Raw genomic sequence first — 115,343 nt, forward strand, 5'->3', positions numbered from 1 at the left:
GGACTTTGGGGTATTAGGCATTCCCATTTTCTTCATCAGGTTACATTTGTGACTACTGATGGTTTTGCAGTTTTTATTTTTAATTTTCGAGATTTCTGAAACCGTAAAGCCCTCGGAAAGCATCATCAGAATTTGCGACTCGAGTCCGGTTAGCTGAGGTTTCAACCCATAGCTTTCTTCATCATTATTGTGCAGTAACGTGTTTACGATTACCGGATGAAGTTCCTTTAAAGTTATATTTCGTGGCAGGTATAAGCATGAGATGTTAAACACAGAATAAAGGACATTCATCATTATCAGATCGCTGAGGATGATTAAGTTTTTAGCGCCACTTTTCAACATTCTATTCTTCAGATAAAAAATGTCATCATAGATGATATCTTTCTCATCTATCGCAGCAATCGTGAGTAACTCATTGCTGTTTTCTTTGATCTCACTGAAACGTCGATAAAAAACAATTTTACTGTAAAAGAAACAGTCAAGAAGCGAGGCAATGCCCAGCGATGTATACTGGCATGTTCCAACTATTATAATTGTGTTTGTAGTCTTTTTATTCATAAATTACCCCATCCATAGATAAATTTTATCAGCATTTGCAGATTACAATAAACCTACTAAATTATTCCAGTGATAAGCATGTTGAGATAATCCAGGCGTAGACTTTTGGTGCTTGATTTTGCAGTGAATCCAGGATTAGTCTTAAAAGGATGTTTATGTAACTCTTTGAAAGATAATGGTGCCTGTTGAGATTTGTTTCGTATTTTGAATGATTTCTTATTTAATAATTCACGTATATTATTTATCGATTTATTACGTTACCATTTTTATCGGTCTTTAATCGGGCCATTTTTGCTTTTTACGAGATTAAAAATGGATAAAGGGAGGCTGCATATGCAGAAAATGGCAATCATTACCGCATCTGGGAAAAGTACGTCTGTGCCTGCTGGGGGAAATCACGTTAAAATTATTCAACCAGGAACGACGGTTAAAATTACTGTGGCAAAGGAGATGATTAGCGGGTCACAGAAAGAGGGTAACAATCTTGTTTTGGTGGAGAAAAACGGGTCGAAGATAACAATTGAAGATTTCTTTAAAACGGACGGCACTTTAAAAAATAAGCTGATTCTTGAGGATGGTGGCAAAGCGTATGAAGCAAAATATAATACCGAAAATTTTGCTGGGCTGGCTTTCTTCCCGGTAAAACAAGCAGTAGATGAAAATACTGATAGTGGGGAAATGAATACAGCCGTCTGGCTGGTGCCACTGCTGGTCGCCGCCGCCGCAGGTATTGGTATCGCCATTTATAATAACAAGGATGATGGTAATTCGCACGATAACAAATCCAGTGACAGCAAAGAAAAGCAGACATTAAGCGATGCGCAAAAAGATGTTGTGAATAAAGACAGCACGTTTATCAATGCGCAAAAGACGCTTGCTGAAGCGGTGAAAGCGATGCAGGCTAATCCATCAACTGCAACCATCAAAGCGGTTGAGGAGGCAAGCGCGGCGGTGAAAACCGCGATGGATGCAATGAATAAGGCGAATACAACGCTGAAAACGGCGGTTGATGCGGCAAAAGCCAAAGGGATTGATACTACTGCGGCAGAAAAAATCCAAAAACAGGCGGCAGAGGATGCGATCAGTGCGAAAAACGCCATCGACAAAGCGGCTGAACTGGTCAAAACGGCGATCGCCTTAATCGATGAAAGTGCGCAAGCTATTGCCGGACAGGTCAAACTTGACTATCAATCTGCCAGTGACGCAGCCACGATTGCCAACAAACAGCCAGCTCAGAGCGCCATAGATGCGTCGAAAGCTAAGTTGACCGCTGCCGATGCCTTGCTGGGTAAACTGTATACACAGATTGAGCAATTATCGCAGCTAATTGCGAACGCGAAAGAGCAAGGGTTTAACGTTGATAATGCCGCTGCGCGTCTGAAGGATTTACAGGAACAATACGCTTCGTTCAGGAAGGAGAGTACAGCGCTGGCTGACTCTGTTGCTCAGGCGGAGCAAAGTCTGCTGGATCTGAATGCGGCGCGTATGACCGTTGACGCGGCAAACGAAGCGCTGAAACAGGCGGTAGCGCAGAAGTCGCAGGCCGCAGAGAAACTGGCCTCTGCGCTGGCGTTGAAAGAAGAAGTCCTGAAAAACAATCAGCTTGATCGCGTTGATGAAGTGAATAAGGCTATCGCTGCGGCAAATAAAAGCCTGGAGGCGGCGCGTCAGGCTACAGAAGCAGCTAATGCCGCAGCGACAAAGGCGAATGCTGATATTAATAAGCTCAATCCTGCGATTGATCCTGCGATAAAACCGCAGAACGTTACGCCGCTTGATATGCCTGATGTGAAACCGATTGATAAAGGCCTGCAGGTTGACGATAACAAAACGTTTGTTGAGTCCGTACAGGCCTTTATCAAGAGCCTGGTTGATTCGGTTAACAGCGTCTGGACGACGATTGCGAATTCAAAATCACTGGCATTTCTCAGTAATGTCATTTCTGAGATTACCGCCGGATTTAAAACCGTTAGTGAAGTCCTGGGTGAAAAAGTTGTCTCTGCCGTAAAAGCGATCAAAACAATAGAAAAAGCTTTAGTCGAGATCTTCATCAATAAACCAATTGAATTTATTAAAGATATACTGAAAGTTACCGGACAGAAGATTGCTGAGGCTATCGGTGAAACGGTCTCGGCGATTAAAACAGGGTTCGAGAACCTCGTTTCGAATGTGGGTAAAAATATCGCCGATGCTTTAAAAGGTATGAGCCTGACTGATTGGGTCAATCCGCTCAAATGGAACGCTCTAGTTGGTGAAGTGATTTCTAAGACCGCAGGCAATATCGTAAAAAGCATAGCCGATTTGGTGATGTCGTTACCGACAAAAATTATTGATTTCTTCACTGATGCCATCACTAAATATGTCGGGATCATTAGTGATAAAATTAAGAGTGAACTCAGTGTCGCTAAAGAAGCGATAACTAATGTTCTGAAAACGTTATTTGATGGCTTTATTAAAAATCCAATCGATAAACTGCTCACGCCAGTCCTTGATAAAATTAAGGAATTCATCAGTCATCCCGTTGAGTCGATTCAAAAATTGCTGTCAACGATTACCGAACTGGCGAAGGATGCTTTTAATATTATCAAAGATATCATTAAATTACCTGGTGAGTGGCTTAAGGATTCCTTCCAGTTGATTAAGGATATCTATAACTCATTTAAAGGCGATAGCGTTAAAAATGGCGATGGCAGTGAATTGCATAAATTAATGGACAAGATACTTCACGATCAACAATCTGACGCTGCAAAGGTCGTCAGCGCATTACTGAAATCTGACGCCAGCAGCGGCGACATTAACTTAAGCAAACTGCTCCCGGAATCTTTAACGAATAAGATCCAGTCCGCACCAGAGTCCAGTTCGTCTTCAGTAACTCATTATCACACAGCCTCAGCAATGGATGACATGCACTCGTCACTCCCTGTCGCTGCGTAATAAAAGGTATGCGTGTTTCAACTAATGGAACACGCAATACCTTGCGGTTACTCAATTCGTACTGAATAAGGGAAACAACATTCATGGAAACTCGCCATTTACCGCGAGCGGCATTGCTGTTGGCGATCGTCACGTCATGTGTATTCAAAAGTCATAGTGCGCAGGTGGCGACATGGCCCGTTATATTTGAGGATGCTGCAGAGCCCATTACGTCAGAAACCCAACCTGATCCTCTGTCTCGCCCTGAGGTAGGGGCCGTGGAAAAACGTAGTGGTGAAAGACAAAAAAACGCAGTGGCTTCTTCCGGTGTACCGGTTAAAGGGCATGACATAACGCTTGCCGAGGCGGTGCAACTGGCAATGGGCTGGCATCCGGTGATTAAACGTGCAGAGCGCGAATATGTGCAGAGTAAAGAGTCAGTCAATGAAGCGAAGGCCGGGTGGTATCCCTCTCTTAGCGCCAGAGTAAAATCCGGCCTCGAGCAGGATAATTACAGGCGAGAAGATAGCAAATCGAATACGTTAGCGCTGAACGCCAGCCAGACGCTGTTTGATTTTGGGAGAATCGCCAGCAAAGTCGATCTCGCGGATGCGACGACACAGCGTTCGGGGTCTAACCTTGAGAAAAGTATTAATGATATTGCTTATGAGACGGCGACCAGTTTTACCCAGGCAATTCGTTATCAGCAGTTAACTGAAATTGCCCAGGGACAGGTTGCAGGTCTCCAGCTTATTAACCGTCTGGCTGAAAAAAGAGCCTCATTGGGGGCTAACGCGGAATCTGACTATTCCCAGTCGAAGGTCCGGCTGGCAGCCGCTATTGCCCTGCAACATGATTATGAGGCGCAAGCCCGGCGTTGGAATGCGAACCTGGATATCGTCACCAACGCTTCTGTTTCTACTGCCCTGAATATGCACATGCCGCAGACGATGGACACAGCTTGCCATCGTGTTGATATCGAAGAGTTAACCTCGCCTGCTATCGAACTGGCGCAGGCGCAAATTAAGATGGCGAAACAGCAGGTTAATGCCTTTAAAGCGGAATATTATCCGACGATTTCACTTAACCCAGTCTGGGAATATGAGCTGGAAAACCAGAACGATAATCGTGGGAATCGGGCTAAAAAGGGCGAGTGGGGGATCTTTGTTAACGTGAGTGCGCCACTGTATGAAGGCGGGGCACGTATATCGCGTACTCAACAGGCGGAACAGGCGTTGCTCGCGTCACAATTTAATCTGGATACCGAAAAGACGGAGGCCCGGCGTAAAATTGTCGAGTCGACCAGCCAGATTTCCAGCCTGTATGAAAGTATGAAGGCTAAGCAAGTACGGGAGAAAGAGGCTATCCGCACGCGTGACCTCTATAAATTACAATATCTGGAACTGGGTAATCGTTCATTTTCCGATTTACTTAGCGCCGAATCTGAAATTCATCAAACCAGAATGGATATATTAAACAGCCAATTTACCGTGTCGTCGCTGTCAATTGAATGTCTCTATTACTCCGGGAATCTGGTGCGTTATTTTTCTCAATAAGAGGCTCAATGGAATGACATCATCCAGTACCGTTGATATGTCTTGTACAAGTAAAGACAAAGACGTTGAATATTATTATTTCCAGTTGTGGCAAGAAGCCATTGTACAGATTGCCCATCATTATCGTCTTGATATTTCAGAACAGAATATTTTAGTTGCCTCGCAGTGGCACCAGGAGTGTAAGAAAGAAGATGTATTAAAAACGATGGCCAGACAAGCTGGACTGATGATGAAGTGCACGCCAGTGACGCAATTCCAGTTCAGCACCTGGCTGTTGCCTGTGGTTATCGAAATGCGTGATGGACGCTTTGCGTTGGTTAAAAATATTGAAGATAACCAAAACGTTACTTGCGCATACGTTGACGAACAAGGGTTGTTGACGACCTTCACCCGTGAGGAGTTTCTCGAGGCCGGCCTGCGTGTGATATTGCTGCGACCGTTAACAAATTCGGCCGATCCGCGCGTCGATGACTATATCCGCCCTGTGGAAAAACATTGGGCGTGGCAGATTATTTTTCAGGACATGCGTCCCTATTATTACGTTATTCTGGGGTCACTTTTTATAAATATTCTAGGTCTGGCTGGGATTACCTACTCAATGCAGACCTATGACCGTATTATTCCAGCGCAGTCCTGGCCTACGCTGTGGGTGCTTTTTTCTGGCGTTATATTAGCGTTTGTTTTTGATCTGATATTACGCCTGATGCGCTATAGCATTATTGATATCGTGGGTAAACGAGCAGACCTGCGTATTGCCGATCGGGTATTTGGTCGCGTATTGCGTATTCATTCCGCCCATCGTCCGCAGTCTACCGGAACATTTATTTCGCAGGTGCGTGAATTGGATCAGATCCGGGAGATGATTACCTCCACGACCGTGGTTGCGATGGCCGATCTACCCTTTTTCTTTCTGTTCTTAGTGGTGATCTATCTGTTGGGAGGCATTCTGTTTCTGGTCCCGTTGGCTGGAATGATCCTGATGGTGCTGCCGGGTTTTTTATGTCAGAAAAAACTCGCATTGCTGGCGCGTAGTGCAATGCGTGAATCAAACCTGCGTAGCGCGATGCTCGTCGAAAGCATTCAAGGGCTGGATGATGTGAAGTCCCTGCAGGCGGAATATCGTTTTCAGCAGCAATGGTTGAATTATACCGCAACCACGGCCAGCAGCAGTCTGGACCTCAAACACCTGACGCACAAACTTACCTCGTGGTCTTATCTGATTCAAAACGCTGTGTTTGTTTGTGTTGTTGCTGTGGGGACGCCTTTGGCGATGAATGGTGAATTGTCTACCGGTGCGCTGGTTGCCGCGTCAATCCTCAGTTCACGGATGATGGCACCTGTCGCACAGGTCGCCAATATCCTGACGCGCTGGCAGCAAACAAAGGTCGCCATTGTCGGATTAGACAGTATCATGAAATTACCAACGGATGACGCCCGTGGCTGCAGGCGGGTACACAAACCCTATTTACGTGGCCATTTTGTGCTAAAGGATACGGCGTTTCGTCATCACACCACTAGTCGTCAGAACGCGATCGCTATTGACGATCTGGAGATTAAGGCTGGCGAGAAGATTGCTCTGTTGGGACGAAATGGTTCCGGAAAATCTTCACTATTGAATGCGCTGGCAGGAAATATGTTGTGTGTTAATGGCGTAACGACGCTGGACAACATTCGGCTTGATAACCTCGATCCCGGAGATTTACACCGTGACATCGGTTTGTTGTCCCAACGCTCACGCTTGTTTCACGGTTCAATTCGGGAAAATCTGGCGCTCGGAATGCCGCTTGCCAGCGATGAAGAGCTTGAAGCGGCGCTGGAGAAAACAGGGGCGCTCGCTTTTATCAATCAGCTTGCGGATGGGCTGGATCATCTGATAGCCGAAGGCGGAATAGGTTTGTCGGGAGGACAGCAGCAGGCGCTGTTGCTCAGTCGTCTGATTCTCCGCGATCCGCAGATCGTATTATTGGATGAACCCACAGCCGCAATGGATGAAGAGACCGAAGCCGAGTTTATCCGTCGAATGAAACCGTGGATGGCCGGGAAGACGGTTATCATCGCCACCCATCGAAAAAGAGTGCTTGAACTGATCGAGCGCACCATCGTTATGTCGCAAGGAAGCATAGTAATAGACGCCCCTCGCGAGCAGTTTTTTGGTGAGTATTCCCAGGAGGCTGAAGCATGAACAAGGGTAACAAGAGGGGGATCCGTGGTTTGTGGCGACAGGTTGCTGACGGTGTTGTCTTCACCCGGCGCATTCTTCTGCAACATAAATCAGATCCTTCGGATGCTGTAATTGACAATGCTCTCTCGCTGGGACATGAGAACGAACTGACGCTCAGTGGCGCGAAGTGGATAGTATTTTGCGTAGTATTTTTTTTGCTGCTTTTTGCATTGTGGGCCTCATTTTTCAGCATTGAAGAAGTCACCAAAGGCAATGGAAAAGTTATTCCCAGTTCACGAGAGCAGATTATTCAGTCGCTGGATGGCGGTATTCTGCAACGCATTCATGTTAAAGAGGGGAAAATTATCCAGGCGGGGGAAGTATTGGCGCAACTGGATAGCGTGCGGACCGCCTCCAGCCTGAAAGAATTTGAAGCTAAATACCGCGCAATGCTGGCCCAGCAGGCGCGACTGAATGCGGAAGTGAATGACAATGAACTGGTATTTTCTGACGAGCTGGATCTGTATCCTGAGTTAATGACGGCGGAAACTCGCTTGTATACCTCACGTAAAACACAGTTTGCTGATGCGATTAAAAATATTCAGGATGCGCGTCGATTAATTAACAATGAGTTGTCGATTAATTCCCGCCTGGCTCAGGAAGGCGCTTCCAGCACCGTTGATGTTATTCGTTTGAAACGTCAATTGGTGGATTTGAATATGAAAGAGGAAGAGCTGCGCGGTAACTATTATTTGCGGTCACGCGAAGAACTGGCAAAAGTGTCAGCGGAGATTGCCTCGCTAAAGCATGCTCTGCGTGGTCGCTCCGACTTAGTGGCTAAATCAACGCTGCGTTCACCCGTTCGTGGCATCGTGAAAGATATTCAAAATAATACTGTTGGTGGTGTTATTCCGCCTAACGGTGTTTTGATGCATATCGTTCCACTGGATGACACGTTACTGATTGAGGCGCAAATATTGCCGCGTGACATTGCGTTTATTCATCCAGACCAGAAGGCGAAAGTTAAAATCACCGCTTATGACTATGCCATTTATGGTGGTCTGGATGGCAAGGTAGTGACTATTTCTCCCGATACTATTAAGGATGAACGCAAGCCGGATTTAGTTTACTACCGGGTTTTAATTAGAACCGACCGCGATCATCTTCTTAATAAACGTCAGCAGAAATTGTTTATTTCTCCAGGTATGGTGGCTTCCGTTGACATTGTTACCGGTAGTAAAACGGTCGCCCGCTATTTAATTAAACCATTCAATAAAGTAAATGAAGCTTTGCGGGAAAGATAATTGACCTGCAGATACTAATATAAGGATGACTAAAATGACGACAACAGCAAAAGAGGTGATGGTTGGTGATAAGACGCTTACCGTTGTGCAACTGGAGCCCTGGCAGCGTCTGGCGTTTATTGCTGATTTACAGAAAGATTTCCTGGCACCTCTGCTTAAAAATGCAGAAACAAACGATCTGAATATGCTTTTTTCTGGGGGTAAAAATGGCGATTTTGACGTGATGGCATTGATTTCAGCGTTTTCTGGTTCTCTTGACGGTCAGCGTATTGAGAAATGGACCCGCCGTGTGCTGACGGAGGGCATGGTCATCTATACGCGCCCTGACGGTCAGCGGGCAAAGCTCAGCTTTGGCGAACTGAATAAGTTTTTCACCCACCCCAGCCAAATTATTCTGCTACTAAAAGAGGTTATCGTCTGGAATCTGGCCGATTTCAACCAATTGATGGGCACCTTGACGCCGAAAGCGACCACGGTGGTGAAAGAGAGGGAATAACCGTTAAAAACCCTTTTTGCTCATGATAGCTACACTTAACTCAGTAATGAGAGAAGGGTTGTCATGAGCGAGACAATCCCTGTTGGCATCAGGGATTGTTTGTCGTGGGGTGATTTTGAACCTGCATTGCCTGAAATGGGAAGAGGGTGACAGATACCCCCCCGACAAGAGGAGTGACTTTCAGTCTGCGACAGTAACTGTGGTCCAACCGCTGCTTGCACCATTAACATTACTCAAACACTATATGGCGCAATAGCCGGGTGCTTATCTTTCCGGGTTGCGCTATTTCAATCCCTGGCCAGAGGTAATAGGTCTGCGCTACGGGCGTTAAGTTTTTTTCTTCAGGAGTATTATGACCACGCATCTGGTCTGGTTTCGACGTGATTTACGTCTGCATGACAACCTCGCGCTGGCGGCGGCTTGTCGGGATCGTTCTGCACAGGTTTTGGCGCTATATATCTCGACGCCTGAACAGTGGAAGGCACATGAAATGGCCCCACGTCAGGCGGCATTTATCAGCGCCCAGCTAAATGCGTTGCAAACGGCGCTGGCAGAAAAAGGCATTCCGCTTTTGTTTCATGAAGTCGCCGATTTTGCGGCCAGCGTGGAAATCGTCAAAAACGTCTGCGCAGAGCATGGCGTTAGCCGATTATTTTATAACTATCAGTACGAAATTAACGAACGCCAGCGTGATGCTGCCGTCGAGAAGTCATTACCTTATGCGGTGTGTGAAGGGTTTGACGACAGCGTGATCCTGCCTCCGGGGGCGGTCATGACCGGCAATCACGAGATGTATAAAGTTTTTACGCCGTTTAAAAATGCCTGGCTGAAGCGGATTAAAGACGGTGTTCCAGAATGCGTTAGCGCGCCGACGGTGAGAGAAAAAGGCGCTCTTGATGCTCCGTTAACACCTATAACACTGGGGTACCCGCAGCAAGATTTTGATGCGCAGCTGTTTGCGGCGGAAGAAAAATTGGCTATCGCGCAATTACGCCAGTTTTGCCTGCAGGCTGCGGGAGAATATGAGCAGTTGCGTGATTTCCCGGCGGTTGAGGGCACCAGTCGATTATCTGCGAGCCTGGCGACGGGAGGATTGTCGCCGCGCCAGTGTCTGAATCGACTGCTTACAGAGCAGCCTCAGGCGCTTGAGGGCGGGGCTGGCAGCGTCTGGCTGAACGAGCTTATCTGGCGTGAATTTTATCGTCATCTGATGACTTACCATCCGGCGTTGTGTCGGCATCAACCCTTTATCCGCTGGACCGAACGCGTGCAATGGCAAAATAACCCCGCGCATTTGCAGGCCTGGCAAACGGGAAAAACGGGGTATCCGATTGTGGATGCGGCGATGCGCCAGCTCAACGCCACGGGCTGGATGCATAATCGTTTACGCATGATTGCGGCCAGTTTTTTGGTGAAAGACCTGCTGATCGACTGGCGTAAAGGCGAACAGTATTTTATGTCGCAACTGATAGATGGTGACCTGGCGGCCAATAACGGCGGCTGGCAGTGGGCTGCCTCAACCGGAACCGACGCTGCGCCGTATTTCCGTATCTTTAACCCCACAACTCAGGGCGAAAAATTTGATCGTGACGGTGAGTTTATCCGCCAGTGGCTGCCGGAACTGCGCGACGTGCCGGGTAAAGCTATTCATGACCCGTGGACATGGGCTGAAAAAACGCAGGTGACGCTTAACTATCCTCGTCAGATTGTCGATCATAAACAGGCCAGACTGGCGACGCTGGCGGCATATGAGACGGCGCGTAAAAAGTAAAGGAATGGTGGATTTTGCGTAATGCCTTCCAGCAGAATGAATGTGTTGCGGTCTGGGGCTTTTAGCGCTGAAGCGTGCGCGCAAGGTTGTTAATGCCCTGATGCAGATGCTTTTATCTGGCAGTAAAGTTCCGTCATCTTCATTCAGGTGATGGAACTTGATGACAATGCCAACAACCTCCACACCGCACGATGCGGTGTTTAAAACGTTTTTACATCACCCCGAAACCGCGCGGGATTTTCTCGACATTCACCTGCCAACTGAACTGCGGACGCTTTGCGATTTGAATTCGCTGAAGCTGGAGTCAGAAAGTTTTATTGAAGCGGATTTACGTTCGCGCTACTCCGACGTGCTCTGGTCTTTGCACACACGCAACGGTGACGGTTATGTCTATGTGGTGATAGAGCATCAAAGTTCAGCCGAGCCGCATATGGCTTTTCGTCTGTTGCGTTATGCGATGGCGGCGATGCAGCGCCATCTGGACGCAGGGCATAAGGAACTGCCACTAGTGATACCGATGCTCTTTTATCATGGCTGCCGAAGCCCCTATCCGTACTCATTGTGCTGGCTGGATGCCTTTGCCGACCCCGTGGCGGCAAGACAGCTTTATTCCAGCGCATTTCCGTTGGTAGACATAACGGTGGTACCCGATGATGAGATCATGGCTCACAGACGAATGGCGCTGCTGGAATTAATGCAAAAACATATCCGTCAGCGGAATTTGCTGGGGCTGGTAGAGCAACTGGCCACGCTGCTCCTTACTGGATGCGCTAATGACACGCAATTACAGGCGATGTTTAATTACATCCTACAATCTGGCGACGAATCTCGTTTTAATGAATTTATGCAGGAGATAGCGCAACGGATCCCCCAACATAAGGAGAGGCTGATGACTATTGCAGAGCGGTTACGGTTAGATGGATTACAGGAAGGGTTACAGCAGGGATTACAGCAGGGTAAACAAGAAGCCGCATTACGTATAGCGCAAACAATGTTGGAGCAGAAAATAGATCGCGAAATGGTGCTACTGGTTACAGGTCTTACTGAAGAGGAACTCGCAGCCATTCATGCATAATTACCTGAAAAAACAGGCCCGAATCTTATCACATCATCGGGCCTGTACACTCAGGACTCTACCGCTAACGCACGGTTTCTGAATTTCAGCGACTGGTACAGCCAAATCAGCAGCACCAGCACCACGCAGGCCAGTGCGCCCCAGGTAATTTCGCTAAAGACGTCAATATAGGCATTGATGGAATAGTTGATGGCTCCGGCAGCGTCAAACGAACCTTGCGAGGTCTGATCGGCGATAACGCCTGCCAGGTAGTTGGCGATGGCGCCGGAAAGCAGCATATAAATGCCGGTTAACACGCCGGTTACACCAGGGATCTCAATACGCGTAATTTGCGACATTGCCACCGGGTCAATAAACAGTTCGGCAAAGCCCATGACCGCCAGTCCCAGTACCATCAACGGCATGGAAGAGTGGCCGTAAGCCGCGGACCAGCGAGCGCTCAAGGTCAGAATACAGAAGCCTGCGCTCATTAAACCGAGACCAAGGGCGAATTTACCCCAGATGCGTACGGTACGATTGCCGCCAACGCTTTCTTTGACCACCCAGGCCAGCACGATACCGCAGAGCATCACGGCAAAAGCGTTAACCGACTGGAACATCGCAGTAGGGACGGAATACCCCAGAATATCGCGGTTAACGAAGCGGTCGATATACAGGCTGATCGAGCTTCCGCCCTGTTGAGCAAAGGCCCAGAACAACAGGCTGAAGAAGGTCAGTGTGACGATAAGCCCCAGCTCTTTGCGCTGCTTCTGAGTCTGCGCCTGGCGATAAATCTTTGCCAGAACAGCGAGGCCAATAACAGTGGCAACGATCAGGGCGTAAACGGACCACTCTTTCCAGAACAGGACAGTAATCAGCAGCGGTGCTGCAACCAGCAGAACTAACAGCCAGGCCCAGTTTGGCAGCACAAATTTTTTCGCACACAGGACGGCCTTGTTGACACCGGTAGTATGGGCGAAATGGCGATTACCGCATAAGAAAATCACCAGCCCCGCCAGCATACCAATCGCGGCCAGCGCAAAACCCATCGCCCAACTGTACTCTTCCTGCACGTAGCCGCAGGCAATGGGCGCGATGATTGAACCAATATTCCCGGCAGCGTAGAGCAGAGAGAATCCACCGTCGCGACGCGGATCTTCAGGCTGGTACAGCTCACCCAACAGGCAACTGATGTTGGATTTAAACAGACCATAGCCGCAGACAATTATCGCCAGAGACAAATAGAGGAACGCTGGAGCCATTTCGCTGGCGCCCAATACCAGATGCCCCACCGCCATTAAAAATGCGCCTATCATTACCGCCATCCGGTTGCCGAGCACTTTATCGGCCAGGTATCCCCCAAGAATCGGCGTGACGTAGACCAGCGAGCAGTAGGCGCTGAACAGTTCATAGGCGTGATTATCGTCGTACTTAAGCTGGTTAGTGAGATACAGGATCAGTAGCGCACGCATACCGTAAAAACTGAAGTATTCCCAAATTTGTAGCGCGACGACGTAATAAATCGCCCGTGGTTGAGATGCTTGTTTATTCATTATTTTCTCGAAGTAAATGCCTCACGACAGGCTGAACGTGCTGCGCGAGTGTGTTTCCTTAAAGTTGTAACTTTGATACAGATCTGATTATTTTTGCAATATGCTGTCTGATTGCATAAATATACATGAATTAGATCGCGTAGTGGTAAGCAAATCACGTTCAAAGCAGGTGTGATTGTTTCTTGATGTGTCAGTGAAATGGCTATCGACGAACGCAGGCGAGGACGCTATTTTAACCTAAGCTGTGTAGCTGATTGAGCAAGCAGAATTTATGACTACGAGGACGATGATGAAAAACACCGAACTGGAACAACTGATCAACGACAAACTGAACAGCGCCGCCATTAGCGACTACGCGCCGAATGGTTTGCAGGTTGAGGGCAAAGAGACGGTGCATAAAATCGTGACCGGCGTGACCGCAAGTCAGGCGTTGCTGGACGAGGCAGTGCGCCTTGAGGCGGATGCGGTCATCGTTCATCACGGTTATTTCTGGAAAGGCGAATCTCCGGTAATTCGCGGCATGAAGCGGCATCGTCTGAAAACGCTGTTGGAAAATGATATCAACCTGTATGGCTGGCACCTGCCGCTGGATGCCCACCCGGAACTGGGGAATAACGCGCAGTTGGCCGCGCTGTTGGGGATTACCGTAATGGGTGAAATCGAGCCGTTGGTGCCATGGGGGGAACTCTCCATGCCGGTTCCGGGACTGGAGCTGGCATCGTGGATTGAAGCGCGTTTAGGCCGTAAACCGTTATGGTGTGGTGATACCGGGCCGGAGAAAGTTCAGCGCGTCGCCTGGTGTACAGGTGGCGGTCAAAGTTTTATTGATAGCGCAGCCCGATTTGGCGTCGATGCCTTTATCACCGGTGAAGTCTCAGAGCAAACCATTCACTCGGCCCGCGAGCAGGGGCTGCATTTTTATGCTGCCGGTCACCATGCGACCGAACGCGGCGGCATTCGCGCTTTAAGCGAGTGGCTGAATGAAAACACCGATCTGGACGTAACATTTATCGATATTCCTAATCCAGCCTAAAAAAGAGGGACGAAAGTGCAGCGAGCGCGTTGTTATCTGTTAGGTGAAACGGCGGTGGTTCTTGAGCTGGAACCGCCCATTACGCTGGCGACTCAGAAACGCATCTGGCGTCTGGCCCAGCGTCTGGTTGATGCCCCGAATGTGCTTGAAGCTATTCCGGGCATGAACAATATCACGGTGACCTTGCGCGACCCGCAAACGCTGGCGCTGGATGCGATTGAACGCCTGCAGCGCTGGTGGGAAGAGAGTGAGGCGCTGGAACCGGATTCGCGCTTTATAGAAATTCCCGTGACCTATGGCGGTGAGTTTGGCCCCGATCTGGCTGAGGTCGCCCGGCACAGCGGATTAAGCGACAAGCAGGTTGTGGAACTTCATGCATCGGTTGATTACGTGGTGTGGTTTATCGGCTTTCAGCCGGGATTTCCCTATCTTGGGAGCTTACCTGAACAACTCCATACCCCAAGGCGTGCGGAACCGCGCCTGATTGTTCCGGCAGGTTCAGTGGGTATTGGCGGATCTCAAACGGGCGTTTATCCGCTTTCCACGCCAGGCGGATGGCAACTGATTGGTCGTACCCCCGTTGCGTTATTTGATCCAAAACGAGAGGAACCAATTCTGTTACGGGCTGGCGATACCGTGCGTTTTGTCCCGCAGAAGGAGGGGATATGTTAAACATTATTCGCGCGGGCATGTATACCTCAGTACAGGACGGGGGACGCCATAGTTTTCGTCAATCCGGAATCAGTCACTGTGGCGCACTGGATAAACCGGCGCTGAACGTCGCTAACCTGCTGGTGGGTAATGAAGCGAATGCTGCAGCGCTGGAAATTACGCTGGGGCAACTGGTGGTGGAATTTGAAACCGATGGCTGGTTTGCCCTGACCGGTGCGGGATGCGAAGCGCATCTGGATAATTCTCCCGTGTGGAGCGGATGGCGGCTACCGATGAAAGCCGGCCAGCGCCTGACGCTAAAACGGCCGCATCACGGTATGCGCAGCTACCTGGCGGTTGCGGGCGGCTTTGATGTCCCCGAAGTCATGGGCTCGCGCAGTACCGATCTTAAAGTTGGCATTGGCGGGCTGGAAGGGCGTTTGCTGCGCGATGGCGATCGGCTGGCAATTGGCGTATCTGCCCAGCAATTCAGCGGACCGCAGGGTGTAAAACAGCTCATGTGGGGCAACCATATTCGTGCGCTTCCCGGACCTGAATATCAGGAGTTTGACGAGGTATCACAGGCTTCTTTCTGGCGCTCGCCGTGGCAGCTTAGCCCACAAAGTAACCGTATGGGGTACCGCCTGCAGGGGCAGCCGCTGACGCGCATGACCGATCGCGAACTGCTGTCACATGGTTTGCTCCCCGGCGTGGTACAGGTTCCGCACAATGGTCAGCCGATCGTGCTGATGAATGATGCTCAGACGACGGGCGGCTATCCGCGCATCGCCTGTATCATTGAAGCGGATATGTATCATCTGGCGCAGATCCCGCTCGGCCAGCCGATTCATTTTGTGCAGTGTTCGCTGGAGGAAGCGCTTAAGGCGCGACAGGAGCGGCAGCGTTACCTGGAACAATTAACATGGCGACTTAACAATGAAAATTGATCTCAACGCGGACCTCGGTGAGGGATGCGCTAACGATGCGGCGCTGCTGCAACTGGTGTCTTCAGCCAATATTGCCTGTGGGTTTCATGCCGGAGATGCGCAAACCATGCTCTTAAGCGTGCGCGAGGCGCTAAAAAATGGCGTGGCGATAGGCGCGCATCCAAGCTTTCCGGATCGGGAAAATTTTGGCCGTAGCGCCATGACCCTGCCCGCACAAACGGTGTATGCGCAGACGCTGTATCAAATTGGCGCGCTGGCTGCCATCACGCAGGCGGAGGGCGGCGTAATGCGTCATGTCAAACCGCACGGTATGCTTTATAACCAGGCGGCGAAAGATCCTCAGTTGGCTGATGCGATTGCGAAAGCGGTTCATGCCTGCGATCCATCGCTGGTTCTGGTAGGACTGGCAGGAAGCGAACTGATTCGTGCCGCAGAACACTATGGCCTGGTAACGCGTCAGGAAGTTTTTGCCGATCGGGGTTATCAGGCCGATGGCAGTCTGGTGCCGCGTAACCAGCCGGGCGCACTGATTGAGGATGAAGAGCAGGCGCTGGCGCAAACGTTAGAAATGGTGCAATCCGGCAGAGTAAAAAGCCAGAGTGGAACATGGGCGAGCGTGACGGCCCAGACGGTATGCATTCATGGGGATGGCGAGCACGCACTCGCTTTTGCCCGTCGCTTGCGTAGCGCCTTTAATGCATGCAATATTCAAATTAGCGCATAAATTTTTATATAAAACAATAATATATTACACAACAATATAAGGGATTTAATTATGGGAGAGGCTATTTCTCTCTGGCCATTGACGGGTATCGCCGTCATTGTGGTCGGATTTCTTTTACGTTTTAACCCGGTATTGGTGGTCATTATTGCCGGGATCGTCACGGGACTGGCGGCGCATATGCCGGTAGCCACCATCCTTGAGAAACTGGGTGAAGGTTTTCTTAACACCCGCAACCTGCCGTTTATCCTGCTGATCCCGCTGGCGGTTATTGGCCTGCTGGAACGTCACGGACTCAAAGAGCGCGCTCAGGCGTGGATTGCAAAAATCCGCAGCGCCACCAGTGGCCGTCTGCTTATTGTCTATCTGTTCATACGCGAAGCGACCGCCGCGTTAGGACTGACCAGTTTGGGGGGGCATCCACAGATGGTGCGTCCGCTGCTGGCGCCGATGGCGGAAGGGGCTGCTGAAAAAAATCATGGTGAGATACCGGGCGCGGTACGCTATCGCCTGCGCGCAATGTCAGCTGCGACCGATAACGTTGGGCTGTTTTTCGGGGAAGATATCTTTGTTGCCTTCGGTGCCATCATATTCATGCACAACTTTATGCTGGAGTCTGGTGGGATCCAGACCGAACCGTTGCATATCGCCTTGTGGGGGATCCCAACGGCAATTTGTGCCTTTCTGATCCACGGCACGCGTCTGTGGCGTCTGGATAGCTATTTGCAACGTGAGGTGGCGAAAGCGAATGCCGCAGCGAAAGGAGAAGCGAAATGAATTTTCAACAAAGCTATCTCTATTGGCTGGCGGGAGCGGTATTACTGATTGTGGCGCTGATGTCGTGGCAGGACAAGGCGAACCCTCGCCGCTTCACTACAGGCCTGTTTTGGGGCATATACGGTGTATTGTTTTTGCTTGGCGACTGGACATACTCGCTGTTTGGCGACAAACGCGCGGTGCATATTGCCGTTGGTGTTGCGGTGGTCGTTCTGGCCCTGATCGCCGGTTTTGGCGGCGTGAAGCTGGGAAGCTACCATCAACGGACGCCGCAACAGCGAGAAGAAAGCGCCAGTCGCCTGGGCAACCGCCTGTTTTTCCCGGCGCTGGCGATTCCGGTAGTAACGGTGATCGGCGTGCTGATGTTCAACCATATTCCGGGCTTACAGGATGCGCTGTTTGGGCCGGGTAATCACGCCACGCTGGTGACGCTTTTTTCCATGACAGCGGGCTCGTTGATTGGTCTGGCGATGGCGATAAAAATGACCCATGAGCGGGTGCATCAGCCGATTCAGGAGGCGCGCCGTCTGCTGGATTCCATCGGCTGGGCGTTCATCCTGCCGCAAATCCTGGCCACGCTCGGGCTGTTGTTTACGGCGGCTGGCGTAGGCAGCGGCATTTCATATCTGACGCAGGAATATCTGGCGGTAGACAGTCGCTTTATCGCGGTGGCGGTGTACACCATCGGCATGGCATTGCTGACCATGGTGATGGGCAATGCATTTGCTGCTTTCCCGATCGTGACCGCTGGGATTGGTATTCCGATCCTCGTACTGCAACACGGCGGCAATCCAGCGGTAATGGCGGCGATTGGTATGTTCTCCGGCTATTGCGGGACACTGATGACGCCGATGGCGGCGAACTTTAACATTGTCCCTGCTGCGCTGCTGGAGCTGCCGGATAAAAACGCGGTGATTAAAGCGCAGGTGCCAACCGGCATACTGCTGCTGTTGGTCAACGTGTTCCTGATGTATTTCCTGATGTTCTTGTAAGGTGACAGGATGAAAACAGTACTCATCACGGGATTTGAACCCTTTGGCGGCGAGTCAGTTAACCCTTCCTGGGAAGTGGTCTCGGGACTCGACAATGCTATTATCGGTGGATGCCGCGTCGTTGCCCGCCAGCTGCCGTGCGTCTTTGGCGAATCTCTTGCCGTACTCAATGGCGCGATTGATGCGCTGTCGCCATCGTTGGTGCTGGCTGTGGGGCAGGCGGGCGGGCGCTCGGATATCACCGTGGAGCGCGTGGCGATCAACATTGATGATGCTCGTATTGCGGATAACCAGGGACAACAGCCGGTAGATGTGCCGATTGTCGTCGATGGTCCTGCGGCATGGTTTAGTACGTTGCCGATCAAAGCGATGGTTGTGGCTATGCGCAACGCGGGAATTCCGGCCTCGGTTTCCCAGACCGCAGGTACCTTTGTGTGTAACCACGTAATGTATGGTCTGCTGCATAAATTACGCGACGTGCCGGCGGTGAAGGGCGGTTTTATTCATATCCCTTATCTGCCGCAACAGGCCGCGCAGCACCCCGGCGCGCCAAGTATGGCGGCTGAAACCGTTCGCCGGGCGCTGGAAGTCGCCATTGCCACCGCCTTGCAGGTGGAAAGCGATATCACCGTGACGGGCGGCGCAACACATTAACAAAGGACAGTATTATGCCTGAAGGCCCGGAGATCCGCCGCGCGGCGGATAACCTGGAGGCGGCAGTCAAAGGCAAACCCCTGACGGATGTCTGGTTTGCCTTTGAGCAGTTAAAACCGTATCAATCTCAACTTATTGGGCAGAGTGTTACTCAGCTTGAAACGCGAGGGAAAGCACTGCTGACTCATTTTTCTAATGGTCTGATACTGTACAGTCACAATCAGCTCTACGGCGTGTGGCGAGTCGTGGATACTGGCAAAATCCCGCAGACTTCGCGGGTTCTGCGTGTCAGGCTGCAAACAGCCGATAAAACCATCCTGCTCTATAGCGCGTCTGATATCGAAATGCTGACGCCAGAGCAGCTTACCACCCATCCGTTCCTGCAACGAGTTGGGCCGGATGTGCTGGATTTACGTTTAACGCCCGATGAGGTTAAAGCGCGTCTGTTATCTCCGCGTTTTCGTAATCGCCAGTTTTCTGGCCTGCTACTGGACCAGGCATTTCTGGCGGGATTAGGTAACTACCTGCGGGTAGAGATCCTTTGGCAGGTAGGGTTGACCGGGCAGCATAAAGCGTCTCAGCTTAGTGACGAACAGTTGGATACGCTGGCGCGTGCGCTGCTTGATATTCCTCGTCTGTCCTATAATACCCGCGGGCTGGTGGATGAGAACAAACACCATGGCGCGTTGTTTCGCTTTAAGGTCTTTCACCGGGACGGTGAAGCCTGCGAGCGCTGTGGTGGAATCATCGAAAAAACGACGCTCTCTTCGCGCCCTTTTTACTGGTGTCCGGGATGTCAGAAGTAGATCTATACCGAAGCATACGTTTTGCGATATTGCAGCGGGGTTTTACCCATGTTTTTGCGAAAACAGGTAATAAACCAGGCGTATTCGGAGAAACCAACCTGAGCAGCAATATCGCGTACCGAGCTATTGGTATGTAACAGCAGTTCGCAGGCCTGACGAATGCGGCGCATCATCAGGTATTCCTGAATCGTACCGCCGGTTTCTTCGTGAAAACGGCGGGAGGCATGGCCCCGCGAGCACCCCATCTCGCTGGCGATATCTTCCAGCGAGCAGCGCTGGTGAAAGTGTGTTTCGATCCAGCGGATAATGCTGACCGAAAATGTATTTTGTCCCGTGGCCTGCGCCTGATGTGGCAGCAGGCTAATGAGCTGCATCACCAGAAATGCGCTGTCGCTGATGCTGAAGGTCTGACTTTTGAGCTGTTCTTCAAAACGGCTCAGCAACGTTTCAATCACCGGTTGAACGTCACCGACGTCAAACACCCGTGCTTTCTCTCCCCTGGCGCACAGCTGACGCAGTAGCATTTGCTGCCGAGGAAAATCCCGCAGGTACTGCTCAATTTGTGGAGCATTAAAGTGCAGCGTTGTGCGGTGATAAATATTACGTGCATCCTGTTCGACAAACACTTTATGCAACTTTCCCGGCGGGAAAATAAAAATACGCCTGGGTTTGACGGTGTACTGTTGGTGCTCCATAAGCGCGATGCCTACTCCCTGAGAAACCGACAATATCTCCACACACTGGTGCCAGTGATAGTAGTTGGCTGGCATATCCTTCATACGATTAAAGTAAATCGACTTGTCGTTGAGGTTTATATGCTCAAGATAACTACTGTCTTCCGTCCGCTGCATTTATGTCTCGCCTGTTCATGTGAACATACTTAAGTTTTTATCACTGTAATCGAATTTTCTCCGCAAAATGCAGATGAATGTTGTACTTCATCACCAGCGTTGTGTGGAAATACGACGATTATCACATTTGTATGTCAGTTCAAATCCTTATTATGCGCCCAATACTTCATCAAATGAAACGAGGTTTCATTATGCGAGAAAGGCAAGAGTATGCAGAAAAGGCGCGGCAATGGTTGGCATCAGCCATTCCTCATCTCTCATGCGATAACACGCGTTTGGACGTGGGCGAAACGTCCGCACAATATCCAATGGACATCGCCGGTATGGAGGGGTTTGCACGTCTGTTATGGATCCTTTCACCGCTGTTAAGCGCAGGAGACGCGGGTGAGTATCGTGAGGCTTTTATTCGCGGTATTCGCCATGGCTGTGACCCCGAACATCCAAACTATTGGGGTAATCTGGTCGATAACGATCAGCGCTGCGTGGAAATGGCTGCCTTTGGCGTAGCGCTGGCGCTGCCGAATACCGGATTATGGGATGCGTTAACCGCCGATGAGCAGGATAATCTGGAGCGCTGGTTACGACAAAGTGCTGATATCCAAATCCCGGATAATAACTGGCACTTCTTCCCGGTATTGGTGCAGGTCGGTCTTAAATGTGTCGGACGCCACTATGACATGATGGTCATTGATAAGCATCTGAACGCGATTGAGCCATTCTGGCTTGGTAACGGCTGGTATTCCGACGGTGCAGGTAAACCGCGCGATTACTATATCTCCAGCGGGTTTCATTTTTACAGTTTGCTGTACAGCCATCTTATGCAGGACGCTGATCCTGAACGTTGCCTGCGCTATCGCCAGCGCGCGCGTCAGTTTGCCAGAGATTACATCTATTACTTTACCTGTGACGGGGATGCAATTCCGTTTGGCCGCAGCCTGACTTACCGTTTTGTTCAGGTTGCGTTCTGGAGCGCCGTCGTCTGGACAGGATTGGATGTCTTTACGATCCCTATCGTCAAAGGCGTGATTTTACGCCACCTCGACTGGTGGTTAGCGCAGCCTTTCATTGGCCCGGATGGTTTATTCACGCTGGGATATACCTACCCGAATCTGGTGATGACCGAAGACTACAACAGCCCATGCTCACCCTGGTGGGCATGTAAGGCGTTGCTGATTCTGGCGCTGCCGGAACAGAGCGCATTCTGGCAAGCCGAGTCAGCCCCGTTGCCTGAACCTGAGCCGATTCATCCGATAAAGGAAGCCGGACAATTTATCGTTCATGATGATGCAAACCGACACGCCTGGATGCTGATGTCCGGGCAGTATGACCGCAATAACTTTGTCAATTTCGATGCCAAATACGGCAAATTTGCTTACTCCAGCCACTTCGGTTTTACCCTGGAGCGCGGTCATTATGGTCTGAACCATGCTGCCTGTGATTCGATGCTGGTGTTCAGCGAACAGGATAACTACTGGCGTGGACGTCGTGAGTGCGACGCTGTTGAAATGACGGATGCGTTAATCCGAAGCCGTTGGCACCCGTGGTCAAACGTCGTCGTCACGACCTGGCTAATCCCGTTTCAGCAAGGACATATTCGCATTCATCGCGTTGAAACTGCGCGCCAGCTTGACTGTGTCGAGGGGGGATTCGCGCTTAACCGGCATCAACTCATCGATACCAAAACTGCACCGCACGGGGTCACGCTTCGTGCCAGCTCCGGCGTATGCCAGATAACCGATCTGTTGGCAGAGCGTCAACCGGAGGTCGTCACAACGCCACCCAACAGCAACATTCTGTATGCATCACCGGGGGAGATCCCCTGTCTTCGTAGCACGCTTACGCCGGGCACGCACTGGCTGGCCTGCGTCGTCAACGCCACATCGTTTTCCTCGCTGTCACCTGCGGCAGCAATGGCGTTCGACCGTGAGAATCAGGTGCTAACGCTGGGTGTGAAAACGCTGGAAATCATTTAACTGACGCATGTGCGGAGAAAAATAATGACTAACCCTGTTCAGTCGACGCGCTCGGCTTACATCAAACTGAGTCTGTTTGTATTTCTGTTTACCTTTACCTGGGCGGCCAGCTTTGGCCTGTACGCTATCTGGCTGGGAGATAAAGCCGGGTTGGATGGTGTGGAGATCGGCACGGTATTTGCCGTGAACGGCGTTTTTGCGGTAGTTATCAAACCTGTTTACGGTTACATCATGGACAAAATGGGCATGAAAAAACATCTGCTCTATTTTGTCTGCCTCGTTTCGGCCCTGATGGCGCCATTTTTCATCTGGTGTTACCTGCCGCTATTACAAACGCATTTTATCAGCGGGATGATCGTCGGTGCGCTTTTTTTCAGCCTCGGCTGGTATGCGGGGGTGGCGGCGGAAGAGTCCTATGTTGACCGTTTCAGCCGTTTGTACGCGATGGAGTTTGGCCGGATCCGCATGTGGGCCGCGCTGGGATGGGCAACGGCGTCTTCATTCTCTGGGTATCTCTACAATATTTCGCCCAAAATCAACTTTGTAATCAGTAGCGTTTCCGCGCTTTGCATGTTTGCGGTTCTGCTGACGCTGAAAGTTGATCACTTTGGCCAGGAAGAGAATGACGTCCTGTCGAAAGAGAAGATTGTCATTGGCGATGTGTTCGAGTTGCTGCGCAATAAGAAATTCTGGACCTTTGCGCTGTATATCGCGGGAGTGGCATGGATGATGTTTATTGCCGAACAGCAGTTCTCTCGCTATTTCGTCACCTTCTTTAGCACTAAAGAAGAAGGCAACGCCATGTTTGGCTACATGAGTACCGCGCAGTCAGCCGCAGAGTTTTTCGGCATGATGCTGGTGCCTGCCATTATTAACCGCATTGGCGCTAAGCAGGGGATGATCCTGACCGGTCTTGTGATCAGTCTGCGTTTGATTATTTCCGGATTAACTAACGATCCGCTGATCATCTGCCTGGTGAAGCCTTTGTATGGGATTGAAATCGCCCTGATTCTGGTGTCGGTTTTCAAATACATTGCCGAACATTTCGACAAACGCGTTAACGCCACGATGTACCTGCTGGGCTATCAGGCCATGATTTACGTCGGTTCTATTGTCGTGGCACCGCCTGCCGGCTATGCCTACCAAAAAATTGGTTTTGAGCATACCTATCTGATTATGGGCGTGGTTGCTCTGGTATTTACCGGGATCTCCGCCATCACGCTTTCTACTTGCTATCAGCACAAAAAAACCATTGCAGCCCCTGTCCATGGGCAAGAAGCCACCCATTAAAGTGAAGAAAACGAGAGAATTATGTCTGTGACTATCCGTAAAGAACCGATCGTTCCTGTTGTCCTGCGAAGCGGCGAGCGCGCTGCTATTGCGCAGAAGATTCGCCGCGCTTTACCGGTCATTTTATCTGCTATCGATCGTAACAGCGATTATTTTGGCACGCGTTTTCCGGATGCGGCATGTGAAAATGGTCGCTACCCAATTATCGATAATCAGGAATGGACCACCAGTTTCTGGACTGGTCAGCTGTGGCTGGCATGGGAATGGACGCGTAATGATGCGTATCGTACGTTGGCCGAACAACATGTCCGTTCTTTTGGCGAACGTATTGCCAGTAGGGATCATACCAATCACCACGATCTGGGTTTTCTGTACAGCCTTTCATGTATAGCGGCCAATAAACTAACCGGCAATCGCGAGGCGACTTATATCGCGCAGCAGGCGGCAGAAGTGCTAATGGAACGCTATCACGAGAAATGCGGCATTATTCAGGCGTGGGGCGAACTGGATAATCCGGAGCAGCAGGGCAGGATGATTATAGACTGCAATATGAATCTGCCCTTGCTGTATCAGGCAAGCGCCAGCACCGGCGATCCACGCTATGCTGAAGCGGCGAAAAATCATATAGAGCAGGCGCGACGTTATATTGTGCGCGAGGACGGCTCAACTTTTCATACGTACTATATGGATGTGCGCACCGGGGAACCGCGGTTTGGCAATACGCATCAGGGTTTTTCCGATGATTCCTGCTGGTCGCGCGGGCAGGCATGGGGTGTTTATGGCTTTCTGCTGAATTATCTCTATACCGGAGATGAGCGGCTTCTGGAACTGAGCCAGACGCTGGCAAATTACTTTATTAATCGTTTGCCGGAAGATCTTATCTGTTATTGGGATTTGGCGCTTACCGATCCCAACAGTGAAAGGGATAGCTCTGCCAGCGCGATTCTCGCCTGCGCGCTGCTGGAGCTGGTAAAACAGCTACCGGCAACCCATCCGGAACGTGAAAGTTATGAAGCGTTGGCATTAAGGATGATTGCGCGAATGCTTGATGATTATCTAAATGCTGCGCATGAAGCAGGCGAAGGATTATTAAAACACTCTGTTTATTATTTTAAAGGTAACGTCGGTGTGGATGAGTGCTGCGCGTGGGGGGATTATTTCCTGATGGAAGCGATGACCCGTGCAATATCCTGCTGGAAAAGTTACTGGTAATATTCCGCTCCCTCGGTTAAATATTCAGGCTATTGATTTAGCAGGGGGAGATTTTATCTCTGTACGGCGAGGAAAATATAATGAAAAGCAATAATATTAATACAGCCATATTAATGGCTGCACTGGTCATGCCTGTAACTGGCGCTATGGCCACGGAAAATAATACGACTACTGCCCCTCAGGCGAAATCGACACCCTTTACTACCGTGTATTTTGCACCGCGTACGCAGTACCGTACGGCCAGCAAAGGTTTTTTGCAGCGATTAATGTTAACCGGGGTGGTACAGGACTCAGACAGTATATTTAAAAGCATGTACTGGAGTTTTGAAACCGATGCCGATCTTGGCAAAAATATGGACCAGTGGAAAAGCAGCTATCAGGAAGCCGAGTTTAACAAGCCTTTTGCTCTGGGTGATAGTGACTTCTGGCTTGAGCCCGGCGTGGTGTTTCACTGGGAGTCTGCAGGTTCACGTGTCGACCCTTATATTGGTATTGGCTATCATTTTGACCCAACGCTGGGGGCTGTACTACGCTACCGATATAACCATCAAAACCATGACAGCGAAACGCTGCAAGGCGACTGGGATGACTCTTCAGAGCACCGCGTTGATATTTATTTAACCAAGTATTTTACGCCAAACTTCTGGGTGCAATATAATCCAACGTATTACAGTAAAACCCATGGCGATAAATTTGAGTATGCTAACGGCAAGAATCATACTCTGCAGCATAACTTTGTATTTAATTTCCATGCCACACCGCGGTTTTATCCATTTTTTGAATTAGGCTATCTTGATAAATACAAAGATGGTGATGATACAAAAAATGAATATCAAATCAGGGTAGGGTTTAAATATAACTTAAACTAATCCCGGTTTATGATGATAATTGCTTTGGCGCGTGCACTGAAATAAACCGCGCCACCGCCGGGCCGGTTAATAAAATGCTGAACAGCCGCAGGGTTTGCATCGCCATGATCAACGCCATATCGGCGTGACTCCCTGCGGCAATCACCGCAACAGAATCCACCCCACCGGGACTGGTCGCCAGATAGGCGGTGAGAAAATCTATCTGCATGTAATGCGCCAGCCCCCAGGCCATAGCGGCGCAGATCGCCATCAGTGAAAAAATGGACAACAGGATCTGCGGTAAGGGGCGCAACGCCGTTAAGAAAATCTGCTTGTCAAAGCCAAGGCCGATTTGCCAGCCGATGGCCATATAAGCTATTGCCAGCAGCCATTCCGGCAGTTCAATCACCATCACACCGCCAGCGTTCAGCAACGCGCCCGCCAGCATGGGCAATAACATCACGCCGGAGGGGATACGCAGTAAGCGCCCGGCTACACCGGCAACGGCGGCCAGCGCCAGGGTACTGAACAGATTACCGCTCAGTGGCGGAAACCAGACGATTTGTTCACTGACCGCCTGCGCCTGATCGCCCATCATCAATCGGGTGACCAGCGCTGCTGCCCCGACCACCAACAGTACGCGCAGATACTGCATAAACGCCACCAGTCGGATGTCGGCGCCAAATTCCTGGGCCATCGCGACCATCGCTGCCGCGCCGCCAGGTGAAGAACCCCACGCGCCGGTGTTCCCCGGTAGATTACTGTAGCGCACCAGCAGCCAGCCGATTACCGCGCTGCTGATAAGGGTCGCCAGCAGGACAACAATCACCATCGGCCAGTGGGCCGCAAGGGTTGTGAAGATTGAACCGGTCAGATTTTGGGCAATCATACAGCCGAGAATCGCCTGCGCACCAAGAAATGTGCAGCGGGGAGGGTGCAGCGAAATGCCGCGCATACTGAAGATGATGCCGACGATCATCGAACCGAGCAGCAATGGTCCTGGAAGATGGATAAACAGAAAGAGCAGGGAAAGAAGGAGCGATAGCAGAAACAACAGGCTCCACTGCAAAACAGGCATCCCATGCTCCTGAGTGAAATGACGGAAATCTCAGTAAATCATAGAGAAAGCGCGATGAGAATAAAATAATGTGGATCAAGAAAAAACAGGTCGGATTCTGGCGTTACTGCCTTATCCGACCCGGGAGAATTAATAGCTGAAAGCCGGACAGGCGCAAGCGCCATCCGGCAGACAATTAACGCTTAATTGCAGATTTAAAATCGCGCTTGTCGTAGCCGGTGTACAGCTGACGCGGACGAGCGATTTTCATGCCGTCGGTGTGCATTTCGTTCCAGTGCGCAATCCAGCCAACGGTACGCGCCATGGCGAAGATAACGGTGAACATGGAGGACGGAATACCCATCGCTTTCAGGATGATGCCGGAGTAGAAGTCTACGTTCGGGTAGAGTTTCTTCTCGATGAAGTACGGGTCGTTGAGCGCAATGTGCTCAAGTTCCATCGCCACTTCCAGCAGATCGTCTTTGGTGCCCAATTCTTTCAGCACTTCGTGGCAGGTTTCACGCATGACGGTAGCGCGCGGGTCATAGTTTTTGTAAACACGGTGACCAAAGCCCATCAGGCGGAAGGAATCATTCTTGTCTTTCGCGCGGCGAACAAATTCCGGAATGTGTTTAACAGAGCTGATTTCTTCCAGCATTTTCAGCGCAGCTTCGTTTGCGCCGCCGTGTGCCGGTCCCCACAGGGAAGCAATACCGGCCGCGATGCAGGCAAACGGGTTAGCGCCAGAAGAGCCCGCGGTACGTACGGTAGAGGTTGAGGCGTTCTGTTCGTGGTCAGCGTGCAGGATTAAGATACGGTCCATTGCGCGTTCCAGAATCGGATTGACTTCGTATTTTTCGCACGGCGTGGAGAACATCATGTTCAGGAAGTTACCGGCGTAAGAGAGGTCATTACGCGGGTACACGAACGGCTGTCCAATGGAATATTTATAACACATTGCTGCCATGGTTGGCATTTTGGACAGCAGACGGAAAGCGGCGATTTCACGGTGACGCGGATTATTCACATCCAGCGAGTCGTGGTAGAACGCAGCCAGCGCCCCGGTAACACCGCACATAACGGCCATCGGGTGAGAGTCGCGGCGGAAACCGTGGAACAGACGGGTGATCTGCTCGTGGATCATGGTATGGCGAGTGACTGTGGTTTTGAACTCGTCGTACTCTTCCTGCGTCGGTTTTTCACCGTACAGCAGGATGTAACACACTTCCAGATAGTTAGACTCGGTCGCCAACTGATCAATCGGGAAGCCGCGATGCAACAAAATACCTTCGTCACCATCAATGAAAGTAATTTTGGATTCGCAGGATGCGGTAGAGGTGAAACCTGGGTCAAAAGTAAACATCCCTTTTGAGCCAAGGCTACGAATATCAATAACATCTTGACCGAGCGTACCTTTCAGCACATCCAGTTCAATAGCAGCGTCACCATTTAGAGTGAGTTTTGCTTTAGTATCAGCCATTTACGGTCTCCTTAGCGCCTTATTGCTTAAGACTGCCGGAACTTAAATCTGCCTTCGTACATCAATAAACCGTTACCAGTTTGTTATTTGGCTCGCCGCTCTGCGAAAGAGGGGATGACCTGGGTACAGAGCTATGGGCGCTTGCAGGTAAAACGGTCTTTTCATGGCGAATAAACTGCAAATCAAGAACTTAGCAATCCGAATTATTAAACCTGTCTATCACTAATAACTGTCCTGACGGTATTGGTCAATACTTCCACACTGTTACATAACTAAATCTCCGGTGAAAGAGTGACCCCATAACTTTTACGCATTATATGCTTTTTCTGGTGTCGTTTGTAACAACTTTGTTTAATGATTGTCAAATCAGATGATTAAAAATTAAAATAATGTTGTTATCGTGACCTATGTCACTGTTCGGGATAAAACCCGACAAACTATATGTAGGTTAATTGTAATGATTTTGTGAACGTCCTATACTGCCGCCAGGTCTCCGGAATACCCTGCAATCCCGAGCCAACCAGCGTTGTATCGTGTCGTTTTAGCATCTGGAAGCAGTGTTTTATATGACGCGTAGTTATAGTAAGGACGCTGTCTGACCCGCACGCAGACCGGAGGAAGGAAATCCCGTCGTCTTTCAGGCTACAGGTGTCTTCATCTTCTGTACCCGAAGTCCAAAGGGAATAATAAGAACAGCATGTGGGCGTTATTCATGATAAGAAATGTGAAAAAACAAAGACCTGTCAATCTGGATCTGCAAACGATCCGGTTCCCAATCACGGCGATAGCGTCCATTCTCCATCGCGTATCCGGAGTGATCACCTTCGTGGCGGTCGGGATTCTGTTGTGGTTATTGGGTACCAGCCTTTCCTCCCCTGAAGGTTTCCTCATCGCGTCATCCATTATGAATAACTTCTTTGTGGAGTTAATTCTGTGGGGGATCCTGATTGCGCTGGCATATCACGCCGTAATGGGCATTCGCCATCTGTTGATGGATTTTGGCTATATCGAAGAAACCCTCGAAGCAGGGACACGCTCCGCCAAAATTTGTTTCGTTATCATTGTCGTGCTTTCACTTCTCGCAGGAGTCCTCGTATGGTAAGCAACGCCTCCGCATTAGGACGCAACGGCGTACATGACTTCATTCTGGTCCGTGCTACCGCTATCGTTCTGACGTTATACATCATCTATATGGTCGGCTTCTTCGCCACCAGCGGCGAGCTGACGTTTGAAGTCTGGACCGGTTTCTTCTCATCGGCATTCACCAAAGTCTTCACCCTGCTGGCACTTTTCTCCATCTTGATTCATGCCTGGATCGGCATGTGGCAGGTGTTGACCGACTACGTTAAACCTCTGGCTGTGCGCCTGATTCTGCAACTGGCTATCGTCGTTGCGCTGGTGGTTTACGTCATTTATGGATTTGTTGTGGTGTGGGGTGTGTAATGAAACTGCCAGTCAGAGAATTTGATGCTGTTGTGATTGGTGCCGGCGGCGCAGGTATGCGCGCGGCGCTGCAAATTTCCCAGAGCGGTCAGACCTGTGCGCTGCTCTCCAAAGTGTTCCCAACCCGTTCCCATACCGTATCCGCGCAAGGTGGCATCACCGTTGCGCTCGGTAATACCCATGAAGATAACTGGGAATGGCACATGTACGACACCGTTAAAGGGTCGGACTACATTGGTGACCAGGACGCTATTGAATATATGTGTAAAACCGGTCCGGAAGCGATTCTGGAGCTGGACCACATGGGGCTGCCGTTCTCTCGCCTCGACAATGGCACAATTTATCAACGTCCGTTTGGCGGCCAGTCGAAGAACTTCGGCGGCGAGCAGGCGGCACGTACCGCGGCAGCGGCAGACCGTACCGGTCATGCGCTGTTGCACACGCTGTATCAGCAGAACCTGAAAAACCACACCACAATTTTCTCCGAGTGGTATGCGCTGGACCTGGTGAAAAACGCCGATGGCGCCGTTGTCGGTTGTACCGCGCTGTGTATCGAAACCGGTGAAGTGGTTTACTTCAAAGCCCGCGCAACCGTGCTGGCGACCGGCGGTGCTGGCCGTATTTATCAGTCCACCACCAATGCCCACATCAACACCGGTGACGGCGTGGGTATGGCTATCCGCGCTGGCGTGCCGGTGCAGGATATGGAGATGTGGCAGTTTCACCCAACCGGCATCGCCGGCGCAGGCGTTCTGGTAACAGAAGGCTGCCGTGGTGAAGGTGGCTACCTGCTGAACAAACACGGCGAGCGCTTTATGGAGCGTTATGCCCCGAACGCGAAAGACCTGGCGGGTCGTGACGTGGTGGCGCGTTCCATCATGATCGAAATCCGTGAAGGTCGCGGCTGCGACGGCCCGTGGGGTCCGCATGCCAAATTGAAACTCGACCACCTGGGTAAAGAAGTGCTGGAATCCCGTCTGCCGGGCATTCTCGAACTGTCTCGTACCTTTGCTCACGTTGACCCGGTCAAAGAGCCGATTCCGGTTATCCCAACCTGCCACTATATGATGGGCGGTATTCCGACCAAAGTGACTGGCCAGGCGCTGACTGTAAACGAACAGGGCGAAGATGTGGTGATCCCGGGGCTGTTTGCTGTCGGCGAAATCGCGTGCGTGTCGGTTCACGGCGCCAACCGTCTGGGCGGCAACTCGCTGCTGGACCTGGTGGTATTTGGTCGTGCGGTGGGGCTGCATCTGCAGGAATCTATCGCTGAGCAGGGTGACCTGCTGGATGCGACCGAAGATGAAATCGATGCTTCTCTGGCGCGTCTGAATCGCTGGAACGGTAACCGCAACGGTGAAGACCCGGTGGCAATTCGCAAAGCGCTGCAGGAATGTATGCAGCACAACTTCTCGGTATTCCGCGAAGGCGATGCGATGGCGAAAGGTCTGGAAGAGCTGAAAGCGATCCGCGAACGTCTGAAAAATGCCCGCCTGGACGATACCTCCAGCGAGTTCAACACCCAGCGCGTTGAGTGTCTGGAGCTGGATAACCTGATGGAGACCGCGTACGCCACTGCAGTATCTGCAAACTTCCGTACCGAAAGCCGTGGCGCGCATAGCCGCTTCGACTTCCCGGAACGTGATGATGAAAACTGGCTGTGCCATTCCCTGTACCTGCCAGAGTCGGAATCCATGACGCGACGTCAAGTCAATATGGAACCGAAGCTGCGCCCGGCATTCCCGCCGAAGATTCGTACTTATTAATGCGGAGACAGGACAATGAAACTCGAGTTTTCAGTTTATCGCTATAACCCGGATGTTGACGACGCTCCGCACATGCAGGATTACACCCTGGAGGCAGAAGAAGGGCGCGACATGATGCTGCTGGATGCATTGATGCAGCTGAAAGAAAAAGATCCGTCGCTGTCGTTTCGTCGCTCCTGCCGTGAAGGGGTTTGTGGCTCCGACGGTCTGAACATGAACGGCAAAAATGGACTGGCCTGTATCACACCTATTTCTGCGCTGAATCAGCCGGGCAAGAAAATTGTCATTCGCCCGCTGCCAGGTTTACCGGTTGTGCGCGATTTGGTGGTAGACATGGGGCAATTCTACGCACAGTATGAGAAGATTAAGCCTTACTTGTTGAATAATGGGAAAAATCCGCCGGCTCGTGAGCATTTACAAATGCCTGAGCAGCGTGAGAAGCTCGATGGGCTGTATGAATGTATTTTGTGTGCATGCTGCTCAACGTCCTGCCCATCATTCTGGTGGAACCCGGACAAGTTTATTGGCCCGGCAGGCCTGCTGGCAGCGTATCGCTTCTTAATTGATAGCCGCGATACCGAGACCGACAGCCGCCTGGAAGGTTTAAGTGACGCTTTCAGCGTATTCCGCTGCCATAGCATCATGAACTGCGTCAGCGTATGTCCGAAAGGGCTGAACCCGACGCGCGCCATCGGCCATATTAAGTCGATGCTGCTCAAACGTAGTGCGTAAGTTGTTGTAGTGGTTGCCGGATGGCGACGTAGCGTCTTATCCGGCCTACAGGTGAAATCCCGTAGGCCTGATAAGCTAAGCGCCATCAGGCAATATAAGTGCAGGAAACCTCTAAAAACTGCCTCTTATCTCTGACAGTTTTTAAAGGTTCCTTCGCGAGCCAAAGAAAAAGAGCTCGCAAGTGAACCCCGGCACGCACATCGGTGTGCGTGGTAGTATCCACGGCGAAATACTCGTCATAGATCACGTTGCATGTGCGTTGGCTGCACTTGCTCACCCCGGTCACTTACTGGATGTAAGCTCCCGGGGATTCGCAAGCTTGCCGCCTTCCTGAAACGTGATCTATTTAGAGTATTAAATAAGCAGAAAAGATGCTTAAGGGATCACGATGCAGAACAGCGCTTTGAAAGCCTGGTTGGACTCTTCTTACCTCTCTGGTTCTAACCAGAGCTGGATAGAACAGCTCTATGAAGACTTCTTAACCGACCCTGACTCGGTAGATGCTAACTGGCGTTCGACGTTCCAGCAGTTACCTGGTACCGGAGTCAAACCGGATCAACTCCACTCAAAAACACGTGATTATTTCCGTCGACAGGCGTTGATTACCCCACGTTACTCTTCTTCTATTTCCGACCCTGATGCCAATGTGAAGCAGGTTAAAGTCCTGCAGCTCATTAACGCCTATCGTTTCCGCGGTCATCAGCATGCGAATCTCGATCCGCTGGGACTGTGGCAACAAGAAAATGTGGCCGATCTGGACCCGTCTTTCCACGATCTGACCGATGCGGATTTCCAGGAAAGCTTTAACGTAGGTTCTTTTGCCGGCGGCAAAGACACGATGAAGCTGAGCGACCTGGTTGTCGCGCTGAAACAAACCTACTGCGGCCCGATTGGCGCCGAGTATATGCACATCACCAGCACCGAAGAAAAACGCTGGCTTCAGCAGCGTATCGAGTCTGGCCGTGCCGCGTTCAGTAGTGAAGAGAAAAAACGCTTCCTTAGCGAATTGACCGCAGCAGAAGGTCTGGAACGCTACCTGGGCGCTAAGTTCCCGGGCGCAAAACGCTTCTCGCTGGAAGGCGGTGATGCGTTAATCCCAATGCTCAAAGAGATGATCCGCCACGCTGGTAACAGCGGTACCCGTGAAGTGGTGCTGGGCATGGCGCACCGTGGTCGTCTGAACGTGCTGGTTAACGTGCTGGGCAAACGCCCGCAGGAACTGTTCGACGAATTTGCGGGCAAACATAAAGAACACCTCGGCACTGGCGACGTGAAGTACCACATGGGCTTCTCATCGGATATCGAAACCGAAGGCGGTCTGGTGCATTTGGCGCTGGCGTTTAACCCATCGCACCTGGAAATCGTTAGCCCGGTGGTTATCGGTTCCGTACGCGCACGTCTGGACAGGCTGGACGAGCCGAGCAGCAATAAAGTCCTGCCAATCACCATTCACGGTGACGCGGCAGTTACCGGGCAGGGCGTAGTTCAGGAAACCCTGAACATGTCGAAAGCGCGTGGTTACGAAGTGGGCGGTACCGTTCGCATCGTCATCAACAACCAGGTGGGCTTTACTACCTCTAACCCGCTGGATGCGCGTTCCACACCATACTGCACCGACATCGGTAAGATGGTTCAGGCGCCGATTTTCCACGTCAACGCGGATGACCCGGAAGCGGTCGCTTTCGTGACGCGTCTGGCGCTGGATTTCCGTAATACCTTTAAACGCGATGTCTTCATCGATCTGGTGTGCTACCGCCGTCACGGCCACAACGAAGCTGACGAGCCGAGCGCAACCCAGCCGCTGATGTATCAGAAAATCAAAAAGCATCCGACCCCGCGTAAAATCTACGCTGACAAGCTGGAAGCGGACAACGTCGCCACGCTGGAAGATGCGACCGAAATGGTCAATCTGTACCGTGACGCGCTGGATGCTGGTGAATGCGTGGTGAAAGAGTGGCGTCCAATGAATATGCACTCCTTCACCTGGTCGCCGTACCTCAACCATGAGTGGGATGAAAACTACCCGAACAAAGTTGAGATGAAGCGTCTGCAGGAGCTGGCAAAACGCATCAGCACCGTGCCTGAAGCGGTTGAAATGCAGTCGCGTGTTGCCAAAATTTACGGCGACCGTCAGGCCATGGCCGCAGGCGAGAAGCTGTTCGACTGGGGCGGCGCAGAGAATCTGGCCTACGCCACGCTGGTCGACGAAGGCATTCCGGTTCGTCTGTCGGGTGAAGATTCCGGTCGCGGAACCTTCTTCCACCGTCACGCGGTGATTCACAACCAGGCGAACGGTTCAACCTACACGCCGCTGCAGCATGTGCATAACGGACAGGGCACGTTCCGCGTATGGGACTCAGTACTGTCTGAAGAAGCCGTGTTAGCGTTCGAGTACGGTTATGCCACCGCAGAACCGCGTACGCTGACCATCTGGGAAGCGCAGTTTGGCGACTTCGCCAACGGTGCGCAGGTGGTTATCGACCAGTTCATCTCTTCCGGCGAGCAGAAATGGGGCCGTATGTGTGGTCTGGTTATGCTGCTGCCGCACGGCTATGAAGGTCAGGGTCCGGAGCACTCCTCCGCGCGTCTGGAACGTTATCTGCAACTTTGCGCTGAGCAAAACATGCAGGTTTGCGTCCCGTCTACCCCTGCACAGGTTTACCACATGTTGCGTCGTCAGGCGCTGCGCGGTATGCGCCGTCCGCTGGTGGTGATGTCACCGAAGTCGCTGCTGCGTCATCCGCTGGCGGTGTCTACGCTGGACGAACTGGCAAATGGCGCCTTCCTGCCAGCCATTGGCGAAGTCGATGAACTTGACCCTAAAGGCGTGAAGCGTGTCGTGATGTGTTCTGGTAAGGTTTATTACGACCTGCTGGAGCAACGCCGCAAAAACGACCAAAAAGATGTCGCCATTGTGCGCATCGAACAGCTCTATCCGTTCCCGCATAAAGCGGTGCAGGAAGCGCTGAAACCGTTTGCTCATGTACATGATTTTGTCTGGTGCCAGGAAGAGCCGCTCAACCAGGGCGCATGGTACTGCAGCCAGCATCATTTCCGTGAAGTAATTCCATTTGGGTCAGCTCTGCGTTATGCAGGTCGCCCGGCCTCTGCCTCTCCGGCAGTAGGATATATGTCTGTTCACCAGAAGCAGCAGCAAGATCTGGTTAATGACGCGCTGAACGTCGATTAAATAAAGGATAAATAATGAGTAGCGTAGATATTCTTGTTCCCGACCTGCCTGAATCCGTAGCGGATGCAACGGTTGCAACCTGGCACAAAAAACCGGGCGATGCAGTACGTCGTGATGAAGTACTGGTAGAAATCGAAACTGACAAAGTGGTACTGGAAGTACCGGCATCAGCGGACGGTATTCTTGATGCGGTTCTGGAAGATGAAGGGACGACCGTCACTTCTCGCCAGATCCTCGGTCGCCTGCGTGAAGGCAACAGCACCGGTAAAGAGACCAGTGCCAAGTCTGAAGAAAAAGATTCTACCCCGGCGCAGCGCCAGCAGGCATCTCTTGCTGAGCAGAATAACGATGCCCTGAGCCCGGCGATCCGTCGCCTGCTGGGTGAGCATAACCTCGAAGCCAGCGCTATCAACGGCACCGGCGTTGGCGGTCGTATCACCCGTGAAGATGTTGAAAAACATCTGGCCAAAGCTCCGGCTGCGAAAGCAGAAGCAAAAGCACCGGCAGCAGCACCAGCCGCACAGCCTGCGCTGGGCGCTCGTGGTGAAAAACGTGTTCCGATGACCCGTCTGCGCAAACGCGTAGCCGAGCGTCTGCTGGAAGCGAAAAACTCCACCGCCATGCTGACCACGTTCAACGAAGTCAACATGAAGCCAATCATGGATCTGCGTAAGCAGTACGGCGACGCGTTCGAAAAACGCCACGGTATCCGTCTGGGCTTTATGTCTTTCTACGTGAAAGCGGTCGTTGAAGCGCTGAAACGCTATCCGGAAGTGAACGCGTCCATCGACGGCGATGACGTGGTTTACCACAACTACTTTGATGTCAGCATGGCGGTTTCCACGCCGCGTGGCCTGGTCACGCCGGTCCTGCGTGATGTGGATCTGCTGGGTATGGCTGATATCGAGAAAAATATCAAAGAACTGGCAGTTAAAGGTCGCGACGGCAAGCTGACGGTCGAAGATCTGACGGGCGGTAACTTCACCATCACTAACGGTGGCGTGTTCGGTTCCCTGATGTCTACGCCGATCATCAACCCACCGCAGAGCGCCATCCTGGGTATGCATGCCATCAAAGATCGTCCGATGGCCGTAGACGGCAAGGTTGAAATCCTGCCGATGATGTATCTGGCGCTGTCTTATGACCACCGTCTGATCGATGGTCGTGAGTCAGTGGGCTTCCTGGTAACCATTAAAGAGTTGCTGGAAGATCCAACGCGTCTGCTGCTGGACGTGTAGTTAATAAGAGTATCACCTGCCCCGTAGGTCTGGACGCTTTTCAGGCCTACGGGTAAAAGATAACGATTACCTGAAGGATGGACAGAACACATGAACTTACATGAATATCAGGCAAAACAACTTTTTGCCCGCTATGGCTTACCGGCACCGGTGGGTTATGCCTGTACTACTCCGCGTGAAGCCGAAGAAGCTGCATCAAAAATTGGCGCAGGCCCGTGGGTAGTGAAATGTCAGGTTCACGCTGGTGGCCGTGGTAAAGCGGGCGGTGTGAAGGTGGTAAACAGCAAAGAAGACATTCGCGCTTTTGCTGAGCACTGGCTGGGTAAACGTCTGGTTACTTACCAGACAGACGCCCATGGTCAACCGGTAAATCAGATTCTGGTTGAAGCCGCGACCGACATTGGTAAAGAACTCTACCTCGGCGCAGTTGTTGACCGTAGCTCCCGTCGCGTGGTCTTCATGGCCTCCACCGAAGGCGGCGTGGAAATCGAAAAAGTGGCGGAAGAAACCCCGCACCTGATCCACAAAGTGGCGCTCGATCCGCTGGCAGGTCCGATGCCTTACCAGGGCCGTGAGCTGGCGTTCAAACTGGGCCTGGAAGGTAAACAGGTTCAGCAGTTCACCAAGATCTTCATGGGTCTGGCGACTATCTTCCTGGAGCGCGACCTGGCGCTGATCGAAATTAACCCGCTGGTAGTGACCAAACAGGGTGACCTGATTTGCCTCGACGGCAAACTGGGCGCTGACGGCAACGCGCTGTTCCGCCAGGCTGACCTGCGTGAAATGCGCGACCAGTCTCAGGAAGATCCGCGTGAAGCGCAGGCTGCACAGTGGGAACTGAACTACGTCGCACTGGACGGCAACATCGGTTGTATGGTTAACGGCGCGGGCCTTGCAATGGGCACCATGGACATCGTTAAGCTGCACGGCGGCGAACCGGCTAACTTCCTCGACGTGGGCGGCGGCGCGACCAAAGAGCGTGTAACCGAAGCGTTCAAAATTATTCTCTCTGACGACAATGTTAAAGCCGTACTGGTTAACATCTTCGGCGGTATCGTACGTTGCGACCTGATCGCTGACGGTATCATTGGCGCGGTAGCAGAAGTGGGCGTTAACGTTCCGGTCGTGGTCCGTCTGGAAGGTAACAACGCTGAACTCGGCGCGAAAAAACTGGCTGATAGCGGCCTGAATATTATTGCAGCGAAAAGTCTGACGGATGCAGCTCAGCAGGTTGTTGCCGCAGTGGAGGGGAAATAATGTCAGTTTTAATTAATAAAGATACCAAGGTTATCTGCCAGGGCTTCACCGGTAGCCAGGGGACATTCCACTCTGAACAAGCGATTGCTTACGGAACACAAATGGTCGGCGGTGTTACGCCTGGCAAAGGCGGCACCACGCACCTGGGGCTGCCGGTGTTTAACACCGTACGTGAAGCGGTAGAAGCGACCGGCGCCACCGCCACCGTTATCTACGTTCCGGCACCGTTCTGCAAAGACTCCATTCTGGAAGCGATTGATGCAGGCATCAAACTGATCATCACCATCACCGAAGGCATCCCGACGCTGGATATGCTGACCGTGAAAGTGAAGCTCGATGAAGCCGGCGTGCGCATGATCGGCCCGAACTGCCCAGGCGTTATCACCCCGGGCGAATGCAAAATCGGCATCATGCCGGGCCATATTCATAAGCCGGGTAAAGTGGGCATCGTTTCCCGTTCCGGTACGCTGACCTATGAAGCGGTTAAGCAGACCACCGACTACGGTTTCGGCCAGTCTACCTGTGTGGGCATCGGCGGCGACCCGATCCCTGGCTCTAACTTCATCGACATCCTGAAGCTGTTCCAGGAAGATCCGCAGACTGAAGCGATCGTCATGATCGGTGAGATCGGCGGCAGCGCGGAAGAAGAAGCGGCGGCTTATATCAAAGATCACGTGACCAAGCCGGTTGTGGGCTACATCGCTGGCGTTACCGCGCCGAAAGGCAAACGTATGGGCCACGCGGGGGCAATCATCGCAGGTGGTAAAGGTACGGCGGATGAGAAATTTGCTGCGCTGGAAGCCGCAGGCGTGAAAACTGTTCGTAGCCTGGCCGATATCGGCGAAGCGCTGAAAACCGTTATTAAGTAAGAACTAAAAAAAACAGCCCTGACTCTCTGCATAGTCAAGGGCTGGTCCCGTTTCGACATGGTTGGCCATCTGATGATGGCCTTTTTTTTGCCCGTAACTCAGCTTTCCGCCAGCGCCTTCAGCCAGCGAATGCCGCTTTCCGGTGAGGTCATTACCGGTACCGGCGGGGCAGGGAGCTGCCGTAACACCCGCGCCATCGAGGCCTGCGCCAGCATCACGACATCCGCCTGGCTAAAGGCGCTCTGTAATCCTTCACTGACGATACGGTCATGGGTGTCCATATCTCCCGCTAACAGCGCATGGAAGGCGTCTTCCATTAATATCGGCGTGATAGTGCGCTGCTGACCGCTCTGTTGGACTTTGCGCTGCACGTAATCCAGCGTCGGCTTCAGCGTGGTGGCGACGGTAGCCAGCACGGCGATCCGCTCGCCTTTTTCAATCGCCTCTTCCACCATCGCGCAGTCAATGCGCGCGAGCTGGAGTGGGGTCATAAACTGGCATTGTTCCACCGCAGTACCAATTGAGGAACAGGCGGTAATAAAGATATCGCAGTCCGCCTTTTCAGCAATATGCACATAGTCGGCGATACGAGCGGCAATATCTGGCGTCACGCCCTGGGCCTTCATTACCTGCTTGATCATGGATTCTTCAACCAGGTGCATAACTTCCACGTCCGGCATAATGTCGGCGATCAGTTGTTGCATCATCGCAAGCGTGGCTGCACTGGTATGCAGCATGGCGACTTTTTTCATTGGGCAATCTCCTTGAGTAACGTTTCCGCGACGGCCAGCGCCGCATCATGATCTTCCTGTGCGGATAAACCGCCTACCGCGACGGCTCCGAGGCATTTCCCCTGGTGCAGAATCGGGATCCCGCCCGGCAGCGCTGTAAAACGCGGGTCGGCAAAATAGCCAATATCCAGTTGCTCTTTCTGCAGACGCTGTAAAAATGCCTGCGTGGTGCAGCCCAGGCGGCTACTGGTGCGCGCTTTACGCTGGGTTAACTCGATGGTTAACAGTTTGGCGTTATCCATCCGCGCAAAGCTAAGCAGTTCTCCATTGGTATCGCATACGGCGACGCTTAATGGGCGATTTGCGTAACATGTTTCGGCGAGCTCTAGCGCACAGGTTACGGCGCGCAGGGCGTGTCCCAGAGTGAGAGTTTTCATCGTGATTATCCTTTCGACAGATTTTCGCAAGCGGGTTGAACGGGATCTTTGGCTGCAGCTGCCTGCGCCTGTCTGGCGTCTTTTTTGCGCCAGTAGTTGGCGAGCAGCGAGCCGCTAACGTTGCCCAGCGGTGTCATCACCGCTGATGCGAGGCCAACAGTTGCCAGTTTGCCCATCGCCGCGGCAAGCCCGGACGCCATACCGCCGTTTTGCAGTCCGACTTCAAAGGCCACGGTACGGGCAGACTGCACGTCCATGCGGAAGATCCAGCGGCTCATCAGATAGCCAATCAGGAAACCACCGAGGTTGTGCATCAACATGGCGAAGCAGAGCAGGAAGCCGACCTGTACCAGGTTGTCGCGTCCGGCTGCGGCTGCGGTGGTGGTAAAGAAAATGATCCCCATCATTGAGATGGTTGGCATGACCTTCTTCACGCCCGCCACGCGGCCATACAGCCAGTTGTAGAACAATGCCCAGACGAGACCGCCTGCCACGAAGTTGAGGACTACCGCGTACATCTGCGCTTCGGCGCTGGCGTGACCAAACAGCGCGTCCCAGCCGCCGGCAATCATATACAGCAGCCAAAGTGCGCCGATCCCGGCAAGCACCTGCACAACACGGCGACCGCGTACGCCTGCATAGGTTTTCAGATAGTCATGCAGAATTGCCGCGCCGATGGGAATTAATACGATTTTCACCACGTCCATCACCATCGCGGTGAGCTGGATATCGATCATCGAACCCGCCAGCAGATTAACCCACAGCGGCGTCATCACCGTTGCCGCCAGCGTTGAGACGGCGGCGATTGACACCGCCAGCGCGAGGTTGGCGTTGGCGATGTAAACCATCACCGTCGACGAGAGACCGCTGGGGCAAGCGCCAATCAATAAAATGCCTACCGCGACTTCAGGCGGAAAATTGAATACCAGAGTGATGGTCAGGCCGAGCAGGGGCATGATCACGAAATGGCAGAAGGTACCGATAAACACGGCCCACGGCATTTTGGCGACATCAATAAAATCCTGGATCGTTAGCTTAGTGCCCATGCTGAACATGGTGGCCTGAATCACGAGGAACACGATCCATTTATGGGTGATATTGAAACCGCCCCAGACGATCAGATCCGTAGACCAGGTCATGGCGGCAACAAAACCGGCGATGATCCACAGCGTAAACTGATAGCTGCGTAAACCAGGCCAGTAGCCTGCACCGGCGGCGAATCCGGCGGTGAACATCACCAGCCCCGGCTGCCACAGGGCCGCGGACTGGATGAGTGCGCCGATAATCGCCAGCGCCGCGCCCGCAACGCTGACGCCGAGTCCGGTTTTGTGAATAACAGTGGTCATAGTCATGTTGAAATGTCCTTGCTGTTGTTATTGCTGCCGGGGAGGAATAGATAACATGCGCCGCGCAATTTCCGGTGTGGCGACTTTTTTATCCATACTCTGAATGAGCGTAGCGAGTTTGGCGACCTGCTGATAATTATGCTGCGCTTTTTCTTCGGTGCTTAAATAATAACTATCTTCAAAGCCGATTCGCACTTCACTGGCCCCCATAGCGACGGCAGCAGCGATAATATCGAAATTCTTTCTGCCAAAATGGTTAATTCCCCATAAGGCGTCGCGTGGGATCATGCTACGCAAAGCAATTAATGCGTCAACGGTAGCAGGCGTACTGCCGCGGTGACCGAGAACGATATTAAAGAGCATGGGTTTTTGAAATTTTATTTTATCTTCAAGCATCAGGATGTTATTAATCATGCCGATTTCAAAAACTTCAAACTCTGGAATAATATGGCGTTCGGTTATTTGCCGGGAACAATATTCCACATCCGGAGCGGGATTAAAGTACACCGCATCACCAAGGTTGACGGAACCGACGTTCAGCGAAGCCATTTCCACGCCGGGGCAGTCCAGTGGCGCGCAGCGTTCGGCGATGGACATTGAAGAGACGCCGCCGGTAGAAGCCTGAATAATCAGGTCCGAATGGCGCATTACGCGGTCGATGGTTGCCTGAAAGTCGGTAGTATCTGGTGTCAGGCGTCCTTGTTTATCGCGAACGTGTAAATGCACGATGGACGCGCCATGTTCTACGCTGGCGAGTATTTCCTGCGCCAGTTCTTCGGGTATAACTCTGGGGCAATCCGCGGCAACAGGTGCCAGCGAAATAATAACAGTATCCGACATTTTTTCCTCCGGTACAGAGATATTAAAATTATAGGTAAGGCGTCATCCAGTTTAATGAGTCGGGCCCTGATGTTGACGGTTGATATTCACAGCCAATCCAGTCCTGGTAATTCATTTTTCTTATAAAATCAAATAACCATGTTTCATTTAATTCCCCGGTTCCCGGTTCATGACGATAAGGAACAGAAGCGATTTGAAAATGTTTAATAAGGGTAAAATAGCGTTCGATATTTTTCGCCACGTTGTCATGAATTTTCTGACAGTGGTAAATATCAAACTGTAAGCCGATATTTTTCCTGGCAACTTCGTGAATAATTGACTCGGCCAGAGGAAAGCTGTCAATAAAATAACCGGGCATATCCTGTGAATTTAATGGTTCAATCAGTACATCGATTTCCGCGTCTGCCATCACATCGCAGGCGATGCGCAGCCGGTTCGTCAGGAGATCGCGCTGGGCGTGTAGCGTCAGGTCGTCGCAGCGCAAGCCGGCCATAACGTGAACCCGGCGACAGCCCAGCGCCGTGGCATAATCGCGCGCCACGTTCAGGCTATGGCGAAATTCTTTGTCTCGATCGGGCTGTGCGGCCAGCCCTCGTTCACCTTGCGCCCAGTTGCCAGCCGGGGCGTTCATCAGCACCACCGGCAGGGATGTTTCCCGCTGAGCGGCTCGCAAATGCTCCAGCGGCTGCTGCCAGAGAAACAGCCCTTCTACGCCGCGAAAACCGGCCGCCTGCGCCGCCGCAAATCGCGCCGCTATCGGTAAATCTGTAAACAACCAGTCTAGATTAGCCGCTAACTTCAGCATGGCGCGCACCCTCCCGGCCATCAACCAGATGCAGCTTAACGCCCTGACTGGCAATAGTTTGCTGAGCGTTTTCCGGTAACCGGTTATCAGAAATAATGTCGGTCAACTGCTGCAGACCGCAGATGTGAAACATGCCGTATTTGCCAAACTTACTGCTGTCGCAGACCAACACCCGACGCCGGGAGACGGTGAGCACCGCTTCTTTGACCGAGGCTTTCCCTTCACTCGGTGTCGACATACCGCGTTCGGTATCCCATGACGAGGAGCTCAGAAACGCCACGTCAATATTAATGGTACGCAGAAAACTGGCGGCGCTTTTTCCAAGACATGAGCGGTTACGTTGATCCACCAGACCGCCGGTGTGATAGAGCGTAATGTGCGGCATATCCATCAAATAGTGGCTGATGGAAAAATCGTTGGTGACTACCGTCAGATTGAAACAGTGGCTGGCGGCGACCGCTTTCGCCACTTCAAACAACGACGTTCCGGCATCCAGATACAGCGTTTGTCCGGGCTCAATGAGCATTGCGGCAAGCTGGCCCATTTTGCGCTTCACGTCATGATTCAACTCGGCTTTTTCCCGCCATGGCAGTTCCGATTTCAACAGGTTGTTGAGCTTCACACCGCCGTTAATGGCGATAACTTTGCCTTCTTCTTCCAGCAATTGAATGTCGCGGCGCACGGTCATATGCGACACGCTCATCAAATCTGCCAGTTCATTAAATGAGGCGGCATTTTTTTCGTGCACGTAGCGGTAGATAAAATCACGTCGTTGCTCGGGGATCATCATCTCACCTCACGCTTGTCGGGAATGTTCAAGTTCGGCCACCGCCTCTTCTGAGAGCGGAACATAGCCGAGCGGTTTTAACGTCAGCCAGATGCGGGCGCTGTCTTCCAGCTCTTCGGCGTTAAACACTGCCTCACGCAGCGAGCGACCGCTTACTACCGGCCCGTGGTTGGCCAGCAGCGCTGCCGTATGGTCTGCTGCAATTTCACTCAGCGCGCTGGCAATACCTTCATGGCCTGGCTTGAAATAAGGCAGCAGCGGCAACTGCCCGACGCGCATCACGTAGTACGGCGTTAATGGCGGCAGACAGTTTTCCGGCGTGGTGCACGGCAGGCAGGAGAGCGCGGTCAGCCATGGAGAATGCAGGTGCACGACAGCGCCGCAGGATGGGCGATGCCGATACCACGCCAGATGCATGGGCACCTCTTTTGAGGGTTTGTCACCGCTGAGATGAACGCCGTTGGCATCAAGCCGACTTAGCGTGGCCGGATTAAGCTCGCCCAGACAGGAGTTGGTCGGGGTCACCAGATAGCCGCCATCCGGCAGTTTGGCGCTGAGATTGCCGGAACCGCCGCTACTGTAGCCGCGCATAAACAGGGAACGGCCATAATGGACGAGTAGTTCGCGCAGTTGGTGTTCACTCACCGGATTCATAATGCGTACTCCTGGGCAGTAAAAAAGAAATCTTCGTCACCAAAGTTGCCTGACTTCAGCGCCAGCGCCAGACCGGAAGAAAAGACCCACGGCACGCCTGGCGCGATGGCTTTGCCAACGGAAAGACGCTTCACCTGCAAGGCTTCCACCACGGTGCCGGATGTTTCTCCGCCTGCGACAATAAAGGTGTTTACACCTGCAGCCTGTAGCCTGGCGCTCAGTCGGGCAAAAGTGTGTTCGATTGCCTGGCTGGCAGCCTGTTCGCCGTACTCCTGTTGAATGCGTGTGAGTACGTCTGGCGGTTGGGTGGCGTATATCATCGGCGCGAATGGGTCGTTGATATGCGTCATCGTCCAGGCACACAGTTCATCGGTGTAGCGTTCTGCATCAGACAGGCAGCGAGCGACATCGAGTACTCGAGATGCTGCCGCGGCCTTATAACGAGTAACCTGACGATTGCTCATCGCCGAGCAACTACCGGAGAACACCACCGTTTTGGCAGGCAGTGGAAAAGCGTCCGACGGCTGAGGTTGCTGACCTCTGGCGCAGGCGGCCAGCGCGCCGCCAAGCCCGGAGCCCCCGGCTAACAGAGGACTGGCATGGAGTGCTTGCGCCAGCGTGTTGAGATCTGCTTCATCCAGCGTATCGACGATAATGTGACGCATACCTTCAGCCTGAAGTTGGGCCAGAGCGTTAGTGACCGCTTCCACACCTTGATGCAGCGTCCTGAGGTTGATGCAGCCAACCGCGCCTGGCGTTTGCGCGCTCAGCAGGCGCGGCAGGCTGGCATCGGTCATGGGATTGAGCGGATGCTTTTCCATTCCGGACTCGTTAAGCAGTACGCCGTTTACAAAAAGATGGCCGTGCACCACCGTGCGCCCGTTTTGCGGCAGGGCGGGGCAGTGGACGATCACAGGAGTCTGCAGGTCGTTCATCAACGCATCGCTGACTGGTCCAATGTTGCCTGTTGGCGTGGAGTCAAACGTTGAACAATATTTAAAATAGATCTGGCGGACGCCTGCCTTTTGTTTCAGCCAGCGGGCACAGGACAGAGACTGTGCGACGGCCTGTTCTGCGGGTAAAGAGCGACTTTTTAGCGAGATGACGATAGCGTCAACCTCTTCATTCCAGCATTGAGCGGGATCAGGCATTCCAGGCAATAGCGCAACGCGCCACCCCTGCTGCGCCATAAAGCTTGCAATGTCCGTTGCGCCGGTGAAATCGTCGGCGATAACGCCTGTGGTGACGGCCATGGATCAACTCCGTTCAGATTGTTTGCTAATTGAACATATTATTCAGGAGGGCCTTTCACATTCACATGATGATTATCACAAATAAGCACATCATTGATTCACAGTAAAAATGAGTAATCTATTGAAAATAATAGAGATAGATGTTGAGTGTTGCGAAAAGAGTCTCACAAGAGAGTGTGAAGATTCGTTAATCTTTGAGAAAGTGAAGTCAGCGGTGTGCAACGGAGTATTATCGTGGTCGCATAATTCTCTTGCCGATTGATCATAATCATCTGCATAAATGAGATTATTTTTTGCGGTGAGCATCATTCTTTCTTGAGACTAAATTTTGCATATTAGCGACTTTAATATTGTTAATGCCGGAGGATAACGTGCCGCTGAAAATCCAGGATGACTATTTACAACGTTTTTTCTCTATCGCAGAACTCTTCTCCCGTGCAACCGGGTTAGCTACGGTCGTCGTTGATATTAATGGTAAGGCGGTGTCTAAGTGTCATAATTTTAATTCGTTTTGCTCATTAATGCGTGCGGATGAACGCTATCGAGCGGGTTGCCAAAAATGCGACAAGTATTGTGCTTTTGAGGCGTTAAAACAGCTTAAACCCAAAGTACTCACCTGTCATGCGGGACTAAGCCTGTTCTCGATGCCATTAATTCGAGAGGGGCATCTTTACGGTTTTATTATCTGCGGGCAGGTGCGGGTAAAGTTTCAGGAATATAAAGCTATCGTTATTGATAATAAATTCTCATGGGTTGATAACCCCATGCTTAAAGCTGAGTGGGGCCAGTCTGCGGTAGTAGATAATAATGCGCTGGCGGCAGCAGCAAATTTGTTAAGTTTTATTGTTGATAATTTTGAGAAAGAACAGTTGATTACTGAGGAGATTTCAGTTCCGCCAACCCGTTACGCTCGTCATTATTTTACTGAACCTTCGCGTCACGAGAAAAAACTTATGGCGGCGCTGCGTTACATTGATGAAAATCTGTATGGTGAATTGTCTTTGGAAGCCGTCGCTGCTCATGTTTGCTTAAGCGCAAACTATTTCAGCCGGTTTTTCAAGAAACGCCAGGGCGTTAATTTTAAAACCTGGGTAAGTCAGAAAAGAATGCAAAAAGCGGGGGAGTTATTACACGATCCGGTTCATTCTATAGACAGTATTGCGCGGAAACTGCAATACGCACAAACCAGCTACTTTTGCCGCGTTTTTCGGGCGGCGCATCAAACGTCGCCCCAGTCTTTTCGTCACGCCAGACTTTCGCAGTAAAGGTTTTCTGGCAGTGTGATGGCTTCAGGTATAAAAGAGAGCCGATCGCTCAGGGTCACTACATCACCGATGACAATCAGCGCCGGTGGAAGGATGTTCGCTTCCTGAGCTTTACTCAGTAATGAACCGAGCGTACAGGTCAGGCGGCGTTGATTTTCTCGGGTCGCGGACATAATTAGCGCGGCGGGCGTGTCTGCTGATTTCCCACCCATCAACAGCTCTTCACAGATAAACGCCAGATTGGCGATACCCATGACGATGACCAACGTACCGTTAAGCTTCGCCAGTTGACGCCAGTCCTGCTGCTGATTGCCTTCCCGTGTGTGACCCGTTACCACGTGAAAGCCGGAGGCAAAATCGCGATGTGTCACTGGGATCCCGGCATAGGTCAGGCCACCAATAGTAGAACTAATACCCGGTACGACTTCGAAAGGGATGCCAGTCTCAACCAGGTCCTCTACCTCTTCAGCCCCGCGGCCAAAAACATAGGGATCACCACCTTTGAGGCGCACGATGTTGTGATGCGTGTGGGCATACTGGACCAGCAGGGCATTGATTTCATCCTGGGGAACACAATGGAAGCCTGGGTTTTTGCCGACATTCACGAGCAGGCAATCAGGTAATGCCCATTCCAAAATTTTAGGATTGACCAGCCGATCGTAAATAATGACGTCAGCCTGTTTAATGCACATCATCGCTTTGAGAGTCAGTAATGAAATATCACCGGGACCTGCTCCAACGAGCCAGACCTTTCCGAAAGTTTTCACAGTGTGTCCTTTATCACGTCTATCAAAAAGTGGCAGAAACTACATCAAGGAATGATTAAAAGCAGTCGTTTGCCCGTAAGTTATAACGTGAAATTATCCAGAATTATCGCATGGATAATATTGATTAATCTCGCAAAGTTTTTTCTGCAATAAACAAGATGACTTGAAAAATTATTAAGAACTTATTGGCACTATTTACTTAGGTTTAACCTTATTTAAATTGTGTTTATTGTTGTGCTTGAGTATTATTGGTTAATATTTATCCGCCATCAGTGTGAGTAAATCATGGATTGGATCAATGACATCAATGGATAAAATAAAATATAACTCTCGATGCTTATCTGGGTGTCTTGAATTATTTTTTATTTATTAAACTATTTTTGTACGCTGCATATGGAAGAGGTTATGAGAGGAAAAATACCCAAGACGGAGTTGCTGGTAACTTTTGAAGTGGTTGCGCGTCACGAAAGTTATACCCGGGCAGCCGAAGAGTTGGCTTTAACACAAAGTGCTGTTTTCCGCCAGGTGAATGCGCTGGAGGATTTTCTTAATACCGCGCTATTTAATCATGCGAAAAAACGTATTTTTTTAAATGCGGCCGGCAAACATTATTTAAATATCGTTAAGGAAACGTTAAATAAGCTCGAGCGCGATACGACCACAATAATGACCTGGCAGCCGACCGTACAGGTTATTGAGCTGGCGGTGAATCCGACGTTCAGTACGCACTGGCTGATCCCAAACCTGCGCGAGTTTAACAAACTCAATCCAGATATTATCGTAAACATCCATTCGCTGGCGAATAAGGGTGATTTTCTCAATCGTGAGTATGACGCGGCAATTATGCGCGAAGACTTCTACTCGCCGTGGTCAGGGGTTGAGTATCTGTTTGAAGAGGAAATTCTGCCGGTATGCAGCCGCTGTCTGCTGGCCGAACCGGAACGGAAACTGGCTGTTGAAGAGCTGCTGAATGAATACCCGCTCTTGCACCAGAGCACACGAATCAAAGGCTGGCAGGAATGGTTTGCGCTGTCCGACGTCAGCAGCCCGCTGGTCAATAAAGGCCCGAGATTTGATCTGTTGTCGATGCTGATTGCCGCGGTCCGTTCTAATCTTGGGGTTGCGCTGCTTCCCCGTTTTGCCATTCAGCACGATCTGGATAGTGGTGATATGGTCATTCCTTGTGATGTTCCGATGCGCACCGGGAACCGTTTCATCATGACGTGGCGTGAAGAGAAATCGGAGTCCGCGCATTTACAGATCTTCCGCGACTGGCTGTTGAATAAATCCGTGGTATCGGCTGCCTGATGGTGGCTTATCAGGCCTACAAGATTGGTAGGCCGGATAAGACGCCTTAGCATCGTCTCCGGCAAAAGAACAACTACCAGTCGATCCCAACCTGTGCTTGAATTCCACTGTCAAACGCGTGCTTGACCGGGCGAATTTCACTGACCGTATCGGCCAGCTCCAGCAACAGCGCATGGCATCCGCGCCCGGTAACGATGACGCTTTGCTCCGCAGGGCGATTTTCGATAGCGCTGATGACCTCCTGGGTATCCAGATAGTGGTAAGCCAGCATGTAGGTGAGCTCATCCAGCACCACCAGATCGTACTGCGCATCAGCCAGCATGCGCTTACTTTCCTGCCAGACTACCGTCGCCGCCTCAATATCCGCTTGCCGATTTTGGGTTTCCCAGGTAAATCCGGTGCCCATAATATGAAATTCGACGCCGAGAGGTTGCAGCGTGTTGTACTCGCCATTATCCCACTGGCCCTTAATAAACTGCGCGATGCCAACGGTTTTTCCGTGACCAACCGCGCGTGTTGCTGTGCCAAAGGCTGCGGTGGATTTGCCTTTACCGTTGCCAGTGAAGACAATCAGGATCCCTTTTTTCTCCGTTGCCGCCGCCACGCGGGTATCAACTTGTTCTTTCAGTTTCTGCTGACGCTGGCGGTGCCTGTCATTATTGGCTCGCGCTTCCATGATGACTCCTTAATGTCCTGCCGGACAGGTTGCGCAGCGATGCTGCTGTTCAAACTGGCTAAAGAAATTATTGCCTTTGTCATCCACCAATACGAAGGCAGGCATATTTTTAACTTCCATCATCCACACCGCTTCCATTCCCAGCTCTGGATACTCAAGGCACTGCAGGCTTTTCACGTACTGCTGAGCCAGCAGGGCTGCGGCACCGCCAATGCTGCCGAGGCTAAATCCACCGTGTTTGTGGCAGGCATCAGTGACCTGCTGGCTGCGGTTACCCTTGGTGAGCATAATGAGGCTGCCGCCTTGCGCCTGGAAAGCATCGACATACCCATCCATACGCCCGCCGGTGGTGGGACCCATTGAGCCACAGGCCTGATTTTCCGGGGTTTTGGCGGGACCTGCGTAATAAACGATATGCTTTTTCATGTATTCCGGCATCGGTTCGCCGTTATCCAGTCGCGCTTTGATGTTAGCGTGGGCGATATCGCGAGCGACAACAATCGGGCCGCTTAACGACAAACGCGTGCCTATTGGCAGGGTGGAGAGATCATGCAGGATCTCGCGCAGCGGACGATTCAGATCCAGTTGTACGGTCTGGGCACCGTTTTCTACTCGCTGTGAATCAGGAATGAATTTGCCCGGATTATGCTCGAGTTTCTCCAGCCAGATTCCGTGTTTGTTAATTTTGGCCTTGATGTTGCGGTCGGCTGAGCAGGAGAGGGCCATCGCGATAGGGCAGGATCCGCCGTGACGTGGCAGGCGAATAACCCGGATATCGTGGGCAAAGTATTTGCCGCCAAACTGCGCGCCGATGCCAAATTCACGGCTGGCATTGAGCAGCTCGGCTTCCAGTGCTGTATCGCGGAATGCCTGACCCAGTTCGTTGCCGCTGGTGGGCAGGTTATCGTAATATTTGGTTGAAGCCAGTTTGGCAACCTTGAGCGCCTGGTCGGCGGACAAGCCGCCAACGACGAAAGCGATGTGATACGGCGGGCAGGCGGCTGTGCCCAGTGATTTCATTTTTTCGATCAGAAACGCGGTGAGTTTTTCCGGCTGCAGAATGGATTTTGTTTCCTGGTACAGCGCCGCTTTGTTGGCAGAGCCACCGCCTTTGTTGACGAACAGGAAACGGTATTCGTTGCCCGGCGTGGCGCTAATGTCGATTTGTGCCGGCAGGTTAGTCTGGGTATTGACCTCGGTATACATGTCCAGCGGGGCATTTTGCGAATAACGCAGGTTGTTTTCGATGAAGGTGGTGTACACGCCTTTGCTTAATGCTTCTGCGTCATCGCCGCCAGTCCAGACATGTTGTCCTTTGCAGGCCACAATGGTTGCTGTCCCGGTATCCTGACAGTTGGGCAGGACGCCTTTGGCCGAAACTTCAGCATTGCGGAGCAGTTGTAATGCGACGTACTTATCGTTACTGCTGGCCTGAGGGTCGTGCAGAATGCTGGCAATTTGTTTTAAATGTCCGGCGCGCAGGAAAAATGAAGCCTCATAAAACGCCTGCTGTGCTAATAAGGTTAACGCTTCTGGCGCAACCTTAATCACTTCCTCTCCGTCTAACTCCGAGACCGTTACGTGCAGGTTACTCAGTAATTCATATTCTGTATTATCTTTACTCTGAACAAAGAGTTCCTGCCAGACAAATGGTTTAGACATGTTTACTTCTCACCTCTTCATTTTTGCCGCATCACGGCGTAAATAAATGCGCTACTCGTAGGCCGGATAAGCGAAGCGTCATCCGGCATCAAGTTATTTTGCTAAAAAGACATTGGCCTGCGTCGCTTCAGCAACGTATTCGATTGTTTTCTGGGCGCGAACGCTGTTACCGGCTTCATCCAGCGGCGGAGAATAGACGGCAATCGCATATTCCCCCGGGACAATGGCCACCATTCCGCCGCCGACGCCGCTTTTCGCCGGGATGCCAACGGTGTACAGCCATTTACCGCTGCCGTCGTACAGTCCGGCAATCGCCATTTCTGCCAGCACCTGTGGAACATATTTTTCATTCAACAACTGCTTGCCGTTGAATGGAGATTTGCCTTTGTTCGCCAGTACAGCACCCATTTTGGCCAGTTGCTCAACGGTGATATCTACCGAGCACTGGCGGGTATAAATTTCGACGGCTTCGTCAGTGTTGCCATAGAAGCTGTTATAGGATTCCATCAGCTTCGCCAGCGCCTGATTGTGCTGGTTGGTTTCCATCTCGGATTGGAAAACCGGCTCGTTAACCGTGAGTTTGGCATCGGCCCAGACGTTCAGGTTGTCGAGGATTTTGTTCCAGCGATCGGTTTTGTCTTTGGCTTCAATCAGGCTTACGGCGCTCATCGCCCCGGCGTTAACCAGCGGGTTCTCTGGCGCGCCTTTGGTTAGCTCAACCGCTAAACCGGAGTTGAAAGGCATGCCGGTGGCATTGGCCCCGAGTTTATCCAGCACGACCTGAGGACCGTGCTGTTCCATGGCGAGCGCCATGGTGAAGACTTTACTCAGGGATTCCATTGGGAAGGGTTTGTTAACATCGCCAACCTGATAGATCTTGCCGTCCACCGTGGCAATGGTGATGGCAAAATTATTCGGGCTGTAGGTCGCCAGGGCAGGGATGTAGTCGGCGACTTTACCATCGTTGTTACTTTTATATTTTTGATGTGCCTGGTCGATAAGCTTTGCGTAATCCGGCGTGGTTTGCGCGAGAGTCGTTGCGCTAAACAAAACGCTGAAGGAAAAAATACTCACGCCGAGAAGAGTTTTAGTCATGGTGCTTTCCTGTTGGTGTGCTCATCTTGGTGCCGGATGGCGGCGTACCGCCTTATCCGGCCTACGGATAGTTAAACGTTATGTAGGCCGGATAAGCGCAAGCGCCATCCGGCATTAACGTAGTATCAGGACAAAGCGACTTCTGTTTCGGTAACCGGGCGTTCCTGCTCCGGGGTCTTCACTGGCGCTGTTCCACGGCAACCCTGGCCGAAGTGTTCACCTTCCCAACGGCCCACGATGGCAGCACCCATTGCGTTACTCATGACGTTGGTGGCGGAACGACCCATATCGAGGAACGGATCGACGCCCATCAGCAGGATCAGACCGGCTTCCGGGATATTGAACTGATTCAGGGTTGCGGCGATAACCACCATGGATGCACGCGGTACGCCCGCCATCCCTTTAGAGGTCAGCATCAGGATTAACAGCATGGTAATTTGCTCGCCCATGCTCAGTTCGATGTTGCACGCCTGGGCAATAAAGACGGTAGCAAAGGAGCAGTACGCCATGGATCCGACCAGGTTAAAGGAGTAACCGATAGGCAGAACGAAGCTGGCGATTTTTGAAGAAACACCGAATTTTTCCAGCTTGTCCAGCGTGCCCGGGAAGGCGGCTTCAGAACTGGAGGTCGTAAAGGCCAGCAGCGCCGGCTCGAGGATTGATTTCGTTAAACGTGCGATGCAAGGCCCGACTATCATAGTTGACAGGCCAATCAGGATCGCCCACAGCATACCCAGCGTCAGGTAGAACTCACCCATAAAGATCCCGGCGCTGACCATCACGCCCAGACCACGTTCGGCAATCAGACCTGAAATAGCGGCAAAAACGGTCAGTGGCGCAAACAGCATGACGTAGCCAGTCAGTTTCAGCATGACGTGCACCAGTGAATCCAGAACCTTCACAATCGGTTCGGCTTTTTCACCAATTGCGGCCAGGCTGCAACCGAGGAAAATTGAGAACACCACGATCTGCAGAATTTCGTTACGCGCCATTGCGTCGACAATACTGGTCGGCACTGCGTGCGAGATGAACACTTTCAGCGTAAACGGCTCTGATTTAACGGCGGCAACAGCTCCGACGTCATGCGGAACAAAGTTGATGCCAGCGCCTGGCTGGAAAATATTAACGATAACCAGACCCAGTGCAATTGACACCAGAGAGGCGCAAATAAACAGGAAGAAGGTTTTCGAAAATATACGTCCCAGCGTTTTGGCATCGCCCATTTTGGCAATACCAACAACCAGAGTTGAAATAACCAATGGCGCGATAATCATTTTCACCATGCGTAAAAATATAGTGGTGAAAATGGAAATATCTGCTGCATAGGATTTTGCTGTTTCAGCCGCGGCCATATTATTTATGGCCACCCCGGCAATCATGCCGAGTATCAGGCCTAATATGATCATCTTCGTTAAACTTATTTTCTTCATGTGTACTCCATCGGATAAAGGCTGGTAATTGGAATTGTGTAGGGTGGTGCGCGCCTGAGCCTGGACAGCAGCTCAGACGCACGCCTGTTGTGACCAACCGCATGAATAATTCGAAGCACTGTGATACCGCTGAATTCTGTGCTCCAATGGTTGTTATTGTGTTTTTTGTTACAAGTCGAACTCAATACTTAATAATGGGGCGTGTTGCTGCGCACCATAAACATCATTGTCACCAACGTTGCCGGAAATAATATCGCGCGGCATGACTATTTTTACGGCATTCGCCGGATCGAACCACACGATATTATGAATAAAGTCTGGTTCAACGTTATATAAACCGGCAATCAGCTGCGGCGTTAATTGCTCGCAGGCTTTTACCCGCTGATAGTCTTCCCTGGTTTTAAATAAAATATCTAAAACCAGTTCGTACGGTCCGGCGTTTTTGGAGCGAATAACCTGCGCCAGTGAACAAATTGAGTGTTTCATGCCTGAACTCCTTCTGGCGTCACCTGTTCAATGTGGAAATCAAAACGCAGCGCATCGCTCGCTTCAATCAGGTGATAGATCGAGAACTCATACACCGGTCCACTTTGAATATCAGATGGCGAGAACGGGAAGGCGAGGTTGCCCGCAGTCGCAATACGATTTTCATAGCCGTAATGCAGCAGGGTAGAGCGCACCAGCGAGCAAACGCTGTTGGCGATATCCTGCGTCGGCGCAACGACATCCAGTAAAATCCCCAGTTCATGACCGGCGGTTTTCATTGGTTCATGGTTGCCCATCACGCCGTTCTTACCATACAGGTGGAACGTCATGCGGATACTGTCGTCATTCAGTGAGAGGTTACGCGCAACGCTTGCCTGTACCTCTTCGAGAATGGTGTCAATCCCGGCAATCATAATCGGGTCGCGCGTTCCGGCGATGGTCAGGCAGCGGAAGCCAACCTGACGCGCGCCTTCCAGTTTCAATGCATACGGTGTTTCTTCATGACGTGAACCGCTGACATACACCTCACCCTCGTTAACCTGGGTAAAGGTGCACGCTTTCAGGTTTAGTACGCCGCCTGGTCCTGGCAGGAAGTACGGATCGGACTTCTCATACAGCGTGTGCGCCGCCGCGGACGTTTCTGTGAACTTACGCTTGGGATTGAACGCCTTCAGCGTAAAGCCGTTGTCGTCAATGATCCCCATCGCACAATCTGAGCCAGAGCCTGGGGTGGCAGCAATGGCAGCACACTCAAGGATCTTACCGCAATGAAGCGCCAGACCTTCATCAAAGCCCTGCATTATCGGCAGCGCGGCGAAGCAGGCGGGATCGTAGGCGCGTCCGCCCAGGACCACCTGCGCGCCAGCTTCTAGCGCACGCTGAAAAGGCTCGACGCCCATCTGCGCGACAATGTAGGTGCTCTCTTCAATTGCCTCGTGAGTTAATTCAGGCACAAAATCGAGCGCAGTAATCTTGCCGTTATCCAGTGCCTGATGGACGATTTCTTTGTCGACATCAGACGGGATCAGCGCCATTGAGAAGGTCAGTTTTTCTTCCTGTGCGATCTCATGGATTATCTGGCGACACCACTCCAGATGCGGAGCTGCGCCAGAACCACCGGCGGTGCCGATCACGACAGGGATGTTGTTCTTAACGCCCGCCACAATCATATAGCGCAGATCGCGTTTCACGCCGGCCCGGTCGGTAAAGGGTTTACCTGCCCCCAGGTAGTGGGGGCCTGGATCGGAGGAACCTGCGTCAACAGCAATAAGATCCGGTGACTCTTCCATGGCTTTACGAAAACTTTCTTCCGGGAAGCCATAACCCAGGATAGCCGTAGGCGATAAGATCTTAAATGTGCGTGCCATCTCTTAATCCTTAGTTTGCAACAACGCGATGGTGCGATTCATCTCGTTAAACACGATGTTGAGACCTTCATCGAAACCCATACCCGGTTTAACCAGCATGCGCATTGGACGCGCGGCAAGTGCCACGTGTACGCAGGTGCGGGCACTGATTTCCGTTTCGTTACAGGTACCGCCCTGATAGGCTTCCATGGCGTGTTTGTTGCAGTACAGCACTGCATCAACAATGTTATGAATGCCGCCAAGATCTGGAGTCTTGATCTGTACCATGTGGCAGCTGCCCGCATCGGTAAAGTCCACGATATCCTGATAGGTGTTACACCATTCGTCGGCGACAATTTTCACGCCGGAACCCAGACGAGTCAGCTCTTTGGTGATGGCGGTCAACATGCGGATCTGATCCGGCTTGTTGCCGGCATCAACCGGACCTTCGATATACAGCGGCAGACCCTGGGCTTCGACTTCCAGGCTGGCGATGTATTCAGCGCAGCGCACCGGATCCATATCGAAGATCAGACCGATCGTGCCGTACACATCAATGTGCAGCGTCGGGTGATAACGTTCGCTGGTGCGCAGGCTTAAGATGCGGTCGGATAACCAACGTACATACTCACGCAGTTTTTCGCCTTTAAAGCCCAGCTTCTCTTCCACGTTGTTGATCAGCGCATGCGGCAGGACGTCCACACCTTTAAGGATCATCTTATCAACGGCGATATAACGGTCGTCGCCGCTCTGACCAAATAATGGAATGGCTTCCGGCACGCACGGCAGTTGCCATTCATCGCAAACCACTTCAGTTTTCAGACGACCGGTAGCCAGCGCCGCAGCGTCGAGCAGCGCCTGAGACAAACCATAGCGGACGGCGGTATGCAGCAGATGACCGTCAATACGCAGTTGGTCAAAGAAACGGGCGTTTGGCAGGAACGCATCAACGTCACGGCCTTCCAGCAGCGGTTTGATGTGATCGTTGAGGAACGGAATAAAGTTTTCAGCCAGGAACAGCGGGTCACGACCGCCTGCGCCTGAATATTGCACCGCTGCGCAATCGCCCACCGCTACCGCGCCATTTTCCAGAATCAGCTGCACGGAAACGCATTCACCCGCCTGACGAACAGAGGTAAATCCAGGCGTTACCGGATCGCCGGTATAGATAAACCCGTCATGACCGGCGCCATTTTTGATGGCCTGCTGATCGTCAAAATAAAATGAGGAGTAGCCAGCGGTGAAAAGGGCCTTTTTGATTTTCATTATGGTCTTCCTATTAATTTACTGTGGGATACGGCGTTGATGTCATCAATGACCATCTGGAAAGAAGGCTTGCGGCCTTCAAAATGTGCGCGCTCTGCGACATAGTCGTGGTGCAGGGCGAGAATATCTTTCGGCAGCGGAACGGCACCGGCTTCAAGAATACGGATTGCGCCTGTGTTATCGCGAACAGGCAGGATCTTACCGGCGTTACAGGCGGCAGGAGCGAAAGGTACATCCAGCACGCCAGCTTCAAAGGCCAGCACCGTGCCGCGCGCAATGTCGCCATTGCCCAGCTCGAAGACTTTTTTCAGTACCGCGCGGACTTCGCTCTTAATCAGATCTACTTCCTGTTCCACGGCAGCGCACTGCGGGAATTTCTGGTCGCTGACCATGTTGAGCATCTGGCGTGACGCTTTCAGGCCCTGAGCGTTAGCTGCTGCTGTTGGGATACCGAACGCTTCGTGCGGGCTTTTGGTGATCACTTTTGTAGCGCCCGACATACCTGCAACCGCTGCGCCCCAGGCGATAACGGAGAAGGCTTTCGCTTCATCTTCCGGGAATCCGCCCATCCACTGGTGGAAAACGGTGCTCAGTTCGTAATCGTCGAAGCCGTGGTTATGGAAGTATTCGTGAGACAGTTCGCGCAGCGCCTGAATAGCGGCGATATCCTGCGTCAGGCTGCCGACCTGGCCGTAGCCGACGGTAATTGACTTCACGCCTTGTTCCAGCGCCAGCAGACCTTCGATAATGGCCACCGAATGGGACATAAACGGCGGGATCAGAGTGCCGGTCAGCGGGCCAAACGGTTCACGGTTGATGCGAATGCCGTTCTCTTCATACAGGCCCATCAGGCGGTCGCAGTACTGCCAGTCGCGGATGGATTTTTCCAGGGTGACGCGTTTAGCGTAAGGGATGTTGTAGGAGATACCGCCGCCTTCGTAGCTGGTAAAGCCACTGGCCATTGCGATTTCTGCCAGCAGGCGCGCATCCGGCGTACCGTGGCGAACCTGGATCGGTTTTTCCAGCGATTCAGTCATCCGGCGGCAGGCAGCTACCCCGTGATTGACGACCGGTAAACCATTCAGTTTGGAAGTACCTGCTTCGATAGATTTCTGGATCCCGACAGCGGCTTCTTCATAGCGGTTCAGACGGGTATAGGCATCGATTGTGCTCGGCAGGAGGTCGCACTCTTCCTGCAATGTTTTGAGTAGCGCAATATGCTCATCCATTAATGCTACGCCTGCGCGCGGCTGGCTCAGGGTTTTTCCTTCCTGATCGGCCTTCAGCAAGGCAAGGGAGAAGCGCTTTTTATCTGGAATTGATTGCTGGTACTTCACACCATCTTCGAAGTTCTCAACGTCTTTGCCGGTTTCCCAGGTTTGTAACACCTGATGCCTTTCGGTCATGAATTCGTCATGGGTCAATTTTTTATTTCGAAGTTCCATTCGTAGCTGCCTTAAGTTTTATAGGGTTAAACACTGAATGCTGGTGCGAGCAGCGGCTTGCGGGTACAGCCTGGCGACGTTTGCCAGTAGCGGGAGCAGGCCATTTGAATCGCGGTAATACTCAAACTGATTCGGTAACAGAATTCTTTTACCCTGGTCGTCCAGCTCCCGGTATTTGAGCCAGTTATGGATATCGAACTGGCTGGCGCGAGAGAGCCATCCCCCTGAACCGACGACTTTGCGTACGGTGGTGAGATCGCGACCCATCTGTAAATCCACGTTACCCACGCAGGTGCAAACCTGCTTTTTAGTGCCCGCGTGGCGCTCAGCGGCATAGCCCACGCACAAACCTGCCAGCAGGGTGTCGAAATATTTCTCCTCCTCGCTGAGTGGCAGGTAATCCGGTTGCCCAACCAGGTGACGCAGGTAGCGGTAAAACGCTTCCTCGCGCTGCGGTTGTTGGGCGAAGATGACTTTCACCATTTCCTGCGTGCTTTCTCCCACCACGACGGCGGAAACGCGCATTCCCAGGTCGCCTTCAACGGTACGTTTAACGAACGGTTCAGGAACACCATGCAGGACGGTATCGGGGGAGAGGGTATTCGCGCTGGCCGAATAGACATCCGTGGTGGCTCCGCCCATATCAATCAGCATGAATTCCTTCCATGCGCTGTCGTAATCGCTAATGGCTTTAACTAACTCATATACCGTCCATGGCGTCGGCATTGGCTCTTCGCCTGTTTCGCCGACAATGACGTCCAGGCCTTTGCCTTTGACAATGCGTGACAAGAACACATCGCAAATCGCCTGGCGCGCAGCAAACGGATTCGGGTGATCGAGGTCTGGCAGAATGTTGTCTACCGTGGTCAGATCCTTATGTCCCAGAATCGTTTGTATTTCGTCCTGAATGTCCCGGTTTCCGGCGTAAATAATGGCGCAATCAAGCTTTGAGCCTGCCAGCGCGTGCGCATTCGCCAGGCCATAGCTTTCTTCGCCACCGTCTGTACCGCCGGTAAACAGCAGAATGTCTGGGGGGGAAGATTCCAGCTCCTGAATGTCATGACGGTTCAGCTTGTACGAATAATATTGCGCGATTTTCGCTCCTGCCGAATGGGCGGTAACTTTGGCCGATTCCAGCGTAATGGAAGGCACCAGCCCCATTGCTGCAACGGCGAGTCCACCTTTGGCCGAAGAAGAGTATTTCAACTGCACTTCACCACTTTTCAGTAACGGGCGAGCATCGGCAACGTTCAGCACCTGATTCAGGCTGGCAAAAAAACCGTCTGCCAGATGATGTGTGGTGGTTGGGGTCAGGACATGGTTTACCAGGGTTAATTCTTCGCCTTCATGGGCGAAGAGGGCAGCCTTGGTCCATGTCGAGCCGATATCGACAGAAACTGTTTGCATCAGATAGCCTCTTCCAGGCAACGCTGCTCAAGGCCATTGTGTTGGTGAATATCATTAGTGATAAGCGCGCAGACATCTTCCAGGTCATGGCTTGGTGCGAAGACGCGGTTAAATCCCATCTCTTTAAACTTCACTTCCACATCAGCGAAGTCATGTTTACCGACGACCAGGTTGCCGCCGACGTACAGCAGAATGTCGCCGAGGCCACGTTCTATGCAGCGCTCACGTAACCCGAGGCAGTCAATGTCGCCGTGACCGTAGATAGAGGACACCACGATGGCATCGGCGCCTGTTTCAATCGCGGCATCAATATATTCATCCTGGCTCACCATCACCCCGAGGTTGATTACGTGAAAATCATGAGCTGTAAAAACGCGATCCAGAACTTTATTACCGACTGCATGGCAGTCAGCACCGATGACGCCAATAACAAGTGTAGATTTCTTCATGGGTAATCCTCTGTAGGGCTGATGGTCAATAAGTGAAAATTGTTTTCTAATATTTAGAACATGGATTGTGGCAACCTCTTAATAGGGTTGGAGTTTCTGTGGAAGCGGAAAAGGAAGCAATTGATCTATTTTCAAAATATCCTGCGCAAAATGATTGTTATATTATTGTTTTATAAAATCACTTTACTATCAGTGTCTTATGATTTGTTTTTGCGATGATTTTTAATTTGTTAGGAAATTGGGTAATAAATAACTTGCCATGTTTGTGATCGAAATCTTATTTTGTTGCGCGCCTCGTTTATGCACCATTTTTAATAATTTAAAAAATCACATTTACTAAATAACTTGTGAACGGGATAACGGTTTTTTATTTTTTAATCTTATATGTCATAATTATCTTTTGTTAAATTTAGGATAAAAATGATAATGAATTGTTTGTGGCATATTTAAACATTGCCATATAAGAGAAGAAGAGAGGTGAATGATAACTTTAAGTGATGATTTAAGCGGAACGGCTGCGCTCTGCGGGAGAACGCCAAACGCAATGCGTCTGTCAATGAGCTACGCTTTCGCTTCAATTTGAGATAGTTACATCTTGGTGTTAATTATAAGTGAAATTTAAATGAACAATTTGTATGAAATAACATATCCATGACTTGCTAAACAAAAAACTGTGAGCTACCCAGCAATAGTGACTCTTTATCTGCGGACAATTTTGTCAGCCAGGCGAGTTAAAAGATCGTGTAGATTTAAATAAATAACCTATCATTTGTAGTAACGGCAATTACTCATTGAAAAACATGTTGTTAACATGATGTTCACTAGTCATCTTACTGCTAAACACTATTAACATTAAATTTGAAAATTGATTTAAATCAATGTTTAAAACTTGGTAAACGGCATCAAAAGAGGTTAAATTGCTGCAGATCAAATTGGTCTGAAGGTAGTAAATTAGCTATAAATTGATCACTATCGAAAAATGCAAATTTACCTCGATAAAAACCTGTTTATTGTAAGGATTTTACGGCGTAATATAATTGCGGGATCAATTTGAGTGTTTTATTAACATGTTTGTAACCTTTCATCATTGTCCTTTCTTCAAATGAGAGGAAAGGGCAGCGGCGGGGGGAAGCAGATAAATTTGTATTGGGGCATGCGTGTGACCCTTTCTAACGGGGTTCACTCTCGGAGTCTTCATGCGATGAGCAAGGAGTCATGATGTTAGATATAGTCGAACTGTCGCGCTTACAGTTTGCCTTGACCGCGATGTACCACTTCCTGTTTGTGCCACTGACGCTCGGTATGGCGTTCTTGCTGGCCATCATGGAAACGGTCTACGTCCTTTCCGGCAAACAGATTTATAAAGATATGACCAAGTTCTGGGGCAAGTTGTTTGGTATCAACTTCGCTCTGGGTGTGGCAACCGGTCTGACCATGGAGTTCCAGTTCGGGACTAACTGGTCCTACTACTCCCACTATGTAGGGGATATTTTCGGTGCGCCGCTGGCGATCGAAGGTTTGATGGCCTTCTTCCTCGAATCCACCTTTGTAGGTCTGTTCTTCTTCGGCTGGGACCGTTTGGGTAAAGTCCAGCATATGTGCGTCACCTGGCTGGTAGCTCTGGGTTCTAACCTGTCCGCGCTGTGGATTCTGGTTGCGAACGGCTGGATGCAAAACCCAATCGCCGCGGATTTCAATTTCGAAACCATGCGTATGGAGATGCTGAGCTTCTCTGAACTGGTGCTCAACCCGGTTGCACAGGTGAAATTTGTTCACACTGTGGCATCTGGTTATGTCTGTGGCGCGATGTTCGTTCTGGGGATCAGCTCCTACTATATGCTGCGCGGTCGTGACTTCGCGTTCGCTAAACGTTCTTTTGCCATCGCCGCCAGCTTTGGTATGGCTGCAATTCTGTCTGTTATCGTTCTGGGTGATGAATCCGGTTACGAAATGGGCGACGTGCAGAAAACCAAACTCGCTGCGATTGAAGCAGAATGGGAAACTCAGCCTGCACCGGCTTCCTTTACGCTGTTCGGTATTCCGGACCAGGATGCGCAGGAAAACCATTTTGCGATTCAAATTCCTTATGCGCTGGGCATCATTGCCACCCGCTCTGTTGATACACCGGTCATTGGTCTGAAAGATCTGATGGTGCAGCACGAAGAGCGCATCCGTAACGGGATGAAAGCGTATCAACTGCTGGAAGAGCTGCGTGCTGGTACGACCGATCAGGCCGTTCGCGATCAGTTCAACAGCATGAAGAAAGACCTGGGTTATGGTCTGCTGCTGAAACGCTATACGGATAACGTCACCGACGCGACCGAAGCGCAAATTCAGCAGGCAACGAAAGATTCTATTCCTCGCGTTGCGCCGCTGTACTTCGCATTCCGTATCATGGTGGCATGCGGCATTCTGATGCTGGCAATCATCGCTGTGTCCTTCTGGACCGTACTTCGTAACCGTATCGGTGAGAAAAAATGGCTGCTGCGCACTGCGCTGTATGCGATTCCTCTGCCGTGGATTGCGATCGAATCCGGTTGGTTTGTCGCAGAGTACGGTCGTCAACCGTGGGCGATTGGTGAAGTATTACCAACAGCCGTAGCGAACTCTTCGCTGACCGCTGGCGACCTCATCTTCTCGATGCTGTTGATTTGCGGCCTGTATACCCTGTTCCTGGTGGCTGAACTGTATCTGATGTTCAAGTTCGCACGCCTTGGGCCGAGTAGCCTGAAAACCGGTCGTTATCACTACGAGCAGTCCACTGTGACTTCTCAGCCGGCACGCTAAGACAGGAGTCGTCAAATGATCGATTATGAAGTATTGCGTTTTATCTGGTGGCTGCTGGTTGGCATTCTGCTGATTGGTTTCGCGGTCACTGATGGCTTCGACATGGGGGTGGGCATGCTCACCCGTTTCCTCGGTCGTAATGATACCGAGCGTCGAATTATGATTAACTCCATCGCCCCACACTGGGACGGTAACCAGGTTTGGCTCATCACCGCAGGCGGCGCACTGTTCGCAGCCTGGCCGATGGTGTATGCCGCTGCGTTCTCCGGCTTCTATGTGGCGATGATTCTGGTACTGGCGTCGTTGTTCTTCCGTCCGGTCGGTTTTGATTACCGCTCCAAGATTGAAGACATGCGCTGGCGCAACATGTGGGACTGGGGCATCTTCATTGGTAGCTTCGTTCCACCGCTGGTTATTGGCGTGGCATTCGGCAACCTGCTGCAAGGGGTTCCGTTCCACGTAGACGACTACATGCGTCTGTACTACACCGGTAACTTCTTCCAGTTGCTGAATCCGTTTGGTCTGCTGGCGGGTGTCGTGAGTGTTGGGATGATCATCACCCAGGGCGCGACCTATCTGCAGATGCGTACGGTAGGTGAGCTGCATCTGCGTGCACGTGCAACTTCGCAGGTTGCGGCACTGGTGACTCTGGTCTGCTTCGCGCTGGCCGGTGTATGGGTGATTTACGGTATTGACGGTTATGTTGTGACCTCCGCACTGGATCACCATGCCGCCTCTAACCCGCTGACCAAAGAAGTGGCTCGCGAGGCTGGCGCATGGATGGTGAACTTTAACAATGCACCTATTCTGTGGCTGGTTCCTGCACTGGGCGTCGTTCTGCCGCTGTTGACTATCCTGACTTCTCGTATGGAGAAAGGGGCATGGGCGTTCGTCTTCTCCTCACTGACGTTAGCCTGCATCATCCTGACTGCCGGTATCGCAATGTTCCCGTTTGTGATGCCATCCAGCACCATGATGAACGCAAGCCTGACTATGTGGGATGCCACCTCCAGCCAGCTTACATTGAACCTGATGACCTGGGTCGCGGCGGTGTTTGTACCGATCATTCTGTTGTACACCGGCTGGTGCTACTGGAAGATGTTCGGTCGCATCACTAAAGAAGATATTGAAAGCAACACCCACTCTCTGTACTAAGTAAGGAGCTTAAAATGTGGTATTTCGCATGGATTTTGGGAACGCTTCTTGCCTGTGCATTTGGGATAATCACAGCGCTGGCGCTTGAGCACGTTGAATCAGGCAAAGCCGGACAAGAAGATAGCTGATGACCAACATTATCGCGATGGTATACAACGCGATGGACAAGCGCCCCCTGCGGGCGCTTTCCTTTGTGCTGGCAATCGTGTTGGCTGGCTGCATATTCTGGGATCCGTCACGTTTTGCGGCCAAAACCAGTGAGCTTGAAATCTGGCATGGTTTCCTGCTGATGTGGGCGGTCTGCGCAGGCATTATTCACGGCGTTGGCTTCCGTCCTCGTGCCGTACACTGGCAGGGTATCTTCTGCCCGCTGATCGCGGATATCGTCCTCATTGTTGGAGTGTTTTTCTTCTTCTTTTGAATAAGAAACATCCTTAAATATTTATGGGCTTGCATAAGCCCATAATTTTTTACTCTCCGTTTACTTTCCCCCATTCCAAAGCACCATTCCCGCGCGTATAGTAGCGAAGTTTGAAAGCACTAACCTTTTGTTGCATTACCGGGATGTACAGTGAAGACAGCGCGATATACAACGACATTCTTGATGCATCGCGGCGGCAAGAACGCGAGTCACCAGGCGCTTACCAGGGTAAGCAACTGGTGTGAGTGGGCGAAGCCAACAAAGAGGCAGTAGGAATGAATAAGTATATGTTTCGATGGCCGGTTCGTGTCTACTATGAAGATACCGATGCCGGTGGGGTGGTTTACCACGCCAGCTACGTCGCTTTTTATGAAAGAGCTCGTACAGAGATGCTGCGTCATCATCACTTCAGTCAGCAGGTCCTGTTGGCCGAACGTGTAGCCTTTGTGGTGCGCAAGATGACCCTCGAGTATTTTGCGCCTGCCCGGCTCGACGATATGCTCGAAGTTCAAACCGAAATTACGTCAATGCGTGGCACCTCATTGGTTTTCACGCAACGCATTGTCAACGCAGAGAACACCGTGCTGAATGAAGCCGAAGTTCTGATCGTTTGCGTTGATCCACTCAAAATGAAGCCTCGTGCGCTTCCCAAGTCTATTGTCGCGGAGTTTAAGCAGTGACTGACATGAATATCCTTGATTTGTTCCTGAAGGCAAGCCTTCTGGTTAAACTTATCATGTTGATTTTGATTGGTTTCTCAATCGCATCCTGGGCCATTATTATCCAGCGGACCCGTATTCTTAATGCTGCTTCACGTGAAGCCGAAGCATTTGAAGACAAGTTCTGGTCTGGTATTGAATTGTCGCGTCTGTATCAGGAAAGCCAGGGGCGTCGTGATAATCTGGCGGGCTCAGAGCAAATTTTCTATAGCGGATTCAAAGAGTTTGCGCGTCTGCATCGGGCGAATAGCCACGCGCCGGAAGCGGTCGTTGAAGGGGCATCCCGTGCGATGCGTATCTCGATGAACCGTGAACTGGAAACGCTGGAAACGCATATTCCATTCCTCGGCACCGTCGGCTCCATCAGCCCGTATATCGGTCTGTTCGGTACCGTTTGGGGGATCATGCACGCATTTATCGCGCTGGGCGCGGTAAAACAGGCTACGCTGCAAATGGTCGCGCCGGGTATCGCGGAAGCGTTGATCGCCACGGCTATCGGTCTGTTTGCGGCAATCCCGGCGGTTATGGCTTACAACCGACTGAATCAGCGCGTGAACAAGCTGGAACTGAATTACGACAACTTTATGGAAGAGTTCACCGCGATTCTGCACCGCCAGGCGTTTACCGTTAGCGAGAGCAACAAGGGGTAAGCCATGGCCAGAACGCGTGGACGAGGTCGTCGCGAACTCAAGTCCGAAATCAATATTGTACCGCTGCTCGACGTACTGCTGGTGCTGTTGCTGATCTTTATGGCAACCGCGCCGATCATTACGCAGAGTGTGGAAGTCGACCTGCCGGATGCGACCGAATCGCAAGCCGTCAGCAGTAACGACGAACCGCCGGTCATTATTGAGGTTTCCGGTATTGGGCAATACAGCGTGGTCGTTGAGAAAGACAGGATGGATCAACTGCCGCCGGAGCAGGTTATCGCGGAAGCGAAAAGCCGCCTGCAGACCAATCCGAAAACGGTCTTTTTAATCGGTGGTGCGAAAGACGTGCCTTATGATGAAATAATTAAAGCGCTGAACTTGTTACACAGTGCAGGCGTAAAATCGGTTGGCTTGATGACGCAGCCAATCTGATGACCGCGTTTTGCTGGCTTGAAAGATAGCGCGTAACAGGCGAACAGTTTTTTGGGAACCGAGAGTGTCAAAGGCAACCGAACAAAACGACAAGCTCAAAAGGGCGATAATTATTTCAGCGGTGCTGCATGTCATTTTATTTGCAGTACTGATCTGGAGTTCGTTCGATGAGCACATTGATGCTTCAGCTGGCGGCGGTGGCGGTTCGTCCATCGACGCCGTTATGGTCGATCCTGGCGCCGTTGTGCAACAGTACGACAGGCAGCAGCAGCAGCAGGCAAGTGCGAAACGTGCAGAAGAACAGCGTGAAAAACAGGCGCAGCAGCAAGCTGAGGAACTTCGCGAGAAGCAGGCGGCTGAGCAAGAGCGACTGAAGCAGCTGGAAAAAGAACGTTTAGCCGCGCAGGAAAAAGTGCGCGAACAGGCGGAACAGCAAAAGCAGGCCGAAGCCGCCGCCGCGAAAGCGCAAGAGCAACAGAAACAGGCTGAAGAAGCTGCGGCGAAGGCTGCTGCAGATGCGAAGGCCAAAGCTGATGCTCAGGCGAAACAAGCGGCAGATGCTGCGAAGAAAGCCGCTGCGGACGCACAGAAAAAAGCTGAGGCTGAAGCTGCTAAAGCCGCCGCTGATGCGAAGAAAGCTGCAGAAGCACAAGCTGCTAAGGCAGCAGCAGACGCTGCGAAGAAAGCGCAGGCTGAGGCCGCTAAGCAAGCTGCAGCCGAGAAAGCTGCCGCTGAGAAAGCAGAAAAAGCCGCCGCCGCGAAAGCTGCCGCTGCTGAAAAAGCGGCGGCTGATAAGAAAGCCGCGGCTGAAAAAGCAGCTGCAGATAAAAAAGCTGCAGCCGAGAAAGCCGCTGCCGATAAGAAAGCTGCGGCTGATAAAGCGGCTGCTGCGAAAAAGGCTGCGGCCGAAAAAGCCGCAGCAGCCTCTGGCGTTGACGACTTGTTGGGTGACCTAAGCTCCGGTAAGAATGCACCGAAATCGGGTGGTGGAGCGAAAGGAAGCGGTCAACCGGCGAAAGATAGTGGTACAAGTGGTGCTAATGGCGGTGCTTCTGGCGCTGATATCAGTGCTTACGCATCTCAAATTCGTAATGCGATCCAGAGTCGTCTGTATGGTGCCGATTTGTATGCAGGTAAATCTTGTGTATTACATATCAAGTTAGCACCCGATGGTCTGTTACTGGATGTGACCGAAGAGGGCGGCGATCCGGCATTGTGCCAGGCTGCGCTGACGGCTGCGAAAACAGCCAGAATTCCTAAACCGCCTAGCCAGGCTGTTTATGAAAAAGTAAAAGATGCCAAACTGGACTTTAAACTGTAATAACGCCCCCTGAGAATTCAGGAGAAACGGTCTAAGGTTGAGACAGAGTTCTGGTAGTTTTGTGTATTTGAGTTTGTTAACATTCTGCTAAATTATCGTGGGCTTTCCGTCCAGATAAGGGAGATATGATGAAGCAGGCATTACGAGTAGCATTTGGTTTTCTGATGCTGTGGGCAGCGGTGCTGCACGCAGAAGTACGTATCGAGATCACCCAGGGGGTGGACTCGGCACGCCCGATTGGTGTTGTCCCCTTCCAGTGGGCAGGGCCGGGTGCTGCACCTGAAGATATCGGTGGCATCGTAGGCGCTGACCTGCGTAACAGCGGTAAATTTAATCCGTTAGACCGCTCTCGTCTGCCTCAGCAGCCGGGTACCGCGCAGGAAGTTCAACCTGCCGCATGGTCTGCGCTGGGTATTGATGCCGTGGTCGTCGGTCAGGTTACACCGAATCCGGATGGTTCCTACAGCGTCGCTTATCAACTGGTAGATACCGGTGGCGCGCCGGGTACCGTACTGGCGCAGAATACTTATAAAGTGAACAAGCAGTGGCTGCGTTATGCGGGCCATACGGCCAGTGACGAAGTGTTTGAAAAACTGACCGGTATTAAAGGTGCATTCCGTACCCGTATCGCTTATGTTGTTCAGACTAACGGCGGTCAGTTCCCGTACGAATTACGTGTGTCTGACTACGATGGTTACAACCAGTTCGTGGTACACCGTTCTCCGCAGCCGCTGATGTCACCGGCGTGGTCTCCGGACGGTTCAAAACTGGCATACGTCACTTTCGAAAGCGGTCGTTCTGCACTGGTTATTCAGACGTTGTCTAATGGCGCGGTTCGTCAGGTAGCGTCGTTCCCACGTCACAACGGTGCACCTGCGTTTTCTCCGGATGGCAGCAAACTGGCGTTTGCCCTGTCTAAAACCGGTAGCCTGAACCTGTATGTCATGGACATTGGTTCCGGTCAGATCCGTCAGGTTACGGATGGTCGTAGTAACAACACGGAACCTACCTGGTTCCCGGACAGCCAAAACCTGGCCTTTACCTCTGACCAGGCCGGTCGTCCGCAGGTATATAAAGTTAACGTCAACGGCGGTGCTCCGCAGCGTATTACCTGGGAAGGTTCGCAAAACCAGGATGCAGATGTGAGCAGCGACGGTAAGTTTATGGTAATGGTAAGCTCTGCCAATGGTCAGCAGCACATTGCCAAACAAGATCTGGTAGCGGGTGGCGTACAAGTCCTGTCGTCAACGTTCCTGGATGAAACGCCAAGTCTGGCACCTAACGGCACTATGGTAATCTACAGCTCTTCTCAGGGGATGGGATCCGTGCTGAATTTGGTTTCTACAGATGGGCGTTTCAAAGCGCGTCTTCCGGCAACTGATGGTCAGGTTAAATTCCCTGCCTGGTCGCCGTATCTGTGATAATAAATAATTGATTAATAAAGGAATCATTGAAATGCAACTGAACAAAGTGCTGAAAGGGCTGATGATTGCTCTGCCTGTTATGGCTATTGCAGCGTGTTCTTCTAACAAGAACGCCAGCAATGACGGCAGCGAAGGCATGCTGGGTGCCGGCACTGGTATGGATGCAAACGGCAGCGGCAACATGTCTTCTGAAGAGCAAGCGCGTCTTCAGATGCAACAGCTGCAGCAGAACAACATCGTTTACTTCGATCTGGACAAGTACGATATCCGTTCTGACTTCGCTGCAATGCTGGATGCTCACGCTAACTTCCTGCGTAGCAACCCGTCTTACAAAGTCACCGTAGAAGGTCATGCGGACGAACGTGGTACGCCTGAGTACAACATCTCCCTGGGTGAGCGTCGTGCGAACGCCGTTAAGATGTACCTGCAGGGTAAAGGCGTTTCTGCTGACCAGATCTCCATCGTTTCTTACGGTAAAGAAAAACCTGCAGTACTGGGTCATGACGAAGCGGCTTACGCCAAAAACCGTCGCGCCGTACTGGTTTACTAAGAGAATTGCATGAGCAGTAACTTCAGACATCATCTGTTGAGTCTGTCGTTACTGGTTGGCATAGCGGCCCCCTGGGCCGCTTTTGCACAGGCGCCAATCAGTAGTGTCGGCTCTGGCTCGGTCGAAGACCGTGTCACTCAACTCGAGCGTATTTCTAACGCTCACAGTCAGCTTTTAACCCAACTCCAGCAACAACTCTCCGATAATCAGTCCGATATTGATTCCCTGCGTGGTCAAATTCAGGAAAATCAGTATCAACTGAATCAGGTTGTTGAGCGCCAGAAGCAAATATTGCTGCAGATGAATAATCTTGGCAGCGGTAGTGCGCCTGCGGCACAGTCTACGAGTGGCGATCAGAGTGGGGCGGTAACTCCTACACCTGATGCGGGAGCTGCGGCAACGTCAGGGGCTCCCGTGCAAACTGGCGATGCGAATACCGATTACAATGCAGCAATTGCCCTGGTACAGGATAAATCCCGCCAGGATGACGCGATTGAAGCATTCCAGAACTTCATCAAAAAGTACCCAGACTCTACTTACCTGCCAAATGCGAATTACTGGCTGGGTCAGTTGAATTACAACAAGGGTAAAAAGGATGATGCTGCGTTCTATTTTGCTTCGGTAGTTAAAAACTTCCCAAAATCACCTAAGGCTGCAGACGCGATGTATAAAGTCGGCGTTATCATGCAGGACAAAGGTGACACAGCAAAAGCTAAAGCGGTTTATCAGCAGGTTATCACTAAATATCCTGGCACTGATGGCGCGAAACAAGCGCAAAAACGCCTTGGCGCGATGTAATGACCACCATGCGACCAGAAATCGTGTTATTTCTGGTCGTGTCGTGTGATTCCTAAGCAGTTGAGTTATTTACATCGAAATTTTTGTTGCGCTAAAATCTGAAATCAGTAATATATGCCGCCGTTGCCAAGGGATATCAAACAGCCCGAAAGCGGTGAAAAAAAGTGGGTCGTTAGCTCAGTTGGTAGAGCAGTTGACTTTTAATCAATTGGTCGCAGGTTCGAATCCTGCACGACCCACCACTTAATGCAGTATCCAGCGTAGTATCGGGTGATTAGCTCAGCTGGGAGAGCACCTCCCTTACAAGGAGGGGGTCGGCGGTTCGATCCCGTCATCACCCACCACTCGGGGCGTTAGCTCAGTTGGTAGAGCAGTTGACTTTTAATCAATTGGTCGCAGGTTCGAATCCTGCACGCCCCACCAACTTTAACATCGTACTCAGATGTTAAACGTGAAGGATAACGTTGCTTTAGCAACGGCCCGTTAGGGCGAGACGAAGTCGAGTCATCCTGCACGCCCCACCACTATTTTGGTGGTTCCGAGTAAAAATTTTTCAGGTTGCATCCGAGCGGGTCGTTAGCTCAGTTGGTAGAGCAGTTGACTTTTAATCAATTGGTCGCAGGTTCGAATCCTGCACGACCCACCAATGTTTCTGGTGAAAGCAATAGTAAACCGTGAAGGATAACGTTGCGTAAGCAACGGCCCGTAGGGCGAGGCGAAGCCGAGTCATCCTGCACGACCCACCATCCTGAATAATTGAAGTAGTACACCCCATATGGGGGCGTTAGCTCAGTTGGTAGAGCAGTTGACTTTTAATCAATTGGTCGCAGGTTCGAATCCTGCACGCCCCACCAGTGTAAAAAGGCGCCCTAAAGGCGCCTTTTTGCTATCTGCGATTTATAAGATTCGAACCTGCTTGGCTGATGCGCTTCGCTTATCAGGCCTACGGGTGCCAAATGTAGGCCGGATAAGACGCCAGTCGCCATCCGGCACTCATCACACGCAATTATTGTGACTTTTCTGCGCCAATCCGCTATCTTGTTTAGCATATAAAACAAATCAAACCGAATATGGCGTGCGTCACGCTTTTAATCGGTTATTTCGTTAAGCCAGTAAAACGAGAAAGCAAGATGAGCGTGATGTTTGATCCAGAAGCAGCAATTTATCCGTTTCCGCCGAAACCAGCGCCGCTGAGTGTGGATGAAAAGCAATTTTATCGTGAAAAAATCAAGCGCCTGCTGAAAGAGCGTGATGCCGTTATGGTCGCGCACTATTACACCGATCCTGAAATTCAGCAGTTGGCAGAAGAGACCGGCGGCTGTATCTCCGATTCTCTGGAGATGGCGCGGTTTGGTGCAAAACATTCTGCCTCTACGCTGCTGGTTGCCGGCGTGAGGTTTATGGGAGAAACCGCCAAAATTCTCAGCCCGGAAAAGACTATCCTGATGCCGACCTTACAGGCGGAATGTTCATTAGATCTGGGCTGTCCGATTGACGCGTTCAGCGCATTTTGCGACGCGCATCCGGATCGTACCGTGGTGGTTTACGCTAATACCTCAGCCGCCGTTAAAGCACGTGCGGACTGGGTTGTCACTTCCAGTATCGCAGTAGAACTTATTGAGCATCTTGATAGTTTAGGTCAAAAAATCATCTGGGCCCCGGACAGGCATCTGGGCAACTACGTGCAAAAACAGACCGGTGCAGACGTTCTTTGTTGGCAGGGAGCTTGTATCGTCCACGATGAGTTTAAAACCCAGGCTTTAACACGCATGAAAGGGCTTTACCCTGATGCCGCTGTGCTGGTGCACCCGGAGTCTCCTCAGTCTATCGTAGATATGGCTGATGCGGTTGGCTCAACCAGCCAGCTAATTAATGCAGCAAAATCGTTACCGCACAAGCAGCTGATTGTGGCGACTGACCGGGGCATTTTTTACAAAATGCAGCAAGCCGTTCCGGATAAAGAGCTACTTGAAGCTCCGACGGCCGGTGAGGGGGCAACTTGTCGCAGCTGCGCGCATTGTCCGTGGATGGCGATGAACGGCCTCAAGGCGATTGCTGAGGGCCTGGAGGAGGGTGGTGCGGCTCATGAGATACATGTTGATGCCGCACTGCGAGAAGGGGCGTTGTTGCCGTTAAACCGTATGTTGGAATTTGCGGCTACACTTCGAGCTTAATTATTTATTTTTTTGCTCTGGGGGAAAAGATGGACTTTTTTAGCACGCAGAACATTCTGGTACATATTCCGATTGGCGCGGGCGGTTACGATCTGTCATGGATCGAAGCCGTGGGGACTATCGCCGGGTTGCTGTGTATTGGCCTCGCGAGTCTTGAGAAAATCAGCAATTACTTCTTTGGTCTGATAAACGTCACGTTGTTTGCGATTATCTTCTTTCAGATCCAACTCTATGCCAGCCTGTTGCTGCAAGTTTTCTTCTTTGCCGCCAACATCTACGGCTGGTATGCCTGGTCCCGGCAAACCAACCAGCATGAAGCGGAACTGAAAATTCGCTGGCTGCCGTTACCAAAAGCGATCGGCTGGCTGGCGGCTTGCGTGGTGGCGATTGGCCTGATGTCGGTCTATATCGATCCGGTCTTTGCGTTCCTGACCCGTATCGCGGTGAACATCATGCAGGCATTGGGATTACAGGTTGTTGTGCCTGAACTGCAACCCGATGCATTCCCGTTCTGGGACTCCTGCATGATGGTGCTGTCGATTGCGGCGATGATCCTGATGACGCGTAAATACGTTGAAAACTGGCTGCTGTGGGTGATCATTAACGTCATCAGCGTGGTGATATTTGCCCTGCAAGGCGTATATGCCATGTCGCTGGAATATGTGATCCTGACGGTTATCGCCCTGAACGGTAGCAGGATGTGGATTAACAGCGCGCGTGAGCGGGGTTCCCACGCGCTGTCCCATTAATGGTGGTGATGTGAATGGCCGGACACGCCCTGATACAGGTGGCAGTCCGGCCCATTGCACGGCTGATACTCCATCTGGATCGTCGCATGCTCAATCTGGTAGTGATGGATAAGGAAATGTTGAATACGCTCCAGCAGCGCATCGTGATCGTGCGGCGGGATCACCTGTACATGCAGCGTCATCACCGGTTTTTCACCCACCATCCAGACATGGACATGGTGTACGTTGCGCACTTCAGGGATGTCCCGGCTGAGATGGCGCTGTAGTGCGGCGATATCCAGCGCCAGCGGGGCGCCTTCCAGTAATTCATTAACACTATCTTTTAATAATCGCCAGGCACTGCGCAGCACCAGCACGGAAACCAGGATCGACAGGATCGGATCCGCAGGCGTCCAGCCCGTCCAGATGATAATCAGTGCCGCGATAATTGCCCCAACAGAACCGAGTAAATCGCCCATCACATGCAGCGCTGCGGCGCGGACGTTCAGGTTTTTCTCTTCACTGCCGCGATGTAAAACCCAAAAAGCGAGCACGTTGGCCAGTAGGCCTGCGACAGCTATAACCATCATCATGCCGCCAGCCACGGGGCGAGGCGTCTGGAAGCGTTCAACCGCCTCCCAGACGATTAAAATGGTGATAACGACCAATGCGATGGCATTAACAAATGCAGCCAGCGTCGTGAGCCTCAGCCAACCGAAGGTGTGGCGGATTGTGGGTGGGCGGCGGGAAAACTGGACCGCCAGCAACGCGAAAAGGAGCGCCGCGGCATCCGTGAGCATATGCCCGGCGTCGGCCAGCAAGGCCAGCGAGCCGGAGAGTATTCCCCCCACCACTTCAACCAACATAAATCCGGCTGTAATGCAAAATGCGAACATCAGTCGGCGGGCATTATTGTCCTTCGGTTGCTCAGAGGAAGTATGAGTATGTGCGTGCGCCATTATGCCATCCCTTTGTTATTCTCATCTTTACTGTATGCCATCATACCGTTTTTGGGATGATAAAATTAAAAAGGAGAGCTATTGCTCTCCCGTTATTAGCTTTATTTTCAGCGTTACTGGGTGGTGCCGTCAGTTTTGGTATCAACATCATTATTGATGCCGTTTCCGGTCTCAACCTTCTTATTCACATCGGGGCAGCGGCCGTCTTTACACATGGTATTTTTGTGCACCTCGTCTTTGGTCATCCCCTCATGGTTCATTGACGAACCGTCCGGGTGAAGCATTGTGCCACCTGAATTCACGTTACTGTTGTCGACATTATTTGGCGCTACGTTTTCGCGGGCGTCAGGGGCGACTTGTCCGGCGTCAGCCGAGGAATTTGCCTGGCCGTTATTGGACTGAGCGTTGGTGTCCGCAGCCAGCGCCGCGCCGCTGGCGAGGCTGAGTGTAGCGGTAAGAAAGAGTGAAGCGAGCTTTGTCATATGCATAATATGCTCCTGTTAAGGTCGATATGTCGGATAACGTCTTCCAACAGTGCATGTGGCAGATACATCATCAATATGTGGTTAATAGTTTTGCTGTTGAAATTAAAACCAGCATAGAATCTTGAAAATTATGAAAATTAAAGCTGTTACAGTTATAAATTGTAGATTGGATCTCGTTTTTCGCTACTTTATTGCGTTTTTTTGGCCAATTCCAGGATTAATCCGTCCAAAGTGTAAAACCCCGTTTACACTTTATGACTGAAGATATAGATTGGAGGGATTGCATTCATTTATATAAGTATGGCAACGCTGGAATAATCATGAATTATCAGAACGACGATTTACGCATCAAAGAGATCAACGAGTTATTACCGCCAGTCGCACTGCTGGAAAAATTCCCCGCTACTGAAAATGCCGCAAATACGGTGGCTCATGCCCGTAAGGCGATTCATAAAATTCTGAAAGGAAGCGACGATCGCCTGCTTGTGGTGATTGGACCGTGTTCAATTCATGATCCGGCCGCTGCCAAAGAGTATGCCGCTCGCCTGCTGGCGCTGCGCGAAGAGTTAAAAGGCGAGCTTGAAATTGTCATGCGCGTCTATTTTGAAAAGCCACGTACTACCGTTGGCTGGAAAGGGCTTATCAACGATCCGCACATGGACAACAGCTTCCAGATCAACGATGGGCTGCGCATTGCGCGTAAACTGCTGCTGGATATCAACGACAGCGGATTGCCGGCTGCGGGTGAATTCCTCGATATGATAACCCCGCAATATCTCGCCGACCTGATGAGCTGGGGCGCGATTGGGGCACGAACTACTGAATCTCAGGTGCACCGTGAACTGGCATCTGGTCTGTCTTGCCCGGTTGGTTTCAAAAACGGTACCGATGGCACCATCAAAGTGGCGATTGATGCAATCAACGCCGCAGGAGCGCCACACTGCTTCCTGTCGGTGACCAAATGGGGTCATTCGGCGATCGTGAATACCAGTGGCAATGGCGATTGCCATATCATTCTGCGCGGCGGCAAAGAGCCGAACTACAGCGCTCAGCATGTTGCCGAGGTGAAAGAAGGTCTGATCAAGGCAGGACTCTCAGCGCAAGTGATGATCGACTTTAGCCATGCCAACTCCAGCAAGCAGTTCAAAAAGCAGATGGATGTTGCGAAAGATGTTTGTGGGCAAGTCGCCGGTGGCGAAAAAGCGATTATTGGCGTGATGATTGAAAGCCATCTGGTAGAAGGCAACCAGAACCCGGATAGCGGCGAACCGCTGACCTACGGTAAGAGCATCACCGACGCCTGCATTGGCTGGGAAGACACCGATGCGGTGTTGCGCCAACTGGCGGATGCGGTAAAAGCGCGCCGCGGTTAAGTTTTAATGCCTCTCTCATAGGCAAAAAAAAGCGCGGATAATCCGCGCTTTTTGTATTCTGCGAAGAAATTACTTCGCTTTACCCTGGTTCGCCACGGCGGCGGCTTTTGCTGCGATCTCGTCAGCGTTACCCAGATAGTAGTGTTTGATCGGCTTGAAGTTTTCGTCGAACTCATACACCAGCGGTACGCCGGTCGGGATGTTCAGTTCAAGGATCTCATCTTCGCCCATGTTATCCAGATATTTCACCAGCGCACGCAGAGAGTTGCCGTGAGCGGCAATAATCACACGCTCACCGCTTTTCATGCGCGGCAGAATGGTTTCATTCCAGTAAGGGATAACGCGATCGATGGTCAGCGCCAGGCTTTCGGTAACCGGTAACTCTTTGTCGGTCAGCTTCGCATAACGCGGATCGTGACCCGGATAACGCTCGTCGTCTTTGGTCAGTTCTGGCGGGGTAACCGCAAAGCCGCGACGCCATTGCTTAACCTGCTCATCACCGTATTTTTCTGCGGTTTCCGCTTTGTTCAGACCCTGCAGCGCGCCGTAATGACGTTCATTCAGTTTCCAGGATTTCTCAACCGGCAGCCACGCCTGATCCAGTTCGTCCAGTACGTTCCACAGGGTGTGGATGGCACGTTTCAGCACAGAGGTATAAGCAAAATCGAAGCTGTAGCCTTCCTCTTTCAGCAGTTTACCTGCCGCTTTTGCTTCGCCTACACCTTTCTCGGACAGATCAACGTCATACCAACCGGTAAAACGGTTCTCGTTGTTCCACTGACTTTCACCGTGACGTACCAGAACCAGCTTAGTTACAGCCATACACTCACTCCTATAAATCATATTGAATGATAATAATTCTCATTATATTGCCGTAATTCGTCAGCGGCAATGCTTACGCATAACCATAGCGAAAATAGCGCCACAGTGTAAGGTTCTTGTGAATTCAAGGTTGCGATTTTGTCTTTGAGTGGTGGGGATTTGAGCGGGTCTGTTGTGATAAACAAGCAACAGGCCCGATACGTTACGTCATCGGGCCTGTGACGGGGAAGGTTCAAACGGGAATAAACTGATATTCCGTTACGCTGGCATACTCGTCCCCCGGACGCAGGAAGCAGTCCGGTTGCGGCCACTCTGGATGGTTCGGGCTGTCAGGCAGAAACTCACTTTCCAGCGCCAGACCTTGCCAGTCTTCGTAGGCGTCTGGCCCACGAGATGGCGTACCGCCGAGGAAGTTGCCGGAGTAAAACTGCAATGCCGGGGCCGAGGTGTAGACCACCATTTGCAGTTTTTCATCCTGTGACCATAGCTGAGCGACCGGTGTACGTGCATTACCCTGAGCCTGAAGCAGGAAGGCATGATCGTAACCTTTCACCTTGCGCTGATCGTCATCGGCCAGAAATTCACTGCTGATGATTTTAGGCGTGCGGAAATCGAAAGTGCTACCGGCGACGGATTTCAGTCCATCATGCGGGATGCCCATTTCGTCCACCGGTAAGTACTCGTCCGCCAGAATTTGCAACTTATGCTGGCGCACATCCGTTTTATCGCCGTCGAGATTAAAGTAGACGTGATTTGTCAGATTGACCGGGCAGGGCTTATCGACCGTGGCGCGGTAGGTTATCGAAATACGATTATCGTCAGTCAGGCGATACTGCGCGGTAGCGCATAGATGGCCCGGGAAGCCCTGATCGCCATCGTCAGACGTTAAGGCGAACAGTACCTGACGGTCATTCTGATTGACTATCTGCCAGCGGCGTTTGTCGAAACCATCCGGCCCGCCGTGCAGTTGGTTGTCGCCCTGACTTGGTATTAATTCGACGGTTTCGCCGGCAAAGGTATAACGACTGTTGGCGATACGGTTAGCGTAGCGACCAATCGAGGCCCCCAAAAATGCAGCCTGTTCCGGGTATTGTTCCGGGCTGGCGCACCCGAGTATGGCTTCGCGCACGCTACCATCGCTAAGCGGAATACGCGCAGAGAGCAGGGTTGCGCCCCAGTCCATGAGCGTGACCACCATCCCTGCGTCATTGCGCAGGGTGAGCAGGCGAAACGGCTGACCGTCCGGAGCCTGCACAGGGATTTCGTTTAACATTGTCCGGCTCCTTGAGAAGGTTTGCAGACGTAGAATGTTTCTTTGATACCGGTTTTCGCTTCGTATTGTTCCGCGACGGCCTGCTGAACGGCAGGTACCAAATCTTGTGGGATCAGCGCCACGATGCAGCCGCCGAAGCCGCCACCAGTCATACGTACACCGCCTTTATCGCCAATGGTCGCTTTGACAATCTCTACCAGAGTATCAATTTGCGGCACGGTAATTTCAAAGTCATCGCGCATTGAGGCGTGAGATTCCGCCATCAGTTGGCCCATACGCAGCAGGTCGCCTTTTTCCAGCGCTTGCGCGGCTTCAACGGTACGCGCATTTTCTGTGATCACGTGGCGGACGCGTTTGGCGACAATCGGATCCAGCTCGTGGGCGACGGCATTAAACGCTTCAAGGCTGACATCACGCAGCGCTGGTTGCTGGAAGAAACGCGCGCCGGTTTCACACTGTTCGCGACGAGTGTTGTATTCGCTGCCGACCAATGTGCGTTTAAAGTTGCTGTTGATGATTACCACCGTGACACCCTCAGGCATCGAAACGGCTTTGGTGCCCAGCGTACGACAGTCGATCAGCAACGCATGATCTTTCTTGCCAAGCGCAGAGATCAACTGATCCATAATGCCGCAGTTACAACCGACAAACTGGTTTTCAGCTTCCTGACCATTCAGGGCAATCTGCGCGCCGTCGAGCGGCAGATGATAGAGCTGCTGGAATACCGTACCAACAGCGACTTCCAGCGAGGCGGAAGAGCTTAAACCCGCACCCTGCGGGACGTTACCGCTAATCACCAGATCCGCACCGCCAAAAGCATTATTGCGCTTTTGTAGATGTTTCACCACGCCACGCACGTAGTTTGACCACTGCTGGGTGTCATGGGCGATAATCGGCGCATCGAGAGAGAACTCATCAATCTGATTGTCGTAATCAGCGGCGACTACGCGGACTTTTCGATCGTCACGCGCCGCACAGCTGATGGCGGTCTGATAGTCGATGGCGCAGGGCAGAACGAAGCCGTCGTTATAATCGGTATGTTCGCCGATCAGGTTTACGCGACCCGGCGCCTGAATAATATGGGTGGCAGGGTAGCCAAACGTTTCTGCAAACAGAGATTGTGTTTTTTCTTTCAGACTCATTATTTAAACTCCGGATTCGCGAAAATGGATGTCGCTGACTGCACGCAGTCGCTCAGCCGCTTGTTCTGCCGTCAGGTCACGCTGGGTCTCCGCCAGCATTTCATAACCGACCATAAATTTACGCACGGTCGCAGAACGCAGCAGCGGCGGGTAAAAGTGAGCGTGCAACTGCCAGTGTTCGTTTTCTTCACCGTTAAACGGTGCGCCGTGCCAGCCCATAGAATAGGGGAATGAGCACTGGAACAGGTTATCGTAACGACTGGTCAGTTTTTTCAACGCCAGCGCCAGGTCTGTACGCTGTTCATCGGTCAAATCAGTAATACGCAGCACGTGCGCTTTCGGCAGCAGCAGCGTTTCGAACGGCCACGCGGCCCAGTAAGGTACAACTGCCAGCCAGTGCTCGGTTTCAACGACCGTACGGCTGCCGTCCGCCAGTTCACGCTGGACGTAATCAACGAGCATCGGCGCGCCTTGTTCGGCGAAGTACGCTTTCTGCAGGCGATCTTCACGTTCGGCTTCGTTAGGCAAAAAGCTGTTGGCCCAAATTTGTCCGTGTGGGTGCGGGTTCGAGCACCCCATCGCTGCGCCTTTATTCTCAAAGACCTGCACCCAGGGATAGGTTTTGCCTAAGTCTTCAGTCTGCTCCTGCCACGTTTTTACGATTTCTGTCAGCGCAGGGACGCTGAGTTCCGGCAGCGTTTTGCTGTGATCGGGTGAGAAGCAAATCACGCGGCTGGTACCGCGCGCGCTCTGGCAGCGCATCAACGGATCGTGACTGTCCGGCGCGTCCGGGGTATCGGACATCAGCGCCGCAAAGTCATTGGTGAAGACATAGGTCCCGGTGTAATCCGGGTTTTTGTCACCGGTAACGCGCGTATTACCAGCGCACAGGAAGCAGTCCGGGTCATGCGCAGGCAGTACCTGCTTAGACGGGGTTTCCTGCGCCCCTTGCCAGGGGCGTTTGGCGCGATGCGGTGATACGAGGATCCACTGCCCGGTGAGTGGGTTAAAACGACGATGTGGATGATCGACAGGATTGAATTGCGTCATGATTGGTCCTTAATCCGAATATCCTTGTGGGTGGCGTGACTGCCAGTGCCAGGTGTCTTGTGCCATTTCATCCAGAGTGCGGGTCACGCGCCAGTTGAGCTCGCGATCGGCTTTGCTGGCATCAGCCCAGTAGGCCGGAAGATCGCCATCACGGCGCGGAGCGAAATGGTAATTAATGGGTTTACCGCAGGCTTTGCTGAAGGCGTTGACCACGTCCAGCACGCTGCTGCCGATGCCTGCCCCAAGGTTGTAAATATGTACACCCTGTCTGCCAGCCAGCTTTTCCATGGCGGCAACGTGGCCGTCGGCGAGATCCATCACGTGGATGTAGTCGCGAACGCCGGTGCCATCTTCAGTGGGGTAGTCGTTGCCAAATATGGCAAGTGATTCGCGGCGACCTACGGCAACCTGTGCGATGTATGGCATCAGGTTGTTTGGAATACCTTGCGGATCTTCCCCCATATCTCCCGACGGATGAGCGCCAACTGGGTTAAAGTAGCGCAGCAAGGCGATGCTCCAGTCGGGCTGTGCTTTTTGCAGGTCGGTGAGGATCTGTTCCACCATCAGCTTACTTTTGCCGTACGGACTTTGCGGCGTGCCGGTGGGGAAGCTTTCAACATAAGGAATTTTCGGTTGATCGCCATAGACGGTCGCGGAGGAGCTGAAAATGAAGTTTTTCACGTTGGCGGCGCGCATTGCATTCACCAGACGCAGAGTGCCGTTGACGTTGTTGTCATAATACTCCAGCGGCTTGGCAACGGATTCTCCCACGGCTTTTAAACCAGCAAAGTGGATGACCGTGTCAATGGCATGATCGTGCAGAATTTCGGTTATCAGCGCCTCGTTGCGGATATCTCCTTCCACGAAAGTTGGATGCTTGCCGCCTAAACGCTCGATGACGGGCAGAACGCTACGCTTGCTGTTGCAGAGATTATCCAGAATCACTACTTCGTGACCGTTTTTCAGCAACTGCACGCAAGTGTGGCTTCCAATGTAACCGCTACCACCTGTAACCAATACTCTCATAATTCGCTCCGTTAAGCCTATGGTATGCAATAACCATAGCATAACAAAGATGCGAAAAGTGTGACATGGAATAAAATAGTGGAATCGTTTACACACTGGCATTTTCAGGTGTACGTAGTGGTTATTATATTTTAAATCATTACGTTAGATTGTTTTCTCAGCGTTTGTCTGAAAAAAAGGCCAGAAAAAGGGCGTATTCAACGCCCTGGTATGAAAATTAACGCAGAGAGGTTTGTCGATAGGTGTAGATATCGCCCTCGGGGACAAACTCCAGTCGATGGGTAATACAGGCTGGGGCATCTTCGGCATGATGAGAGACGAACAGCAGTTGAGTTTCACCTTCACCGATTAGCACATCCACAAACCGACGAATCAGTTGGCGATTGAGAGGATCTAATCCTTGCAAAGGCTCATCAAGAATCAACAACGTAGGATGTTTAACTAATGCGCGAACAATCAATGCCAGCCGCTGCTGTCCCCAGGAAAGACTATGAAACGGCGCATCCGCGGTACGCTTATCGATGCCCAGGATTTCCAGCCACTGCTGTACCAGCTTGTGCTGCCTGTCGGAGACGGCCTGATAAATGCCGATTGAATCAAAATAACCAGAGAGAATAACGTTGCGTACCGTCGTACTTACCCGGTAATCCAGATGCAGGCTGCTGCTGACGTAACCGATGTGTTTTTTGATATCCCAGATAGTTTCACCGCTGCCCCGACGGCGGCCAAACAGGGTCAGGTCGTTGCTGTAACCCTGGGGATGATCGCCGGTGATTAAACTGAGCAAGGTTGATTTTCCCGCACCGTTGGGGCCGACAATTTGCCAGTGTTCCCGCGGATTTACCCGCCAGCTCAGATGATGAAGGATAGGGCGATCGTTATACGAGACGGTGCCATCGTTAAGCACAATTCGCGGCTCGTTTTCTGACAATGTGCGCCGCACCGAAGGCTCATCCGGCTCGGGTAACTGAATGCCTTCCAGCCGCTCGCTATGGGCAAGCTGAGCGATTAATGCTTGTTGCAGAAGGTCGGTTTTTGCGCCGGTGTCCGTCAGCGTGCAATCGGCAAGTACGCCAGCAAACTGCACGAATTCGGGAATTTCATCAAAACGATTAAGCACCATCACCAGCGTTAAACCGGCCTGGTGCAGTTCAGCGAGCAGTTCTGCTAACTGCCGACGGGACGCCACGTCCAGCCCGTCAAAGGGTTCATCCAGGATCAGTAAATCTGGCGAGGACATTAACGCCTGGCAGAGCAGGGTTTTGCGTGTTTCACCGGTCGAAAGGTATTTGAAACGTCTGTTAAGCAGAGCTGAAATGCCAAACTGCTGCGCCAGCGCAGCGCAGCGGGCGGGATCGTTGACCTCATCCTGAATGATTTCTGTGGTGGTGCGCCCGGTGTCGTCTTCGCCGGGGCTAAGAAGGTCGGTGTTGTTTCGCTGCCATTCGTCGCTGACCAGCTTTTGGAGTTGCTCAAAAGAGAGTCGGGTAATACGCGCGAACTGACAGTGGCGCTCGCCTTTCAGGAGCGGCAACTCTCCCGCCAGCGCGCGGGCCAGCGCGGATTTCCCGCTACCGTTAGAACCAACAAACGCCCAGCTATCACCCGCGTTTAACGTCAACGCATCTATCTGGAGCATTTTTGTGTCGCTAAGACGAAACATGCCTTGCGAAATTTGCAACGATGACATTTTGTATCCCATTATTTGCAGCGATTAATAACAGGGATACGTGTTCTTCAGGCTGATGTCAATTAACTCAGCACAGTGTGGCGATAATCACCCGGTCAGCATTAAACCATGCGGTGACGTTAGCGCCTTCTTGCAGCGTTGTGGCGTCCTGGGCCGGGACAGTGGCGCACAGCGTCTGGCCGTCTGGTAACGTCATCAGCACTTCACACTGTTCCGCTCCGCGTTCTATATGGCTGATCGTACCCTGCAACTGGTTATCGGCGGCCTGGGCAATGGCGTCGTCCTGAGTAATTCCTACCCATGGTGCTTTCAGCAGAATCAACACTTCTTTGCCTTCCTCCAGGCCCAGACGCTCGCCGCTTTGCGCAGTGATCGCGACTTTCAGGCGCGTTTCGCCATCGGCCAACAGCACGTCGACATGCTGTTGAACCTGATCGTGGTCGCGGGCGGTTATTGTGCCAAACCACTGGTTACGGGCGCTGGTTTGCAGTGAAAAACGAGAGATAGCCGCCAGCAGGCTATTGAGCGGCAGCGCATCGTCATCGCTCAAAACATCAAAGGCTTTTTGTTGGATTTGCGCCAGTAAATCGTACAGCTGGATTAAGCGTTGGCCGTAGCGTGTTAACACCGCGCCACCGCCGCCTTTGCCGCCTGTTGCGCGCTCAACCAGCGTCTGCTCGCTGAGCTGGTTCATTTCATTAATCGCATCCCAGGCGCTCTTGTAGCTAATACCTGCATCCTTCGCGCCCTGACTGATGGAGCCGGAAAGCGCAATGTGCTTAAGCAGAGAAATGCGACGGGGATCGGCAAACAGTTTTTGCTGAAGTTTCAGCGTAAGAAGGATTTCGGCCTGCATCACAAGCTCCTGGCAAAAAAGGGTATTGTGACGGAAAACCGCGCCTGAGCAAAGCCGACCGCACAAAAGGGGAGTGCTTTTCTGCGTTATGTGGTTAGAATACAGCTAAGGACTATATCTGGAGTTGACCATGTTAGAGTTATTGAAAAGTCTGGTATTCGCCGTAATCATGGTACCTGTGGTAATGGCCATCATTCTGGGTCTGATTTACGGACTGGGTGAAGTGTTCAACATTTTCTCCGGTATCGGTCAGAAAGACCAGTCCAGACAGAATCATTGATTCCCCAAACGCCCGCTCAGTCGGGCGTTTATATTTTTCGCCTGCCAACCCGTTTTCGCTGACTACAGTTTCTCAAGATCCTGCTTTCCCTGCCGATATTTTCTTTGTCTAACCTCTAATTGGTATCAATAACCTCTGGGAAAATCCTGATTTACTCGTTATATTTGCGCCTACATAACGAAACGCAAAGGAGTTACAGATGGCACGTACATGGTTACGCTTGTTTGCAGGGGCAACACTTTCTCTTACCGTTGCCGGGCATGCGCTGGCGGATGAAGGCAAAATTACGGTGTTTGCCGCGGCTTCACTGACCAACGCGATGCAGGACATTGCGACGCAATACAAAAAAGAGAAGAACGTTGATGTTGTCTCCTCTTTTGCCTCTTCATCCACACTGGCGCGTCAGATTGAAGCAGGCGCACCGGCCGATCTGTTTATTTCTGCCGATCAGAAATGGATGGATTACGCGGTAGACAAAAAGTCGATTGATACCGCAACGCGTGCAACGCTGTTAGGTAACAGCCTGGTGGTGGTCGCGCCGAAAGCCAGTGCACAGAAAGACTTCACTATTGACAGCAAAACCAACTGGACCAGCCTGTTGAACGGTGGACGTCTGGCCGTTGGCGATCCGGAACATGTTCCGGCGGGCATTTATGCCAAAGAAGCGCTGCAAAAACTGGGTGCATGGGATACCCTGGCCCCGAAACTGGCACCTGCTGAAGATGTGCGCGGTGCGCTGGCGCTGGTAGAGCGTAACGAAGCGCCGCTGGGTATCGTCTATGGTTCCGATGCCGTCGCCAGCAAAGGCGTAAAAGTCGTTGCGACTTTCCCGGAAGATTCGCACAAAAAAGTGGAATACCCTATCGCGATTGTTGATGGGCACAAAAACGCAACGGTTAGCGCGTTCTATGATTACCTGAAAGGACCGCAGGCTGCTGAAATCTTTAAACGTTATGGATTTACGACCAAGTAATGATACTGACCGATCCTGAATGGCAGGCCGTCATACTGAGCCTGAAAGTTTCTTCCCTGGCCGTCTTGTTTAGCCTGCCGTTTGGGATCTTCTTTGCCTGGCTGCTTGTGCGATGCAAGTTCCCGGGCAAAGCACTGCTCGACAGCGTTCTGCATTTGCCGCTGGTTCTGCCGCCGGTGGTGGTGGGCTATCTGTTGTTGATTGCTATGGGGCGGCGCGGATTCATTGGCGAATGGCTGTACGACTGGTTTGGCATCACCTTTGCCTTTAGCTGGCGCGGTGCGGTGCTGGCCGCAGCGGTGATGTCTTTCCCTCTGATGGTAAGGGCTATTCGTCTGGCGTTGGAAGGTGTTGACGTCAAACTGGAGCAGGCGGCCCGCACGCTGGGAGCCGGACGCTGGCGCGTATTCATGACCATTACGCTACCGCTGATGCTACCCGGCATTATTGTCGGTACGGTGCTGGCGTTTGCGCGTTCCCTCGGGGAATTCGGCGCAACAATTACCTTTGTCTCCAATATTCCTGGCGAAACCCGCACTATCCCTTCGGCGATGTATACCTTGATCCAGACCCCCGGCGGCGAAAGCGCGGCGGCAAGGTTATGTATTATTTCTATTGTGTTAGCGCTGATTTCACTGCTGATCTCTGAATGGCTGGCGCGTATTAGCCGTGAACGGACGGGGCGATAACCATGCTGGAACTTAATTTCTCTCAGACGCTGGGAACGCATTGCCTGACGCTCAACGAAACGCTGCCAGCCAGCGGGATCACCGCTATTTTCGGTGTTTCCGGCGCGGGAAAAACCTCACTGATTAACGCCATCAGCGGTCTGACCCAGCCGCAGTCCGGGCGTATCGTGCTCAACGGTCGGGTCTTAAACGACGTCGAGAACGGTGTCTGTTTAACGCCTGAAAAACGCCGGGTGGGCTATGTTTTCCAGGATGCGCGCCTGTTCCCGCATTATAAAGTACGCGGTAACCTGCGTTATGGAATGGCGAAAAGCATGGCCGGACAGTTTGACAAGCTGGTGGCGCTGTTGGGCATTGAGCCGCTGCTTGACCGTCTGCCCGGCGGTCTTTCTGGTGGCGAAAAGCAGCGCGTCGCGATCGGCCGGGCGTTGCTTACCGCGCCGGAACTGTTGCTGCTTGATGAGCCGTTAGCCTCGCTGGATATTCCGCGTAAGCGCGAACTGCTGCCTTATCTGCAACGCCTGGCGCGAGAAATCAATATTCCGATGCTGTACGTCAGCCACTCGCTCGATGAAATCTTGCACCTGGCGGACAAAGTGATGGTACTGGAAAACGGGCAGGTCAAAGCGTTTGGTTCGCTGGAAGATGTCTGGGGCAGCAGCGTGATGCACCCCTGGCTGCCTAAGGAACAGCAAAGCAGCATTCTGAAAGTCAGCGTGCTGGAACATCATCCACACTACGCGATGACCGCGTTGGCGCTTGGCGATCAGCATTTGTGGGTCAATAAGCTGGATCAACCGCTGCAAACCGCGCTGCGTATTCGTATTCAGGCATCTGATGTTTCACTGGTGCTCCAACCGCCGCAGCAGACCAGTATTCGTAACGTTCTCCGGGCGAAAGTCGCGCAGTGCTATGACGATAACGGCCAGGTGGAAGTTCAGCTTGAAGTGGGCGGCAGGACGCTGTGGGCGAGGATTAGCCCATGGGCCAGGGATGAACTGGGTATCAAACCTGGCCTGTGGCTGTACGCGCAAATTAAGAGCGTGTCGATTACCGCCTGATTACAGCAGGTGCGAGTAAATAAATTTCGCGATGCTGTCGGTGGTGTTGTCACCAATCACGATGTTGGCGCGGGCTTTTACCGCGTCATCCGCATTGCCCATCGCCACGCCAGTGCCTGCGGCTTCCAGCATGCTGATATCGTTGAAGTTATCACCAAAGGCAATCACGTTTTCCATTGATCCGCCCTGTGCTTCAATCCATTGGGTCAGGCGTCGTCCTTTGCTGTTGCCTTTACGGGCAATGTCGACCTGATCGTGCCAGGACCATTCACACTCCAGCCCCAACTGTTGCTCGACGTACTGACCAAACTGCTGCAGTTTCGGAATATCTTCGTCGGTCAGCGCAAATTTCCAGACGGCGTTAACGTCATGTGCGGCCTGTGCCAGCGAAGGCACCTGGGTGAAGGTTGGGCGCTGTTCCGGCGGCAGAGTTTGCGCCCAGTTAGCGGTACGTACTACATGCCCGGTCGGGCGCTCATACAGCATGGCCTCATCGACATACATCAGCCCGTGGATCTGATGTTCATCCAGCATTTCGATCAGCTGTAATGCCTGGTCTACCGGAAGAGGATCGGAATCCAGTACCTTTTTTGCCTGATAATCATACAAGTAGGTGCCGTTACAGCAAATTGCAGGTGTATCCAGCGCCAGTGCCTGATAAAAAGGATGAATAGCAACGTGATGGCGACCTGTGACAATGATAAGTTGGTAGCCTGCTTCTCTGGCGCGCGAGAGCGCTTCCAGAGAGGATGGCAGCAAGGTTTTTTTCGGGGTCAACAGGGTACCGTCTAAATCCAGGGCAATCACGCGTGCGGTCATAGTTTTTTCCAGATTAAGGTTGAGAATTTCGTCTGCTGGAATGGTACACCGAGACGGGAGCCGGACAAAATTCTGAGCCTTAATTAAGCATTCACCGTTAAAAGCGTCTACCTTAGGCGTGTGTCAGGCAATTGCAGCCACCTGCCAAAAAGCAAAGGAGTATTCATGAAGCAAACCGTTTATACCGCCAGCCCTGAAAGTCAGCAAATCCACGTCTGGAGCCTGAATCACGATGGTTCTCTGACGCTGACGCAGGTGGTTGATGTGCCGGGTCAGGTACAGCCGATGGTCGTCAGCCCGGATAAGCGCTACCTGTATGTAGGCGTGCGCCCGGAGTTTCGCGTGTTGGCTTACCGTATTGCGCCTGATGACGGTGCGCTGACTTTCGCGGCGGAGTCTGCGCTGCCGGGCAGCCCGACGCATATTTCTACCGATCATCAGGGACGTTTCGTGTTCGTTGGCTCTTATAACGCTGGCAGCGTGAGCGTCACGCGTCTGGAAGATGGTCTGCCGGTGGAACTGGTTGACGTGGTTGAAGGTCTGGATGGCTGTCACTCGGCCAACATCTCTCCGGATAACCGTATTCTGTGGGTTCCTGCGTTGAAGCAGGATCGTATCTGCCTGTTTGAGGTAAGCGATGATGGTCATCTGGTCGCGCAGGAACCGGCTGAAGTAAACACCGTTGAAGGTGCGGGCCCACGTCATATGGCGTTCCATCCGAATAAACAATATGCCTACTGTGTGAATGAACTGAACAGCTCCGTTGACGTCTGGGAGCTGAAAGATCCGTACGGTAAGATCGAGTGCGTGCAGACGCTGGATATGATGCCTGCTGATTTCGCTGATACCCGTTGGGCCGCAGATATTCACATCACGCCGGATGGGCGTCATCTGTATGCCTGCGATCGCACCGCCAGCCTGATTACGGTCTTTAGCGTGTCTGAAGATGGCAGCGTGCTGACCAAAGAGGGTTTCCAGCCTACCGAAACTCAGCCGCGCGGTTTTAATGTCGACCACAGTGGTAAATACCTGATTGCCGCCGGGCAAAAATCGCACCATATCGCGGTGTACGAGATTGCAGGCGAGCAAGGGCTGCTGACAGAGAAAGGACGTTATGCGGTAGGTCAGGGCCCGATGTGGGTCGTGGTTAACGCGTATTAAAACGCGCAGGCGTTATAAACGATCCGCAATCTTTTCAGATTGCGGATTTTTTTTGTTTATTTAATGAACGGTAGATTGTCCTGACGTTCAGCAACAGATTTCCAAAGACTATCTTTATCGTCAGCCCATAAATTAAGCAGTAGAGAGAAAAAGCGTTCAGCGGGAGGTGAAAGAATAGCATCCTTACGCCGAATAACCCCCAGCGTACGTCTAATGACAGGCTCAACCAATGGGATCCCTGTCAGCGTTGGGTGTGGCGTTTGCGGCATTGCCAGTCCGGGTAACGCGGAAACGCCGAGTCCGGCTTCCACCAGGCCCAGCGAGGTGGACAGATGCCGAACTTCGTAAAACCAGTTCAATTTCCATGGTTTATCTGCCAAATGCTGTTCAATCAACAATCGGTTACCGCTTGACGAGCGAACGCCTATCAATTTGTAATTCAGCAATTCCTGCCACTCCACTAACTGTTTATTGGCGAGCGGATGATCGCGCCGACAGGCCAGAACAAACGGTTCGTTAACCAGCGGAGTGAACTCGATAGAGGAATTTGTGATGTTGTTCATGTTTATTCCAAAATCAGCCTCGTTGCAAAGTACGGATTCCATACAATTATTCGTACCTTGTTCAATTATTCGTACCTTGATATTGGGATACCGCTCATTAAATTTTCCTATTGCCAACGGTAAGAAATAGAAAACCGCGGTAGGAATGCAGGACAATGTCACCATGCCGTGATGATGAATATTCATTTCACTAATATTAAAAATGGTTTCATCTAAAGCTCTAATTAATTCTCTGGCTTCTGGTAATAGCATTTTTCCCGCTTTTGTTAATGTGACTTTGCGAGTTGTTCTTTCAAAGAGTTGAGTGTGTAAATACTCTTCCATTTTTTTAATTCTGCGCGTTAACGCAGGTTGCGTAATATTAAGTAACTTGGCGGCATTGTTAAAAGAATCGGACTCTGCCAGCGTGACAAATGCCTTCATGCTCGATAATTCATGTTTCATTCTGACTCCGGACTCAATCAGGGAGGCCCCTGTCTAAGATGAAAGCGTCCAGTGTATCTGCAATTCTTAAATTTTAATTAATAAAAATAAATCACTAATCACACAAACAAAGTCATTAGCCACCCTATTCATGACATGCAACCATGTACTCAGTGGGAATAATATTGAGAGCATTGTCATGAAAAAAATACCTTGCGTTATGATGCGCGGAGGAACTTCCAGAGGCGCATTTTTATTGGCACAAGATCTACCTGAAGAAGTAAAACGACGTGATGAAATATTGATTAAAATTATGGGTTCCGGCAATGCGCTGGAAATAGACGGTATCGGCGGTGGCAATCCGTTAACCAGTAAAGTAGCGATTATTAGTCGTTCAAACGATCCCAACGCTGATATCGATTATTTATTTGCTCAGGTACTGGTACATGAGCAACGAGTCGATACCACACCCAACTGTGGCAATATGCTTTCCGCCGTTGGCGCGTTTGCTATTGAAAAGGGATTGATTGCAGCCACAATACCGACTACTCGCGTCCGCATTCGCAATGTAAACACCAGCACGTTTATCGAGGCCGATATACAAACTCCGTACGGCGTTGTTGAGTATGAAGGAACAGCGAGAATTGATGGTGTACCAGGAACATCTGCGCCTGTTGCGCTGACGTTTCTCAATGCCGCGGGTTCCAAAACCGGACTTATTTTCCCGACAGGTCAGCAGATCGATTATATCGACTCGATTCCGGTGACCTGCATGGATATGGCGACGCCTGTTGTGATTATTCCTGCAGAATACCTGGGCAAAACGGGCTATGAATCAGCGGAGGATTTAGATGCAGACAGCGCATTAATGTCGCGCATTGAATCTATTCGTTTACAGGCCGGTGACGCTATGGGCCTGGGTGATGTCACTAATAAGGTTATCCCAAAGCCAATTCTTATCTCGGCTCCTCAACACGGTGGCGAAATTAATGTTCGTTATTTTATGCCGCACTCCTGCCATAAAGCGCTGGCGATTACCGGGGCGATAGCTATCGCCAGCAGTTGTGTCATTAATGGTACCGTTACGCGTCAGGTAACGGCTGGTGCGGATTACGGGAATATCAATATCGAACATCCTGGCGGCGCACTTGATATTCATTTAATCAACAAAGGGGATGAACCCGCAACCATCAGAGCTTCGGTTATTCGTACTGCCAGAAAGATATTTTCCGGTGACGTTTACCTTCCCTGACAGCATTGACCTCAATTTGCTGTGATTACGGAAAATCGAAAAATATTCTGTATTTGATGTACAGATTATCCAGGACTCAAAAATGAACGTTAAATCATTATGGAAACTAATTTTAATATTAGCGATCCCTTGTCTTATCGGTCTCATTCCAGCACCTGCGGGATTAAGTGAACTGGCATGGGTGCTGTTTGGTATTTATCTTGCTGCGATTGTCGGACTGGTGATCAAACTGTTTCCTGAACCGGTAGTCTTATTGATTGCGGTTGCCGCCTCTATGGTGGTTGTAGGAAATTTAGGTAGCGGCGTACTTAAAACCAGCAGCGTGCTGAGCGGTTATGCTTCCGGTACGACGTGGCTGGTTTTCTCAGCGTTTACCTTAAGCGCTGCTTTTGTGACGACGGGGTTGGGCAAGCGTATTGCCTATATTCTGATCGGTAAAATAGGTAATACTACGCTTGGCCTGGGCTACGTGACCGTATTTCTTGACCTGGTATTAGCCCCGGCAACACCATCAAATACGGCGCGAGCGGGAGGAATCGTATTACCCATCATCAACAGCGTGGCGGTGGCGTTGGGCTCTGAGCCTGACAAAAGTCCACGCCGTGTCGGCCATTACCTGATGATGTCGGTCTATATGGTCACTAAAACAACCAGCTATATGTTTTTTACCGCGATGGCGGGAAACATACTGGCGTTGAAAATGATCAATGATATCTGTCACCTGCAGTTGAGCTGGGGCGGATGGGCGCTTGCTGCAGGATTGCCTGGAATGGTTATGCTGTTGCTGACGCCGCTCGTTATCTATTTTATGTATCCACCTGAAATTAAAAAGGTTGATAACAAAACTATCGCGAAGGCTGGGCTTCAGGATTTAGGGCCAATGAAAGGGCGTGAAAAAATGCTGCTGGGCATTTTCGTTCTCGCGTTATTGGGATGGATCTTCAGTAAAAGCCTCGGCGTTGATGAATCAACGGTAGCGATAGTCGTTATGGGTACGATGCTGTTGTTTGATGTCGTCACCTGGGATGATGTGGTCAAAAATAAGGGCGGCTGGAATACCTTAATCTGGTACGGCGGTATTATCGGTTTAAGTTCGCTATTATCGAAAGTGAAATTCTTCGACTGGTTAGCCGAACTGTTCAAAAACAATCTCGACTTTGGTAATCACGGCAATGTGGCATTCTTCGTTATTTTGTTCCTGAGCATTATCGTTCGTTACTTCTTTGCCTCTGGCAGCGCATATATTGTGGCAATGATGCCGGTGTTTGCCATGTTGGCGAATGTGTCCGGGGCCCCACTGATGTTAACGGCGCTGGCGCTACTTTTCTCAAACTCGTATGGCGGAATGGTCACCCACTACGGCGGTGCTGCGGGTCCGGTTATTTTTGGCGTCGGATATAACGATATTAAATCGTGGTGGCTGGTTGGCGCCATGTTGACCTTACTGACTTTTATTGTCCATATCACCCTCGGCGTGTGGTGGTGGAATATGTTGATTAACTGGAACATGCTGTAAACCATAAGCCAGATTTAAATTATTAATTGACTGTGCGCTTATGTAAGCACAGGACTACGGAGTATCAAATGATTACGTTGTATGAAAAAGGAATTTATCTCTCCGATAATAATGAAATTATAGCTGAGGAGTCATTGCCTGCGCATATCTGCAAAGAGGACGCGAAAAAAGGAACCATCGCGTGGTCGATTCTCGCCGCGCATAATACGTCCGGTGATATGGATAAGCTTAAAATTAAGTTTGATTCATTAGCTTCACACGATATTACCTTTGTCGGTATTATTCAGACCGCAAAAGCATCAGGTATGGAGCGGTTTCCACTGCCGTATGTTCTAACTAACTGCCATAATTCATTATGTGCGGTAGGGGGGACCATTAACGGTGACGATCATATGTTTGGTCTGTCTGCGGCGCAGCGTTATGGTGGAATCTTTGTGCCGCCACATATTGCTGTCATCCATCAATATATGCGTGAAATGATGGCGGGTGGCGGCAAAATGATCCTTGGCTCAGACAGCCATACTCGTTACGGCGCGTTAGGCACGATGGCGGTAGGAGAAGGGGGCGGTGAACTGGTCAAACAACTGCTAAACGATACCTGGGATATTGATTATCCCGGCGTGGTTGCCGTTTATCTGACCGGCAAGCCTGTTGCGGGCGTTGGCCCACAGGATGTGGCGTTAGCGATCATTGGCGCGGTATTTAAAAATGGCTACGTCAAAAATAAGGTCATGGAGTTTGTCGGCCCTGGCATTCGCCATCTCTCAACGGATTTTCGCAACAGCGTTGATGTGATGACCACCGAAACCACCTGTCTGAGCTCCGTCTGGCAAACAGATGATGAAACTCGCAGTTGGCTGGCATTGCATGGGCGCGAACAAGACTATCGCCAGCTCAGTCCGCAGCCGATGGCCTGGTACGACGGTTGTATTTATGTCGATTTGAGTGCGATTAAGCCGATGATTGCGCTGCCATTCCATCCAAGTAATGTCTATGAGATTGATACTCTCAATGAGAATCTCACGGATATTCTCCGGGAGATTGAAGTTGAATCTGCACGTATCGCGCAGGGTAAAGCCAGCCTCTCGTTGTTGGACAAAGTAGAAAATGGCCGCTTAAAAGTACAGCAGGGGATCATTGCCGGATGCTCGGGGGGCAACTATGAAAACGTGATTGCCGCAGCGCAGGCATTACGCGGTCAATCCTGCGGCAATGATGCTTTCTCGCTGGCGGTCTACCCTTCGTCACAGCCGGTGTTTATGGATTTAGCGCAGAAAGGTGTCGTTACGGATTTGCTGGGAGCGGGGGCCGTCATCAGAACCGCATTCTGCGGTCCATGCTTTGGCGCGGGCGATACGCCAATCAACAATGGTCTTAGCATTCGTCATACCACGCGTAATTTCCCCAACCGTGAAGGCTCGAAGCCGGGCAATGGTCAAATGTCAGCCGTTGCGCTGATGGATGCGCGCTCGATTGCAGCTACGGCAGCTAGCGGGGGATTCCTCACTGCCGCAACGGAACTGGACTGCTGGCATACGCTGCCGGACTATGCGTTTAATCCAGCGCCTTATAAGAGTCGCGTATACCAGGGATTCGTGAAAGGGGCCACGCAGCAGCCGCTCATTTACGGCCCGAACATTAAAGACTGGCCGGAACTGGGCGCATTAACGGACAATATTCTGCTGAAAGTGGCCTCGAAGATCCTTGATGACGTGACAACGACGGATGAGCTTATCCCGTCCGGAGAAACCTCTTCGTATCGTTCTAATCCACTGGGACTGGCTGAATTTACGCTGTCGCGACGAGATCCGGGGTATGTGGCAAGAAGTAAAGCGATGTCGGAGTTGGAAAAACGGCGTATGGCGGGTGATGTTAGCGAGCTGGCATCGGTTTTCGAACGTATCCGACAGATTACCGGTCAGGAAAATGTGCAACCGCTGGATACTGAGATTGGCAGCATGATTTACGCCGTCAAGCCTGGGGATGGTTCAGCGCGCGAGCAGGCGGCGAGCTGTCAGCGAGTGATTGGCGGACTGGCAAATATCGCCCAGGAATATGCCACCAAGCGTTACCGTTCCAACGTTATCAACTGGGGTATGCTACCGCTCCAGATGGCAGAGCAACCCTCATTTGAGGTGGGTGACTACATCTTTATTCCCGGTATTCGCCGCGCGTTGGATGAGTGCAGTAGCGCTATCAAAGCCTACGTGCTTCACGATGATGGTGCGGTGAGTGAAATCAGCGTGTATATGGAAAGTCTGACCGGGGAAGAACGTGAAATTATTAAGGCAGGGAGTTTGATTAACTTTAATAAGTCACGTTTGGTATAACGTCATAAAAAAGGTCGCCAGCTTCAAGCTGGCGACCTTTTTGTTTTTCAGTCATTACTTTTTAGGTTCAGCAACCACTTTACTACCGATACCGCGGTTGTTGTATTCCCACATGCGGTTGAAATTGGTGTCGTTCAGGTTACGCTGGATTTCACCTTTATCATCTTCTGCACCCGTATTTCCGGCAAACGGGTGTTTTGCGATAACGCTGTCAGCCCATGGTTTTGCCATGTTAAAGCCTTCGTTAATTACGCTGTCACGAATCACGACCTGACCGTTAGTGTTGGAATCGACATCCAGCGAGCGGCCCAGTTGCGCCACGCCATCGCCACTTGCCGTGAAGCGGCTATTGATAGCCAGAAAACCGTAGTAGATGTTTGACAGGGTAGCCGGTGCGAACACATAGGCTTCCTGCTGGGTACGGGAATTCACTACACGGAATTCGGTGTTATCGAACACCACTGCGCCGCGACCGGACACAATATCCACATCGCCTTCAATGTAGCTGTTAGTCACCAGCGTACGCGGCTGACGATCGTTTTCCAGACGGTTTTGCACGCCGCTGTTGGTCACGAAGAAGGTATTCTGGCGGCCCAGGATGTTAACCTTGTTAATCTGCACTTTATCGCCATCGGTACGCAGCGCAACGGCCGGGTGGTTGCCCGCATCAACGCTGTCACCGAGGTTGTTCTCGATGGTCAGGTTTTGCAATTGCAGACCGTTATTTTGCGACCAGACGACGGCGGAACACATTACGCCAATATTTGCGCCACGTTTGTTCTGGCAATTATCAAACATATACCACGCAGGTTTACCCGGCATGTATTTACCGCCCGGGTTCACCGTACGACGCCAGTCTGCGGTGCTCATGTCACCGTCAATGGCCTGGCCGATTTTTACATCCAGCGGTTTTTCGCCCATACCGTACAGCGTCAGGCTACCCGTTGCTGCCGGAATGTATACCGTACCCTGATACTCGCCCGGCATAATCGCGATGTACTGACGTTTGTTAGTACGTTTGATGATTGCCGCATCAACCGCAGCCTGAATGCTGGTATGGGTGACGCCCTGAGTGCCTGCCGGGCCAACGACGAAGTCAGGCTGCGCAGGCAAAGAAATAGCAGAAGGGCTCCACGGCGCGGTGTTTGGCGTCAGTGCGGAAAAATAGTGCGCAGCAACGAAGTTTTTCGCTTCATTGGCCGACAGGATCGGGCGCGAAGAGGTGCCTGGCGCGGTCTGATCGGAAGGAATTTGATCGGGCGGCGTAGAGCTACAGGCGGTCAGCGTCACGCCAAAAGCCATAGCCAGCGCCAGACGGGAAACTGATGATATGTTCACAGGTTGCTCCGGGCTTTGAAAAGTTATCCATTGAAGCCTGCTTTTTTATACTAAGTTGAGCGAAACGGGAAGGTTAAAAGGTAAAAAGTTGTTTTTATCACCACAAAGCCCGGCGCGGAGAGTCCTTATATCACAAATACATAACAATTACGGTCCTTCAGGTTGACAACATCCCTATAATCAAAAATAAATGTCTATACAACCTATGACAAGTGGTGAATCGAATGCAGCAATTCTTCCCTGATGATGTTATCTGGCGCAATGTTCGTCTGGCGACTATGGATCCTGAACGAGGCACCTCGTATGGGCTGGTGGATGGTCATGCGCTGATCGTCCGCCAGGGTAAGATTCGCGATATCGTCCCGGAGTCATCGTTATATCTGACTCATGATAATACCTTTGATATGCAGGGCAGATTGATTACGCCTGGCCTGATTGACTGCCATACGCATCTGGTTTTTGGCGGAAACCGCGCAGGTGAATGGGAGCAACGGCTAAACGGTGTCTCCTACCAGCAGATAAGCGCCGAGGGCGGGGGGATTAATGCCACCGTGTCGGCGACCCGCAGCGCCACGGATGAACAACTCTTACACGTAGCCCATCAGCGGATGGAACAGTTGATCGAAGAAGGCGTTACGCTGCTGGAAATAAAATCGGGTTACGGCCTGGATTTACAGACAGAAGAGAAAATATTGCGCGTGGTGGCGGCGCTGGCGGCAGAGAATATCGTTGAAATCAGCCCGACGCTGTTGGCTGCGCATGCGACTCCAGCGGAATACCGTGATGACCCTGACGGCTATATTACGCTGGTTTGCGAGACCATTTTGCCGCAGTTGTGGGAACAAGGGCTTTTCGAGACCGTCGACCTGTTCTGTGAAAGCGTTGGTTTTTCGTTGGCGCAGAGTGAGCGGGTGTTTCAGGCTGCGCAGGCGCTGGGCATCCCGATTAAAGGTCATGTTGAACAACTGTCATTGCTTGGTGGTGCGCAATTGGTAAGCCGCTACCACGGGCTATCCGCCGATCATATTGAATACCTCGATGAAGCGGGCGTGGCGGCGATGAGCCAAAGCGGTACGGTCGGCGTGCTGCTGCCCGGCGCGTTCTATTTCCTCAAAGAGCAGCAGCGCCCACCGGTAGCGTTGCTGCGTCAATATCAGGTACCGATGGCGGTAGCGACAGATTTTAACCCCGGTACCAGTCCGTTTATTAGCCTGCACTGGGCGATGAATATGGCCTGTGTTCAGTTTGGCCTAACGCCGGAAGAAGCATGGGCGGGCGTAACCCGTCATGCGGCCCGGGCACTGGGGCGTCATGCCACTCACGGTCAATTGAAGGCCGGGTTTGTGGCCGATTTTGTGGTGTGGGACGCAACTCTCCCGGTCGAGATCTTGTATGAACCCGGACGCAACCCGCTCTACCAACGCGTATTCAAAGGACAAATAGCATGACTAACTGGCAACCTGCTTCACCTGCGCTGTGGCAGGGACGTGATGACCGCGCCGAATCGCCGAATGCGCTGCGCCTGTTTCAGACTATCACCTTGAGCCCGACGTTTAGCCCGGAAATGTATCGCGAGCAGATAGCGTTGCTCGGGTTTGCCTGCGACGAAGGCGTGAAACGTAATCAGGGGCGCACGGGAGCCGCCGGTGCGCCCGATGTGCTGCGCAAGGCGCTGGCAAATTTAGCCAGCCATGATGGGCATCATCGGCTGGTGGATCTGGGAAATATTGTGGCGCAGGCTCCCGATCTTGAGGGCGCGCAGCAGGCGTTACGCAATGCGGTACAGCGCTGTCAGCAGGAGAACATGCGTACCTTCGTTCTGGGTGGAGGACACGAAACCGCCTTTGCGCACGGCGCTGGCGTACTGGATGCGTTCCCGCAGGCGAAAGTGGGGATAGTCAACTTCGATGCGCATCTCGATTTGCGCCATGCCGGGCAGGCCACGTCCGGTACGCCGTTTCGCCAACTGGCGCAACTGTGCGACGAACAGCAGCGTGAATTTCACTATGCCTGTATCGGCGTCAGCCGGGCGGCAAATACCCAGGCGCTATGGGATGAAGCCCAGCGACTCGGTGTGACCGTAGTGGAGGATCTGCATTGTGATACGGCGCAGGCTCAGCTGGCGCAGTTTGCCGCCAACCTGGATGTCGTCTATCTGACTATCGACCTCGACGTGATGCCAGTATGGGAAATGCCCGGCGTGTCGGCCCCCGCCGCGCTTGGCGTACCGTTGGCGACGCTGCTGAGACTGATTGAGCCCCTGTGCCGTAGCGGTAAACTACAGGCGGTGGATATGGTTGAATTTAATCCACGCTTTGACGATGATGGCAGGGCGGCGCGGGTTGCGGCGCGATTAGGCTGGCAAATCGCGCACTGGTGGCACTGACATACCTGATGGCGTTGCGCTTATCAGGTTCGGGTAATGCCTGTAAACTGTACCCACTCACATTCTCAGCTTAAGGAAGGCTCACGCATGCTCCCATCCCGTTCTGCTCCGGCTCCTTTTTACGAAAAGGTCAAACAGGAGATCAGCGAAAAAATTGCCAGTGGTATCTGGCAACCTCACGATCGCATTCCGTCTGAGGCTGAGCTGGTGGCGCAGTATGGTTTCAGCCGCATGACCATCAACCGTGCGCTGCGTGAGTTAACGGATGAAGGTCTACTGGTGCGTTTACAGGGCGTGGGGACGTTTGTCGCCGAACCAAAAGGCCAGTCCGCGCTGTTTGAAATCCGCAGCATCGCGGATGAAATCAACGCCCGTCAGCATCAGCACCGGTGCGAAGTGCTGACGCTGGAAAGAACCCAGGCAAACGCGCAGCAGGCTTTGGTGTTAAACGTCAAAGAAGGCACCTCCATTTTTCACTCTGTCATGGTGCACTTCGAGAACGATTTGCCGGTGCAGATTGAGGATCGCTGCGTGAATGCCGAAATTGTGCCGGAGTATCTGGCGCAGGATTACAGCCAGACCACGCCGCACGCTTACCTGTCGCTGATAGCCCCTTTAACGGAAGGTGAACATATTGTTGAAGCGGTGCGTGCCAGCGCCGAAGAATGTGTACTGCTGAATATCAAAGAACACGATCCCTGCCTGCTAATCCGTCGTAAAACCTGGTCTGCGTCATCCATTGTATCTCATGCCCGTTTGCTGTTCCCGGGTTCCCGCTATCGTCTGCAAGGGCGCTTCATGTCCTGAAAATCGTGATTGCTGCCGCAGTATGGCAAAAATGTAGCTCAGTTGTTAACTGCGATCTTGCGTTTAATTGTATAGACAAGTATATACTTTTAGCTAATGTGACCGTTAATCGTAGGCCTGATAAGACGCGTTAGCGTCGCCATCAGGCGCTGTGCCGGATGGCGGCGTACACGCCTGATCCGGCCTACATTCAGCCTGAGGAGTTTTCTGTCATGTCCCATAGCAAATATCGTCAGCAGGATATTCGTGCCCCACGTGGCACCACCTTAACGGCCAAAAGCTGGCTGACCGAAGCGCCATTGCGCATGTTAATGAACAATCTCGATCCCGACGTGGCGGAAAATCCCCATGAGTTGGTGGTTTACGGCGGGATCGGTCGTGCGGCGCGGGACTGGGAGTGCTATGACGCCATCGTCAACGCGCTGACCAAACTGGAGACCGATGAGACCCTGCTGGTCCAGTCCGGTAAACCGGTTGGCGTGTTCAAAACTCATGACAATGCGCCGCGCGTGCTGATTGCTAACTCCAACCTGGTGCCGCATTGGGCTACCTGGGAACACTTCAACGAACTGGACGCCAAAGGGCTGGCGATGTACGGCCAGATGACCGCCGGTAGTTGGATCTACATCGGCAGCCAGGGCATAGTGCAGGGGACTTATGAAACCTTCGTTGAGGCCGGGCGTCAGCATTATCAGGGGAATCTGAGCGGACGCTGGGTACTGACCGCCGGACTGGGCGGTATGGGCGGGGCGCAGCCGTTAGCCGCTACGCTGGCAGGCGCTTGTTCGCTGAACATTGAATGCCAGCAAAGCCGAATCGATTTCCGTCTGCGTACCCGCTACGTGGACGAGCAGGCGACATCGCTTGACGACGCGCTGGCGCGTATCGACAAGTATACCCGTGAGGGTAAAGCGGTCTCTATTGCACTGTGCGCTAACGCCGCCGACGTTGTACCGGAAATGGTGAAACGCGGTGTGCGCCCGGATATGGTCACCGACCAGACCAGCGCCCACGATCCGCTGCATGGTTATCTGCCGTCCGGCTGGAGCTGGGAAGAATACCAGGCGAAAGCGGTGTCCGATCCTCAGGGCACGGTACAGGCTGCGAAACGTTCAATGGCAACGCACGTCGAGGCGATGCTGGCTTTCAGCAAAATGGGCGTGCCGACGTTTGATTACGGCAACAACATTCGCCAGATGGCCAAAGAGATGGGCGTGGAAAACGCCTTTGATTTCCCCGGCTTCGTACCTGCTTATATTCGTCCCCTGTTCTGTCGCGGCATAGGGCCATTCCGTTGGGTGGCGCTGTCCGGCGATCCGCAGGATATTTATAAGACAGATGCCAAAGTGAAAGAGATCGTGGCTGATGATAAGCATCTTCATCACTGGCTGGATATGGCGCGTGAGCGGATTAACTTCCAGGGCTTACCGGCGCGTATCTGCTGGGTCGGCCTGGAGTGGCGTCAGAAACTGGGGCTGGCGTTTAATGAAATGGTGCGCAGTGGTGAAGTATCTGCGCCGATTGTTATTGGTCGCGATCATCTGGACTCCGGCTCTGTTGCCAGCCCGAACCGCGAAACCGAAGCTATGCGCGACGGGTCAGACGCCGTATCCGACTGGCCGCTGCTGAACGCGCTGCTTAACACCGCCAGCGGCGCGACCTGGGTATCGCTGCATCATGGCGGCGGGGTCGGCATGGGCTTCTCCCAGCATGCCGGGATGGTCATTGTTTGCGATGGCACCGATGAAGCAGCCGCGCGTATCGCCCGGGTATTGCATAACGATCCGGCCACTGGAGTAATGCGTCACGCTGACGCCGGGTATGATATTGCGGTTGAGTGCGCCGTCGAAGAAGGGCTGAATTTGCCGATGGTTGCTGCGACGCAGGAGAAACGCTGATATGAACGCCATGACACTCACGCCGGGCCATCTGAGTTTTACCCAGCTACGCGACATCTGGCAGCAGCCGGTTAAACTGAGCCTGGATGCCGGAGCGATTGATGCTATCAACGCCAGCGTCGCCTGCGTCAATAATATTGTCGCTGAAGGCCGTACGGCATATGGCATTAATACCGGCTTTGGCCTGCTGGCCCAAACCCGTATCGCCACGGAAGATTTACAGAATTTACAGCGTTCGCTGGTGCTTTCCCATGCGGCAGGCGTTGGCGAGGCGCTGGACGACGCGATGGTTCGCCTGATTATGGTGCTGAAAATCAACAGCCTGGCGCGTGGTTTTTCCGGCATTCGCTTGAGCGTGATTGAGGCGCTGATTGCGCTGGTAAATGCTGAGGTGTATCCGCTGATCCCGGCGAAAGGATCGGTGGGCGCTTCAGGCGATTTGGCCCCGCTGGCGCATATGTCTCTGACGTTGCTGGGTGAAGGTAAAGCGCGCTGGCAGGGGGAATGGCTCCCGGCGACCGAAGCGCTGAAAAAGGCCGGGCTGGAGCCGATAACGCTGGAAGCGAAAGAAGGGCTGGCACTGCTCAACGGAACTCAGGCGTCCACCGCCTTTGCCCTGCGCGGGTTAATTGAAGCTCAGGAGCTGTTCGCGTCTGCGACGGTGTGCGGAGCGTTAACCACCGAAGCTGTGCTCGGTTCCCGCCGCCCGTTTGATGCCCGCATTCATGCGGCGCGAGGACAGCGTGGGCAGATTGATGCCGCTGCACTTTATCGCCATGTGTTGACCGACACCAGCGCGCTTTCCCAGTCGCATCATAACTGTGAAAAAGTGCAGGATCCGTATTCTCTGCGCTGTCAGCCGCAGGTGATGGGGGCGTGTCTGACGCAAATGCGCCAGGTTCTGGATGTCCTGCTGGTGGAAGCTAACGCGGTTTCCGACAACCCGCTGGTGTTTGCCGAAGAGGGCGATGTGATTTCAGGCGGCAACTTCCATGCCGAACCGGTGGCGATGGCGGCAGATAACCTGGCGCTGGCGATTGCGGAAATCGGCGCGTTATCAGAGCGGCGCATTGCGCTGATGATGGACAAACATATGTCGCAGTTGCCGCCGTTTCTGGTGAAAAACGGTGGGGTTAACTCCGGCTTTATGATTGCTCAGGTAACCGCCGCCGCGCTGGCGAGCGAGAACAAAGCGCTGGCGCATCCGCACAGCGTGGACAGCTTGCCGACCTCCGCCAACCAGGAAGATCACGTATCTATGGCGCCTGCGGCGGGTCGCAGATTGTGGGAGATGGCGGCGAATACGCGCGGCGTGATTGCCGTGGAGTGGCTGGCGGCGTGCCAGGGGATCGACCTGCGCGAAGGGTTAACCTCAAGTCCGCTGCTGGAGCAGGCGCGTCAGGCATTACGTGAACAAGTTGCCCACTATACCCAGGACCGCTTTTTCGCCCCGGATATTGAGTGCGCGACCGAACTGTTAGCGCAAGGAGCGTTGCTGAAATTGCTGCCTGAATTTCTGTAGAAAATTGCCTGATGGCGACGCTGACGCATCTTATCAGGCCTACTGTCTGCTTTGTAGGCCGGATGAGGCGAAGCCGACATCCGGCACAACAAAGCTTAGCTAAACATCGCCGTAATCGAGGCGCTGGCGAGCGAATGGAAGTGAACGTTAAATCCGACCATCGCGCCGCTGGCGTCTTCATCGACATCAATACGCTCCACATCCAGCGCGTGAACCGTGAAGATATAGCGATGGGTTTCCCCCTTCGGCGGGGCTGCTCCACCATAACCGGCTTTACCAAAATCCGTACGGGTCTGAATCACGCCATCCGGCACTGCAACCAGCCCGGAGCCGAATCCTTGCGTCAGTACGCGGGTATCAGCCGGCAGATTTACCACCACCCAATGCCACCAGCCGGAGCCAGTTGGCGCATCAGGATCAAAGCAGGTCACGACAAAGCTTTTGGTTCCTGCGGGCACGTCATCCCACGCCAGATGTGGGGAAATATTATCCCCGTCATACCCCATGCCGTTAAAGACGTGGCGATGTCCAAGCTTATCGCCATCGCGCAGATCGTTACTGATTAGTTTCATGCTGACTCCTCTCGTTAGCCAAAAAGTGTAGCCAGAAACCGTGGAGCTTACCGCTGATTAATCGCTAAAAAATGTTGCACTGCGCACAGCCTCGTTCACGGCCAGGGTCAGGCGACGCAACTGATCGGGCTTGATAATGTACGGCGGCATCAGATAAATCAGTTTACCAAATGGTCGTACCCAGACGCCCTGTTCGACAAAGAACTTCTGTAACGCCGCCATATTCACCGGATGGGTGGTTTCGATGACGCCGATGGCGCCGAGTACGCGTACGTCCGCTACCCAACTGGAATCCGCCGCCGGGGCAAGTTCTGCCCGCAGCTGCGCTTCAATGGCCGCGACCTGCGAGCGCCACTCGCCGGTTTCGAGTAATGACAGGCTGGCGGAGGCGACGGCGCAGGCCAGCGGATTGCCCATAAAGGTTGGGCCGTGCATGAAGCAGCCCGCTTCGCCGTTGCTGATGGTTTCTGCGACCTGACGCGTGGTCAGGGTTGCTGAAAGAGTCATTGTCCCACCGGTTAACGCTTTACCCAGGCACAAAATGTCCGGAGTGATGTCGGCGTGCTCGCAGGCAAACAGCTTACCTGTACGGCCAAATCCGGTGGCGATTTCATCGGCAATCAGCAGGATCCCTTCACGGTCGCACATTTTACGGATGCGCTTTAACCATTCGGGATGATACATCCGCATACCGCCAGCGCCCTGTACGATTGGCTCAAGGATCACCGCCGCAATCTCGTGGCGATGCGCGGCCATCAGGCGGGCAAAAGGCACCATATCCAGTTCGTCCCACTCGCCGCCCATGCGGCTTTGCGGGGCGGGTGCAAACAGGTTTTCCGGCAGATATCCCTTCCACAGACTGTGCATCGAGTTGTCGGGATCGCAGACCGACATTGCGCCGAAGGTATCGCCATGGTAGCCGTTACGAAACGTCAGGAAACGCTGACGGGATTCGCCTTTAGCCTGCCAGTATTGCAGCGCCATTTTCATTGCGACTTCTACGGCGACCGACCCTGAATCCGCGAGAAAAACACACTCCAGCGCCTCTGGCGTCATCGCCACCAACTGACGGCACAGCGCAATGGCCGGGGCATGGGTAATGCCGCCAAACATCACATGCGACATGGCATCAATCTGCGTTTTCATCGCGGCGTTCAGCTGTGGGTGATTGTAACCGTGGATAGCCGCCCACCAGGACGACATGCCGTCAATCAGCTTCTCACCGCTGGCTAAAATCAATTCACAGCCTTCGGCACGCGCCACCGGATAAACCGGCAGCGGGGAGGTCATGGAGGTGTAAGGGTGCCAGATATGGCGTTGGTCAAACGCAAGATCGTCCGTTGTCATAATCGACTTGTAAACCAAATTAAAAAGATTTAGGTTTACGAGTCTACACCAAACTAACAACGAAACGTATACCAATATGGCTCATTCTTCTCGCTGGACAATGTCGCAAGTCACCGAATTATTTCAAAAACCGCTGCTGGATCTGCTATTTGAAGCGCAGCAGGTTCATCGCCAGCACTTCGATCCGCAGCAGGTTCAGGTCAGTACGCTGCTGTCGATTAAGACCGGCGCTTGCCCGGAGGACTGCAAATACTGCCCGCAAAGTTCCCGCTATAAAACCGGTCTGGAAACGGAGCGTTTGATGGAGGTTGAACAGGTACTGGACTCGGCGCGTAAGGCGAAACAGGCCGGTTCAACGCGGTTTTGCATGGGCGCGGCGTGGAAGAACCCTCACGAACGCGATATGCCTTACCTGGAACAGATGGTTCAGGGCGTGAAAGCGTTGGGGCTGGAAGCCTGTATGACGCTGGGCACGCTGGACGAAACTCAGGCCCAGCGCCTGGCCAATGCGGGTCTGGACTACTACAACCACAACCTCGACACCTCGCCGGAATTCTACGGCAATATTATCACCACTCGTTCGTACCAGGAGCGCCTGGATACGCTGGATAAAGTGCGTGAGGCGGGCATTAAAGTCTGTTCCGGCGGAATTGTGGGGCTGGGGGAAACGGTGACCGATCGCGCGGGTTTACTGCTGCAATTAGCTAATCTGCCGACGCCGCCGGAAAGCGTGCCGATCAATATGCTGGTAAAAGTGAAGGGCACGCCGCTCGCCGATAATGACGACGTAGATGCCTTTGATTTCATTCGTACTATTGCCGTGGCGCGCATCATGATGCCGACCTCGTACGTGCGTCTTTCTGCCGGGCGCGAGCAAATGAACGAACAAACCCAGGCAATGTGCTTTATGGCCGGGGCCAACTCGATTTTCTACGGCTGCAAACTGCTTACTACACCCAATCCGAACGAAGACAAAGATTTACTGTTGTTTCGCAAGCTGGGCCTTAATCCGCAGCAAACGGCGGTACTGGCGGGCGATAACGAACAGCAGCAACGCCTGGAGCAGGCGCTGCGTACTCCGGATACTGACGATTACTACAACGCGGCAACCGTATGACCTGGCAGCAAAAAATAGACGATGCGCTAACGGCGCGTCGTCGTGCTGATGCGTGGCGTCAGCGCTATGCGGTGACGCAGGGCGCCGGTCGCTGGCTGCAGGCTGATGGTCGCCAGTATCTGAATTTCTCCAGCAACGACTACCTTGGCTTGAGCCACCATCCGCAGATTATCTGCGCGTGGCAGCAGGGTGCTGAGCGTTTTGGCGTCGGTAGCGGCGGCTCGGGCCATGTCAGCGGTTATTCCGTTGCTCATCAGGCACTGGAAGAAGAGCTGGCGCAGTGGCTCGGCTACTCCCGGGCGCTGCTGTTTATCTCCGGTTATGCCGCTAATCAGGCGGTCATTGCCGCATTGATGGGAAAAGAGGATCGGATTGTTGCAGACCGGCTCAGCCATGCTTCGCTGCTGGAAGCTGCCAGCCTTAGCCCCGCCGTGTTACGTCGCTTTACCCATAACGACTCGCAACATCTGGAGCGTCTGCTGACTACTCCCTGTCCGGGGCAGCAGCTCGTGGTGACTGAAGGCGTGTTCAGCATGGACGGCGACAGCGCGCCGCTGGCTGAAATTCACGCGGTGGCGAAACGGCATAACGCGTGGCTGCTGGTGGATGACGCACACGGGATCGGCGTGTGCGGCGAGGAAGGGCGCGGCTCCTGCTCTCGACAGCAGGTAAAACCTGAGCTGTTAGTGGTGACGTTTGGCAAAGGGTTTGGCGTTAGCGGCGCAGCAATCCTGTGTTCCGATAGCGTAGCCGATTATCTGCTGCAGTTTGCCCGGCATCTGATCTACAGCACCAGTATGCCCCCGGCACAGGCTCAGGCCTTGCGCGCCGCGCTGGCGGTGATCCGCAGCCGCGAAGGCGATGAGCGCAGAGAAAAGCTGGCGATGCTGATCCAGCGTTTTCGTGCTGGGATTAATACGCCGGACTTAACGCTGGCGCATTCAGACAGCGCTATTCAGCCGCTGATCGTTGGCGATAACCATAAGGCCTTGCAACTGGCACAGACGTTACGGCAACAGGGATGCTGGGTGACGGCGATTCGTCCACCGACGGTGCCGGCGGGTACGGCCAGGCTGCGGCTTACGCTGACTCAGGCGCATGAAGCCCAGGATATCGACAGCTTACTGGAGGTGCTGCATGGCGCAGATCAATAAGCAGGCGATTGCCGCGGCGTTTGGTCGTGCGGCCACGCACTATGAGCAACACGCTGAGCTTCAGCGTCAGAGCGCCGATGCGTTACTGGCGCGACTCGATGGTCGGGTGTTCTCTCAGGTACTGGATGCGGGCTGTGGGCCAGGACGTATGAGTCGTTACTGGCGGGAGCAGGGGAGCGAGGTCTGCGCGCTGGATCTGTCGGCGCAAATGCTGACGCAAGCGCAGCGTCATGATGTCGCCCACCGCTATCTGCTGGCGGATATCGAAGCCATTCCGCAGGCCGCCGGTACTTTCGACCTGGCCTGGAGCAATCTGGCCGTACAGTGGTGCAGCGACTTTCGAGGCGCATTAAGCGAGCTTTACCGTGTGGTGCGCCCTTGCGGGGTGGTGGCGTTTAGTACTCTGGCGCAGGGTTCAATGCCGGAGCTTCGTCAGGCCTGGCAGGCGGTTGACGATCGGGAGCATGCCAACCGTTTTTTGCCCGTGGAACAACTGGAAAACGCGCTGCATGGCTGGGATGCGGAATACCAGTCTCATGCCGTCACGCTGTGGTTTGATGATGCGCTGAGCGCCATGCGCTCGCTAAAAGGCATCGGCGCGACGCATTTGCATGATGGACGCGAGCAGCGCGTGCTTACCCGTTCGCAGTTGCGTCAGCTACAGCTAGCCTGGCCCTGTCAGCAGGGGAAATATCCGCTGACTTATCAACTATTTTTGGGAGTGATTCAACGTGACTAACACCTATTTTGTCACCGGGACGGATACCGAGGTGGGTAAAACTATCGCCAGCTGTGCGCTGCTTCAGGCGGCGGGACAGCTGGGGTTACGAACCGTTGGTTATAAACCCGTGGCGTCAGGCAGTGAAATGACGACTGAAGGTCTGCGTAATAGCGATGCCCTGGCATTACAGCGCAACAGCGTTGTGCCGGTAGATTATGCGGCTATCAACCCCTATACCTTCGCAGAACCTACCTCACCGCATATCATCAGCGCTGACGAAGGCCGCCCGATTCAGGCCTCAGTGATGTCTGCAGGTTTACGCGCGCTGGAAGAGCAGGCTGAGTGGGTGCTGGTGGAGGGCGCTGGCGGGTGGTTTACGCCGCTTTCGCCAACGCTGAGTTTTGCTGACTGGGTAACAGCAGAGCAACTGCCGGTGATTCTGGTGGTTGGCGTTAAGCTCGGGTGCATCAACCACGCTATGCTGACCGCCCAGGCGGTGCAGCAGGCCGGACTGAAGCTTGCCGGATGGGTTGCCAATGATGTGACGCCACCCGGCAAGCGTCATGCTGAATATATGGCAACGCTCAGACGTGTACTTGCGGCTCCAATGCTGGGGGAAATTCCCTGGCTGGCAGAAGAGCCGGAGCAGGCATCGACAGGGCGTTATATCGATCTTAGCGTTTTATCTCTGGCGTCCCCCAGTCATTGATTAACGGGTCGCCGAACGGTGTTATTTCCCCCTGAGCCACGTTGCGCCCCCGGTGTAACAAGCAGTAGCAGTCGGCGACCCGACGAATAAACGGCAGGCTCTGCTCCGCGAGCATAATGGCGATGCCAAGCTCCTGGCTTAGCCTCACAATCAGGTTTCCCAACTTGTGGATATACGCCTGGCCACTGCCTCGCGTGGGCTCATCGAGGATCAGCAGGCGAGGGCGTGTGACCAGCGCGCTGGCGAGCGCAAGCTGGTGCTGATTATCCTCTGATAATGCCGCTCCTTTGGCCTGACGTAGTACAAACAGCTGTGGAAACAGGCGGTAAATATCGCTGCTGTTCATCGTTTCGCTTTCTTCAACAGCCTGGCGGGCAATATGCAGATTTTCCTCGACCGTCAGTTGCGAAAAAATCCGTCTTTCTTGTGAAACGGAGTTAATACCCAGCGCAATACGATTTGCCGCCGGGATCGGACTCAGGTCGCGTGGCGGCGCGCCTGCCTGATGCCAGAACATGGTGCCGCTTTCGATCGGTAGGTTGCCGATGATGCAATTGGCCAGCGTAGTCTTTCCCATCCCCGGAAGCCCCAGCACGCCGGTACATTTGCCGGGCAGCAGGTCGAGATCCACATCCCACAATGAGTGCTGATTGCCGTAATAGTGATTCACTGCGCGAAGACTCAACATAGATTTCTCCATCATGATGTTATCCGGCACACGGACAGGTCGTCGGAAGAAAACTGCAATTCTCTTGCCAGAAGAGGGCTTCGGGACAAAAACAATGGGATAACATGCTAAGTGGGTCGAAATATCTGGTTTGTCAGAAGGAGAGCGCTGTTTTGTGCACATTACCAGTGCCTGGCGGTGCCGTGATGGTGCAGGCAGGAAAATGATGAAAATGCGAGCAAGATCCCGGCCATTCCAGGCCGCTTCGTTAGCTGATAAATATCAAAAAATAGCGATAATTTTTTTTTATGCCACCGGAAAAGGGAGTAAGGGCGTTTTTGCCAGGCTACAGTCCATACGGGCTGGAGGCAGTTATCCACTATTCCTGTGGATAACCTTGTGTATTAGAGTTAGAAAACACAATGTAAGCGAGAGAAGACGCGGCCTGCGACTAAATTGGTGCGAAAGACGGCTCGGGATAATAGTCATTAAATTACAGGATGTTAGATAAAATCAATGGCTGTCGCAGAAGTGTCATGCGTTGCCACAAAACTTTCATCGAGTGGCTTGACAAATGTTAAAAAAGTCATTGCTTTGGGGATAACGCATTTTTACTGGTGTTTTATCTCGCCTGAGGCCAAATTTTAGCCGCCCGTCACGGCCGTTCTGATGGCGTATCAGAAATATTATGGCGCGTTACTGTTTTTTCATCCAGTATATTTTACTGGCAAAATATACCACTGCGAGTAAAATTACACACCTGCCCGCCCATTGCTTCAGGTAGCTGCTCATGAGTAAACCGTTCAAACTAAATTCCGCTTTTAAACCCTCTGGCGATCAGCCTGAGGCAATTCGTCGTCTGGAAGAAGGGCTGGAGGATGGTCTGGCGCATCAGACGCTGCTGGGGGTGACAGGGTCGGGGAAGACATTCACCATCGCTAACGTGATTGCGGACTTGCAGCGTCCTACCATGGTGCTGGCGCCCAATAAGACGCTTGCCGCGCAGCTGTATGGAGAGATGAAAGAATTCTTCCCGGATAACGCGGTTGAGTATTTCGTCTCCTACTACGACTATTATCAGCCGGAAGCCTACGTGCCAAGTTCTGACACCTTCATCGAGAAGGATGCCTCGGTCAACGAACACATTGAGCAGATGCGTCTGTCGGCGACCAAAGCGCTACTGGAACGTCGTGACGTCGTTGTTGTGGCGTCGGTTTCCGCTATCTATGGTCTGGGTGACCCGGATCTGTATCTGAAAATGATGCTGCATCTGACGGTGGGGATGATTATCGACCAGCGCGCGATCCTGCGCCGCCTGGCGGAACTGCAGTATACCCGCAACGATCAGGCATTCCAGCGCGGAACCTTCCGCGTGCGCGGTGAAGTGATCGACATTTTCCCGGCAGAATCCGACGACATCGCGCTGCGTGTGGAACTGTTTGATGAAGAGGTCGAACGTTTATCGCTGTTTGACCCGTTAACCGGGCAGGTCGAATCCACTATTTCGCGCTACACCATTTATCCTAAAACGCACTATGTGACGCCGCGTGAACGTATCGTGCAGGCGATGGAAGAAATCAAAGTTGAACTGGCAGAGCGGCGTAAAATTCTGCTGGCAAATAACAAACTGCTCGAAGAGCAGCGGCTCAGCCAGCGTACGCAGTTCGATCTGGAAATGATGAACGAGCTGGGTTACTGCTCGGGGATTGAAAACTATTCCCGCTATCTCTCCGGGCGTGGCCCCGGCGAGCCGCCGCCGACGCTGTTTGATTACCTGCCTGCCGATGGCCTGCTGGTGGTGGACGAATCCCACGTCACTATTCCGCAAATTGGCGGCATGTACCGCGGTGACCGGGCGCGTAAAGAGACCCTGGTCGAGTACGGTTTCCGTCTGCCGTCGGCGCTGGATAACCGTCCGCTTAAATTTGAAGAGTTCGAGGCGTTGGCACCGCAGACTATCTACGTCTCAGCGACACCGGGCAACTATGAGCTGGAGAAATCCGGTGATGAAGTGGTCGATCAGGTCGTACGACCGACCGGCCTGCTGGATCCGGTTATTGAGGTGCGTCCGGTGGCGACGCAGGTCGACGATCTGCTGTCTGAGATCCGCATTCGTGCGGCGATTAACGAACGTGTGCTGGTCACCACGCTCACCAAACGGATGGCGGAGGATCTCACCGAGTACCTCGAAGAGCACGGTGAACGGGTGCGTTATTTGCACTCTGACATCGATACCGTGGAACGTATGGAAATCATTCGTGACCTGCGTCTGGGTGAGTTTGACGTGCTGGTGGGTATCAACCTGTTACGTGAGGGTCTGGACATGCCTGAGGTCTCACTGGTGGCGATTCTGGACGCAGACAAAGAAGGGTTCCTGCGTTCTGAACGTTCGCTTATCCAGACCATCGGTCGTGCGGCGCGTAATATCAACGGTAAGGCGATTCTCTACGGCGATAAAATTACCGCCTCAATGGCCAAAGCGATTGGTGAAACCGAACGTCGTCGTGAGAAACAGCAACTCTACAACGAAGAACACGGTATTACGCCGCAGGGCCTGAACAAGAAAGTGGTCGATATTCTGGCGTTGGGTCAGAATATCGCGAAGACCAAAGCGAAAGGCAAAGGGAAGTCACGCGCAGGCGCGAAGTCTGAAGTTGTCGAGCTGGATATGACGCCAAAAGCGCTGCAGCAGAAGATTCACGAGCTGGAAGGGCAGATGATGCAGCACGCGCAGAATCTCGAATTTGAAGAGGCAGCGACGATCCGCGACCAGTTGCATCAACTGCGCGAGTTGTTTATTGCGGCATCCTAAGAGGGGGACCGGATGTGGGGTAAACCCCTTATCCGGCCTACAGGATAGATCGCGTTTGTTGGCCTGATAAGCGCAGCGCATCAGGCAAATACGTTCAACCTAACGCCTGTACCGCTTTCTCCAGCGCGTTGTGCAATAGCTGGCGGTCATGGCGGTAGGGAATATCGCTGGCTTCCAGCACCTCCTGAATAACCACGCGGTCGGAAACGGTGGATACATCTACTTTCGGGCCCACAACCACCGCATCAATCACTTTTCTGCCAACATACTGTTCAATGATTGCCAGCTTATCGTTAAGTGTCAGGCCGGCTGCTGGCAGGCTTAACTCGCGGCCCAGATTGCCGATGTACACCATCGGAGCGGGAGTGCGACGTAATGCCTGCGCCAGTTCGTCGAGCAGCAGGAGCGGCATCAGGCTGGTGTAAAAACTGCCGGGACCTATCAGAATCAAATCCGCTTCGGCGATAGCTTCTACCGCCTCCCGCGTGGTGGGAACTTTTGGCGACAGCATCAGTTCCTGAGGTGGGATGGTAAGCTGATCGATATTCACTTCGCCATAAACTTCATGCCCCTGATCGTCGATAGCCATCAGATCTACCGGCAGCTCCGACATCGGAATTAAATGCGCGTCAACTTTCAGCAGACTACGAATTAAATTAATAGCCTCCAGAGGCCGCACGCTGAGGTGATCGAGCGCCTTTAACATCAGGTTTCCGAGGTTATGCCCAGAAAGTTCGCCATTACCGCCAAAACGATACTCAAACATGGCGGATGCAACGCTGGGTTGAGTGATTAACTGGTTCAGACAGTTACGCATGTCTCCCCAGGCAATCCCGCCTTCAGAGCGGCGAATACGACCTGTCGACCCGCCGTTATCGGTCGTGGTGACGATACCCGTCAGGCGCGAACCTAAAGGGGAAAGAGAGGAGAGAACGCGTCCCAGTCCATGCCCTCCGCCGAGAGCGACAACGCGGTCCAGATCTGCCAGCGTGCGAGTGCGCATAAATTTTCCTGATATCAATTAATCGGCGCTACAGTAACGTAAATAGCGTGTTTTCAGCAATTATCCAGTCGACATCTGCCGTAATTTTTTTCTGCCATCTACTCCTTTCTGACGAGATCCACCTGACGGCAAGATGATGTATATCAATGCAAAACTGTGGTTTTTGCTTATTCTGTAGCGAAATTGCACGATCATGTCGTTATGTATGTATTTATATAGCGAAAGTGTACATGGCAAAAACGTCATTTACACGCTAGTATCGGCATAACCACTAAGTACTCTAAATAATTTGAGTTGCCGAAAGCCAACGCATCTGCAACACGAAGTATGACGAGTATAAACACTCTAGCCTCTGCACCTGGGTCAAATGATACGGTGCTTTGGCCGTGACAATACTTGAAAAAGTTTGTCACCAGGGCGCAGGAAGAAATGACTACGTCTCCCGTATTTGGAAAGGTGTACATGGGCTCTCAACTTACCGATGCTTTCGCACGTAAGTTTTACTACTTACGTTTGTCGATTACCGATGTGTGTAACTTTCGTTGCACCTACTGCCTGCCGGATGGCTATAAGCCCGGTGGGGTCACCAATAACGGCTTTCTGACCGTTGATGAAATTCGCCGCGTTACGCGCGCATTCGCCAGCCTGGGAACGGAAAAAGTGCGTCTGACGGGGGGCGAACCGTCTCTTCGTCGCGACTTCACTGACATTATCGCCGCCGTGCGCGAAAACGACGCCATCCGTCAGATTGCGGTAACCACCAATGGTTATCGTCTGGCGCGCGATGCTGCTGCCTGGCGCGATGCCGGACTGACCGCGCTTAACGTCAGCGTCGACAGCCTCGATGCCCGCCAGTTTCACGCCATTACCGGGCAGGACAAATTTCAGCAGGTGATGGCGGGCATTGACGCCGCCTTTGAAGCCGGTTTTGAAAAAGTGAAAGTCAACACCGTGCTGATGCGCGACGTGAATCATCATCAACTGGACACCTTCCTGGCGTGGGTTCAGCCCCGTCCTATCCAACTGCGCTTTATTGAACTGATGGAAACGGGCGAGGGCAGTTCTCTCTTCCGTAAACACCATATTTCAGGCCAGGTACTGCGCGATGAGCTGCTGCGTCGCGGCTGGATCCACCAGATTCGACAGCGCAGCGACGGCCCGGCTCAGGTTTTCTGTCATCCTGACTATGCCGGCGAAATTGGTCTGATCATGCCTTATGAGAAAGACTTCTGCGCCACCTGCAACCGTCTGCGCGTTTCATCTGTCGGCAAGCTTCATCTGTGTTTATTCGGTGAAGGCGGCGTAAGCCTGCGAGATTTGCTGGAAAACGACGCTCAGCAGCCAGCGCTGGAAGAACGCATTTCAGCCGCGCTGCTGGAGAAAAAGCAGACCCATTTCCTGCATCAGAACAATACCGGTATTACGCAAAACTTATCTTACATTGGCGGCTGATCGCTAAAAGGAGTTTTTCATGAGTCAGGTAAGCGCTGAATTTATCCCGACACGCATTGCTATTCTTACCGTTTCAAGCCGTCGCGGCGAAGAGGATGATACCTCCGGCCATTATCTGCGTGACTCGGCGCAAGAAGCGGGTCATCAGATTGTCGACAAGGCGATTGTCAAAGAGAACCGCTACGCCATCCGTGCCCAGGTTTCTGCCTGGATTGCCAGTGACGATGTACAGGTGGTGCTTATTACCGGCGGCACCGGGTTAACCGAAGGGGACCAGGCGCCAGAAGCGCTGCAGCCGCTGTTCGACAGAGAAGTCGAAGGGTTTGGT

The 115,343-nt window shown here is 52.3% G+C and carries 104 protein-coding genes, 5 tRNA genes, 1 pseudogene and 1 riboswitch (2 of these 111 only partly in view); of the genes and pseudogenes, 69 read left to right on the forward strand and 41 right to left on the reverse strand.

Annotation, left to right across the window (positions count from 1 at the left end; translation table 11 throughout):
- Positions 1–558 carry the 5' portion of a LuxR C-terminal-related transcriptional regulator gene (locus OGV94_RS16915; RefSeq protein WP_047412647.1) on the reverse strand. 105 nt of this gene lie to the left of the window's left edge, so 558 of the gene's 663 nt are visible here — the first part of the coding sequence; the start codon lies at positions 556–558; its stop codon lies beyond the left edge, outside the window.
- Positions 559–891: 333 nt separating this feature from the next.
- Between OGV94_RS16915 and OGV94_RS16920 the strand changes: the two genes are divergently transcribed.
- The 8 genes and pseudogenes from OGV94_RS16920 to OGV94_RS16955 all read left to right on the forward strand — a co-directional run bounded on the left by OGV94_RS16920 (position 892) and on the right by OGV94_RS16955 (position 11,834).
- A complete protein-coding gene (locus OGV94_RS16920) occupies positions 892–3,492 on the forward strand; it encodes a BapA/Bap/LapF family prefix-like domain-containing protein (RefSeq protein ID WP_213732083.1) in 2,601 nt (866 codons plus the stop codon).
- Between the two features lie 83 nt (positions 3,493–3,575).
- Positions 3,576–5,027: a TolC family protein gene (locus tag OGV94_RS16925; protein ID WP_286523829.1), complete on the forward strand. Its 1,452-nt coding sequence runs from the start codon at positions 3,576–3,578 to the stop codon at positions 5,025–5,027.
- 13 nt (positions 5,028–5,040) lie between these two features.
- On the forward strand, positions 5,041–7,209 hold the full coding sequence (locus tag OGV94_RS16930) for a type I secretion system permease/ATPase (protein ID WP_286523831.1): 2,169 nt from the start codon (positions 5,041–5,043) through the stop codon (positions 7,207–7,209).
- A complete protein-coding gene (locus OGV94_RS16935; protein ID WP_100194102.1) occupies positions 7,206–8,492 on the forward strand; it encodes a beta-barrel domain-containing protein in 1,287 nt (428 codons plus the stop codon). The genes OGV94_RS16930 and OGV94_RS16935 overlap by 4 nt, the downstream gene beginning before the upstream one ends.
- 34 nt (positions 8,493–8,526) lie before the next feature.
- Complete coding sequence (locus OGV94_RS16940; protein ID WP_286523836.1) at positions 8,527–8,988, forward strand: phage tail assembly chaperone; 462 nt, start codon at positions 8,527–8,529, stop codon at positions 8,986–8,988.
- A 205-nt stretch (positions 8,989–9,193) separates the two neighbouring features.
- Positions 9,194–9,319: pseudogene (locus tag OGV94_RS16945) on the forward strand (DUF1722 domain-containing protein); the annotation flags it as partial.
- Between the two features lie 21 nt (positions 9,320–9,340).
- On the forward strand, positions 9,341–10,759 hold the full coding sequence (gene phrB / locus OGV94_RS16950) for a deoxyribodipyrimidine photo-lyase (RefSeq protein ID WP_080625547.1): 1,419 nt from the start codon (positions 9,341–9,343) through the stop codon (positions 10,757–10,759).
- Positions 10,760–10,919: 160 nt separating this feature from the next.
- A complete protein-coding gene (locus OGV94_RS16955) occupies positions 10,920–11,834 on the forward strand; it encodes an Rpn family recombination-promoting nuclease/putative transposase (protein ID WP_286523838.1) in 915 nt (304 codons plus the stop codon).
- Between the two features lie 50 nt (positions 11,835–11,884).
- On the opposite strand, the gene dtpD is transcribed toward OGV94_RS16955, so the two are convergent.
- Positions 11,885–13,366 carry a dipeptide permease DtpD gene (gene dtpD, locus OGV94_RS16960; RefSeq protein WP_047412635.1) on the reverse strand — a complete coding sequence of 494 codons (1,482 nt, stop codon included), beginning with the start codon at positions 13,364–13,366 and terminating at the stop codon, positions 11,885–11,887.
- Positions 13,367–13,655: 289 nt separating this feature from the next.
- On the opposite strand from dtpD, the gene ybgI reads away from it, so the two are divergent.
- The 8 genes from ybgI to nei are packed head-to-tail and all read left to right on the forward strand — an operon-like array spanning position 13,656 to position 19,947.
- Positions 13,656–14,399 carry a radiation resistance protein YbgI gene (gene ybgI, locus OGV94_RS16965; RefSeq protein ID WP_043015609.1) on the forward strand — a complete coding sequence of 248 codons (744 nt, stop codon included), beginning with the start codon at positions 13,656–13,658 and terminating at the stop codon, positions 14,397–14,399.
- Positions 14,400–14,414: 15 nt separating this feature from the next.
- Positions 14,415–15,071 (forward strand): 5-oxoprolinase subunit PxpB, encoded by a 657-nt coding sequence (gene pxpB / locus OGV94_RS16970; RefSeq protein ID WP_075144979.1) that lies wholly within the window; start codon positions 14,415–14,417, stop codon positions 15,069–15,071.
- Positions 15,065–15,997, forward strand: a complete 933-nt coding sequence (gene pxpC / locus OGV94_RS16975) for a 5-oxoprolinase subunit PxpC (protein WP_286523839.1) — start codon at positions 15,065–15,067, stop codon at positions 15,995–15,997. The genes pxpB and pxpC overlap by 7 nt, the downstream gene beginning before the upstream one ends.
- Positions 15,987–16,721, forward strand: coding sequence for a 5-oxoprolinase subunit PxpA (pxpA, locus tag OGV94_RS16980; RefSeq protein WP_043015612.1), 735 nt, complete (start codon positions 15,987–15,989; stop codon positions 16,719–16,721). Before pxpC ends, pxpA begins: the two co-directional genes overlap by 11 nt.
- Before the next feature lie 51 nt (positions 16,722–16,772).
- Complete coding sequence (locus OGV94_RS16985) at positions 16,773–17,495, forward strand: DUF969 domain-containing protein (RefSeq protein ID WP_075144978.1); 723 nt, start codon at positions 16,773–16,775, stop codon at positions 17,493–17,495.
- On the forward strand, positions 17,492–18,487 hold the full coding sequence (locus tag OGV94_RS16990; RefSeq protein ID WP_043015614.1) for a DUF979 domain-containing protein: 996 nt from the start codon (positions 17,492–17,494) through the stop codon (positions 18,485–18,487). The genes OGV94_RS16985 and OGV94_RS16990 overlap by 4 nt, the downstream gene beginning before the upstream one ends.
- Before the next feature lie 9 nt (positions 18,488–18,496).
- Positions 18,497–19,141: a pyroglutamyl-peptidase I gene (gene pcp / locus OGV94_RS16995; RefSeq protein WP_286523841.1), complete on the forward strand. Its 645-nt coding sequence runs from the start codon at positions 18,497–18,499 to the stop codon at positions 19,139–19,141.
- Positions 19,142–19,155: 14 nt separating this feature from the next.
- Positions 19,156–19,947 carry an endonuclease VIII gene (nei, locus tag OGV94_RS17000; RefSeq protein WP_286523843.1) on the forward strand — a complete coding sequence of 264 codons (792 nt, stop codon included), beginning with the start codon at positions 19,156–19,158 and terminating at the stop codon, positions 19,945–19,947.
- 2 nt (positions 19,948–19,949) lie between these two features.
- Here the strand turns inward: nei and OGV94_RS17005 are convergent, their stop codons facing one another.
- Positions 19,950–20,798, reverse strand: coding sequence for an AraC family transcriptional regulator (locus OGV94_RS17005; RefSeq protein WP_286523844.1), 849 nt, complete (start codon positions 20,796–20,798; stop codon positions 19,950–19,952).
- A gap of 191 nt (positions 20,799–20,989) precedes the next feature.
- On the opposite strand from OGV94_RS17005, the gene OGV94_RS17010 reads away from it, so the two are divergent.
- The 4 genes from OGV94_RS17010 to OGV94_RS17025 all read left to right on the forward strand — a co-directional run bounded on the left by OGV94_RS17010 (position 20,990) and on the right by OGV94_RS17025 (position 26,142).
- Complete coding sequence (locus tag OGV94_RS17010; protein ID WP_286523846.1) at positions 20,990–22,771, forward strand: DUF2264 domain-containing protein; 1,782 nt, start codon at positions 20,990–20,992, stop codon at positions 22,769–22,771.
- Between the two features lie 24 nt (positions 22,772–22,795).
- Positions 22,796–24,061: an oligosaccharide MFS transporter gene (locus tag OGV94_RS17015; protein WP_047412621.1), complete on the forward strand. Its 1,266-nt coding sequence runs from the start codon at positions 22,796–22,798 to the stop codon at positions 24,059–24,061.
- Positions 24,062–24,082: 21 nt separating this feature from the next.
- Positions 24,083–25,273 (forward strand): glycoside hydrolase family 88 protein, encoded by a 1,191-nt coding sequence (locus OGV94_RS17020; protein WP_043015619.1) that lies wholly within the window; start codon positions 24,083–24,085, stop codon positions 25,271–25,273.
- Positions 25,274–25,353: 80 nt separating this feature from the next.
- On the forward strand, positions 25,354–26,142 hold the full coding sequence (locus tag OGV94_RS17025; RefSeq protein ID WP_047412614.1) for an oligogalacturonate-specific porin KdgM family protein: 789 nt from the start codon (positions 25,354–25,356) through the stop codon (positions 26,140–26,142).
- Positions 26,143–26,149: 7 nt separating this feature from the next.
- Here the strand turns inward: OGV94_RS17025 and OGV94_RS17030 are convergent, their stop codons facing one another.
- From OGV94_RS17030 to OGV94_RS25235, 3 genes are all read right to left on the reverse strand, one after another.
- Entirely contained in the window at positions 26,150–27,199 is a 1,050-nt protein-coding gene (locus OGV94_RS17030) for an AbrB family transcriptional regulator (RefSeq protein ID WP_087053010.1), read from the reverse strand.
- 175 nt (positions 27,200–27,374) lie between these two features.
- Entirely contained in the window at positions 27,375–28,658 is a 1,284-nt protein-coding gene (locus OGV94_RS17035) for a citrate synthase (RefSeq protein ID WP_087053009.1), read from the reverse strand.
- A gap of 206 nt (positions 28,659–28,864) precedes the next feature.
- Complete coding sequence (locus OGV94_RS25235) at positions 28,865–28,918, reverse strand: hypothetical protein (RefSeq protein WP_418135082.1); 54 nt, start codon at positions 28,916–28,918, stop codon at positions 28,865–28,867.
- A 437-nt stretch (positions 28,919–29,355) separates the two neighbouring features.
- Between OGV94_RS25235 and sdhC the strand changes: the two genes are divergently transcribed.
- From sdhC to sucD, 8 genes are all read left to right on the forward strand, one after another.
- The gene (gene sdhC, locus OGV94_RS17040; protein WP_047412583.1) at positions 29,356–29,760 is read left to right on the forward strand and encodes a succinate dehydrogenase cytochrome b556 subunit; all 405 of its coding nucleotides are present in this window, start codon (positions 29,356–29,358) and stop codon (positions 29,758–29,760) included.
- The gene (sdhD, locus tag OGV94_RS17045; RefSeq protein WP_005122550.1) at positions 29,754–30,101 is read left to right on the forward strand and encodes a succinate dehydrogenase membrane anchor subunit; all 348 of its coding nucleotides are present in this window, start codon (positions 29,754–29,756) and stop codon (positions 30,099–30,101) included. The genes sdhC and sdhD overlap by 7 nt, the downstream gene beginning before the upstream one ends.
- On the forward strand, positions 30,101–31,867 hold the full coding sequence (gene sdhA / locus OGV94_RS17050; RefSeq protein ID WP_003831409.1) for a succinate dehydrogenase flavoprotein subunit: 1,767 nt from the start codon (positions 30,101–30,103) through the stop codon (positions 31,865–31,867). Before sdhD ends, sdhA begins: the two co-directional genes overlap by 1 nt.
- A gap of 15 nt (positions 31,868–31,882) precedes the next feature.
- Positions 31,883–32,599: a succinate dehydrogenase iron-sulfur subunit SdhB gene (gene sdhB / locus OGV94_RS17055; protein WP_032948848.1), complete on the forward strand. Its 717-nt coding sequence runs from the start codon at positions 31,883–31,885 to the stop codon at positions 32,597–32,599.
- A gap of 388 nt (positions 32,600–32,987) precedes the next feature.
- Entirely contained in the window at positions 32,988–35,789 is a 2,802-nt protein-coding gene (sucA, locus tag OGV94_RS17060; protein ID WP_043015623.1) for a 2-oxoglutarate dehydrogenase E1 component, read from the forward strand.
- Between the two features lie 14 nt (positions 35,790–35,803).
- Positions 35,804–37,027 carry a 2-oxoglutarate dehydrogenase complex dihydrolipoyllysine-residue succinyltransferase gene (gene odhB, locus OGV94_RS17065; RefSeq protein ID WP_043015624.1) on the forward strand — a complete coding sequence of 408 codons (1,224 nt, stop codon included), beginning with the start codon at positions 35,804–35,806 and terminating at the stop codon, positions 37,025–37,027.
- A 90-nt stretch (positions 37,028–37,117) separates the two neighbouring features.
- Positions 37,118–38,284, forward strand: a complete 1,167-nt coding sequence (gene sucC / locus OGV94_RS17070; RefSeq protein WP_003022927.1) for an ADP-forming succinate--CoA ligase subunit beta — start codon at positions 37,118–37,120, stop codon at positions 38,282–38,284.
- A complete protein-coding gene (gene sucD / locus OGV94_RS17075; protein ID WP_003022929.1) occupies positions 38,284–39,153 on the forward strand; it encodes a succinate--CoA ligase subunit alpha in 870 nt (289 codons plus the stop codon). The genes sucC and sucD overlap by 1 nt, the downstream gene beginning before the upstream one ends.
- Positions 39,154–39,251: 98 nt before the next feature.
- Here sucD and OGV94_RS17080 read toward each other — a convergent pair whose 3' ends face one another.
- Genes OGV94_RS17080 through otnK form a run of 8 tightly spaced genes read right to left on the reverse strand, consistent with a single transcriptional unit; the run spans position 39,252 to position 46,006 of the window.
- On the reverse strand, positions 39,252–39,905 hold the full coding sequence (locus OGV94_RS17080; protein ID WP_043015625.1) for an aspartate/glutamate racemase family protein: 654 nt from the start codon (positions 39,903–39,905) through the stop codon (positions 39,252–39,254).
- Complete coding sequence (locus OGV94_RS17085; protein ID WP_043015626.1) at positions 39,902–40,321, reverse strand: GlcG/HbpS family heme-binding protein; 420 nt, start codon at positions 40,319–40,321, stop codon at positions 39,902–39,904. Before OGV94_RS17085 ends, OGV94_RS17080 begins: the two co-directional genes overlap by 4 nt.
- Positions 40,322–40,326: 5 nt before the next feature.
- On the reverse strand, positions 40,327–41,673 hold the full coding sequence (locus OGV94_RS17090; protein ID WP_043015627.1) for a bile acid:sodium symporter family protein: 1,347 nt from the start codon (positions 41,671–41,673) through the stop codon (positions 40,327–40,329).
- Positions 41,674–41,694: 21 nt separating this feature from the next.
- Entirely contained in the window at positions 41,695–42,507 is an 813-nt protein-coding gene (locus OGV94_RS17095) for a beta-keto acid cleavage family enzyme (RefSeq protein WP_286523850.1), read from the reverse strand.
- A 28-nt stretch (positions 42,508–42,535) separates the two neighbouring features.
- A complete protein-coding gene (locus OGV94_RS17100; protein WP_286523852.1) occupies positions 42,536–43,312 on the reverse strand; it encodes a hydroxypyruvate isomerase family protein in 777 nt (258 codons plus the stop codon).
- Complete coding sequence (locus tag OGV94_RS17105) at positions 43,293–44,102, reverse strand: DeoR/GlpR family DNA-binding transcription regulator (RefSeq protein ID WP_170928037.1); 810 nt, start codon at positions 44,100–44,102, stop codon at positions 43,293–43,295. Before OGV94_RS17105 ends, OGV94_RS17100 begins: the two co-directional genes overlap by 20 nt.
- A gap of 6 nt (positions 44,103–44,108) precedes the next feature.
- Complete coding sequence (gene otnC / locus OGV94_RS17110) at positions 44,109–44,753, reverse strand: 3-oxo-tetronate 4-phosphate decarboxylase (protein WP_075144971.1); 645 nt, start codon at positions 44,751–44,753, stop codon at positions 44,109–44,111.
- A complete protein-coding gene (otnK, locus tag OGV94_RS17115; protein WP_286523854.1) occupies positions 44,750–46,006 on the reverse strand; it encodes a 3-oxo-tetronate kinase in 1,257 nt (418 codons plus the stop codon). The genes otnC and otnK overlap by 4 nt, the downstream gene beginning before the upstream one ends.
- Before the next feature lie 371 nt (positions 46,007–46,377).
- On the opposite strand from otnK, the gene OGV94_RS17120 reads away from it, so the two are divergent.
- Positions 46,378–47,271, forward strand: a complete 894-nt coding sequence (locus OGV94_RS17120; RefSeq protein WP_047412561.1) for a PocR ligand-binding domain-containing protein — start codon at positions 46,378–46,380, stop codon at positions 47,269–47,271.
- Here the strand turns inward: OGV94_RS17120 and cobA are convergent.
- Entirely contained in the window at positions 47,250–48,038 is a 789-nt protein-coding gene (gene cobA, locus OGV94_RS17125) for a uroporphyrinogen-III C-methyltransferase (protein WP_075144969.1), read from the reverse strand. The two genes, OGV94_RS17120 and cobA, sit on opposite strands and share 22 nt — an antisense overlap.
- Before the next feature lie 405 nt (positions 48,039–48,443).
- On the opposite strand from cobA, the gene OGV94_RS17130 reads away from it, so the two are divergent.
- The gene (locus OGV94_RS17130) at positions 48,444–49,346 is read left to right on the forward strand and encodes a LysR family transcriptional regulator (protein ID WP_043015635.1); all 903 of its coding nucleotides are present in this window, start codon (positions 48,444–48,446) and stop codon (positions 49,344–49,346) included.
- Between the two features lie 73 nt (positions 49,347–49,419).
- Here OGV94_RS17130 and cobO read toward each other — a convergent pair whose 3' ends face one another.
- From cobO to glmS, 10 genes are all read right to left on the reverse strand, one after another.
- Complete coding sequence (gene cobO, locus OGV94_RS17135) at positions 49,420–50,022, reverse strand: cob(I)yrinic acid a,c-diamide adenosyltransferase (protein WP_043015636.1); 603 nt, start codon at positions 50,020–50,022, stop codon at positions 49,420–49,422.
- A 9-nt stretch (positions 50,023–50,031) separates the two neighbouring features.
- Positions 50,032–51,684 carry a class I fumarate hydratase gene (locus OGV94_RS17140; protein WP_286523856.1) on the reverse strand — a complete coding sequence of 551 codons (1,653 nt, stop codon included), beginning with the start codon at positions 51,682–51,684 and terminating at the stop codon, positions 50,032–50,034.
- 93 nt (positions 51,685–51,777) lie between these two features.
- Entirely contained in the window at positions 51,778–52,779 is a 1,002-nt protein-coding gene (gene glsA / locus OGV94_RS17145; protein ID WP_075144968.1) for a glutaminase A, read from the reverse strand.
- A gap of 125 nt (positions 52,780–52,904) precedes the next feature.
- Entirely contained in the window at positions 52,905–54,209 is a 1,305-nt protein-coding gene (locus OGV94_RS17150; protein WP_016152302.1) for a dicarboxylate/amino acid:cation symporter, read from the reverse strand.
- Positions 54,210–54,377: 168 nt separating this feature from the next.
- A complete protein-coding gene (locus OGV94_RS17155) occupies positions 54,378–54,695 on the reverse strand; it encodes a DUF4387 domain-containing protein (protein ID WP_043015639.1) in 318 nt (105 codons plus the stop codon).
- A complete protein-coding gene (locus OGV94_RS17160; protein ID WP_047412553.1) occupies positions 54,692–56,062 on the reverse strand; it encodes an acyclic terpene utilization AtuA family protein in 1,371 nt (456 codons plus the stop codon). Before OGV94_RS17160 ends, OGV94_RS17155 begins: the two co-directional genes overlap by 4 nt.
- Positions 56,063–56,065: 3 nt before the next feature.
- Positions 56,066–57,307: a methylaspartate ammonia-lyase gene (locus OGV94_RS17165; protein ID WP_043015641.1), complete on the reverse strand. Its 1,242-nt coding sequence runs from the start codon at positions 57,305–57,307 to the stop codon at positions 56,066–56,068.
- Positions 57,307–58,752 carry a methylaspartate mutase subunit E gene (locus tag OGV94_RS17170; RefSeq protein WP_003022957.1) on the reverse strand — a complete coding sequence of 482 codons (1,446 nt, stop codon included), beginning with the start codon at positions 58,750–58,752 and terminating at the stop codon, positions 57,307–57,309. The genes OGV94_RS17165 and OGV94_RS17170 overlap by 1 nt, the downstream gene beginning before the upstream one ends.
- An 18-nt stretch (positions 58,753–58,770) precedes the next feature.
- Positions 58,771–60,159 (reverse strand): methylaspartate mutase accessory protein GlmL, encoded by a 1,389-nt coding sequence (gene glmL / locus OGV94_RS17175; protein WP_043015642.1) that lies wholly within the window; start codon positions 60,157–60,159, stop codon positions 58,771–58,773.
- Positions 60,159–60,608, reverse strand: a complete 450-nt coding sequence (gene glmS / locus OGV94_RS17180) for a methylaspartate mutase subunit S (RefSeq protein ID WP_003022963.1) — start codon at positions 60,606–60,608, stop codon at positions 60,159–60,161. Before glmS ends, glmL begins: the two co-directional genes overlap by 1 nt.
- Positions 60,609–61,826: 1,218 nt before the next feature.
- On the opposite strand from glmS, the gene cydA reads away from it, so the two are divergent.
- The 18 genes from cydA to pnuC all read left to right on the forward strand — a co-directional run bounded on the left by cydA (position 61,827) and on the right by pnuC (position 73,788).
- Positions 61,827–63,395 (forward strand): cytochrome ubiquinol oxidase subunit I, encoded by a 1,569-nt coding sequence (gene cydA / locus OGV94_RS17185; RefSeq protein ID WP_003022965.1) that lies wholly within the window; start codon positions 61,827–61,829, stop codon positions 63,393–63,395.
- 15 nt (positions 63,396–63,410) lie between these two features.
- Positions 63,411–64,550 carry a cytochrome d ubiquinol oxidase subunit II gene (cydB, locus tag OGV94_RS17190; RefSeq protein ID WP_043015643.1) on the forward strand — a complete coding sequence of 380 codons (1,140 nt, stop codon included), beginning with the start codon at positions 63,411–63,413 and terminating at the stop codon, positions 64,548–64,550.
- A 14-nt stretch (positions 64,551–64,564) separates the two neighbouring features.
- Complete coding sequence (gene cydX, locus OGV94_RS17195) at positions 64,565–64,678, forward strand: cytochrome bd-I oxidase subunit CydX (protein ID WP_003022970.1); 114 nt, start codon at positions 64,565–64,567, stop codon at positions 64,676–64,678.
- Positions 64,678–64,971 carry a cyd operon protein YbgE gene (gene ybgE, locus OGV94_RS17200; protein WP_286523858.1) on the forward strand — a complete coding sequence of 98 codons (294 nt, stop codon included), beginning with the start codon at positions 64,678–64,680 and terminating at the stop codon, positions 64,969–64,971. Before cydX ends, ybgE begins: the two co-directional genes overlap by 1 nt.
- A gap of 275 nt (positions 64,972–65,246) precedes the next feature.
- Entirely contained in the window at positions 65,247–65,651 is a 405-nt protein-coding gene (gene ybgC, locus OGV94_RS17205) for a tol-pal system-associated acyl-CoA thioesterase (protein ID WP_003831439.1), read from the forward strand.
- Positions 65,648–66,340 (forward strand): Tol-Pal system protein TolQ, encoded by a 693-nt coding sequence (gene tolQ, locus OGV94_RS17210; protein ID WP_003022976.1) that lies wholly within the window; start codon positions 65,648–65,650, stop codon positions 66,338–66,340. The genes ybgC and tolQ overlap by 4 nt, the downstream gene beginning before the upstream one ends.
- 3 nt (positions 66,341–66,343) lie before the next feature.
- Positions 66,344–66,772, forward strand: coding sequence for a colicin uptake protein TolR (gene tolR, locus OGV94_RS17215; protein ID WP_003022978.1), 429 nt, complete (start codon positions 66,344–66,346; stop codon positions 66,770–66,772).
- 64 nt (positions 66,773–66,836) lie between these two features.
- Entirely contained in the window at positions 66,837–68,093 is a 1,257-nt protein-coding gene (gene tolA / locus OGV94_RS17220) for a cell envelope integrity protein TolA (protein WP_043015645.1), read from the forward strand.
- 128 nt (positions 68,094–68,221) lie between these two features.
- On the forward strand, positions 68,222–69,514 hold the full coding sequence (gene tolB / locus OGV94_RS17225) for a Tol-Pal system beta propeller repeat protein TolB (protein ID WP_003022981.1): 1,293 nt from the start codon (positions 68,222–68,224) through the stop codon (positions 69,512–69,514).
- Positions 69,515–69,548: 34 nt separating this feature from the next.
- Entirely contained in the window at positions 69,549–70,067 is a 519-nt protein-coding gene (gene pal / locus OGV94_RS17230; RefSeq protein ID WP_003022983.1) for a peptidoglycan-associated lipoprotein Pal, read from the forward strand.
- A 9-nt stretch (positions 70,068–70,076) separates the two neighbouring features.
- Complete coding sequence (cpoB, locus tag OGV94_RS17235; RefSeq protein ID WP_043015646.1) at positions 70,077–70,865, forward strand: cell division protein CpoB; 789 nt, start codon at positions 70,077–70,079, stop codon at positions 70,863–70,865.
- Between the two features lie 166 nt (positions 70,866–71,031).
- Positions 71,032–71,107 (forward strand) — tRNA-Lys (locus tag OGV94_RS17240).
- 26 nt (positions 71,108–71,133) lie between these two features.
- A tRNA-Val gene (locus OGV94_RS17245) sits at positions 71,134–71,209 on the forward strand.
- A 3-nt stretch (positions 71,210–71,212) separates the two neighbouring features.
- Positions 71,213–71,288 (forward strand) — tRNA-Lys (locus OGV94_RS17250).
- Positions 71,289–71,435: 147 nt separating this feature from the next.
- Positions 71,436–71,511: transfer RNA gene (locus OGV94_RS17255), tRNA-Lys, on the forward strand.
- 132 nt (positions 71,512–71,643) lie between these two features.
- Positions 71,644–71,719: transfer RNA gene (locus OGV94_RS17260), tRNA-Lys, on the forward strand.
- A 276-nt stretch (positions 71,720–71,995) separates the two neighbouring features.
- Positions 71,996–73,039, forward strand: coding sequence for a quinolinate synthase NadA (gene nadA, locus OGV94_RS17265; protein ID WP_043015647.1), 1,044 nt, complete (start codon positions 71,996–71,998; stop codon positions 73,037–73,039).
- 29 nt (positions 73,040–73,068) lie between these two features.
- Positions 73,069–73,788 carry a nicotinamide riboside transporter PnuC gene (gene pnuC, locus OGV94_RS17270; protein WP_003831446.1) on the forward strand — a complete coding sequence of 240 codons (720 nt, stop codon included), beginning with the start codon at positions 73,069–73,071 and terminating at the stop codon, positions 73,786–73,788.
- On the opposite strand, the gene zitB is transcribed toward pnuC, so the two are convergent.
- Positions 73,785–74,726, reverse strand: a complete 942-nt coding sequence (zitB, locus tag OGV94_RS17275) for a CDF family zinc transporter ZitB (protein ID WP_043015648.1) — start codon at positions 74,724–74,726, stop codon at positions 73,785–73,787. The genes pnuC and zitB overlap by 4 nt on opposite strands.
- A 113-nt stretch (positions 74,727–74,839) precedes the next feature.
- On the reverse strand, positions 74,840–75,214 hold the full coding sequence (locus tag OGV94_RS17280; protein WP_043015649.1) for a YbgS-like family protein: 375 nt from the start codon (positions 75,212–75,214) through the stop codon (positions 74,840–74,842).
- A gap of 317 nt (positions 75,215–75,531) precedes the next feature.
- Between OGV94_RS17280 and aroG the strand changes: the two genes are divergently transcribed.
- Positions 75,532–76,584, forward strand: coding sequence for a 3-deoxy-7-phosphoheptulonate synthase AroG (aroG, locus tag OGV94_RS17285; protein WP_047412543.1), 1,053 nt, complete (start codon positions 75,532–75,534; stop codon positions 76,582–76,584).
- A 69-nt stretch (positions 76,585–76,653) separates the two neighbouring features.
- Here aroG and gpmA read toward each other — a convergent pair whose 3' ends face one another.
- The 7 genes from gpmA to modE all read right to left on the reverse strand — a co-directional run bounded on the left by gpmA (position 76,654) and on the right by modE (position 84,443).
- Positions 76,654–77,406 (reverse strand): 2,3-diphosphoglycerate-dependent phosphoglycerate mutase, encoded by a 753-nt coding sequence (gpmA, locus tag OGV94_RS17290; RefSeq protein WP_003022999.1) that lies wholly within the window; start codon positions 77,404–77,406, stop codon positions 76,654–76,656.
- A gap of 232 nt (positions 77,407–77,638) precedes the next feature.
- Entirely contained in the window at positions 77,639–78,679 is a 1,041-nt protein-coding gene (gene galM, locus OGV94_RS17295; protein WP_080625534.1) for a galactose-1-epimerase, read from the reverse strand.
- Complete coding sequence (galK, locus tag OGV94_RS17300) at positions 78,673–79,821, reverse strand: galactokinase (protein WP_286523859.1); 1,149 nt, start codon at positions 79,819–79,821, stop codon at positions 78,673–78,675. Before galK ends, galM begins: the two co-directional genes overlap by 7 nt.
- 3 nt (positions 79,822–79,824) lie before the next feature.
- A complete protein-coding gene (gene galT / locus OGV94_RS17305) occupies positions 79,825–80,871 on the reverse strand; it encodes a galactose-1-phosphate uridylyltransferase (RefSeq protein ID WP_047412540.1) in 1,047 nt (348 codons plus the stop codon).
- A gap of 9 nt (positions 80,872–80,880) precedes the next feature.
- Entirely contained in the window at positions 80,881–81,897 is a 1,017-nt protein-coding gene (gene galE / locus OGV94_RS17310; RefSeq protein WP_087052996.1) for a UDP-glucose 4-epimerase GalE, read from the reverse strand.
- A 217-nt stretch (positions 81,898–82,114) separates the two neighbouring features.
- On the reverse strand, positions 82,115–83,587 hold the full coding sequence (modF, locus tag OGV94_RS17315; protein WP_172862839.1) for a molybdate ABC transporter ATP-binding protein ModF: 1,473 nt from the start codon (positions 83,585–83,587) through the stop codon (positions 82,115–82,117).
- A 67-nt stretch (positions 83,588–83,654) separates the two neighbouring features.
- Positions 83,655–84,443 (reverse strand): molybdenum-dependent transcriptional regulator, encoded by a 789-nt coding sequence (gene modE, locus OGV94_RS17320; RefSeq protein ID WP_043015656.1) that lies wholly within the window; start codon positions 84,441–84,443, stop codon positions 83,655–83,657.
- Between the two features lie 130 nt (positions 84,444–84,573).
- Between modE and OGV94_RS17325 the strand changes: the two genes are divergently transcribed.
- The 4 genes from OGV94_RS17325 (at position 84,574) to modC (ending at position 87,446) form a co-directional block, all read left to right on the forward strand.
- On the forward strand, positions 84,574–84,723 hold the full coding sequence (locus tag OGV94_RS17325) for an AcrZ family multidrug efflux pump-associated protein (protein WP_003023026.1): 150 nt from the start codon (positions 84,574–84,576) through the stop codon (positions 84,721–84,723).
- A gap of 199 nt (positions 84,724–84,922) precedes the next feature.
- Positions 84,923–85,696: a molybdate ABC transporter substrate-binding protein gene (gene modA / locus OGV94_RS17330; protein ID WP_032942749.1), complete on the forward strand. Its 774-nt coding sequence runs from the start codon at positions 84,923–84,925 to the stop codon at positions 85,694–85,696.
- Positions 85,696–86,385, forward strand: a complete 690-nt coding sequence (gene modB / locus OGV94_RS17335) for a molybdate ABC transporter permease subunit (protein ID WP_032942750.1) — start codon at positions 85,696–85,698, stop codon at positions 86,383–86,385. The genes modA and modB overlap by 1 nt, the downstream gene beginning before the upstream one ends.
- Before the next feature lie 2 nt (positions 86,386–86,387).
- The gene (gene modC / locus OGV94_RS17340) at positions 86,388–87,446 is read left to right on the forward strand and encodes a molybdenum ABC transporter ATP-binding protein ModC (RefSeq protein ID WP_043015657.1); all 1,059 of its coding nucleotides are present in this window, start codon (positions 86,388–86,390) and stop codon (positions 87,444–87,446) included.
- Here the strand turns inward: modC and OGV94_RS17345 are convergent, their stop codons facing one another.
- Positions 87,447–88,265: a pyridoxal phosphatase gene (locus OGV94_RS17345; protein ID WP_043015658.1), complete on the reverse strand. Its 819-nt coding sequence runs from the start codon at positions 88,263–88,265 to the stop codon at positions 87,447–87,449.
- A 165-nt stretch (positions 88,266–88,430) separates the two neighbouring features.
- Between OGV94_RS17345 and pgl the strand changes: the two genes are divergently transcribed.
- On the forward strand, positions 88,431–89,426 hold the full coding sequence (gene pgl, locus OGV94_RS17350; protein ID WP_043015659.1) for a 6-phosphogluconolactonase: 996 nt from the start codon (positions 88,431–88,433) through the stop codon (positions 89,424–89,426).
- Positions 89,427–89,482: 56 nt separating this feature from the next.
- On the opposite strand, the gene OGV94_RS17355 is transcribed toward pgl, so the two are convergent.
- Entirely contained in the window at positions 89,483–90,433 is a 951-nt protein-coding gene (locus OGV94_RS17355) for a LysR family transcriptional regulator (protein WP_100194117.1), read from the reverse strand.
- Between the two features lie 178 nt (positions 90,434–90,611).
- Between OGV94_RS17355 and OGV94_RS17360 the strand changes: the two genes are divergently transcribed.
- The 3 genes from OGV94_RS17360 (at position 90,612) to OGV94_RS17370 (ending at position 95,510) form a co-directional block, all read left to right on the forward strand.
- Complete coding sequence (locus OGV94_RS17360) at positions 90,612–91,664, forward strand: 4-oxalomesaconate tautomerase (RefSeq protein WP_286523861.1); 1,053 nt, start codon at positions 90,612–90,614, stop codon at positions 91,662–91,664.
- Between the two features lie 82 nt (positions 91,665–91,746).
- Positions 91,747–93,180 carry an anion permease gene (locus tag OGV94_RS17365; RefSeq protein WP_286523863.1) on the forward strand — a complete coding sequence of 478 codons (1,434 nt, stop codon included), beginning with the start codon at positions 91,747–91,749 and terminating at the stop codon, positions 93,178–93,180.
- A 68-nt stretch (positions 93,181–93,248) separates the two neighbouring features.
- A complete protein-coding gene (locus tag OGV94_RS17370) occupies positions 93,249–95,510 on the forward strand; it encodes a hydratase (protein ID WP_286523865.1) in 2,262 nt (753 codons plus the stop codon).
- 54 nt (positions 95,511–95,564) lie between these two features.
- Here the strand turns inward: OGV94_RS17370 and OGV94_RS17375 are convergent, their stop codons facing one another.
- Positions 95,565–96,848, reverse strand: coding sequence for a putative acyl-CoA thioester hydrolase (locus OGV94_RS17375; RefSeq protein ID WP_043015660.1), 1,284 nt, complete (start codon positions 96,846–96,848; stop codon positions 95,565–95,567).
- A 224-nt stretch (positions 96,849–97,072) separates the two neighbouring features.
- On the opposite strand from OGV94_RS17375, the gene hutI reads away from it, so the two are divergent.
- From hutI to hutH, 5 genes are all read left to right on the forward strand, one after another.
- A complete protein-coding gene (hutI, locus tag OGV94_RS17380) occupies positions 97,073–98,296 on the forward strand; it encodes an imidazolonepropionase (RefSeq protein ID WP_213733467.1) in 1,224 nt (407 codons plus the stop codon).
- Positions 98,293–99,234, forward strand: a complete 942-nt coding sequence (hutG, locus tag OGV94_RS17385) for a formimidoylglutamase (RefSeq protein ID WP_043015662.1) — start codon at positions 98,293–98,295, stop codon at positions 99,232–99,234. Before hutI ends, hutG begins: the two co-directional genes overlap by 4 nt.
- Positions 99,235–99,321: 87 nt before the next feature.
- Positions 99,322–100,041, forward strand: coding sequence for a histidine utilization repressor (locus OGV94_RS17390; RefSeq protein WP_043015663.1), 720 nt, complete (start codon positions 99,322–99,324; stop codon positions 100,039–100,041).
- A gap of 212 nt (positions 100,042–100,253) precedes the next feature.
- A complete protein-coding gene (gene hutU, locus OGV94_RS17395; protein ID WP_075146329.1) occupies positions 100,254–101,939 on the forward strand; it encodes a urocanate hydratase in 1,686 nt (561 codons plus the stop codon).
- A 1-nt stretch (position 101,940) separates the two neighbouring features.
- Positions 101,941–103,461: a histidine ammonia-lyase gene (gene hutH, locus OGV94_RS17400; RefSeq protein ID WP_075144959.1), complete on the forward strand. Its 1,521-nt coding sequence runs from the start codon at positions 101,941–101,943 to the stop codon at positions 103,459–103,461.
- A gap of 95 nt (positions 103,462–103,556) precedes the next feature.
- Here the strand turns inward: hutH and OGV94_RS17405 are convergent, their stop codons facing one another.
- Both OGV94_RS17405 and bioA read right to left on the reverse strand, forming a co-directional pair.
- A complete protein-coding gene (locus OGV94_RS17405) occupies positions 103,557–104,033 on the reverse strand; it encodes a kinase inhibitor (protein ID WP_043015665.1) in 477 nt (158 codons plus the stop codon).
- A 57-nt stretch (positions 104,034–104,090) separates the two neighbouring features.
- Positions 104,091–105,380 carry an adenosylmethionine--8-amino-7-oxononanoate transaminase gene (bioA, locus tag OGV94_RS17410; RefSeq protein WP_126956699.1) on the reverse strand — a complete coding sequence of 430 codons (1,290 nt, stop codon included), beginning with the start codon at positions 105,378–105,380 and terminating at the stop codon, positions 104,091–104,093.
- A gap of 76 nt (positions 105,381–105,456) precedes the next feature.
- On the opposite strand from bioA, the gene bioB reads away from it, so the two are divergent.
- Genes bioB through bioD form a run of 4 tightly spaced genes read left to right on the forward strand, consistent with a single transcriptional unit; the run spans position 105,457 to position 109,081 of the window.
- Entirely contained in the window at positions 105,457–106,497 is a 1,041-nt protein-coding gene (gene bioB, locus OGV94_RS17415) for a biotin synthase BioB (protein WP_043015667.1), read from the forward strand.
- Complete coding sequence (gene bioF / locus OGV94_RS17420; RefSeq protein ID WP_286523869.1) at positions 106,494–107,651, forward strand: 8-amino-7-oxononanoate synthase; 1,158 nt, start codon at positions 106,494–106,496, stop codon at positions 107,649–107,651. Before bioB ends, bioF begins: the two co-directional genes overlap by 4 nt.
- Positions 107,635–108,390, forward strand: coding sequence for a malonyl-ACP O-methyltransferase BioC (gene bioC / locus OGV94_RS17425; protein WP_047412500.1), 756 nt, complete (start codon positions 107,635–107,637; stop codon positions 108,388–108,390). The genes bioF and bioC overlap by 17 nt, the downstream gene beginning before the upstream one ends.
- The gene (gene bioD, locus OGV94_RS17430; protein WP_047412497.1) at positions 108,383–109,081 is read left to right on the forward strand and encodes a dethiobiotin synthase; all 699 of its coding nucleotides are present in this window, start codon (positions 108,383–108,385) and stop codon (positions 109,079–109,081) included. The genes bioC and bioD overlap by 8 nt, the downstream gene beginning before the upstream one ends.
- Here the strand turns inward: bioD and OGV94_RS17435 are convergent.
- A complete protein-coding gene (locus tag OGV94_RS17435; protein WP_043015671.1) occupies positions 109,047–109,769 on the reverse strand; it encodes an ABC transporter ATP-binding protein in 723 nt (240 codons plus the stop codon). The two genes, bioD and OGV94_RS17435, sit on opposite strands and share 35 nt — an antisense overlap.
- A 769-nt stretch (positions 109,770–110,538) precedes the next feature.
- Here OGV94_RS17435 and uvrB point away from each other — a divergent pair.
- On the forward strand, positions 110,539–112,560 hold the full coding sequence (gene uvrB, locus OGV94_RS17440) for an excinuclease ABC subunit UvrB (protein ID WP_075144956.1): 2,022 nt from the start codon (positions 110,539–110,541) through the stop codon (positions 112,558–112,560).
- Positions 112,561–112,654: 94 nt separating this feature from the next.
- Here uvrB and yvcK read toward each other — a convergent pair whose 3' ends face one another.
- On the reverse strand, positions 112,655–113,563 hold the full coding sequence (yvcK, locus tag OGV94_RS17445) for a uridine diphosphate-N-acetylglucosamine-binding protein YvcK (RefSeq protein ID WP_043015674.1): 909 nt from the start codon (positions 113,561–113,563) through the stop codon (positions 112,655–112,657).
- Positions 113,564–113,892: 329 nt separating this feature from the next.
- A riboswitch (molybdenum cofactor riboswitch) is annotated at positions 113,893–114,038 on the forward strand.
- On the opposite strand from yvcK, the gene moaA reads away from it, so the two are divergent.
- The gene (gene moaA / locus OGV94_RS17450) at positions 114,026–115,015 is read left to right on the forward strand and encodes a GTP 3',8-cyclase MoaA (RefSeq protein ID WP_043015675.1); all 990 of its coding nucleotides are present in this window, start codon (positions 114,026–114,028) and stop codon (positions 115,013–115,015) included. It overlaps the preceding riboswitch by 13 nt.
- Before the next feature lie 19 nt (positions 115,016–115,034).
- Positions 115,035–115,343, forward strand: partial view of a molybdenum cofactor biosynthesis protein B gene (moaB, locus tag OGV94_RS17455; RefSeq protein WP_043015676.1) — the 5' portion only. 204 nt of this gene lie beyond the right edge of the window; 309 of the gene's 513 nt are visible here — the first part of the coding sequence; its start codon is at positions 115,035–115,037; its stop codon lies beyond the right edge, outside the window.

This window comes from Citrobacter sp. Ce006 (assembly GCF_030336535.1).
GTDB lineage: Bacteria > Pseudomonadota > Gammaproteobacteria > Enterobacterales > Enterobacteriaceae > Citrobacter > Citrobacter europaeus.

What these genes read in the sequence shown, in the direction of transcription:
- OGV94_RS16920 (WP_213732083.1), top strand. Translation starts at nt 892, where the DNA reads ATGCAGAAAATGGCAATCATTACCGCATCTGGGAAAAGTACGTCTGTG.
- OGV94_RS16925 (WP_286523829.1), top strand. Translation starts at nt 3,576, where the DNA reads ATGGAAACTCGCCATTTACCGCGAGCGGCATTGCTGTTGGCGATCGTC.
- OGV94_RS16930 (WP_286523831.1), top strand. Translation starts at nt 5,041, where the DNA reads ATGACATCATCCAGTACCGTTGATATGTCTTGTACAAGTAAAGACAAA.
- OGV94_RS16935 (WP_100194102.1), top strand. Translation starts at nt 7,206, where the DNA reads ATGAACAAGGGTAACAAGAGGGGGATCCGTGGTTTGTGGCGACAGGTT.
- OGV94_RS16940 (WP_286523836.1), top strand. Translation starts at nt 8,527, where the DNA reads ATGACGACAACAGCAAAAGAGGTGATGGTTGGTGATAAGACGCTTACC.
- phrB (WP_080625547.1), top strand. Translation starts at nt 9,341, where the DNA reads ATGACCACGCATCTGGTCTGGTTTCGACGTGATTTACGTCTGCATGAC.
- OGV94_RS16955 (WP_286523838.1), top strand. Translation starts at nt 10,920, where the DNA reads ATGACAATGCCAACAACCTCCACACCGCACGATGCGGTGTTTAAAACG.
- dtpD (WP_047412635.1), bottom strand. Translation starts at nt 13,366, where the DNA reads ATGAATAAACAAGCATCTCAACCACGGGCGATTTATTACGTCGTCGCG.
- ybgI (WP_043015609.1), top strand. Translation starts at nt 13,656, where the DNA reads ATGAAAAACACCGAACTGGAACAACTGATCAACGACAAACTGAACAGC.
- pxpC (WP_286523839.1), top strand. Translation starts at nt 15,065, where the DNA reads ATGTTAAACATTATTCGCGCGGGCATGTATACCTCAGTACAGGACGGG.
- pxpA (WP_043015612.1), top strand. Translation starts at nt 15,987, where the DNA reads ATGAAAATTGATCTCAACGCGGACCTCGGTGAGGGATGCGCTAACGAT.
- OGV94_RS16985 (WP_075144978.1), top strand. Translation starts at nt 16,773, where the DNA reads ATGGGAGAGGCTATTTCTCTCTGGCCATTGACGGGTATCGCCGTCATT.
- OGV94_RS16990 (WP_043015614.1), top strand. Translation starts at nt 17,492, where the DNA reads ATGAATTTTCAACAAAGCTATCTCTATTGGCTGGCGGGAGCGGTATTA.
- pcp (WP_286523841.1), top strand. Translation starts at nt 18,497, where the DNA reads ATGAAAACAGTACTCATCACGGGATTTGAACCCTTTGGCGGCGAGTCA.
- nei (WP_286523843.1), top strand. Translation starts at nt 19,156, where the DNA reads ATGCCTGAAGGCCCGGAGATCCGCCGCGCGGCGGATAACCTGGAGGCG.
- OGV94_RS17005 (WP_286523844.1), bottom strand. Translation starts at nt 20,798, where the DNA reads ATGCAGCGGACGGAAGACAGTAGTTATCTTGAGCATATAAACCTCAAC.
- OGV94_RS17010 (WP_286523846.1), top strand. Translation starts at nt 20,990, where the DNA reads ATGCGAGAAAGGCAAGAGTATGCAGAAAAGGCGCGGCAATGGTTGGCA.
- OGV94_RS17015 (WP_047412621.1), top strand. Translation starts at nt 22,796, where the DNA reads ATGACTAACCCTGTTCAGTCGACGCGCTCGGCTTACATCAAACTGAGT.
- OGV94_RS17020 (WP_043015619.1), top strand. Translation starts at nt 24,083, where the DNA reads ATGTCTGTGACTATCCGTAAAGAACCGATCGTTCCTGTTGTCCTGCGA.
- OGV94_RS17025 (WP_047412614.1), top strand. Translation starts at nt 25,354, where the DNA reads ATGAAAAGCAATAATATTAATACAGCCATATTAATGGCTGCACTGGTC.
- OGV94_RS17030 (WP_087053010.1), bottom strand. Translation starts at nt 27,199, where the DNA reads ATGCCTGTTTTGCAGTGGAGCCTGTTGTTTCTGCTATCGCTCCTTCTT.
- OGV94_RS17035 (WP_087053009.1), bottom strand. Translation starts at nt 28,658, where the DNA reads ATGGCTGATACTAAAGCAAAACTCACTCTAAATGGTGACGCTGCTATT.
- sdhC (WP_047412583.1), top strand. Translation starts at nt 29,356, where the DNA reads ATGTGGGCGTTATTCATGATAAGAAATGTGAAAAAACAAAGACCTGTC.
- sdhD (WP_005122550.1), top strand. Translation starts at nt 29,754, where the DNA reads ATGGTAAGCAACGCCTCCGCATTAGGACGCAACGGCGTACATGACTTC.
- sdhA (WP_003831409.1), top strand. Translation starts at nt 30,101, where the DNA reads ATGAAACTGCCAGTCAGAGAATTTGATGCTGTTGTGATTGGTGCCGGC.
- sdhB (WP_032948848.1), top strand. Translation starts at nt 31,883, where the DNA reads ATGAAACTCGAGTTTTCAGTTTATCGCTATAACCCGGATGTTGACGAC.
- sucA (WP_043015623.1), top strand. Translation starts at nt 32,988, where the DNA reads ATGCAGAACAGCGCTTTGAAAGCCTGGTTGGACTCTTCTTACCTCTCT.
- odhB (WP_043015624.1), top strand. Translation starts at nt 35,804, where the DNA reads ATGAGTAGCGTAGATATTCTTGTTCCCGACCTGCCTGAATCCGTAGCG.
- sucC (WP_003022927.1), top strand. Translation starts at nt 37,118, where the DNA reads ATGAACTTACATGAATATCAGGCAAAACAACTTTTTGCCCGCTATGGC.
- sucD (WP_003022929.1), top strand. Translation starts at nt 38,284, where the DNA reads ATGTCAGTTTTAATTAATAAAGATACCAAGGTTATCTGCCAGGGCTTC.
- OGV94_RS17080 (WP_043015625.1), bottom strand. Translation starts at nt 39,905, where the DNA reads ATGAAAAAAGTCGCCATGCTGCATACCAGTGCAGCCACGCTTGCGATG.
- OGV94_RS17085 (WP_043015626.1), bottom strand. Translation starts at nt 40,321, where the DNA reads ATGAAAACTCTCACTCTGGGACACGCCCTGCGCGCCGTAACCTGTGCG.
- OGV94_RS17090 (WP_043015627.1), bottom strand. Translation starts at nt 41,673, where the DNA reads ATGACTATGACCACTGTTATTCACAAAACCGGACTCGGCGTCAGCGTT.
- OGV94_RS17095 (WP_286523850.1), bottom strand. Translation starts at nt 42,507, where the DNA reads ATGTCGGATACTGTTATTATTTCGCTGGCACCTGTTGCCGCGGATTGC.
- OGV94_RS17100 (WP_286523852.1), bottom strand. Translation starts at nt 43,312, where the DNA reads ATGCTGAAGTTAGCGGCTAATCTAGACTGGTTGTTTACAGATTTACCG.
- OGV94_RS17105 (WP_170928037.1), bottom strand. Translation starts at nt 44,102, where the DNA reads ATGATGATCCCCGAGCAACGACGTGATTTTATCTACCGCTACGTGCAC.
- otnC (WP_075144971.1), bottom strand. Translation starts at nt 44,753, where the DNA reads ATGAATCCGGTGAGTGAACACCAACTGCGCGAACTACTCGTCCATTAT.
- otnK (WP_286523854.1), bottom strand. Translation starts at nt 46,006, where the DNA reads ATGGCCGTCACCACAGGCGTTATCGCCGACGATTTCACCGGCGCAACG.
- OGV94_RS17130 (WP_043015635.1), top strand. Translation starts at nt 48,444, where the DNA reads ATGAGAGGAAAAATACCCAAGACGGAGTTGCTGGTAACTTTTGAAGTG.
- cobO (WP_043015636.1), bottom strand. Translation starts at nt 50,022, where the DNA reads ATGGAAGCGCGAGCCAATAATGACAGGCACCGCCAGCGTCAGCAGAAA.
- OGV94_RS17140 (WP_286523856.1), bottom strand. Translation starts at nt 51,684, where the DNA reads ATGTCTAAACCATTTGTCTGGCAGGAACTCTTTGTTCAGAGTAAAGAT.
- glsA (WP_075144968.1), bottom strand. Translation starts at nt 52,779, where the DNA reads ATGACTAAAACTCTTCTCGGCGTGAGTATTTTTTCCTTCAGCGTTTTG.
- OGV94_RS17150 (WP_016152302.1), bottom strand. Translation starts at nt 54,209, where the DNA reads ATGAAGAAAATAAGTTTAACGAAGATGATCATATTAGGCCTGATACTC.
- OGV94_RS17155 (WP_043015639.1), bottom strand. Translation starts at nt 54,695, where the DNA reads ATGAAACACTCAATTTGTTCACTGGCGCAGGTTATTCGCTCCAAAAAC.
- OGV94_RS17160 (WP_047412553.1), bottom strand. Translation starts at nt 56,062, where the DNA reads ATGGCACGCACATTTAAGATCTTATCGCCTACGGCTATCCTGGGTTAT.
- OGV94_RS17165 (WP_043015641.1), bottom strand. Translation starts at nt 57,307, where the DNA reads ATGAAAATCAAAAAGGCCCTTTTCACCGCTGGCTACTCCTCATTTTAT.
- OGV94_RS17170 (WP_003022957.1), bottom strand. Translation starts at nt 58,752, where the DNA reads ATGGAACTTCGAAATAAAAAATTGACCCATGACGAATTCATGACCGAA.
- glmL (WP_043015642.1), bottom strand. Translation starts at nt 60,159, where the DNA reads ATGCAAACAGTTTCTGTCGATATCGGCTCGACATGGACCAAGGCTGCC.
- glmS (WP_003022963.1), bottom strand. Translation starts at nt 60,608, where the DNA reads ATGAAGAAATCTACACTTGTTATTGGCGTCATCGGTGCTGACTGCCAT.
- cydA (WP_003022965.1), top strand. Translation starts at nt 61,827, where the DNA reads ATGTTAGATATAGTCGAACTGTCGCGCTTACAGTTTGCCTTGACCGCG.
- cydB (WP_043015643.1), top strand. Translation starts at nt 63,411, where the DNA reads ATGATCGATTATGAAGTATTGCGTTTTATCTGGTGGCTGCTGGTTGGC.
- cydX (WP_003022970.1), top strand. Translation starts at nt 64,565, where the DNA reads ATGTGGTATTTCGCATGGATTTTGGGAACGCTTCTTGCCTGTGCATTT.
- ybgE (WP_286523858.1), top strand. Translation starts at nt 64,678, where the DNA reads ATGACCAACATTATCGCGATGGTATACAACGCGATGGACAAGCGCCCC.
- ybgC (WP_003831439.1), top strand. Translation starts at nt 65,247, where the DNA reads ATGAATAAGTATATGTTTCGATGGCCGGTTCGTGTCTACTATGAAGAT.
- tolR (WP_003022978.1), top strand. Translation starts at nt 66,344, where the DNA reads ATGGCCAGAACGCGTGGACGAGGTCGTCGCGAACTCAAGTCCGAAATC.
- tolB (WP_003022981.1), top strand. Translation starts at nt 68,222, where the DNA reads ATGAAGCAGGCATTACGAGTAGCATTTGGTTTTCTGATGCTGTGGGCA.
- pal (WP_003022983.1), top strand. Translation starts at nt 69,549, where the DNA reads ATGCAACTGAACAAAGTGCTGAAAGGGCTGATGATTGCTCTGCCTGTT.
- cpoB (WP_043015646.1), top strand. Translation starts at nt 70,077, where the DNA reads ATGAGCAGTAACTTCAGACATCATCTGTTGAGTCTGTCGTTACTGGTT.
- nadA (WP_043015647.1), top strand. Translation starts at nt 71,996, where the DNA reads ATGAGCGTGATGTTTGATCCAGAAGCAGCAATTTATCCGTTTCCGCCG.
- pnuC (WP_003831446.1), top strand. Translation starts at nt 73,069, where the DNA reads ATGGACTTTTTTAGCACGCAGAACATTCTGGTACATATTCCGATTGGC.
- zitB (WP_043015648.1), bottom strand. Translation starts at nt 74,726, where the DNA reads ATGGCGCACGCACATACTCATACTTCCTCTGAGCAACCGAAGGACAAT.
- OGV94_RS17280 (WP_043015649.1), bottom strand. Translation starts at nt 75,214, where the DNA reads ATGCATATGACAAAGCTCGCTTCACTCTTTCTTACCGCTACACTCAGC.
- aroG (WP_047412543.1), top strand. Translation starts at nt 75,532, where the DNA reads ATGAATTATCAGAACGACGATTTACGCATCAAAGAGATCAACGAGTTA.
- gpmA (WP_003022999.1), bottom strand. Translation starts at nt 77,406, where the DNA reads ATGGCTGTAACTAAGCTGGTTCTGGTACGTCACGGTGAAAGTCAGTGG.
- galM (WP_080625534.1), bottom strand. Translation starts at nt 78,679, where the DNA reads ATGTTAAACGAAATCCCTGTGCAGGCTCCGGACGGTCAGCCGTTTCGC.
- galK (WP_286523859.1), bottom strand. Translation starts at nt 79,821, where the DNA reads ATGAGTCTGAAAGAAAAAACACAATCTCTGTTTGCAGAAACGTTTGGC.
- galT (WP_047412540.1), bottom strand. Translation starts at nt 80,871, where the DNA reads ATGACGCAATTCAATCCTGTCGATCATCCACATCGTCGTTTTAACCCA.
- galE (WP_087052996.1), bottom strand. Translation starts at nt 81,897, where the DNA reads ATGAGAGTATTGGTTACAGGTGGTAGCGGTTACATTGGAAGCCACACT.
- modF (WP_172862839.1), bottom strand. Translation starts at nt 83,587, where the DNA reads ATGTCATCGTTGCAAATTTCGCAAGGCATGTTTCGTCTTAGCGACACA.
- modE (WP_043015656.1), bottom strand. Translation starts at nt 84,443, where the DNA reads ATGCAGGCCGAAATCCTTCTTACGCTGAAACTTCAGCAAAAACTGTTT.
- OGV94_RS17325 (WP_003023026.1), top strand. Translation starts at nt 84,574, where the DNA reads ATGTTAGAGTTATTGAAAAGTCTGGTATTCGCCGTAATCATGGTACCT.
- modA (WP_032942749.1), top strand. Translation starts at nt 84,923, where the DNA reads ATGGCACGTACATGGTTACGCTTGTTTGCAGGGGCAACACTTTCTCTT.
- modB (WP_032942750.1), top strand. Translation starts at nt 85,696, where the DNA reads ATGATACTGACCGATCCTGAATGGCAGGCCGTCATACTGAGCCTGAAA.
- modC (WP_043015657.1), top strand. Translation starts at nt 86,388, where the DNA reads ATGCTGGAACTTAATTTCTCTCAGACGCTGGGAACGCATTGCCTGACG.
- OGV94_RS17345 (WP_043015658.1), bottom strand. Translation starts at nt 88,265, where the DNA reads ATGACCGCACGCGTGATTGCCCTGGATTTAGACGGTACCCTGTTGACC.
- pgl (WP_043015659.1), top strand. Translation starts at nt 88,431, where the DNA reads ATGAAGCAAACCGTTTATACCGCCAGCCCTGAAAGTCAGCAAATCCAC.
- OGV94_RS17355 (WP_100194117.1), bottom strand. Translation starts at nt 90,433, where the DNA reads ATGAAACATGAATTATCGAGCATGAAGGCATTTGTCACGCTGGCAGAG.
- OGV94_RS17360 (WP_286523861.1), top strand. Translation starts at nt 90,612, where the DNA reads ATGAAAAAAATACCTTGCGTTATGATGCGCGGAGGAACTTCCAGAGGC.
- OGV94_RS17365 (WP_286523863.1), top strand. Translation starts at nt 91,747, where the DNA reads ATGAACGTTAAATCATTATGGAAACTAATTTTAATATTAGCGATCCCT.
- OGV94_RS17370 (WP_286523865.1), top strand. Translation starts at nt 93,249, where the DNA reads ATGATTACGTTGTATGAAAAAGGAATTTATCTCTCCGATAATAATGAA.
- hutI (WP_213733467.1), top strand. Translation starts at nt 97,073, where the DNA reads ATGCAGCAATTCTTCCCTGATGATGTTATCTGGCGCAATGTTCGTCTG.
- hutG (WP_043015662.1), top strand. Translation starts at nt 98,293, where the DNA reads ATGACTAACTGGCAACCTGCTTCACCTGCGCTGTGGCAGGGACGTGAT.
- OGV94_RS17390 (WP_043015663.1), top strand. Translation starts at nt 99,322, where the DNA reads ATGCTCCCATCCCGTTCTGCTCCGGCTCCTTTTTACGAAAAGGTCAAA.
- hutU (WP_075146329.1), top strand. Translation starts at nt 100,254, where the DNA reads ATGTCCCATAGCAAATATCGTCAGCAGGATATTCGTGCCCCACGTGGC.
- hutH (WP_075144959.1), top strand. Translation starts at nt 101,941, where the DNA reads ATGAACGCCATGACACTCACGCCGGGCCATCTGAGTTTTACCCAGCTA.
- OGV94_RS17405 (WP_043015665.1), bottom strand. Translation starts at nt 104,033, where the DNA reads ATGAAACTAATCAGTAACGATCTGCGCGATGGCGATAAGCTTGGACAT.
- bioA (WP_126956699.1), bottom strand. Translation starts at nt 105,380, where the DNA reads ATGACAACGGACGATCTTGCGTTTGACCAACGCCATATCTGGCACCCT.
- bioB (WP_043015667.1), top strand. Translation starts at nt 105,457, where the DNA reads ATGGCTCATTCTTCTCGCTGGACAATGTCGCAAGTCACCGAATTATTT.
- bioF (WP_286523869.1), top strand. Translation starts at nt 106,494, where the DNA reads ATGACCTGGCAGCAAAAAATAGACGATGCGCTAACGGCGCGTCGTCGT.
- bioC (WP_047412500.1), top strand. Translation starts at nt 107,635, where the DNA reads ATGGCGCAGATCAATAAGCAGGCGATTGCCGCGGCGTTTGGTCGTGCG.
- OGV94_RS17435 (WP_043015671.1), bottom strand. Translation starts at nt 109,769, where the DNA reads ATGTTGAGTCTTCGCGCAGTGAATCACTATTACGGCAATCAGCACTCA.
- uvrB (WP_075144956.1), top strand. Translation starts at nt 110,539, where the DNA reads ATGAGTAAACCGTTCAAACTAAATTCCGCTTTTAAACCCTCTGGCGAT.
- yvcK (WP_043015674.1), bottom strand. Translation starts at nt 113,563, where the DNA reads ATGCGCACTCGCACGCTGGCAGATCTGGACCGCGTTGTCGCTCTCGGC.
- moaA (WP_043015675.1), top strand. Translation starts at nt 114,026, where the DNA reads ATGGGCTCTCAACTTACCGATGCTTTCGCACGTAAGTTTTACTACTTA.